This is a genomic window from Trinickia sp. (assembly GCF_036503415.1).
Classification (GTDB): domain Bacteria; phylum Pseudomonadota; class Gammaproteobacteria; order Burkholderiales; family Burkholderiaceae; genus Trinickia.
In genome coordinates this window covers 1-82,673 of record NZ_DASXWY010000149.1, presented here as the reverse complement: position 1 = coordinate 82,673, position 82,673 = coordinate 1, and the positions used below count along the sequence as shown (strand labels likewise).

Below are 82,673 nucleotides of genomic sequence, written 5' to 3'. Positions count from 1 at the left end.
CTCAGCAGTCTGGATAGCCGCATTCACGATCACGCCACGAACGACCTTGCGGCGCTTGTAGCTGCGTTGCCGAATCTTGTCGCGGTCGCGTTTAACGGCGGGACGGCGGCGAAGATCGGCATGCAGGCGTTGGCCGAGAGTCGAGTGTCGCTGGATCTTATAAAGCTGCCGTCGAGCAGTCCGGCGTATGCGGCTCTGCCTTATGCGCAGAAGTTCAGGGCGTGGGAGGCGTTGCGGAAGTGGTTGGTATAGCGGTTCGTCGCGCTCAACTAGCGCGAATGACTTTCATATGTCCTTCTGCGTTGAAATGACGATGAGGTCCACGGCAATCCGCGTCTCGACGTTCATGCAGTTGCCACCGACATCATGCGAACGACATTTCCAGCTCCACGCCCGAGTAGTTGACGCGCGGCGCCACTTCTCGACCCTCGCCTTCTTCGAAACGAACGAGGCCGTATCGCTCCATTGTCCGAAGCGTCCGTGATAGATTGGATTTTGCACGGCCCGAGCGCTCCGCGAGTTCGCTCAGTGACGCGGGCTTCGTCTCGGCGATCAACGCAAGCAACGAGCGGTTTCTGTCGGAAAGCACCTGCGCCAGCGTTTCGAGCGACTGGAACCAGACTTTGGGCTCATCCGGGTTGGGCACATAGTCGCCTCGGGCGATTGCCATCGTCCGAGCTTTGTATTGCTCCAATGACGCAATCCCGACCTTCAGGACGTTGGCTCTACTCATGCTGACTGCTCCTTCTCGCGAGAATCGCTTCAACTTCGACCCAGAAATCCGCCAGCAACTTCCCGGCGTCCTCGTAGGAATAGAAACGAACCTGGGGGCCATGATGCTTGTGGTCATATTCGATGCGCGTACGCGCTCCCGGTCCTGAGCCCTCGCGGATGGGGTGCGCGTTATCAAAGCCCAAGAGACGAGAGCCTGCCTCGTCATGGAGCGTCAGCGAATACCTAAGCCCCTGAGGGCGTTCAGCCGTCACGGCGCACGGCCTCACCGCGAACTTAACCCAACACGTGCCGCCGGAATCCACGACAAGCGTTTCTCCATCGAGGTAAAGCAGCGTGTCAAGGCCGGGATCGCGCGCGTTCGTTTGCATGGATGTTATCACCCGATCATAACTTTATCAATCACCTCCCTACCGGACTATCTGTGCAGATGCCGTTGCGGCACGGCTGCCGGCCGTCGTCCGCCTGCATAGCGCGGTATAGGCCAAGTGGAGGTCTGCGAATCGCTAGATGCTAACGAGGGAACGTCGTCCTCGCGGCGCGTTCGCCTGTTTCTAAGACCGAATGTCAGGCTTGCGCCATTCGACGCTGTGTAGCCTTGCGTCAGCGGTTGCCGCTGTAGCTTCCTCCAAAACCGATCCGAGACATGGCTGTCGGGCTGGAATAGCGGCCCATTCAGGGCAATTGCTTGTGGAAGAAAGTCGTTCCGCAGTACCTGCCATCGGGCATGAGCGCGTAGTTCGGGACATGACCGACTCGCTGCCAGCCCGCGCGTTCGTAAAGTCTTTCCGCATCTCCGCCCGTGACTGTATCGAGTACGAGAACCGATTTGCCGGCCTCTCGCGCGGCGTCATCGACCGCAGCCATCAAGCGAGCCGCGATGCCTCGGCGCCTTGCGCCACGGTGAACCAGCATCTTTGCGACGTCTGCGCGGTGAGGCTGGTTCTCGGGCAAGGCAGTGATCAATTGCACAGTGCCGACGACACGACCATCCTCGTCCTGCGCAATGAGGAGTATCCGCTCCCGGCGTACTACACCTTCAGCGACTTGCCTCCAGAAGTCCACCGCCGTCTTCCTGGAAATCGGCAACATGAAGCTTACGGATGCACCGCCCTCGACGCAGTCGATCAGCAGTTCCGCCAGCGGGTCTACATAGGCAATGACTTCATCGGGGTGAAGCTTTCGTATGCACGGCACTCGGATCATCGTTGGCTCCGTGATTGGCTGGGGAGGCAGCATAGTGCAGCAATATACCGTGCTCGCCGGCTCGAGCGGTTGTGAAAAACTGATTGGCCAATCCATTGACGAGCGCGTTGGAGATCGACTGAAAATTGCCGATGCGAGTGACACATCGGCCGCGCCGCCATCAGAGATCGAGCGCAAGAAACCGGGTGCCTTCGACCGGATTTTCGTAGTACGGCGCCGTATCGACGAAGCCCAATCGCTCGTAAATGCGCTGTGCGAAACGGGTTTGCGGAACCGAGTCCAGAACCAGCGTCGAGAATCCCAATGCCTTCGCTTTCCGGATCACGCACGTAACCAGCGTTTCGCCGAGCGATAACCCGCGGAATGTTTCGCGAACATAGAGTCGCTTGATTTCCGCAGTCTGTGCCGTACAACGAAGCAGCCCGGCGCAACCGGCGAGTTCGCCGCCGGCGTCCGCGACGAAGAACATGCCGGAGGGCAGCGTATACATGTGTTCGAACGCGTCCATCTCGGCATCGAATCCGCGGTACGACAAGTCCATGTCCAGCCAGCGGACATACTCGCGGATCACCGCGACGAGGCTGCGCGTATCAGCGGGAAAAACGGCTTCGCGGACGACGGGCACCGGCATTCGCATGGCGCCGCTCAAATCCATACGTCGTTTTCGGCCGTCCTTTCGTTGGTCGTATCGCCCGTGTTGACGACGCCGCGCGGTTCGATCAGCAGCAACTTCACTTCGGATTCGGCATACGGCTTGTGCTCGACTCCCTTCGGAACGACCGCCATTTCGCCGGGATGCAACTCGATCGAGCGATCGCGAAAGTCGATGCGCAAGTGACCGTCGAGAACGATAAACGTTTCGTCGGTGTCGGCATGCCGGTGCCAGACGAAATCGCCGACTATCTTCACGACCTTGAACTGATAGTCGTTCATCTCGGCAACGACGCGTGGCTGCCAGTGACCGTCGAGCTGACGAATCTTGTCGAGGAGATTGATCGGCTTGTATTGGCCGCGCTGCTCGGGCGCGAGCTGAGAATCGTCGTGCATGACTGCTCCGTTTCAGTGATGTCTGGAACGAAGCTTAAGCCTGCTACCGGCGATTGTCTTGAACGATTGTGCACGCCTGCGCTAGCCGTCGCGCGGACCGCCCATCATCGCGAGCCAACGTGCGGGAGGGATTCCGTATGCGCTGCGAAAATGTCGCGTCATATGGCTCTGGTCGGCGAAGCCGGTCGCGGCTGCAGTATCCACGAGGGAAACGCCGCATGTCATCATTGCACGCGCCGCTTCGAGCCGGCGCATGACGAGATAGCGATAGGGACTCGTGCCGTAAAAGGCTCTGAAATCGCGCGAGAGGCTCCATCGATCCTGTCCGCTGACTGCGGCAAGCTCATCGAGCGTAACGGTGCGGGTGCACGATGCATCCAGATATTCTCGCGCGCGCCGCGCCGCCGCGAAATCCGCGGACGTGCGGATCGAGCGCGCGCCGGATGCGCTATCCAGGGCCAGCGCCAGACCGGCGAGCGCATCGTCGCGTTCGAGCGGCTCCGCATCGGGGTGCATCTGGCGCAGGGCTGCCTTCGTCGCTTCGAACAAGCGCGGATCGGTCGTTACGCCGCCTTCGATGAACGGTAAAGACTGGCCTCCGAGCACTTCCTGAATCGCCGCCGGCTGGACGTACAGCATCCGGTAACGAAATCCCTCGTTCGTGCCGGCTTGACCGTCGTGCGCTTCGTCGGGATGCAGGACCATCGTCTGTCCCGGCAGGCTGCTGCGCAAGCTGCGCCGATAATGGAAACATTGGACGCCGGCGAGGGTCACGCCGATTGCGTACGTGTCGTGCCGATGCATTGAGTACGCGTTGCCACGAAAAAACGCTTCGATGCGTTCTATTCCGTCGTTGGACTCGGAACGGTAAATCCAGCCGGATCGGACCTTCCTGGTATCGCCGTTCATCGAACTCTCCGGCTTCGTTTGCGCGGATATACAGGAATGCGGGTGCGGGAAGTCATCGCAAACGCGCGCCGCGAAGGCGTTCCGACAGCGGCGCACGCGCTTTGGCGCTGCTGGAGATTGACATCACGCAACTGAAATTGCCAATTCTACGCCGGAGTAGTTGGCGCGCGGCGTCATCTCCAGACCCCCACCCCTTTCGTTCGCCGGGCGCGCCGCACCAAACGAAAATGGCGCCGCAGGCGTTCAGCCTGCGGCGCCATCGCGCGGCGCCACGGACGCAGATACCGCGCCGTAGCCTAAAGCGCGCGTTACATCTTCACGGTATCGGCCACTTCCTTGAAATCTTCGATTTGATCGAAGTTCATGTATTGATAGATCTTGTCGCCGTCGGCGTTGAGCACGCTCATGTCGGCCATATACTCGTCCCGGCTCGGAATTTTGCCCAGGCGCGAGCAGATCGCTGCGAGTTCCGCCGAGCCGAGGTACACGTTCGTATTCTTGCCCAGGCGGTTCGGGAAGTTACGGGTGGAAGTCGACATGACAGTCGCGCCTTCGCGCACCTGTGCCTGGTTGCCCATGCACAGCGAGCAGCCGGGCATTTCGGTACGCGCGCCGGCTGTGCCGAAGACGCCGTAGTGGCCTTCCTCGGTCAGCTGCTTCTGGTCCATTTTGGTCGGCGGGGCCACCCACAGCTTGACCGGGATGTCGCGTTTGCCCTCGAGCAGCTTCGATGCTGCTCGGAAGTGGCCGATGTTGGTCATGCACGAGCCGATGAACACCTCGTCGATCTTGGCGCCCGCCACATCGGACAGTGTCTTCACATCGTCCGGATCGTTCGGGCAGGCCACGATCGGCTCGTGGATGTCGGCCAAGTCGATTTCGATGACAGCCGCGTAATCGGCGTCGGCATCGGGAGACAACAGTTGCGGATCGGCCAGCCACTGTTCCATCGCCGCGACGCGCCGCTGCAGGCTGCGCGGGTCCTGGTAGCCTTGGGCGATCATCCACTTCAGCAGCGTGACGTTGCTGTTGAGGTACTCGATGATCGGCTCTTTATTCAAGTGGACCGTGCAACCGGCGGCAGAGCGCTCGGCGGAAGCATCCGACAATTCGAAGGCTTGCTCGACCTTCAGATCGGGCAGACCTTCGATTTCGAGAATGCGGCCAGAGAAAATGTTCTTCTTGCCTTGTTTGGCCACCGTCAGCAGGCCTTGCTTGATGGCATACAGCGGAATGGCGTTGACGAGATCACGCAGCGTCACACCCGGCTGCATCTTGCCCTTGAAGCGCACCAGCACCGATTCCGGCATGTCCAGCGGCATCGTGCCGGTGGCAGCCGCGAAAGCGACCAGACCCGAACCCGCCGGGAAGCTGATGCCGATCGGGAAGCGGGTGTGCGAATCGCCGCCGGTGCCCACCGTGTCGGGCAGCAGCATGCGGTTGAGCCACGAGTGGATCACGCCGTCGCCCGGGCGTAGCGCGATGCCGCCGCGCGTGCTGATGAAGTTCGGCAACGTCTGGTGAGTCTTCACGTCCACCGGCTTCGGATAGGCGGCGGTGTGGCAGAACGACTGCATGACGAGATCGGCCGAAAAGCCCAGACACGCCAGATCCTTGAGTTCGTCGCGGGTCATCGGGCCTGTCGTGTCCTGCGAGCCGACGGAGGTCATCTTCGGTTCGCAGTACGTGCCCGGACGGACACCCTGGCCTTCCGGCAGACCGCAGGCGCGGCCGACCATCTTCTGAGCCAGCGAGAAGCCATTTTTGCTAGCGGCCGGCTGCTGCGGCAGGCGGAACAGCGTCGACGGGGGCAGACCCAGCGCTTCACGCGCCTTGGCAGTCAGTCCGCGGCCGATGATGAGGGGAATGCGGCCGCCGGCGCGCACTTCATCGAACAGCACGTCGGACTTCACCCGAAACTCAGCGATCACTTCGCCGTTTTTCAGGGCCTTGCCGTCGTATGGGCGAAGTTCGATCACATCGCCCATTTCCATCTTCGACACGTCGAGCTCGATCGGCAGCGCGCCCGCGTCTTCCATCGTGTTGTAGAAGATCGGGGCGATTTTGCCGCCCAGGCATACGCCGCCGAAGCGCTTGTTCGGAACGAACGGAATGTCTTCGCCCGTGAACCACAACACCGAGTTGGTGGCCGACTTGCGCGACGAGCCGGTGCCGACGACGTCACCCACGTACGCAACCAAATGGCCCTTTTCCTTCAGCGACTCGATGAACTTGACCGGGCCACGCTTGCCATCTTCTTCCGGGGTGATGCCGGGACGGGCGTTCTTCAGCATCGCGAGCGCGTGCATCGGGATGTCCGGACGGGTGGTGGCGTCCGGGGCCGGCGACAGGTCGTCGGTGTTGGTTTCGCCCGTAACTTTGAAGACGGTGACAGTCAGGCTTTGCGGCACTTCCGGACGGCTCGTGAACCATTCGGCATCGGCCCAGCTCTGCATGACGGCCCGGGCGTTGGCATTGCCCTGTTCGGCCAGCTCCCTCACGTCGTGGAACTGGTCGAACATGAGTAGCGTTTTTTTCAGTGCACCGGCGGCCACGGCGCCCACTTCGGTGTCGGACAGCAGTTCGATCAGCGGCTGGATGTTGTAGCCGCCCAGCATCGTGCCCAGCAGTTCGGTGGCGCGCTCGCGAGAGATCAGCGCACAGGCGGTCTGGCCTTTCGCCACCGCAGCCAGGAAGCCCGCCTTGACACGCGCGGCTTCGTCCACGCCGGCGGGCACACGGTGGGTGATCAACTCGAGCAGGGTTTGCTCTTCACCGGCAGGCGGATTCGCCAGCAATTCCACCAGCTCGGCGGTCTGCTGAGCCGTCAGCGGCAGGGGAGGAATACCGAGCGCGGCGCGTGCGGCCACGTGAGCACGAAGATCTTCAAGCATGGGGGACCTGCTGAGATGGCATTTAAGGGGAAGGCTTGTCAGGCGTTCGGCAGCGGTTCGGGGACACTGCATCGAACGCGATTTTAGTCATAACCCACTCCAACGTCAAATGTCTTATGTCTTATATAAGAGTTGCCATTCATTGAGATGCTTCGCGATTCGCGATAGACGCACCGCGCCCGGTCCGCGCGTCGTCTCCCAACGTTGCCGCGAGCTTCGTCCGATCGAGCTCGCCTTCCCACGCCGATACGACGATCGCTGCCACGCCGTTGCCTATGATGTTCGTGAGCGCCCTGCATTCGGACATGAAGCGATCGATACCGAGAATCAGCACCATTGCACTGACGGGAACGGTCGGCACAACGGACAAGCTTGCGGCGAGCGTGATGAAGCCCGCGCCCGCAACGCTCGCCGCGCCCTTCGAGGTCAGCATCGTGACGAGCAGCAGCACGATTTCCTGCGCGAACGTCAAATGGATGTTGGTCGCCTGTGCGAGAAACAGCACCGCGAGCGTCATGTAGATGTTCGTGCCGTCGAGATTGAACGAATAACCGGTGGGCACCACCAGCCCCACGACGCCGCGTGGGCAACCGAGACGTTCGAGTTTTTCCATCAATTGCGGCAACGCCGCTTCGGACGTCGATGTGCCGAGGACGATCAGCAGTTCGTCGCGGATATAGGCCAGGAAGCGCCACAGATTGAATCCAGCGAGGCGCGCGACCATGCCGAGCACCACGGCGACGAACAGGAACGCGGTGAGGTAGAAGGCACCGATCAGCTTGAACATCGGCAGCAGCGAGACGATGCCGTAACGGCCGATCGTGAAGGCGATGGCGCCGAAGGCACCGATCGGCGCGAGACTCGTGACCATGCCGACGATGCGAAAGAACGCTTTGGACGATGCCTCGATCAAATGCGTGACGGGCTCGGCGGGCTTGCCTGTCAGCGTCAATGCTGTGCCGAACAGCATCGCGATCAGCAGCACGGGGAGGATGTCGCCATGCACGAGGGCGCCGACAAACGTATCGGGAATGACGTGTGCAATGAATCCGGCCAAGCCGTCGCCGTGGGCGGCTTGCGCCGCGTAGCTCGAAACGGCGTGCGCATCGAGCGTCGACGGATCGACATTGAACCCATTGCCGGGCGCGAGCACATGCGCGGCGAGCAAACCGATCGCGAGCGCGAGCGTGGACGCGAGCTCGAAATAGAGCAACGCCTTGCCGCCGACGCGCCCGACCTTCTTCATGTCCTGCATGCCCGCGATACCGGTCACGACCGTGCAGAAAATCACCGGCCCGATGATCATCCGCACGAGCTTGATGAACAGATCGCCGAGCGGCTTGAGCGCGACCGCGGCTTGCGGCGCGAAATGGCCGAGCAGGACGCCGGCGACAATGGCCGCCAGCACTTGAACATAGAGAATCTTGTATAACGGTTTGCGTTTCATGTGTCTCCTCCTTTCTAGAGGCAAAGGGATAGCCGTCCCTTCTTCTGTCGGAAGGGAATCGGCATGGCTCGAGCAGGCAAGCGGTTACCGCGTGCAACGGATGGGCGCTTACATCACGCGCGCCCAGGGATGTCGGACAAAATGCGACTGTTCGAAGGCTTCGATTGCGGCGAGTGAGTCGAGCGTCAGGTCCACGGTGTCCATGCCTTCGATGACCATGCGCTTGTGGCGCGCGCAGATCGTATACGCATAGCGTTCGCCCGACGCGGAACTCACCGTCTGTTGATCGAGATCGATCGAGAGCGATGCGCCGGGCGATTCGATCGCCGAGCGCGTCAGCGCGTCGATTGCGTCACGCGCGAGCGGTACGAGCAGCAGGCGGTTGTTCATTGCGTTCGAATAGAAGATCTCTGCGAAGCTCGGCGCGATCACGGCCTGGAATCCGTATTGCTGCAGACCCCATACCGCGTGCTCGCGGCTCGATCCGCAGCCGAAGTTGGCGCCGCCGATCAGGATGCGCGCGCTCGCATAAGCGCGCTGATTGAGCACACACTCCGCGCGAGGCTCACCCGACTCGTCGAAGCGCAGGTCGTACAACAGACCGTCGGCGAGACCTGCTTTATCGATGACGCGCAGGAACTGCTTCGGCATGATCTGGTCGGTGTCGAGATTGTCGATGGGCAACGGAAGGGCGCTGCCTTGAATAGTCGTGAGCCGGGTCATGGTGTGGGGGCCTCGAGCGTGCGGACATCGGTGATGCGGCCAGTGATGGCGGCCGCTGCGGCCATCGCGGGACTCATCAGATGCGTGCGGCCGCCGCGTCCCTGGCGGCCTTCGAAATTGCGGTTGGTGGTGGACGCACAGCGCTCGGAGGCACCGAGCACGTCGTCGTTCATCGCGAGGCACATCGAGCAGCCCGGCTCGCGCCATTCGAAGCCCGCATCGACCAGCGTCTTTGCGATGCCTTCCCGTTCGGCTGCCCGGCGAACGCTGCCCGAACCCGGCACGACCATCGCGCGCACACCCGGCGCGACGCGCTTGCCCCGTACGATGGCAGCCACCGTGCGCAAGTCTTCGATGCGCCCGTTGGTGCAAGAACCAACGAATACGCGATCGATGGGCGTGCCGGCCATCGGTCGATTCGGTGCGAGGTCCATGTATGCGAGCGCGCGGCGCAGCGACGCCGCAGCTTCCGGTGTCGTTTGTGCACCTTCGTCGGGAATCGGCTCATCGATGGCGACGGCCTGGTCGGGGCTCGTGCCCCAGGTGACGAATGGGGCGATGTGCCGCGCGTCGAAATGGTGTTCGACGTCGAAGCGCGCGCCGGCGTCGGAATGCAGGGCGCGCCAGTCTTCGAGCGCATCTCGCCAAGCCGATTCGTCGAATGAAGGCGCGTGGGCACGCACGTATTCGAAGGTGGTCGCGTCGGGCGCAATGAGCGCGGCGCGCGCGCCGGCTTCGACCGTCATGTTGCACAAGGTCATGCGTGCCTCGGCAGACAGCGATTCGATCGTCGAGCCGGTGAATTCGACGGCATATCCGCGTGCCCCTTGCGCGCCGATCTTGCTGATGACCCAGAGGATGAGGTCCTTCGACGACGTGCCGTACGGCAGTGCGCCCTCGATCGTGATTCGCATGGTCCGCGCCAGCCGATACACGAGCGTTTGCGTCGCGAGCACCTGCTCGACTTCCGATGTGCCGATGCCAAAGCCCAATGCGCCGAGCGCCCCGTACGTGGTGGTATGGCTGTCGCCGCACAGCACGACCATGCCCGGACGAATCAGCCCGAGTTCCGGCGCGACGATGTGTTCGATCCCTTGTAGCGGATCGTTCGCCGCCAGGAGCTGGATGCCGGCTCGCTCGCAGTTGCGCGCGAGGTTCGTCGCCTGCATGAGCGATGCCGCATCGCGAATCACGCGCGGCGACTCGGCATGAGTAGGAATGATATGGCTCACGACGGCCAGTTGCTGTCGCGGACGGCGCACCGGGCGGCCGCGTGCTCCAAGCGCGCTGAACGCTTGCGGACTGGTGTACTCGTTCATCAGATGAAGGTCGGCGTACAGCAGCACGTTGTGCTCGTCGATATGCAGCACCGTGTGCGAATCGACGAGCTTGTCGTAAAGGGTTCGTTCGGACATGACCTCACTCGTTGAGAAAAGGCAGCACGCGTTCGAGCAGGAGCTCGGGCGCTTCCTCGGGGATGTAGTGGCCGCAAGGCAGCGCTTCGCCGTGCACGCCTGGGGCATAGGGCCGCCACTCGGCGAGCGGATCGAAGCATTGTTCGATGACACCTTGCGCGCCCCACAACGCCAGGAACGGGCAAGCGATTCGCTGCCGGGAAGCGAGCGTCGCGCGATCGTGTTCGAGATCGATCGTGACGCTCGCGCGGTAGTCCTCGCAGATGCCGTGCGCGGTATCGGGATCGGAGAGGCACCGCAGATATTCCGCGTAAGCCGCTACCGTGAACGGCGCGAGGCCGGCGCTGCGCGCACCGATGGTCTGCTTGAGATAGAGGTCGGGGTCCGCGCGCATCAGTGTTTCCGGGAACGGCGCGGGGCGCACGAGCATGAACCAGTGCCAATAGGCACGCGCGAAGTCGAACGAGGTCTTTTCGTACATCGCCAGCGTCGGAGCGACATCGAGCGTCACGAGGCGCGTGACCGCTTCGGGATGGTCGAGCGCCATGCGCACGGCGACGCGCCCGCCGCGATCGTGGCCCATTACCGCAAACGTCTCATGGCCGAGGCCGCGCATCAGTTCGATTTGATCGAGCGCCATGCGGCGCTTCGCGTAGTTGGCATGATCGGCTGCGCCCGGCGGCTTGCCGCTGTCGCCGTACCCGCGCAAGTCGGCGGCGATCACCGTGAAATGTTCGGCCAGCGCCGGTGCCACTTTGTGCCAGATCGCATGCGTTTGCGGATGCCCGTGCAACAGTAGGAGGGACGGCCCGCGTCCGCCCTGGATGGCGTTGATGCGTATGCCATCGACGGTCGTCGATACCTTCGTGAAGCCTTCGAACATGGTTGTCTCCTCAGGGTGATTCGAGTCTAATTGATGAATGACGCGATTGGGTTTCCAGGAATTTATTTCGGCCGTAACTTTTAGGAACGAATTGGGGCAGAGGGGTGAGAGATGGACGGTTTCTCGGACTTGAACGTGTTTGCGCTAGTCGCGCGGCATCGGAATTTGGCTGCCGCGGCGCGCGAATTGGGCGTCACGCCGCCTGCGGTCAGCAAGCGGCTCGCGCAACTGGAACGGCGCCTCGGCGTGCGGTTGATGAACCGCACGACGCGGCGTTTGAGCCTGACGCCCGAGGGTGAACTCTATCTGTCGAGCGGTTCGCGCATTCTGGATGACTTATCGGAACTGGAACATCTCGTCGCCCAAAGCCGCGGCGAACCGACGGGATTGTTGCGTGTGAACGCATCGTTCGGATTTGGGCGGGCGCGGATTGCGCCGGCGGTATCGGCGTTCGTCGCGCGTTATCCCGCGATGAAAATCCTGCTGCATCTGACGGAGCGGCCGATGAATCTGCAGCACGAGGGGTTCGATCTCGGCATCCGGTTCGGGGAGGTGCCCGATGCGCGGATCAATTCGCGGCTGCTCCTCGAAAACCGGCGATGGGTGTGTGCATCGCCCGAGTACGTGGCGCGGTGCGGCGAGCCTGCCGTGCCGCACGATCTGACGCGACACGCGTGCATCGTGCTGCGTGAGAACGAGTCGGCTTATGGCACGTGGCATTTTTCACGAGCGAAGCGTACCGAAACGGTCAAGGTCGATGGCGCATTGTCGAGCAACGACGGTAGCGTCGTGCTGCATTGGGCGCTCGAAGGGCGGGGCATCGTCGTGCGATCGCAGTGGGAGATCGAGCGCTACCTCGCGAGCGGGGAACTCGTACCGTTGCTCTCGGACTGGGCGTTGCCGGATGCCAACATCCACGCGATCTATCTCGAGCGCAATCAGCTTTCGGTCAAGCTGCGGACGTTTGTCGACTTTCTGGGTGAGTCTCTGCGTAGGCCGGCAGACGTCGCGTGAGACGGCATCCGGCCTCTGTCAGGGCTCGTCGTTTTTGCGGTCGCGAGCGGGCTGATCGGTTGGCGGTTTTTGCGGACGGATCTCCTTGGGACCGAATTCCGGGCTACCGCCCGTCACCGGCGCGCCGGGGAGATTTCCGAGCGCTCCGCCACCGCTCGCGCCCGAGCCTTCGCCGGTGCGTGAGCGATCGGTTTCGCGGCTTGTCTTTTGTTCATGGGGGGCCGGCTGTGCGGGTTGTGGGCCGGGTTTCCGGACGGACGCTTTGTCTGGCTTTTCCTCTGTCATCGGTTTCTCCCGATCGAGTTCGTTCACGCTGCGGTGACGCAAGAACAATGCCTTCGGTCGGCAGGTTTCAGGATGTCGAGGCGACGGGGCCGCCCCGGAAACCGATCGTTGGGGCAGCCCGTCGCCTATGGATCGACGGGAAGGGGCATTCAGACCAGCGTGAGCGTGACGTCGATGTTGTTTCGAGTCGCGTTCGAGTACGGGCAGACGATGTGGGCCTTGTCGACGAGGGCGCGTGCCGCTTCGCGGTCCATGCCCGGCAGCGAAATCTTCAATTCCACTTCGATGCCGAAGCCGTTCGGGATCGCGCCGATCCCAACGCTCCCCTCGATCGATACATCGGCCGGGATCGCAATCCGATCGCGCGCGGCGACGAACTTCATCGCGCCAAGAAAGCAGGCGCTATAGCCGGCCGCGAACAACTGTTCAGGGTTCGTGCCGGCTCCGCCCGCGCCGCCGAGCTCGCGCGGGGTCGTCAGCTTGAGGTCGAGATTGCCTTCGGGCACGACGGCGCGGCCGTCGCGACCGCCCGTTGCCGTTGCGTGGGCACGATAGAGAACTTTTTCAACCGACATGATGAATACTCCTTTAACGGTAAGAATCGCAAGCGGAGCCGATATTTCGCGGCCTCGCATCGCATCCGGTACGGCTTGATCAACACCTTGAACACACCACAAACCTCGGTAGGCTTGGACTTCACTACAACGTCATCGTTTCTGTTGTTTCGCGAGATGCCCCACCATCGCACAGGGGGGTAGAAACCCACGAGACCGGAGGCGGTAATGCCCGCGGCCGCCGGGGCTCCTATCACGCTGCGTAGCGCAGCTTATCTATCCATAGATAGATTTGGGGCTAAAACGGCAGGGCGCTAGCAACCGCGCCCCCCACGTCACGACACTTTTTTCCAGACCAGTTCGATGTCTTCGAGCCGAGCCTTCGTATGGAAGAGCCGGCTGGCGAGCACGCTGCCCTGAAAGGCCGCGAACAACGCACGGGCCGCGTTCTGCGGTTTGCCGCTAAACGCCAGCGTGCCTTCCCGCGCGCCTTGCGCGAGGACATCGGCGAGCCATGCCTCGTTCGCCCTGAAGAACGCCTGCACCGCCTGACGAACGTTGTCCGGCAACGACCCGATGTCCGCGGCGAGCATTCCGCATAGACAAATCTGGTTGCCATCGCCAAGCGTCCCGCCGAACAGTTTCGTATAGCGGCTGAGTTTCGCATCGGCCGGCAATGCCGCGTCGATCGAATCGAGCGCACGCAGCACATTCCGGCTGTATTCGGCGACGGCCTCGAGCACCAGATCGTCCTTCGACGGAAAGTAATAGTGGATGCTCGACGTCTTGACGCCGACCAGTTCGGACAGATCGCGATAGCTGAAGCCGTGGAACCCGCGCAACATGATCAGCGTGATGGCGTGGTCCAGCAACTGCTCTCGTACGGTCGATTTCGTTTCCATGGGCGGGACTTTATCTACCTGTAGATAGATTGTCAAGCGCGAACGAGGGGGGCGGTCAGTCCGATGTGCAAGGCGGGCTCAGGGTGTCCGAGTCGCCGGCAGCAGATGAATGCGTTTCTCAGTCGCTTGTTCGACGGCGGCGCGCGTATAGAGCAACGGAAAGTACTCGCCGTTCAGCCACATTCGAGTCAGATCGCGATAATGCGGATTGTCGGGATCGCCGGACTCGCCGGGCAGGTTCATCGCCCGGGAGTTGTCCCAGTTGCCCACATCGACGATCACCCGAAACGACGGACCGTTGGTCTGCTGGAAATCGCTCGCGCGATACGTCGACTGGTTGGGTGTGTACGCGCTGCCGCCTTTTGCGATGGGGCCCACATCGAGCTTGGCGCGGGTCTCATCGTCGACGAGATCGGCGAACGGATGTGCATTGAGGTTAGTCTGAAGCTTCCCCCATTGCCATGCGTCGGGATTCGAGCCTTGCAGGCGCACCATTTCCTCATATGCGGCGCGCAGACTCGCGAGGAGAAGCGCGTCGCGCTTGGCCTGCGCGTGCTCGCCAAAACGTGCTTGCGGATGCTCGAGAGAATCGAGCATCACAGCCGTGTCCGGTGGGCCGAACGCAGCGGCGGCCGATTGCGGCAGCACGGCCCGTTTGAACGCGCGGCCGAGGTGCCGGCTCAGCCATACTTCTTCCAGTGCCGCTTGTGCCGACTCCGCGCGCATTTGTGCGTCCCAGCCTTTGAGCATGGACAGCGCGGCGCGCGTGGAAGGGTCGTCGCTCGACAGCGGCGCCAGCAGTGCGACGAGCCTGCGCGCGGGAATCGATTCGATATCGTTTTGCAGTCGCTCGCTGTCTTCGATCGATACCTTCGGCAACGACCGCAGCACTTCGTCAATGCGCTGATGGCGCGATCCGTTGGTCCATTCGAAGCCGAGTTTGCGCTCGCCGTATGGGAAATCGGCGGGCAGGTTCATCTCATTGGAGGTGGTGAAATAACCGCTGCGCGGGTCGTAATCAGAAGGCATTTGATCGCGCCGCCAGAAGCCGGCCCATTCGTAGCGGCCGTCGCCCGGCACCGGCATGAGGCCGTCCCAGTTCGGGCGCTTCGGCGCGAGTCCGCTCGGCACCCAGCCGATGTGGCCGTGCGTGTCCGCATACACCTGGTTCACCGTGGGCGCACCCCAGGTCGCGAGAGCGCGTTTGAATTGAGCGAAGTTCTTGGCGCGCATATAGCGCATCGAATCGAAATACGGCGACATGCCCGGTTGCAGCCACGCCGTGCGGACCGCGAATGCTCGATTTTTTGCGCGCTCGGTATAGATGACCGGACCGTGGCGCGTGAACGCCAGTTCGGCATCGACAGGCACGTCCCCCCGCACGGCGATCTTCTCGTGCACGATATGCATCGGCTCCCAATGGCCTCGGTAGCGGTATTCGTGCAGGTTCGCAGGGTTTAGCCGGTAGACGTATAGGTCTTCCTGATCGATGTTGAAGATCGTGAGGCCATACGCGATCGAGCCGTTGTGTCCGATCGAAATGCCCGGCGCCGAGGGTTCGCCGCCGCCGATGATGTCGAGCGTCGGCGTGCTGATCTGTTGGATATAACGCAGGCTCGGCGCCGCATAGGCGCGATGCGGATCGTTGGCCATGATCGCGCGGCCTGTTGTCGATTTGCTGGGTGCAATCACCCAGTTATTGCTGCCTTCGGCGACTTCTTCCGGATTGTCGGCTGCCGCTATAGTCGTTGTGGACGCATCGGCGCTCTCGAGAGACTCCTGCGTGATGCGCACGCTCTGCGTCGCCAGTGTAAAGACCTTCAGGACGTCGTCCGGCAGACAGGGATCGAGTCCTTCGGGTATTTGCGTTTGCCAGGGAGGCTGCAAACCGAAGCGAACGGAATCGTCGGCGAGCGAGCTCTTGCAGGCGACCTTTGCGCGTGCGACTTCGCTCTTTACGTTACGTGTGAGGCCGTGACTGCGAATGCGTACGATGTCTTCCGGGTTCCACTTCGCGGGCCAGTAGCCGACTTTGCGAAACTCATAGGGCAAGCGATCGGGATGTGCGGCCAGCCAGGCGATGTACGCGTTGACGCCCGCCGCGAACCGCGTTGCGACAGGCTTTGCGTCGGGTCCGTAGCGCTTCCATTCAGCGGACATGTCGCCGCGATAGAGGAAAAGGCGCGTTGCTTCGTCTTGCTCGACGTATGCGGGGCCGAAGACTTCCGCCAGTTTGCCGAGTCCGCGGCGGCGCCAGAGATCGATCTGGAACAAGCGATCGCGTGCGGCATTGAAGCCTTGTACAAAGAATGCGTCCCGCTCGTTGTCCGCGAAGATATGCGGTACGCCCCATTTATCGATGAGGATATCCGCGGGATGGACCAGGCCCTCGACGGCAATCGTCTCGTCGGGGGCGACATCGGCATAGGCGTGCTGGACGGGCAATGCGCCGAACATCGCAACGGCAAAAGCGCTCGTTAGAGCGGACCTTACCGACACTTGCTTTTCTTCTTCGGGAAGCGAGGAATACTCGATCGGCGACGCATCAACCGCCATCGCTGACTTGCCGAATGGGAATCACCGTCGGCCCGCCGCAATTGCGCAGCAGATCCCGCAACTCGTTGATGACGGGAAACACCTCGTGATTCCAGTCGGCGCCTTGCATGTCATGCGCTTCTTGTTCGCGCTCGACGATCCAGCGGTCTTCCTTGAAAATGCGCTCCGTGAACCAGACGAGCAGCGGCCACGCCAGATCCAACGCAAACGGAATGCCGGGCTTGCGAATCGAAAGCACGCCAAACGTTCGATTGGTGCGCTGCGCCGCATCCAGCGGCACATAGACGATCCACAGATCCATCACCAACGTACCGTCGCCCGAGCGTATCTGCAGCGTTTGGTACGGATAGAGCGTGCGTACCGTCATCACGTCCTTGTGATTGCGCTCGCTCTCTTTCTTGCTGGCGCCGAACACGAGCGCTTCGCCCACGGGCTGTTTGCCTTCCATGCGCGCAAACGTGTAGTCCACTTCCACCCAGTCGTCGCCGCGACGGCGACCCAACGAGCGCGCGCGCATCTGCCCCATCTGCCGCCGGTGCAGAAACTGATGATTCATATCCATCAGGTTTTCATGCATGAACGAGTAGTGGCACTTCACCTCGCGGCCGAAGCGGCGCGTTTTGTACGCTTTGTCCGCCGCGGACGTCAGCTCGGGCAGCGGCCGTTCGTCAGCCAGCGCGGCATCGCCGGGAAACACGAAGATCAGGCCGTGTGCCTCGCGGCAAGGATAGGCGCGTACACCGTTGGGCAGCCGCTCGCGCCCGAGATACGGCACGTCAACGCAGCGGCCCGTGCAGTCGTAGGTCCAACCGTGATATCCGCAGCGGATGGACTCGCCGTCCACCACGCCCGCATGCAGCGGAACTTGCCGATGCGCACAACGATCTTCGAGCGCGAACAGCGTGCCGGATTTCGTGCGTGCCAGGACGATCGGATCGCCCGCGAACCGCACCCCGAGTGTTTTACCTCGCTTCAGTTCGCTCGACCACGCGAGCGGATACCAGTGATCGGGATGGATCGGGACACGGCGCAGATCGCGCACCGGAGCGGTTACCGGCGGTTCGATCGCACTGCCATCCTGCAAAGGCACTGCATGCATGCGTGACACCTCCTTCCATAAGGGGAGCCTCCGGGCATCGCCAAGAGCAATGCGATGGCGAACGGGCATTGGGCGCAGTTTACGCGAACTTGGATGAATTGACCGAAATCTCGTCCTATCGCCGCACCGACGCGGGGCCGCCATCGGGCGGCAATGAGGCTGTCAACGCGCTCGGTCCGACCGGCGCGCGTGGCGCAAGCCGATGGCCAATGCGCTGAACGCAAGCACGACCAAAATGGCCGCGAAGACGACATCCGCCCATAGGCGCCCGACGAAGCGTGCGAGTACCGCGACGCCGACCGCCGGCAGCGAGTTGCCGCTGTAGCAGCACAGCAGGTAGGCGGACAGCAGTTCCGCGCGGCGTTCGGGGGGCGCGATCCGGTTGGCCTCCTGCAGGCTTCCCCGAAACCCGAAGGCCGATGCGATTCCGCATAGCGCCGTCGCCGATATCAACAGCACCATCGATCCGGCGAACTGTGCCCACAACAGCAACGCGAGGCTAGGCGGCAGCAGCCACAAACCGATGAACATGGTGGTGCGCGAAGCCAGCATCGGCGCGAGCGCGACCGTCGCCGCACCGACGACGAAGATTTCGGCGACAACCGCCCCGCTCAACGCGGGACTGTGTTCGTGCATGCTGTTGGCCAGCAGATTCGGCAAAAGCGCGGCATAAAAGCCGAGCAACGCAAGCGTCGCGAATGCCGTGACGGCAGGGGGAACAAACGCCGACCGGGACTCCGGGGGGATCCCAATCCGAGGCTTGTAGGAGACCTCGCCGCCCGAGTGCGCCGAAGATTCGACCGTCTCGCGGGTTCGCGCGGTGAGCACGGCCGTAACGACGAGCACCAGCAGATAGACCGCATAGACCGTATGTAGCGGCCAAGGCGCGAATTGCGCGAGCAGCCCGGCTGCCGACACGCCGACGGCAAGTCCTGCCAGATTGACGGCAGCAGCGAGACGGCTCGCGTTTGCCTTGTCGGCGGCCCCGTACAGATCGGCGATCCAGGCCGTCGCCGTGGCCGCGCCCACGCCGATTGCGAGGCCGCTTGCGGCACGCCCGAGAAACAGAAGAGCCGGGTGGAAGGCAAAGAGGAACAGCAGTGCGCTGACACCGCTCACCGCCAGCACGGTCAAGCTGACGGGCCGGCGACCGGCCTGGTCCGAGATCCGTCCGAACACGAACAGTGCAGCCAGATTGCCGACCACGTAAGTGGCATACACGAGCGTGATCGACAGTTCGGACAGGCCGAACGCGTGCTGATAGAGCGGATAGAGCGGCGTGACGATCGTGCTGCCCGCATACAGCGCGCCGAGTAGTACCGAAACCGCGACGAGCGATGTCCGGCCGTTCAATGCCGCCTTGTGCAAGGTTCGCGTGTGCATCGTTTTCCCCGCGGATTCGAACGCTTCATTGACGGAGCAAGCTTCGTTCCGCGGGAGCCGGCCGGCACAGCATCGATGGCTTATTCTTCCAGCGCCGCCCGCGTGGCGGCCTGGGCCGCTTTCTCAGCGAGGCTCGGCTCGCGGGGCGTGCCGCGGGCCTTGGCGGCGATCTCGGCAAAGAAGTCGATCGTGCCGTTCATGGCATTCACGATGCTGTTGCCGACCGGAAACGTCAGCTCCAGCGGAGGATGTTCGATCGCACGCAACTCTGCCTCGCTGATCTGGACCGTGGCATCGCCATTGCCAGCCGTGGCGTTGTGCAGCCGCTCGATCGTCTTGTTGACGATCAGCTCGGCGATGCGGCGGTTTTTCTCCTGATCCGTCGTCATTAATCCGCCCAGACCGCCAAGGTACTTGCCCGTCAAAATACCGGTGCCAAGGCTCAGAACCTCGGTTGGCGTATTCACCGCGATCATTGCGACCTTTTGCATCATCTCCGAGATCAGGTGCGCGCGCGCCAGCGCGGTCACTGGAGCGAAGGCTGCCAGACTCAGTACCTGACCGATGCCCATCGAGTTGATCGTGTCCCCGACACCGCGAGTCACTTCGAACGCTCCCTGAATCTCGTGCCCGACTTCCTTGACCAGCGCCCGAGCCGGCGTGACGTCCGACGAAGACGCACCGCTCGCCTCGGGTGCGGGGAAAAAGCCGGCCGAGCGCTGTTGAATGACAGCGGCGATCATCTGTTCCCGCGCTTTGGCCACCTCCATCGGCGCCATCGCCGCGGAGGTGGCCGTGGCGAGCACATTGGTGACGACGTTGCCGGCGATCGCTCCGCTCTTGCGGGTGACCTGCACGAGGTTCGACGGAATCGATCCGATCGCGGCGATCAAGCCGGAAACGGCGGAGTCTTTTACATCGTCCTTGACCTCCTCCATCGATTCCGGCAGCAAGCTGTTGCCTCGGAACCGCTCGATGATTCGCTTGACGAACATCGAGTCGGAGAACTCCGCCGGAGAGGGAACGGTGGAAGACGCGAATGCTTCGACGAAGCGCGTCGCCGTGCTGTCCTTGCCTAGCTTCTTGCCCACCTTCTTGACCATCGCCGAGACCGCTTTCACGTCCAGCAGATAGGCGATGAGTGTGCTGCCTCCGAGGCTCAGCGCCATCGCGGCAAGAAGTTTCCAGTCGAGGGTCTTCTGATTGAGCACGGTGTTGATCGAATGCGCGCCGAGGCGCGCACGAAGTTCGAGCGTAGCGGGGTCTTCGTCGCTGAGCGCCTTTTCGATCAAGGCCTTCAGCCCGGGATGATCGGTCTCGACCTCGTACTTCGTGCCTTTGAGGAATTCGAAAGGATGCAGATCGGCTGAACGTCCATCGCTTGCGGCGCGGCCAGACATCGATGCTTCGCCGCTATGTTGGGATCCGCTTCGCAGTTGGCGGGCATCGAGGTTCAGACGGGCACCGTCGGCAAAGCCGCTCGGGCCTTTTTTGATCGCCTGTCGGGCGCTGTAGGTGGACAGGTCGATATCTACGGACAGCGGCTCTTCGGCGCCGGGCACATCGATGTGCTGGACTTTGCAGCCTTGCTCGAACCGACGCGCGTTGAGCAGGATCGATTTCTCGAGCGGCAGCGAAAGTCTCGTTCCCTTGGGCAAGTCCAGCTGATCGAGTTCACCGGGGAACTTGGCATCGACGAATTTCAGCACCGCGTTGACGAAACGATCGTTGGATCGCAGCTTGGCGTCGCTGCCGCGTGCGACAGTCCCGCCCATCACGCTCGGCAGCCGCAGGTCGGCCACCGATGGCAACGTTTCGCCGAGCACGTGCGCCTTGTCGATTCCGTGGGCGGCGGCCAACTGCTCGATATCGATCGCGATATCGTCGCGCGAAGAGGCTTGCGAGGATCGCGAGCTGGCGTTGCCTCGACTTCCATCCGACGCAATCTCGTCCTGCGAGCCACCTGTGTGCAGGCCTTGCAGTTTCGCCGTGGTGGCGCTTCTCGGCGCCGTCGTCGAGACACCCGCTCCGTCGGCGGGGCTGCTCGATGCGAACGGCGCGAGCGGCGAGTCGACGAGGCGCCTGTCGGTGCGCGAGCCGGGGTTCGGCGGGTCGATATCGATCGCGATATGCTCGGGCGAGGACGGCTCAGATGCTGGGCTGGATGACGCGATGGACTTCAACATACAAGCAAGCCTCCTTGGAAAACGCGAACGGATAGCCCCGCCATAAGCGCCGCCGCTGAGCATGCCGCCGCGAAAAAAGTCTTCGAGAATACGAACCGCCGCGCCCGCTGCCCTATGCCTGCGGCGAAACGGCGGAGAAGAGGGCGAACACCGGCGGCGCGCGGTTGCCCGGCTTGAATGGCGCGCGATGCTATCCTCTCGTCCGATTCAACCCGGCGCGCGTGTCGCGCGACATCATCCATGACCGATCTCATCAAGCGCGCTTCGGCCGAGGCGCGCGCTTTCCGTGGCAAATCCGCCCGTTCATCCCGTCTCGAACGCGAAAGCGCGAGCATCAATGGCAAGCGTGCCGCGGCGCGCCGCGCGGCCGCACTCGACGACGCCCCGCGCATCGACGTGCCGCGCAAACCGCGATTCGCCCCCGTTACGTTCTCGGAAGAGGGCGGCGTCCGTTATCTGCATTTCGGTACTGAGTGGGTGCAAGGCGCAATGCGTATCCGAAAGCCCGATCACATCGAGCTCGAATACGCGCAGCAGATGATGGCGTGGCTGCTTTTTCTCGAAACGCCGAAGCGCATCGTCCAGCTCGGCCTCGGTACCGGCGCGCTCACGAAATTCGCCTATCGCTTCTTGCCGCGGGCGCGCGTCGACGCGGTCGAACTGAATCCCGCCGTCGTTGTTGCGGCCCGCACGATGTTCGCGCTGCCGTCCGACGATGCCCGCCTCTCGGTTCATGAAGCCGATGCCTGGGATTTCGTCAACGATCGTGCGAACCGCGGCGACGTCGGCGTCATGCAAATCGATCTTTACGACGCGACGGCCCGCGGTCCGGTGCTCGACAGTGTGGCGTTCTATCGCGCCGTGCGGGCCTGCCTGACGAACGCCGGCATGGCGACGATCAACCTCTTTGGCGATCATCCGAGCTTCGTGCGCAACATGAAGCACTTGAAGGCTGCCTTCGACGGCCGCATCGTCGCTTTGCCCGAGGTCCACGAAGGTAACCGCATCGTGCTCGCTTTCTCGGGGCCGGAGCTCGCCGTGCCGTTCACGGCGCTCAAATCGCGTGCCCGGCTGATCGAAGACAAGCTGGGCCTGCCGGCGCGCAAGTGGGTGGGCGCGCTCGAAGCCGTCCAGCCGGAGCGCACGCCCGTCTTCTCCATCTGAGCCCGTGGCGGGGCGCTCGCTTGCCAGGGTCCTCCCCGCTTGACCGGCTGCGCGGCGCTCCTATACTCTTGCGAAGCTTTATAAGATGCCCGGGAACGCACCCGCGGGGGAGGCGGACCGGTCACGATACGGGTAGCAGCTTCGATAAAGAGTAAAAGAGGAGACGTCATGGCTCACAATGCCGACGCCAATCGAGCCGCCAAACACTGGCTCTGGCTGTTAGTCATCCCCTGGATCGCCATGATCTGGGTGCCGTCGTACAACAAGGTCGACCCGCAGCTGTGGGGTTTCCCGTTCTTTTACTGGTATCAGCTCTTCTGGGTGCTCGTGAGCGCTGTCATCACGGCCTTCGTTTATCTGAAAACCAAGAATATCTCCAAGGCGAGCGCCGGAAACGGGGGCGCGCGATGAACGCCACCGCAACTATCGTCTTCGTTCTATTTTTCGTCGGTGTCACGATTCTCGGTTTCTTCGCCGCGAACTGGCGTCGCGGCGACCTCGCTCATCTCGAGGAGTGGGGCCTGGGCGGCCGGCGCTTCGGCACGATCGTCACCTGGTTCCTGCTGGGCGGCGATCTCTATACGGCCTATACGTTCGTCGCCGTCCCGGCGCTCGTGTTCGGCGCCGGCGCGATGGGCTTTTTTGCGCTGCCCTATACGATTCTCATCTATCCGTTCGCCTTCGTCGTGTTCCCGAAGCTCTGGGCCGTCGCGAAGCGCCACGGCTACGTGACCTCGGCCGACTTCGTGAGTGCGCGCTACGGCAGCCGGATGCTGGCGCTCGCCATCGCGGTGACCGGCATTCTCGCGACGATGCCCTACATCGCGCTGCAGCTCGTCGGCATCGAAGTCGTGATCGGTGCGCTCGGCTTCAATACGTCGGGCTTCGTGGGCGATCTGCCGCTCATCATCGCATTCGCGATCCTCGCAGCCTATACGTACACGTCTGGCTTGCGCGCGCCCGCAATGATCGCCGTCGTGAAGGATTTGCTGATCTACATCACGATCGCGGTAGCCATCGTGGTGATTCCGATGCAGTTGGGGGGCTTCTCCCACATCTTCAGCGCTGTGCCTCCGGCGAAACTGCTGCTCAAGGCACCGGATACCGCAAGCTTGAACGGCTACAGTGCCTACGCCTCGCTCGCGGTCGGTTCGGCGCTCGCGCTCTTTCTGTATCCGCACTCGATCACGGCGATTCTGTCGTCGTCCTCCGGCAACACGATTCGCCGCAACATGGCGATGCTGCCGGCGTACTCGCTCGTGCTCGGGCTGCTCGCGCTGCTGGGCTTCATGGCACTGGCATCGGGCGTGAAGGACATGCCGGAATTCGCGCCTTACTTCAAGGCTTTTGGCCCGAACTTCGCGGTGCCGGCGCTCTTCCTGCATTTCTTCCCGTCGTGGTTCGTCGGTGTCGCGTTCGCGGCAATCGGCATCGGGGCGCTCGTGCCGGCCGCGATCATGTCGATTGCGGCCGCCAATCTGTACACGCGCAACATCCACCGCGAGTTCGTCAACCGCAACATGACGCACGAGCAGGAGACGAATGTCGCGAAGCTGGTTTCGCTGATCGTGAAGGTCGGCGCCGTGGCATTCATCCTGGGCTTGCCGTTGACTTACGCGATCCAGCTGCAGCTGCTCGGCGGAATCTGGATCATCCAGACGCTGCCGGCCATCGTGCTCGGCCTTTACACGCGTAAGCTCGACCACCGGGGCCTGCTGGCGGGCTGGGCAGTCGGCATCGGCATCGGTACCTGGATGGCGGCCTCGCAGAGCCTCAAGAGCTCGATCTTCACGCTGCACCTGGGCGGCATGGCGATTCCCGGCTACGCCGCACTCTGGTCGCTGATCGCGAATGTCGTCGTCGCCGTGGTCGTGAGCGTCATCGTTCGCGCGATTGGGATGAGCCTCGCCGAAGACCGCACGCGTCCCGAAGACTACCTCGACGCCATCGAAAGCTGAGCACGATCCCGCGCGCACCGCAGAGGTGAGCGGTGCGCGCGGCGCTACAATGTGGCGCCATGCTCACTCACCTCCGTCCGCGCACGCTCGTCGCGCGCCTCGCGCGCGCCGTCTCGTCCCCGTACTACCGCTATCGCTATGCGCGTGCTCTGCACGCGGTGCGCGTGGGGCTGGCGATGCTCGCCTCCATTCTCGTCACGACAGGCATTCATATCCCGAACGGGATCTGGGCGTCAGTAACCGTGCTCGTCGTGATCGGCGGGCTTCAGCATCACGGCAACATCCGCAAGCGTGCGGTCGAACGCGCGCTGGGCACCGTGCTTGGGGCCGGCGTCGGCCTGTTGTTGCTGGTTCAGTTGCACGTGATCGGCTCGATGCCGCTCATGTATGTGCTCATGTCGCTCGCGGCCGGCATCTGCGGCTATTTCGCGATCGGACGGCCCGGCTATATCGCGCTTCTGGCGGCGATCACGATCTGCATCGTCGCCGGTCATGGCGAGAGCACCATCGATACTGGCCTGTGGCGCACGCTCAACGTGTTGATCGGCATCGCCGTCGCGCTCGCGTTCTCGTTCGCGCTGCCGCTTTACGCGACTTACTCGTGGCGCTATCTGCTGGCGCGCAATCTGCGCGAATGCGCGCGTCTTTACACGCGTGTCGTTACGGGTGTGCCTGTCGATCCGGGCGAGCAGCTAGCCGCGTTCGCCGCGCTGGGGCAGCGGCTCGTCAAGCTGCGCTCGCTCATGCCGTCGGTGGCCAAGGAGATCGATGTGCCGCTCAAGGAGCTCGAGTCGATCCAGCGGCTGCACCGTTCGATTTTGAGCGCACTGGAAATGATGGCGACGGCGATGCGCGCCGAGCCGCGCGGCGCGGCAACGACCGCCCGCGACGATCGGCGCACCCCCAATATTTACGCGGTCCGCACGACGCTGATCGCGATCGCCCGCGCGTTGCGTTTCGGCTCGAATACCCGGAAGTGGCTGCCGGTCACCGGCGCCTGGCCGCCCGACGCGTTGCCTATCGTGGTGAGCGGTTCCGAAGCGCTAAACGGCCCGCAGTGGCTCGCCGAGCGCTTCGCCGCGCAGGTGGACGAACTACGCGTGCTGCTCGCGCGCACCGAGAGCCACTGGAATATCGAGCGGCGATCCGCTGTGGTGGCTCAGCGCTGACCCGCTGCCTATCTCCGGACGCGGCGCCGCTGGCCGCTGCCGGGTGGGAGCGTCAGGCCGCCGCGCGTTCGGTCATCGTCTTTGCCGCCATGACCATCCACGGGATCCCGAACTTATCGGTCACCATGCCGAAGCCATTGGCAAAGAAAGTCGGTTGCCATTCGAGCCTGATTTGGCCGCCTTCGGCCAGCGCATCGAAGCGCGCCTTCGCTTCGGCCGGGTCGTCTAGCGAAAGCGACAGGCTGAACCCCGTGTGGGACTCGGGCTGCTGACCGGGGTGGCCGTCGCTTGCCATCAGCACCGCCTCGCCGACCCGGAAACTCGTGTGCATGATCTGATCGCCGTGTTCTCCCTGAGCCGCATCGGCGCCGGGGGCCTCGTTGTTGCGCAACATGAACAGCACTTCGGCGCCCAGCTTGTCCCGGTAGAAGGCGAGTGCCTCCTCGCAGCGACCATAAAAGAAGAGATAGCTCTGGACCTGCATGATCGTCTCCTTGGGTGATGTTCGGTGGGGGCAACTCCGGCCTGTCGCGCGGCCGACCTTCAGCGCAGCGTCTCGATCAGCTTTTCGAGCTTGATCGCGTCGGCTGCGAAGACACGGATGCCTTCGGCGAGCTTTTCGGTCGCCATCGCGTCGTCGTTGAGCTGAAAGCGGAACGACGGCTCGTCAACCGCGATACGCTCGATGGACGAGTCAGTTTCCATTTGCGGCGAAAGCTTGCGCTCGACCGGCTCCTTGCTGTCCTGCAGTTTTTGCAGCAGATCCGGGCTGATCGTCAACAGGTCGCAGCCCGCGAGTTCGAGGATCTGGCTCGTCGTGCGAAAGCTCGCGCCCATGACTTCCGTCGGAAAGCCGAACTTCTTGTAATAAGCATAGATGCGCCGCACCGATTGAACGCCCGGATCGTTGGCGCCGCCCATCGTCGCTTCGTTCCAGTCGCTGCCGGCTTGTTTCTTGTACCAGTCGTAGATGCGACCGACGAACGGCGAGATCAGCTTCGCCCCGGCCTCGGCGGAGGCCGCTGCCTGCACGGGCGAAAAGAGCAGCGTCATGTTGCAGTTCACGCCTTCTTTTTGCAGCGCCTCGGCCGCGCGCACGCCTTCCCAGGTCGAAGCGAGCTTGATCAGGACGCGCTCGCGGTCGACGCCGGCGGCCTTGTACAGTGCGATGAGCTCGTGGGCTTTGTCGATCGAAGCCTGCGTGTCGAACGAGAGCCGGGCATCGACTTCCGTCGATACGCGCCCGGGAATGATCTTGAGGATCTCGGTTCCGAACGCGATGAGCAGATTGTCGATGATAGCCTTGGCCGGCCTGTCGGCGTGATCGCGCACGGTTTTTTCGAGCAGCGGCTTGTAGGCGTCTTTTTGCACGGCCTTGAGCACCAGCGACGGGTTCGTGGTCGCGTCGCGCGGCTTGTACTGCACGAACTGCTGGAAATCGCCCGTGTCGGCGACGACGATCGTGTATTGCTTCAGTTGGTCGAGGGCAGTGGTCATGGCGGATGAGCGGGCCCGTAGCCCGTGCTGGAAGACGGTGAAAGGGTCGGGCACCGCGTCCGGCGCGCCGACGACAACTCTATTTTAGCGGCAGCGGCGCGCGGCGGTGTTTCTAAAGCCCGCGCGCACGGCTACTTACTGAGCGCGCGCATGGCCGTCTCGAGTCCGGCCAGCGTCAGCGGGTACATGCGCTCGCCGAGCAATTGCCTGATGATCGCGACCGACTGGCGGTACTCCCACAGTCCCTGCGGTTCGGGGTTCAGCCAGGCATGGTGCGGGAACTGGTCGGCCAGGCGGCGCAGCCAGACGGCCCCTGCCTCGGGATTGTTGTATTCGACGGAGCCGCCCGCTTGCAGCACCTCGTAGGGGCTCATGGTGGCGTCGCCGACGAAGACGAGCTTGTAGTCGGGCGTGAACTTGTGCAGTACGTCCCATGTGGCGATGCGTTCGAGATGCCGGCGGCGATTGTTTTTCCACAGGAAGTCATAGACGCAATTGTGGAAGTAGTAGAACTCGAGATGCTTGAATTCGGCCTTCGCCGCCGAAAAAAGTTCCTCGGTGCGCAGGATGTGATCGTCCATCGAGCCGCCGACATCGAGCAGCATCAGCACCTTCACCGTGTTGTGCCGCTCCGGCACCATCTTGAGGTCGAGCCAGCCGGCGTTGGCTGCCGTGCTGCGAATCGTATCGGGCAAGTCGAGCTCTTCGGCCGCGCCCTCGCGCGCGAAGCGGCGCAGCCGGCGCAGCGCCACTTTGATATTGCGCGTGCCGATTTCCACCTGATCGTCGTAGTCGCGATAGCCGCGCGCTTCCCAAACCTTGACCGCTGTGCGGTGGCCGGCGGATTCTCCACCGATGCGGATGCCTTCGGGGTGATAGCCGCCATTGCCGAACGGCGAGGTGCCGCCCGTGCCGATCCACTTGTTGCCGCCTTCGTGGCGCGCTTTTTGTTCATCGAAGAGCGCCTTCAGGCGCTCCATCAGCTTGTCGAGGCCACCCATCGCCTCGACCGCCGCCTTTTCCTCGGGCGTGAACTCGCGTTCGAGGCGTCGTTTCAGCCATTCGGGCGGCACGGCGACCATCGCCTCGGCAAGCTTCTCGGCACCGCGGAAATACGCCGCGAAGGCCTGATCGAACTTGTCGAAGTAGCGCTCGTCTTTCACGAGTGTGAGGCGGGCCAGGAAGTAGAACTCATCGAGCGACGGCGCAATCACGCGCGCGCGCAACGCCTCGACGAGCGTCAGATACTCCTTGACCGAGACGGGCAGGCGCGCCGCGCGCAACGTATAGAAGAAGTCGATGAGCATGGCGGACTGATCCGAAAAACGCGGCCGAGCTCGCGGCTTACCGGTTATGCCGGTTCATGAAGACGAGCCGCTCGAGAAGGCTCACGTCCTGTTCGTTTTTCAGCAGCGCGCCGGCAAGCGGCGGCACGACTTGCTTGCCGTCGGGCGCGTGCAGCGCCTCGGGGGCGATGTCTTCGGCGAGCAGCAGTTTGAGCCAGTCGAGCAGCTCCGAGGTGGACGGTTTTTTCTTCAAGCCCGATACGCTGCGTAGCGAAAAGAAGCTTTCGAGCGCGGCATGCAGCAGATCCTCGCGGACGTTGGGATAGTGCACTTCGACGATCTTTTGCATCGTCGCCGGGTCGGGGAACTGGATGTAGTGAAAGAAGCAGCGGCGCAGGAATGCGTCGGGCAGCTCCTTTTCGTTGTTCGAGGTGATGACGACGAGCGGACGGTGGCGGGCACGTACGATCTCGCGTGTTTCATAGACGTGGAACTCCATGCGATCGAGCTCGCGCAGCAAGTCGTTCGGGAATTCGATGTCGGCCTTGTCGATTTCGTCGATGAGCAGCACGGCCGGCTCGTCCGATTCGAAGGCTTGCCAGAGCACGCCCTTGACGATGTAATTGGCAATGTCGCGCACGCGCGCGTCGCCGAGCTGCGAATCGCGCAGACGCGAGACGGCGTCGTACTCGTACAGGCCTTGCTGGGCTTTCGTCGTCGATTTGATGTGCCACTGAAAGAGCGGCATGCCGAGCGAGGCAGCGACCTCTTCCGCGAGCATCGTCTTGCCCGTGCCAGGCTCGCCCTTGATCAGCAGCGGCCTTTTGAGCGTCATGGCGGCGTTGACGGCGAGCTTGAGATCGTCTGTGGCGACGTATTGCGACGAACCTTCGAAACGCATGGCGACCGCTCTCGCGAAAAGAATCCAGTATATGCCAGAAGGCGCCGCCGCCTGCGGCACGATGTCGCAGGCCTATGCGCGAGCCTTTTCGGGCGGGGCCGGCGGGGGTATTGCCGATGTGGACCGCGGCCATCCGTCGCGGTACAATTGCCGCGATTTTTTGGCCTCTTGGCCATTCCATAATGAAGCGCGGCGCGATACGATCTGTGCCGCCGCCCGGCAGCAGGTGTGCGGGCGCTCGTTTCCCCTCAGCCAGGTTACAAGCTATGAACTCTTTCGTCGGCAAACATGTCGTGACCGCAGCGCTTGCCGCGCTCGCGGGGTTCGCGCTGAACGCCCAGGCGGCCGATATCGTCGGCAATGCGAAGGCGGCTCAGGGCAAGGTCGCGATGTGTATCGGCTGCCATGGCATTGCCGATTACCGCACGGCTTATCCCGAGGTCTACAAGGTTCCGATGCTGGGCGGCCAGAACGCGCAATACCTGGCGAACGCATTGCACGGGTACAAGAAGGGCGATCGCCACTTCGACACGATGCATGCAATCGCGAGTTCGCTGACCGATCAGGACATCGCCGATATCGCCGCTTACTACGCGGCGCAGACGGCCTCGTCGCCGAACAATCCCGAAAAGTAACCGCGCGGTCGCTTCCAGCTCATTCAGGCACTCTCATTTCGCGGGATAGGAGAATTCATGTACAAGCCCGATCAGGCACTTCGGACAATCGCCATGGTTGCGGGGGCGGCGATGGCCATCGGCGCGCTTGCCGTATCGAATCCGGCGGCCGCTGCGAGCGCATCGAATGGCAAGGCGCTCGTCGAGAGCCATAACTGCGCGGCGTGTCACGGTCCGAATCTGAACAAGCCTGTGACGCCGGAGTACCCGAAGCTCGCCGGTCAGCACTCGAGCTACGTCTACTGGGCTTTGAAGCAATACCAGATGGGCACCAGCAATCCGAAGCTCGGCCGCAACAACGCGATCATGCAGGCGCAGGTGCAAAGCTTGTCGCAAAGCGATATGAAGGATATCGCCGCTTATATCGAATCGCTCGACGGAGATCTCGTCCAGAAGAAGTAAGGGCGGCGTTCGTCCGGCGCGTGTCGTCCCCGTTCACCGGGAGCGCCGCGGCAACCAAGCAAACACCCCGCCGTGAGCGGGGTGTTTGCTTTTAGCGCGCCTGGCAACGAGGCGTCGTGTCGTTGCCGAGGGCACGCGAGAGCGGCTCAGTCGCGCGATGCGCGCCGCTCGATGCGGGCGAGATAGGCGTCGGTATCGAGCGGCGCGTTATTGCGTTGTGCCTCCCAGATCGTTTCGCCCAAGCAGTCCATGATCGCGTGGTGTGCTTCGTGCGTCGAGCCGAGCCGCACGACGAGCCGCTCATGCGCCGCACGGATGCCCGGCGGCTGATCAATCGAAAGCTGCTCGCTAATCGCGAGGTGCATCGACAGATGCAGATAAGGATTGGTGCGCCCGCTTTCGGGCGAATATTCGGCCGACGACGCGGCCGCTTCGTCGGCGAGCTCTTCGTGATATTCCGGGTGCTCGACGATCCAGTCGGCCGCAATCGCTTCGAGCGGTGTGAGAATTTCACCTGCGCGCTGTTTGCGCCAAGTGTCGGTGAAAAAGCGTCGGACTTCGTCGCGGCTGGGATTGAACATCGTCGAAAGGGGCAAGGTGCCCGTCGCGCGAGCGCGGGCGATGGCGCATTCGTGCCGACGGCGGATGGCTGAAACCGGTATTCTACGTCGCGCGAGAGATTCCCTCATTTCGAATATCCCGGTTTCCATGACCTCCCGTATCGATACGCTTTACGGCGCGGCGTTCGTCGCGCTGTCCGCCGCGGCATTTGGCGCGATGGCCATCTTCGCCCGCTACGCCTATGCCGGCGGCACTGACGTGCTGGGTCTGCTCACGTTGCGCTTTGCCATCGGCGGCGCCATCCTCGGCTGGACGGCGCGCCGCCGCGGTATGGTTTGGCCCAGAGGGCGCGCGCTGGCCGCAATCGCGGCGTTGGGGGCCGTAGGCTACGTCGGACAATCGCTCTGCTATTTCATTGCGCTGCAGCATGCGCAAGCGAGTCTCGTCGCGCTACTGCTTTATCTGTACCCCGCGTTCGTCACCGTGCTCGCGGCATGGTGGCTGCATGAGCGGCTCACCCCGGTCAAATGCGCGGCGCTCGTACTCTGCCTCGCGGGTACGGCGCTGATGGTGGGAGGCGGCCGCGGCGAGCCGCTCGGCATTGCGCTCGGCCTCGGCGCAGCGGTGATCTACTCGATCTATATCGTCGCCGGTACGCGCGCGACGCGTGGCATCGACCCCCATGTGACGACGAGCGTTATCTGCCTCGTAGCCGCCGTCGTATTCGGCGCGCTGTCGCTCGCACGCACGGCAGCGGGCGCGCCGCCCCACTGGCCCGCGACGGCCGGGGGCTGGGCTGCTGTCATCGCCATCGCGCTCATTTCCACGGTGCTCGCCATGCTCGCGTTCTTCGCGGGTCTCGCGCGGCTCGGTGCGGCGCGTACGTCGATGCTTTCGACGCTCGAACCCGTCGTCACCGTGACGCTCGCGTCGCTGCTGCTCGGCGAATCGTTGAGCGCCATGCAATGGGTCGGCGGCGCATCCGTGCTCGGTGGCGTCCTCTGGCTCGTGCGTGCCGGCGGTGGGGCGTCGGAGGATGCGGTCGCGCTGGAGGCGAACCAGTAGGCGCGCAATCGGTTGACCGATCGGCCGGGCGCCTGCTCGCCGCTCAGAGGTCGGGCGGGGGCGTCTTCGGCTTGTACTCGCAAAGCGGCTCGATGACGCAGTGCCAGCATTCGGGCCGGCGTGCCTTGCAGACATAACGGCCATGCAGGATCAGCCAGTGATGCGCGTCGTGCCTGAACTCGGGCGGCGTGAACTTCTCCAGGGCCGCTTCGACGGCGCGCACGTCCTTGCCCGGCGCGAGTCCGGTGCGATTCGCCACCCGGAAGATATGCGTATCGACGGCGATGGTCGGTTGGCCGAATGCCGTATTGAGCACGACGTTGGCCGTTTTGCGGCCGACGCCCGGCAGGCTCTCGAGTGCTTCGCGCTCGGCGGGGACTTCGCCGCCGTGTTTTTCGAGCAGCAGACGGCATGTCGCAATGACGTTTTTTGCCTTGGTCCGATAAAGGCCGATCGTCTTGATGTAGTCGGCAAGACGCGCTTCGCCCAATTCGACGAACTGCTGCGGCGTATTGGCGACCGGAAAAAGCTTGCGCGTCGCTTTGTTGACGCCCACGTCGGTCGCCTGCGCCGAAAGCACGACCGCGATCAGTAGTTCGAACGGTGTCGTGTATTCGAGCTCGGTCGTCGGATGCGGATTGAGACTTTGCAGCGCTTCGTAAATGGCGCGACGTTTGGTGACGTTCATGCGGTTCGCTTCACCGGGAAGAGGGCGTATCGGATTCGCCGGACGCGTCTTCGCGCGGTACGTCTTTGCCCGGCTCGTCCGATGTCGTGCGCAAGCGCTGGCGCCGTGCTTCGGCCGCATCGATTTGCGCCTGCACGGCCGGACTGACGTTGCTGACGTTCTTGGGCGCGACGCCTTCGGCTTCGAGAGCGGCTTTCTTCTGGCGCGCGCGTTCGAGCGCGGCCGCGATGATGGCGCGCTTTTTGGCGGCCGCTTCGTCTTCCGCGGTGGCGCTTGCGGGCGGTGCCGCAGCAGCGGGCGATGCCGCGGCGCGCCGGGCGGCGGCGCGCGCCTCGGCAGCTTCGCGCTCGCGCGCGATCCGTGCGGTGCGGCGGTCATGCCGCTTGCGCGCCGCTTCGGCCTGATCGGCGCTCCACGCCTGCCAGCCCGTCGCGTCGCGGGTGACCGGCGGCATCGAGATGCAATCGACCGGGCAGGGCGCGACGCACAAGTCGCATCCCGTGCACAGCGCGGAGACGACGGTGTGCATCAGCTTCGGTGCGCCGACGATCGCATCGACGGGACAAGCCTGCATGCAGAGCGTGCAGCCGATGCAAAGCGACTCGTCGATGAAGGCGACCGGCCGCGGGCGTTCGGCGCCGTTGGCCGGGTTCAGCGCAATGACGGGCTTGCCCAGGAGAGAGGCGAGCCGAGCCACGCCTTCCACGCCGCCGGGCGGGCATTGGTTATAGCCCGCCTCGCCGCGCGCGACGGCTTCGGCATAAGGGCGGCAGCCCGCATAGCCGCACTTCGTGCACTGCGTTTGAGGAAGCAGATCTTCGATGCGATCCGCGAGGGTCTTTCGGTCGGTCACGGTGGGGAGATTCTCGCCGCGGCGTGAAGCGGCTTTACGCATATGGGCGTGTGCGCCCGGCGCACCATGGTGGCACGCGTTCTCACGGTGCGCGCAAAGCCGGCATTATCGCCGATTTCCCGGGTTGCCATCGGCAAGCCATGTGCGCATAATCGAAGCGCTTTTCGCATGACCGCTTAATAAGGGGTATCTCCCACGAAAAGGCGCGTCCATTGCATGCAGCCGGTGTAGGGTGCCAGGAGGAGCCGGCAGCGTGACGCGGACACCGCGGCGCACGAAGCAAAGGCCACCATGAACCAGCTGAAAATCAAACGTGATCCCGAGGGCACCCGGCGCCGGATTCTGCTGGCGGCGGCTGAGGAATTCGCAAATGGTGGCTTGTTCGGCGCCCGTGTCGATCAGATCGCCCGTCGTGCCGAAACGAACGAGCGCATGCTCTATTACTACTTCGGCAGTAAGGAGCAGCTTTTCACGGCTGTTCTGGAGCATGCATTCAGCGCACTGACGGAGGCCGAAAAGGCCCTCGATCTGTCCGGCATCGCCCCCGTGGAGGCCATGACGCGGCTTGCCCACTTCGTCTGGGACTACTACCGCGATCATCCGGAGCTGCTGCGGCTCGTCAACAATGAAAATCTCCACGAGGCGCGGTATCTGCAGAAATCGACGCAGATTCGGGACATGATCTCGCCGATCGTCGCAACGCTGTCGTCGATTCTCGAGCGCGGCCAGCGGGCCGGACTCTTTCGCGCGAACGTGGACCCCCTGCGCTTTTACGTGACGCTCTCGGGCCTCGGCTATTACATCGTCTCCAACCGTTTCACGCTGCAGGCCACGCTAGGCCGCGATTTCGATGCGCCCGCGGAGCGCAGCGAAATCGTGCGCATGAATACCGAACTGCTGCTCGCATACCTGATGCGGCGTTGAAACGCAAAGGCGCCGAATAATGCAAACGGGCGGCCTGGGCCGCCCGTTCGACGAAGCACTGGTAGTAAAAGCGATGGCGTCGGCTCAAGCCTCTACGGGCTCGGCTTTATGCCTGGATTCCCTGTTGTGCTCGAGGATGAAATCGCGCAGTTGCGGATAGATGATCGTGCGCCAGCGCCGGCCCGAGAAAATGCCGTAGTGACCGCACTTTTCCGCCGTGAAATGGCGTTTGCGCGCTGCCGGAATCCCCTTGCACAGTTGATGCGCGGCGCGCGTCTGTCCGCAGCCCGAGATGTCGTCGAGCTCGCCTTCGATCGTGAAGAGGGCCGTGCGCTTGATGTCCTGCGGACGCACCAGCTCGCCATCGATTTCCCATGTGCCCTCGGCCAGGCGGAATTCCTGGAACACGATGCGAATGGTGTCGAGGTAATACTCGGCCGCCATATCGAGGACAGCGTTGTACTCATCGTAAAAGCTGCGATGCGCTTCCGCGTCTTCCTCGTCGCCGCGCAGCAGGCTTTGATAGAAATCCCAATGCGAGGCGGCATGGCGCTCGGGGTTCATCGCCACGAAGCCCGAATGCTGAAGGAAGCCGGGATAGACGTGACGCCCCACCCCGGGGTAGTTTTGCGGCACCGTGTGGATCACGTTGTTCTCGAACCACTCGTACGAGTGCTGCATCGCCAGCGAGTTCACCGACGTGGGGCTGCAGCGCGCGTCGATCGGGCCGCCCATCATCGTCATCGTGCGCGGCGTGTCCTCGCCGCGGCTCGCCATCAGCGAGATGGCAGCCAGCACCGGCACCGTCGGCTGACAGACCGACAGCACGTGCAGATTCTTCGCGCCGATATAGCGGATGAACTCCTGGATGTAGGTGACGTAGTCGTCCAGATGGAACGGACCGTTCTCGATCGGGACCATCCGTGCATCCATCCAGTCCGTGATGTAGACCTTGTGGTCCTGCAACAGCGTGCGGACCGTGTCGCGCAATAGCGTCGAGTGATGGCCCGACAGCGGTGCGCATACGAGCACGACCGGTTCGTCCTTCAACTGTGCGACCGCCTCGCTATCGTCGGCGAAACGCTTGAAACGCAGCAGACGGCAAAACGGCTTCTCGACGATCGTTTGTTCGATGATCGGGATGTTGTGGCCGTCCTTGACGATCTGGCGAATGTTGAACTCCGGCTTTTCGTAATCCTTTCCGAGCCGATAGAGCAACTCGTAGGCGGCGGAAAACCGGGTGGCGCCCGGCACATAGGCCAACGGACTCGCCGGGTTCGCAAATGAGCGGGAGGCGGCCTCGGCCCAGGCCGTCAACGGAGTCAAGAGCGCGCGCTGAAATTCGTAGAGCTGGTAAAGCATGGTGAAAGGCTCCCGCGTGTGGTCACTGAAGTATTACGCGGCGTTTCGGCGTCGCGGCATGCCGTGCTGAAAAAGTCTGCCTAATTCCGAACCGGCTCGTCGATGATATAGGACAAACATGGCTAGCTGCAACGCAGCAAATTCTCAACCTGACCGGGATTTTCCCGGATGCAGTCTCGCGCTGAGGTGCCGATATGCGGTATAGCCGAAGGCTGATTGAAAGATTCGCTGAATGCCGCATGCGCTGCAAAACGCCGGCGCGGCACGCGTGGCGGGCGCCGCGCGGCGTTCATGCGGCATTGCCGCTTTCCTTCGATTGCGAGCCGTTTCGTGGATGGCCGGTGGCATGCGTCATTTCCTGCTCGTGCCGCATCAGATTCAAGCCCGTGTGCACGAGCGCAACATGCGAGAAAGCTTGCGGAAAATTGCCTGTGAAGCGCTTGACGCGAGGATCGTATTCCTCGGCGAGCAGGCCGACATCGTTCGCGAGGCCCACGAGGCGCTCATACATGGCATGCGCTTCGTCGACCCGGCCCTGCAGCATCAAATTGTCGACGAACCAGAAACTGCAGGCGAGGAACGTGCCTTCGCCCGGCGGCAAACCGTCGTCGACTTCGGACGTGTGATAGCGCACGACGAGCCCATCGCGTAGCAGCGTGCGCTCGATGGCAGCGACCGTCGAAGCGACGCGCGGGTCGTCCGGCGGTAAAAACCCGACGAGCGGGACCAGCAGCAGGCTGGCGTCGAGGTCGTCGCCGCCGTAGACCTGCGTGAATGCATTGCGCTCCGGGTTGAAGCCGTGGCGGCAGACATCGGCATGGATGGTGTCACGGAGTTCGCGCCAGTGCGCCACCGGGCCGTCCAGCTTGAATTTTTCCGCCGATTTGACCGCGCGATCGAAGGCGACCCACGTCATGACCTTGGAGAAGGTGAAATGGCGCCGGCCGCTGCGCACCTCCCAGAGCCCTTCGTCCGGTTCTTGCCAGATCGTCTCCAGATGGTCGAGCATGACGCGCTGCACGGCCCACACCGATTCGTTCGTGTGCAAGCCGCCGACGCGCGCCAGATGCAGCGCATTCATCACTTCGCCGTAGACATCGAGCTGGAGCTGGCCGACCGCCATGTTGCCGATGCGCACCGGTTTCGCACCGAGATAGCCCGGCAGCCAGTCGATCTCGGATTCCGGCAACCGCCGTTCTCCAGCGAGCCCATACATGATCTGGACCTGCGCCGGCGAGCCGGCCAATGCGCGTTCGAGCCAGGATCGCCACGCGCGCGCTTCGTCGTAATAACCGCAGCGCATGAGCGCGAGCAACGTGATCGTCGCATCGCGCAACCAGCAGTAGCGGTAATCCCAGTTGCGCGTGCCGCCCAGCAGTTCAGGCAGCGATGTCGTCGGTGCGGCAACGATCCCGCCCGTCGGCGCATAAGCAAGCGCCTTCAGCGTGATCAGCGAGCGCATGATAGGCGCCGCATAGCGGCCCTTTACCTCGCAGCGCGCCGTCCAGTCGCGCCAATGATTCTCGGTGCGCGCGAGCGCGGAGAAAGGATCGGTGGCCGGCGGCATGCGCTGATGCGACGACGAATACGCGAGCGTAAACGGTATGCGCTCGCCCTCGGACACCGTGAAATCGGCGACTGTGTGCATGTTCTCGCCATGCAATTCGACATCGGTGCGCAAGACGGCCATGTCCGGGCCCACGACGGCGCGTATGCCGTTGCCATGCGTGAGTCGCGTCACCCAGGGCACCGAGAATCCGTAATCGAATCGCAGTGTGAGCGACATATGCATCGGCACGCGGCCGCGCCGGCCGATGACGATGCGCACGAGCTCCGACCATCCGTTGCCGGGCGGCATGAAATCGATCACGGTGACGGCGCCCTCGGCCGTCTCGTAATCGGTTTCAAGGACCAACGTGCCGTCGCGGTAGCACCGGCGGCTTGTCTGCACCTCGCTTGCCGGGGCGAGTTGCCAGGAGCCGTGTTCGGGCGCGCCGAGCAGTGCGGCGAAGCAGGCGGCGCTGTCGAAGCGCGGCCAGCAGAGCCAGTCGACCGAACCGTCGCGGGATATGAGCGCGGCCGTGTGGCCGTCGCCGACGAGCGCATAGTCTTCGATGAGTGCGGGCATGTCGTGTCGTAAGCGATAGGAGCCGGTGCGGCTATGGGGCGTTGCCAACGTTGCCGGCTGCTGGCTACAATCAAACTCCGGGGATCAAGGCTGAAAGTGCGACGTCGAACGACGATGCAAGCGGGAACAACACCGCGTGCGCGGCGCGCTTCGGCCAGTCATGCTTCTGTGACGCTCATTCACTACAAGGATTGACGCCATGCAGAACCCGTCCAAAACCGATTGCATCGCTATTCTGTCCGCCGCTCGCGAACTTCGCGACGGTAGCTTGATTTCCCTCGATCCAAAGGCGCTCGGCTTGTCGCGCAACGGCATGGATACCGCCATGTCGTTTCTGCTCGAGCGCGCCTGTTTCACGTCGCACCAGCAAGCCGATGGCCATTATGCGGTCGGCGCGCTTTCGCTGCAGGGAAAGCTGCGGCTCGAGCAACTTGCCAACGGATGAAGTCGACCGAACCGGCGGCCAGCCGACGCCCGGGCGGCGTCAGAACCGCAAGTGCTGCGATGCCGGGCCGAACAACCCCAGTAATCCGATGATGATGAGGTAAAGCGCGACGATGTAGTTCAGGAGTCGCGGCACGATCAGAATCAGGATGCCGGCGATCAGCGCGGCAAGGGGTCCCAGACTGACAGAAATGTTCATGGCGAAGCCTCGCACAGATTGATCGGGTGGGCGCTTTGCGCTCGCGGCGAGGGTGAGCCTCTCGACGAAGGAGCTTCGATGCCGAGTCAGCTTTCCTCGATCCGGCCGCCAAAGCGGCCGGCCTTGCCCTACGTTTTGTCGTGCCCTTCGTCCGGCCTCGCGGAGGGACGGGCCGGCACTCGAGGGTCAGACAGCGATTCGCGTGCCCGTACCCTCAGAGCCGTGTCGGGCCGAAAAGGTTTCGCGCTGACGTCGGCCCTGGCGGCACTGGCCGCGCTCGCAGTGGCGCCCTCAGCGGCGCATGCCGGCAGCGACGCGCAAGGGGCCGCGAGCTACGACCTGCTCGTCGGCACCTACACGAATACCGGTAAGAGCAACGGCATCCACGTCTACCGGTTCGATCCGCAAAGCGGCTCCGTGTCGCCGCTTTCGTCCGTACAAACGGTCAATCCATCGTATCTGCTCGTGGGTCGCGGCAACCGGACTGTCTATGCGGTGAACGAGCTGCCTGGGGACAATGGCCCGGCCACTGAGCATGGCGGCGTCAGCGCGTTCTCGTTCGATGCGGTGAGCGGTCAGTTGAAGCTGCTCGATCACGTCTCGTCGCAAGGCAACGATCCTTGTTATCTGAGCCTTTCGCCCGACGGCAGGTATCTGTTCGTGGCGAACTACTCGGTCGCCTCCGATCCCGGCGGCAGCTTCGCTGTACTTCCGGTCAAGGGCGACGGCAGCCTCGGCGACGCGGTGCTGAGCGTTCATCATGACGGCCGCGGCCCGATGAAGGGGAGGCAGGACAGCGCGCATGTCCATTCGACGGTCATGTCGCCCGACGGGCGCTACCTCTTCGCGCAAGACCTCGGCACCGACAAACTTTACGCGTACCGATACACGTCGGATGGCAGCCGCGGCCTGCTGAGTCCCACCGAGACACGATATGTGCAAATGGGAGCCGGGTCGGGCCCGCGGCACCTCGTCTTCGACGCGCTCGGGAAATATGCCTATCTGACGAGCGAGCTCGCCGCCACCGTGACGGTGCTGCGATACCGCGATGGCACACTGGAAACCCTGCAGACGCTGCCGCTCGCCGCGCCCGGTTTCAAGGGCAAGCAAGGCGCGGCTGCCGTTCACCTGTCGGCCGATGGACGCTTTCTTTATGTATCGAATCGTGGGGACGCGAATGAAATCGTGATTTTTGCGGTGAATTCGGGCGATGGGAGGCTGACGCTCGTCGGCCGCCAGTCGACGCTCGGACGGACGCCGCGGGAGTTCGCGATCGACCCGAGCGGTCATTGGCTCATCGTCGGCAACCAGGAAAGCGATACCGCGTATGTTTTTCGGCGCGACCCGCAGACCGGGAAGCTCGAGCCGAACCCGGCGCGACTCGATGTCGGGGCACCCGTGGATTTCAAGTTCACGCCTGCGTCATGAAGGCGTGACGCCGTGACGAATCGCGCAAGAGGCGCGCATACAAAGAGAGCCTGCGCATCAGAGCACACGCGCAGGCTCGAAGCTACCGCCTCACGGGGGGCGGGGCGGCAGGGGATGAAACGGCGCCGGAGCGTTGTGCGTCAGCGATTCCGGCCTGCGTTGGGTATGCAATGCCCATGCCGGCTCATCCATGCGCACGCCGCAAGCGCGCCGCGTCGCGGGTCGCAGCGGCGCCCACTTCCGTTGCGCCTGCCGCGAGGCGGATCCACCCGCTAGTTCTTGCAACCCCCGCGCAGCTTTTACAGCAAGGCGTCCGTCATTGCTCCGGTCCCGGCGGGGCCAGGACTTCGCGGCTGCCGTTGACGCTCATCGAAGAGACGAGGCCCGCGGCCTCCATCTGTTCGACAAGCCGCGCAGCCCGGTTGTAGCCGATGCGCAACTGCCGCTGCACTGAGGAAATCGAGGCGCGGCGCGTACGCACGACGAACGCCACCGCCTCGTCGTAAAGCGGATCGGCCTCGGCGTCGGGCGCATCGCCGAACAGGTCTTGAGGCGCGCCTTCGGTCGCCGGACCGTCGAGTATTCCGTCCTCGTATTGCGGCTCGCCGAATTGCTTCAGATGCTCGACGACACGGTGTACTTCCTCGTCGGCGACGAATGCCCCATGGACGCGCTGCGGGTAGCCCGTACCGGGCGGCAGAAACAACATATCGCCTTGCCCGAGCAGCGATTCGGCGCCCATCTGGTCGAGAATCGTACGGGAATCGATTTTCGACGAAACCTGGAAGGCCACGCGGGTAGGAATATTGGCCTTGATGAGCCCGGTAATGACGTCGACCGACGGACGTTGCGTGGCGAGAATCAGGTGGATGCCCGCTGCACGGGCCTTTTGCGCGAGACGCGCGATCAGCTCTTCGATCTTCTTGCCGGCCACCATCATGAGGTCGGCCAGCTCGTCGATGACGACGACGATGAGCGGCAGCGTCGAAAGCGGCTCGGGCGCGTCTGGTGTCAGCGAGAAAGGATTCGTCAACTTTTTCCCGGCCGCGTCGGCGTCGCGCACCTTCTGGTTGAACCCCGGGAGATTGCGCACGCCGACGGCCGACATCAGCCGGTAGCGCTTTTCCATTTCGCCGACGCACCAGTTGAGCGCGTTGGCGGCGAGCTTCATGTCCGTGACGACGGGCGCGAGCAGGTGCGGGATGCCTTCGTAGACCGACAGCTCGAGCATCTTCGGGTCGATCATGATGAGCCGCACTTCCTCGGGTGTCGCCTGGTAGAGCAGCGAAAGAATCATTGCGTTGATCGCCACCGATTTGCCCGAACCGGTCGTGCCCGCAACGAGCATGTGCGGCGCTTTCGCCAGATCGGTCACCACGGGGTGGCCCGTGATGTCCTTGCCCATCGCGATCGTCAGCTTCGAACCCGAGCCGCGATAGGCGTCGGCCTCGAGGATCTCCGAGAGGCGGATCGTCTGGCGCTTCGCATTCGGCAGTTCGAGCCCCATGCAAGTCTTGCCGGGGATGGTTTCGACGACGCGCACCGATGTGAGGCCGAGCCCGCGCGAAAGGTCCTTCATGAGGCCGACGATCTGGCTGCCGCGCACGCCGAGTGCCGGCTCGACCTCGAAGCGTGTGATGACGGGGCCCGCTGTGGCACCCACCACGGTCACAGGCACCTTGAACTCCTGCAGCCGTTGCTCGATCAATTGGCCGGTCTGGGCGAGACGTTCGTCGGAGACGGGCTCGGCCTGGGCCGTGGCGCGCTCGAGGAGCTCGAGCGGGGGTAACTCGGTCGGCGTTGCCGCAGGGGCGTGGAACGCGAATTCGGCCGCGCCGTGGCCACGCAAGGATGCCCGCGGTCCGGAAGCCGCGGGCGCGCTGGCTTCTGCGATCGGGGGCGCGTGCTCGGGCAAGCGTTCGGCGAGCGGCGTCTCGGTAGCGCGTGTTTCGTCAGAATCTCTTTCGGCGAACGATGGATCCGCCCAAGGGGGAGCGGCCGAAGCTGGATCCTCGGAAGACGCATCGGCTGGGGCGGCTTCGGCGGCCGATGTTTCGGCGAACGGCATGTCCGCTACGGGAGCCTCGGCGCGCGATGCTTGCGCGGATGCTGTTTCCGGGGGGAGCGCATCGTCATCTGGTGCTTCGACATGCGGTGCGCCGGTTGGCGGTACGTCAGGGGAGAGTGGGTCGCCGCCCCGTGTACCGACATCGAGCCCGACGCCATCGAACGGCGGCGCGGGAACCGGCTCGCGCGCGGGTTCGCACTCGGTCGGCGGTTCGGGCTTCATCGGCCGCGGCGCGTTTGCGCGCGCCTCTGGCAATGCCGTCTGCGACACCTCCGGCGCCCGCTCGGAAGCGTCATCGCGAGCGGCCGACGCGCCGCGCCGCGCAAGACTGACGCCGGCAAGCGCCGTCCATTGCGCGGCGTTTGCTTCGATTGCGCGCAGCGTTTCGAGCACACCGGGCGATGGGGCGGGCGTCGCCGCACGCTCGGGTGCGACGTTGGCCATATCGAAGTCGATGGGCGCACCCGCCGGACGCGGACCTGCATTTGCCGAAGCGGCTGCCCGTGCGCGGGCGTGCGGTGTCCGAGGGGATCGATCGGCGCCCGAAAATGGCGTTGACGTGCTCATGGGGTTGCCGGCCACAGTTTGCGGCCGCGTCCCTGGCCGTCTCGGTACTGCGTCGGTGACCGACGTTTTTCGCCCGGTCGATAGGCTTTTTGCCGCCGCAGGCGATGCCGCGGCGGCGCTCGGGCGAATCGTCGATGTTGAGGGCGGCTGCCATGCGGTCGGTCGCGCGTATCGCCCAGTCGGTTTCGGCGCCATCGGATTCACCGTCGCGAGGCGCGCGGGGTTGCCGCTCGCGCGGGAACGGGGCGCTTCGTCGCGTGCGCCGCTCGGCATGCGGCAGGGCTGAGAGCGTTGTCCCTCCCGGCCCAGGCGAAGGCCCAGGCCGAACGCTCGATCGGCCGCGGCGAGCGTGTCCAGCCAGCGAAAACCAAGCAGCCAGGGCAACGCGACGACCAGCAGTACGAGCATCAGCAGCGGCGCGCCGATGCGCCCGGCGAGGCGGCCCGCACCGCTCATCACCAGGTGCCCGAGCGCATCGCCGGCAGGCGAGAAGAGCGCGGCTTCGAGCGCGCAACTCGCGGCGAGCACGCACACGAAGCCGAGCCATAGGCGAATCGTCCCGGGGCCGCGCAAGCCGTCGCCGCCGGGCAGCGCCGCCTTGATCAGACGCCACAAAAAGGGAAGAAACCAGAAGGCAGAGACGCCGAACCAGCCCAGAACGACCGTATGCATGCGAGAGCGAGAACGAGACGAGGAAGCGCCAAACCCGGCGAGTTTAACCGTTAGCGGGCCGCAACGCTTCGGTTGGCGGCCCGATGCTTATCGGCCGGCTGCCTGGAACGTGAGTGTCGCCCCGTCGTCGGTGACGATTTGCAATTGAGGAGGGGAGTGCCATTGCACGCCGGTTTTGCCGACATGCGTCAAGGCTTCGAGATAGTCGCGTTCGAGCGCGTCGCGTGAGCTGCCGCATGCCATGCGCGTCGTCACGAACGTACCGAACGAGAGCTGACCGTCTTTGAGCGTATACACCCCGTTGAACCGGTTGCAGCCGGCGAAGCCGTGCGCGCGGCGCTGACCCTTGGCCGTCGACAGGACGAGGGTGGGGCGTACATCGAGGCCGAGTGCGGCTACGTCGCGCTCGCGGCCGTCGGCCGTTTTCCAGGCGGCGAGCGTCCAGCTCGTGTCGTCGAGCAACTGAACCGCGGCGCGATTGAAGGGATCGCTTGGCGGCGCGGCCGAATCAGGGTGCGTCGGCATTGCGCAGCCCGCAAGCGCCGCAGCCATGAGCGCGAGCGACACCCGGAAAGCGTATCTTGCCGCCCGCTGCGGCGCGATGAACGAACTCGGCATGACTGGCGTCTTTCCTTCGGTGTGCTGGCGAAGGCGTAAGGGTAACGCACTCCGGCGAGCGTCAGGCGGATTGCGCGCATGCTAGCATCGCGTTTTCCCGCATTACCGCTCACCCGCTTCACGAAGAGGTTTCGCCATGCAGATCGGTCAACGAATCGGCACGCCGCTCACGCCCGGCGCCACGCGCGTCATGCTGCTCGGCGCCGGCGAGCTGGGCAAGGAAGTCATCATCGCCTTGCAGCGGCTCGGTGCCGAAACCATCGCCGTGGACCGCTATCCGAACGCGCCGGGCCATCAAGTCGCGCATCGCGCGCATGTCATCGACATGACGGATCCGGCTGCCATCGCCGAACTCGTGCGCGTCGAGCGGCCGCATCTGATCGTGCCCGAGATCGAGGCGATCGCCACCGATGCGCTTGCCGAAATCGAAGCAGCGGGCCTCGCCGAAGTCATCCCGACCGCGCGTGCCACGCAGCTCACGATGAATCGCGAAGGCATTCGCCGGCTGGCGGCCGAGACGCTCGGGCTGCCGACGTCGCCTTATGCGTTCGCCGAATCGTTCGACGCCTTCAAGGCGGCGGTGGCCCGTATCGGCTATCCGTGCGTGGTCAAGCCCGTGATGTCGTCTTCGGGCAAGGGGCAGTCGGTTCTCGAGAGCGAGGCCGACCTCGAGCCCGCGTGGCAATACGCGACGGCGGGCGCGCGCGTGAACGTGGGGCGCGTCATCGTCGAAGGCTTCGTCACGTTCGACTACGAGATCACGCTGCTCACGGTGCGCGCCGTCGATCCGCGAACGGGCACCGTCGAAACATCGTTTTGCGAGCCGATCGGCCACCTGCAGGTGGCGGGGGACTATGTCGAATCGTGGCAACCGCAGCCGATGTCGGCTGCGGCGCTCGCCCGCTCGCGGGAGATCGCGCAAAACATCACCGGCGCGCTGGGTGGCCGCGGCGTTTTCGGCGTCGAATTCTTCGTGCGCGGCGACGAAGTCTGGTTCTCCGAAGTCAGTCCGCGTCCGCATGACACCGGGCTCGTCACGCTGCGCTCGCAGCGCCTGTCGGAGTTCGAGTTGCATGCGCGCGCGATTCTCGGCCTGCCTGTCGATACCGCGCTCGTGGCGCCCGGCGCATCGGCGGTGATCTACGGCGGACTCGATGAAGCCGGCATTGCATTCGAAGGTGTGCGCGAAGCGCTCGCCGTTCCCGATTCCGACTTGCGCCTTTTCGGCAAACCCGAAAGCTTCAAGAAGCGGCGCATGGGCGTGGCGGTGGCAACGGGTGGCGACATCCGCGAGGCGCGCGAGCGTGCGAAGGCAGTGGCTTTGGCCGTGCGGCCCGTGTCGACGCGCTAGGGCGTTATCCGGGGCGCTGGATCGCCGCAATGTGCGGTTGCGGCTCGCGTCATCGCGCGGTGCTACAATACCGGCCTTTCCGGCGGCACATGTCTGCAGCCGGGTACGGCCACGCCCATTGGCGCGGCCCACTAGCCGGCGTCGATGCCGCCGAGCCGCCTCCGTGGCCCATGGGCCGCCTGCCGCGCGCGACCGACGCCTGCGCCACGCGGCGCACTTTTAGCGAACGCCACTATGTCAGATCCCGCTGCCCAGTCCACCGTCGCGACCTTTGATCAGTTCGGCCTTGCCGCCGACATCCTCAAAGCGGTCGTCGAGCAGGGCTACACCACGCCCACGCCGATTCAGGCGGAGGCGATTCCGGTCGTCCTCGCCGGCCGCGACGTGATGGGCGCCGCCCAGACCGGCACCGGCAAGACGGCGAGTTTCTCGCTGCCGATCATCCAGCGGCTGCTGCCGCAGGCGAGCACGAGTGCCTCGCCCGCGCGGCATCCGGTCCGCGCGTTGATCCTCACGCCGACGCGCGAGCTCGCCGATCAGGTTGCCGCCAACGTGCATGCGTACGCCAAGCACACGCCGATCAGAAGCGCGGTGGTGTTCGGCGGTGTCGACATGAACCCGCAGTCCGCCGAGTTGCGGCGCGGCGTCGAAATTCTGATCGCCACGCCCGGGCGCCTGCTCGATCACGTGCAACAAAAGACGGTCAACCTCGGCCAGGTGCAGATGCTCGTGCTCGACGAAGCGGATCGCATGCTCGACATGGGGTTTCTGCCCGATCTGCAGCGCATCCTGAATTTGTTGCCGAAGGAGCGCCAGACGCTGCTCTTTTCAGCCACGTTTTCGCCCGAGATCAAGAAGCTCGCGGCGACCTACCTGCGCAACCCGCAAACGATCGAAGTCGCTCGCAGCAACTCGACGGCGACCAATGTCACGCAGATCGTCTACGAAGTGGCCGAAGGCGACAAGCAAGGCGCCGTCGTGCAGTTGATTCGCGAGCGCGGACTCAAGCAGGTCATCGTGTTTTGCAACAGCAAGATCGGCGCGGGGCGGCTCGCCCGGCAGCTCGAGCGCGATGGTGTCGTGGCCTCCGCGATTCATGGCGATAAATCGCAAAACGAGCGGATGCAGGCGCTCGACGCATTCAAGCGCGGCGAGATCGAAGCGCTGGTCGCCACCGATGTGGCCGCGCGCGGTCTCGATATCGTGGAACTGCCGGCGGTCATCAATTTCGATCTGCCGTTCAACGCCGAGGACTACGTCCACCGCATCGGTCGTACGGGGCGAGCGGGCGCATCGGGCGATGCGCTATCGCTTTGCAGCCCTAACGAACGCAAGCAGCTCGCCGATATCGAGAAGCTCATCAAACGTCCGCTCGTCATTCAGCCGCTCGCGGTCGACGCGCCTCCCCGTCATCCGCGCGAGGAGCGCGCGCGGCGCGAGCGCGACGATCGCCCCGGCCGTCGCCGCGCCGCGCCGGCCCACGATCGGCCGGTGCACCGGCATTCGCACGCGCCGGTCGACGATTTCTTTTTCAAACCCTACGAGCCTTCGCCATCGGCACTCCAGCACGACGAAGCGCGCGCCGCCGAACCCGCAATACCGTCGAAGACGGCACCCAAGCAGCCGCTCGCCGCGCTGCTGGGCGGCTTCGGCATGCCCCGCCGCAACTCTTCCTCTTCCTGAGCTCGACGCGGCGGCTATTATCGCCGCGGCACTTCGAAACGCCGAGCCCAGAGCGTGGTGGCTTCCTCGTGAAACGCCGCGAGTGTCGTCGCGTTCCAGTTACCGCTCGCGGGTACGAGATCGAGATGACGCGCCGCATCTTGCAGCGCGGGCAGCGGCCGGCTGACATCGAGCGGGGCAGCGCCGGTTTGCTTGCTGAGCTTTTCGCCATTCGCGTCCGTGACGAGCGGTACGTGCAGGTAGGCGGGCTCGGGCAGGCCAAGACACCGCTGCAGATAGATCTGGCGCGCGGTCGAATCGAGCAGGTCGGCACCGCGCACGACATGCGTAATGCCCTGATCGGCATCGTCGACGATGACGGCGAGTTGGTAGGCCCATTGTCCATCGGCGCGCTTCACGACGAAGTCGCCGACTTCCGTGGCGAGATCCTGCTGTTGGGCGCCTTGCCAGCGGTCCTCGAACGAAACGATCGCCGCCGCCCCATCGGGCACCCGCACGCGCCACGCGCGCGCCGGCTTGCCGGCGAGCCCGCCGCGACAGGTGCCAGGGTAGGCCAGCGTCGCATGGCGCGCGCTGCGGCTTGCCAGCGAATCGGCAATTTCCTTGCGCGTGCAGCCGCACGGATAGACGAGTCCTGTCGCGCTGAGCTGCGCGAATGCGCGGGCGTAAAGGGGCGTGCGCGTGCTTTGCCAGACCGGCGGGTCGTCGGGCCGCATGCCGAAGCGTTCGAGCGTCGCGAGGATCTCCCGGTCGGCGCCCGGCACCGTGCGCGGGCCGTCGATATCCTCGATGCGAACGAGCCAGGCGCCGCCGTGTGCGCGTGCATCGAGCCAGCTCGCGAGTGCGCCCACGAGCGAGCCGAAGTGCAGGGGACCGGTCGGCGAAGGGGCGAACCGGCCGCGATAGGCGGCTCGCGACGCAGCGCAGCCGACGGCGGCCGCAGCGGTTTGCCCGGCCTGAGCGGTCATGATCGATCGGCTCAGGCAGCCCGCGCCGACTCGCGCCGCGGGTGGCAGGCCGGGCAGTACTTGCCGGCTTCGTAAAGCGGCGAACGCTGCGCTTCTTGCGTCACCACGGCACGGCAGCCGAAGCACTGGGTCGTCGGCGTCGGCTCGAGCCGCGGATCGACCGCGGTCCGATAGTCGAAGACGAAACATTCGCCGTGGTAATGGGCGCCGCCGACTTCCTCGAAGTATTTCAGAATGCCGCCTTCGAGCTGGTACACATGCCCGAGGCCGATCTCCTTCATGTGAATGGCAGCCTTCTCGCAGCGAATGCCACCCGTGCAGAACGAGACGACGGTCTTGTCGGCCAACGCGTCGCGATGCGCGGCCACGGCTTCCGGGAACTCGCTGAACTTCGCGATGCGGTAATCGATCGCATCGTCGAACGTACCGACGTCGACTTCGAACGCGTTGCGCGTATCGAGCATGACGACGGGCCGGCCCGCATCGTCGTGTCCGCTATCGAGCCAGCGCTTGAGCGTCGCCGCGTCGACCGCGGGGGCGCGGCCGAGCTCGGGCTGGATCGCCGGCTTTTTCATCGTGATGATTTCGCGCTTGAGCTTGACGAGCATGCGCCGGAATGGCTGCGCGGGCGACAGACTCTCCTTGAACGCCAGCGACGAGAATTTGCCCTCGAACAGGGCGTCGTGACGGATGTAGTCGATGAAGGCATCGGCGGCTTCGCGCGTGCCCGCGACGAACAAATTGATGCCTTCGGGCGAGAGCAGGATGGTGCCGCGCAGACCGAGTGCGGCACAGCGTTCGGCGACGAGCGGGCGCCAGGCCTGGATGGCGTTGAGTGTGACGAACCGGTAGGCGGCGAGATTGACGATGCTCATGATGGCGATGCGGACTCGGGCGAGCGCGCGCGCATGGCAGCGGGCGCGAGGGCGCACAAACTGGGAAAACGCGTATTATCCCGCAAACGGGCGACGGCCCGCGCGCGGACGTGCGCGCGAGCCGTTGCGCACGAAGCCCGAAGGCGGTCGATTCGGCGCATACCGGGGCCAACCGCGGCGAATCGGACGGGCAAAGCCGGGGCTGCTCGGATGTACAATACCGCCCATGCCAGATCCACGTTTCGTCCATCTCCGCGTTCATTCCGAATTCTCGATCGCCGACGGCATCGTGCGCCTCGACGACATCGTCGAAGCCGCCGCCGAGGACGGGCAGGGCGCGCTTGCGCTGACCGACCTCGCCAACGCTTTTGGGCTCGTCCGTTTCTACAAGGAAGCGCGCGGCAAGGGCATCAAGCCGATCGCCGGCTGCGACGTGTGGGTCACCAATAGCGCCGATCGCGACAAGCCGTCGCGCCTGCTGCTGCTCGTCAAGGATCGCCGCGGGTATCTGAACCTTTGCGAGCTGCTGACGCGGGCGTGGCTCACGAATCAATACCGCGGGCGCGCCGAAGTCGATCCCGCCTGGTTCGACACACCGCTGGCCCTTGGGCTCATCGCGCTCTCGGGTGCTCAGCAGGGCGACATAGGCCTCGCACTTGCAGCGGGCAACAAGGAAGCCGCGCGACGCCACGCCATGCACTGGGCCGAGCGCTTTCCGAACGCGTTTTACATCGAACTGCAGCGCTGCGGCCAGCCGGGCGGCGAGACGTACGTGCACGAAGCGGTCGAGCTCGCATCGGCGCTGCAATTGCCCGTCGTCGCGACGCATCCCGTGCAGTTCATGACGGCGGACGATTTCACCGCGCACGAGGCGCGCGTCTGTATTTCGGAAGGCGATATGCTGGCGAATCCGCGCCGGCAAAAGCGTTTCACGACGGCTCAGCATTTTCTGACTCAGGACGAGATGGCGCGGCTTTATGCCGATATCCCGTCCGCCATCGCGAATACGGTCGAAATCGCGAAGCGCTGCAACCTCACGCTCGAGCTCGGCAAGCCGAAGCTGCCGCTTTTTCCGACCCCCGATGGCATGTCGCTCGACGAGTACCTCGTGCAGCTCTCGAAAGACGGGCTCGAGCGCCGGCTCGTCGAACTCTATCCCGACGAAGCGAAGCGCAACGAAGCGCGCGAAAGCTATTTCGAGCGGCTCGAGTTCGAGTGCGGCACGATCGTCAAGATGGGCTTTCCGGGCTACTTCCTGATCGTCGCGGACTTCATCAACTGGGCGAAGAACAACGGCGTGCCGGTGGGTCCCGGGCGCGGCTCGGGCGCGGGCTCGCTCGTCGCCTACGCGCTGGGCATCACCGACCTCGATCCGCTGCGCTACAACCTGCTGTTCGAGCGCTTCCTGAACCCTGAACGCGTGTCGATGCCGGACTTCGACATCGACTTTTGCCAGGAAGGACGCGATCGCGTCATTCAGTACGTGAAGGGCAAGTACGGCGCGGATGCGGTGTCGCAAATCGCGACGTTCGGCACGATGGCGGCGAAGGCCGCCGTGCGCGATATCGGCCGCGTGCTCGATCTCGGCTACACGTTCACGGACGGCGTGGCGAAGCTGATCCCGTTCAAGCCGGGCAAGCATGTCACGATCGCCGACGCGATGAAGGAAGAGCCGCTGCTGCAAGAGCGCTACGACAACGAGGACGAGGTCCGCCAACTGCTCGATCTCGCGCAGCGCGTCGAGGGCCTGACGCGCAACGTGGGCATGCACGCGGGCGGCGTCCTGATCGCGCCTGGCAAACTGACCGATTTCTGTCCGCTCTATACGCAGGGCGACGACGGCGGTGTCGTGAGCCAGTACGACAAGGACGATGTCGAGGCGGTCGGCCTCGTGAAGTTCGACTTTCTCGGGCTGACGACGCTGACGATCCTGGATTGGGCCGAGCGCTACATCCGCCGGCTCGACCCCGCGAAAGCGGACTGGTCGCTCGCGCAAGTGCCGCTCGACGATCAAGCGTCGTTCTCGATCCTCAAAAAAGCGAATACGGTCGCCGTGTTCCAGCTGGAAAGCCGCGGCATGCAAGGCATGCTGAAGGACGCGCAGCCCGATCGCTTCGAGGACATCATCGCGCTCGTGGCGCTGTACCGTCCGGGCCCGATGGATCTGATTCCGAGCTTTTGCGCCCGCAAGCACGGCCGCGAGACGGTGGAGTATCCCGATCCGCGCGTCGAGCCTGTTCTGAAAGAGACCTACGGCATCATGGTCTATCAGGAGCAGGTGATGCAGATGGCCCAGATCATCGGTGGCTATTCGCTCGGCGGCGCGGATTTGCTGCGCCGGGCGATGGGCAAGAAAAAGGCCGAGGAGATGGCCAAGCATCGCGAGCTCTTTCGCGAGGGCGCCGCGAAAAACGGGCTCAGCGGGGCAAAGGCCGACGAGATCTTCGACTTGATGGAGAAGTTCGCCGGCTACGGCTTCAACAAGTCGCACGCCGCTGCATACGCGCTGCTCGCCTACTACACCGCGTGGCTCAAGGCGCATCATCCGGCCGAATTCATGGCAGCCAACATGAGCTTGGCCATGGACGACACCGACAAGGTGAAGATCCTCTACGAGGATTGCAAGGCGAACGGCATGAGCGTGCTGCCGCCCGACATCAATTGCTCGGCCTACCGTTTCGAGCCGGTCGCCGAACCGGATGGCAAGCGCGCCCGCACGATTCGCTACGGCCTGGGCGCCGTCAAGGGCAGCGGCCAGAATGCGATCGAGGAAATTTTGCGCGCGCGGGAGGCGGGCCCGTTCGTCGATCTATTCGATTTCTGTGCTCGCATCGACCGGCGCGTCGTCAACCGGCGCACCGTGGAAGCGCTCATCCGTGCCGGCGCGTTCGACACGCTGCACGCGAATCGCGCTCAGCTGATTGCGTCGGTGCCGCTCGCGATGGAGGCGGCCGATCAGGCGAGCGCCAACGCGATGCAGGCGGGGCTGTTCGAAATGGACGATGGGCCTTCGCAAGGGCATGAGCTCGTCGACGAGCCGGCCTGGCCCGAAAAGCGCAAGCTGCAGGAAGAAAAGACGGCGCTCGGCTTTTACCTCTCGGGCCATCTTTTCGATGCCTACAAGGGCGAGGTGCGCCGGTTCGTACGTCAAAAGCTCGGCGAGCTCAAGGAAGGGCGCGACAAGCTCGTGGCGGGGATCATCGTTTCGCTGCGCACGCAGATGACTCAGCGCGGCAAGATGCTGATCGCGCTCATCGACGACGGCTCGGGGCAGTGCGAAGTGACGGTCTTCAACGAGCAATACGAGGCGAACAAGGCCGTGTTCAAGGAGGACGAGTTGCTCGTCGTGCAAGGGCAGGCGCGCAACGATGCCTTCACGGGCGGCATTCGTTTCACCGTGGATTCGGTCATGGATCTCGAGCGTGCGCGCAGTCGTTACGCGCAGGCGGTGAAGGTCAGCATGAACGGCAACGCGGATGCGGTGACCTTGCGGCGCGTGCTCGAGGCGCATTGCGCGCCGCCGGCCGAGGCGCAGCCGAGCGCGCCCGCGGCGGCGCCGCCGGCGGCCGGGCGGTTCGGGCCGCGCGGCGGTGGAGACGGCGCGCGTACACGTACGACGGCGCTGCCGAACGGACTTGCCGTGCAGATCGCTTACAGCAACGCGCACGCGCAAGGCGAAGTGAGGCTTGGCGACGCGTGGCGTGTGCGTCCCAGCGACGACCTGCTGAGCGCACTGCGCAGCGAATTTGCATCGAGCATTGTCGAAATCGTCTATTGATATGCCCCCTCCGACATCCGGCGCAGCGGGGCGATCGATCCATATCGGCATTTCCGCCAATGCGCTCAAACATGGAGGCGGGTTCGAGCGCTATGCGATGGATTTGGCTCGTGGCCTGGCAGCACGCGGCATCGAGCCCGATTTTTTCGCGCGCCGTTTCGATACGGGGTTGCCCGAATTCGCGCTCGTCGAGCCCCATAGGATCGGCGTTTCGTGGCTACCGGGAAAACTGCGCGACCACTGGTTTTCCTGGAGGCTGCGCAGTGCCAAGCGTGCGGCGGGCGTGGACGTGCTGATTGGCTGCAATCGCGTGGATTCGTCCGACATCGCCGTTTGCGGAGGCACGCACCGCGGCTTTTTGCGCGCGATGGGCCGCGAGCCCACGCGCGCGGATCATTGGCAGATCTCGCTCGAAGCACGGCAATACGCCAACGCCGAAATCGTGGTTGCTCACTCCGAGCTGATGCGAGACGAGCTGCGTTCGCTTTATGGCTTGCCCGACGACAAGATCCGCCTCGTCTACCCGCCCGTCGATGCAGCCCGGTTTCACGCCGTCGACATGGACGCGCGTCGTACGCTACGTCGGCGCTTCGGCTTTGCCGACGATGAGGTCGTTCTGCTGTTCGCTTCGAGCTCCCACGCGCGTAAAGGCTTGCCGCTCATCGAGACGGTCGTGCGGCAAACGCGGCTGCCGGTCGTGGTCGCGGTGGCCGGACGGCCGCCCGAGCGCACGAGCGAGCGGATCCGCTACATTGGCTACCTCAAGGACCTGGAAGACGGTTACCGGGCCGCGGATTTCACCATTCTTGCTTCGAAGTACGAGCCGTTCGGCCTCGTCGCCATCGAATCGGCGATGTGCGGCACGCCCGCGATTGTCGCGGGGAACATCGGTTGCTGCGATGCCATTGCGCCGGAGCAGCGGTTCGTCTTCGCACCGGACGATGCCGCGGACTTGCATGCGGTGCTCGAGCGCGCGACCCGTGTCGCTCGCACGGGCCCGCAGCGTGCCTGGACGGCGGGTGGCCGAGCCGCCCTGGCCTACGACCCCGATGTGGCCGCCCATGTCGATGCGCTGCTCGGACTGGCATGGCAGATCGAGGCGCGGCGCCGCCAACCGGCGACGCGCACGGCGGCTGCTCACCGGCGATCGGCTTAGTGGCCTGCTTATAGGGCGCCTGCGCGCGCCGTTTCGCCGATCCAGTATACTTTTGCGGTTGCGCGCATGGCGGCACGATGCGCGAGCAGAGCAGAGCATGCGCTCATTTAGCGGGCCGGATCCGCTCCGTCAATCCCAAACCACCGGAAGGCGCCATGGATCGCGTTCTCATCGTGAAGGTCACATCGCTCGGCGACATCGTGCACGCGCAGCCGCTCGTGGACGATTTACGCCGCAACTTTCCGGGGGTGAGCATCGACTGGGCCGCCGACGCCGCGTTCGCGGAGGTTTTGCGATGGAATCCGGGGATCGATCGTGTGCTGTGCGCGCCTTTGCGTCGTTTCAAGTCGCAGCGCGGTTTGACCGACTTCAAGCGCATTGCCGCATCGATCGCGGAATTGCGGCGCGTCCGGTACGACGCGGTCATCGACGTGCACGGCGTCTACAAGAGCGCCATCATTGCGTTTCTCGCCCGAGCTCGCGCACGGTACGGCTACCGGTCGGCGGACCTGGGCGAAAAAGGTGCGGCGTTCGCTTATTCAAGGCGATTCGCTCGGCCTGCCGAGCGCAACGCGTGGGAAGGCTTGCGCGAGAGCGTCGGGCAGGCTTTCGGCTATTCGATCGATACGCCGCCTCGGTTCGGCCTGAAGATACCGGCTCCCGCCGCGATTCCCGCTGCCGCCCGGCATGGGGCATTCGCGATCCTTTTCCACGCGACCTCGTGCGATGACAAGAAGTGGCCGCTTGAACACTGGCAGCGGCTCGGGACCCAATTACGGGCCCAGGGTCTTCGGGCTCTGCTCCCCTGGGGCTCGCAGGCCGAACATGCCGAAGCCCTCGCCATTGCGGAGGGCATCCCCGATGCGCTCGTGCTGCCGCGACTGTCGGTGCTCGAAATCGCGCAGCACATCGAACTCGCGTCGCTCATCGTCGGCACCGATACGGGCTTCGTGCACCTTGCCGCCGCGCTCCGTCAGCCTACGGTCATGATCTTTACGGCGACGTCGCGCCGCCATTTCGGTGTCAGCCTACCCGGTACCGCGGTATCGGTCGGAGATGAGGGCGACGTGCCTTCCGTCGGCGCAGTCGCCGACGCCGTCGCTTCCGTATGGCGGCCGGCCGCCACCGCACAAGCGCCGCGCACCGCCGCCTCGAGCATCGAGGTCTGATCGCGTGCAGCGTTACGCCGTCTGGCCGAGGCCGGACGGCGGCGGTTGCGCACCGTGCGTTGGGCAATTCGCGCTCGGTCAGGCGGGATCCGGCCCATCGGCGTACGGTATACTGGCAAGCTTCCGAACGGGGCCGCCGGCGGCCATGCCGGGTCCCGAGCATCGAGCGTATCCCATAAAGGAGTGACGCCGCCGCGACAGTACGGACCGCTGGTTGCGGTGCGACGGTGTGTCTCGCCTCGAGGACTACACAACAAATGGCGGGGCGGGATTAGTTAGCCAATGAGTCGACTGTTAGGACGTATTCAGATCTTTGCGCGTGCATTGCCGCGGCTCGTGCTCAAGCCTTTTCGCCGCAAGTGCCTGCGGCCTCGCCGAATCTTGATTGCGCATCATCTCTTGCTCGGCGATACCCTTTTGCTCACGCCGTTGCTCGCGAAGCTGCGCGGTCTTTATCCGGACGCGCAAATCGTGCTCGCTTGTCCGAAAGCGATCGTGCCGCTCTACGCTGGCCGCCCGTTCGGCATCGATGCTCTGCCGTTCGATCCGCGCGATCCTCGTACCGTCCGTCACGTATTGCGCTCGGGCCCCTACGATCTCGGCATCGTCACCGGGGACAATCGTCATAGCTGGCTCGCCTACGGTGCGCGTTGCCGCTGGATCGTCGCGCATGCCGGCGACAGACCGGCGTGGAAGAACTGGCCCGTCGACGAACTGATCGCGTATCCGGAGCGACCGGCCGCGTGGGCCGATCTCGCGGCCGATCTCGTGCCAGGCGAGGCTCCGCCCCTTTACCGCCCCGAATTCTGGCCTGCGCCGGCGCCCGTGATATTCGACGATTCATTGCGGCCGCATACGCCCTATGTCGTGCTGCACCCCGGGGCCAGTACGGCGGTCAAGCGGTGGCCGATCGAGCGCTGGCGGGAACTCGCGTCGCGCATCGAAGCGCTCGGCTATCGTGTCGTCTGGAGCGGAGGTGCGAGCGAAGCCGAACTCGTCCGGCAAATCGATCCCGATTCGTCCCGGCTGAATTTCGCAGGGCGTCTCGGCCTGGCCGATCTCTGGCATTTATTTGCCGGGGCCAGGGCGCTCGTTTGCCCGGACACGGGAACGGCGCATCTCGCCCGCCTGATCGGCACGCCGGCCGTCACGCTTTTCGGTCCTGGCAACGCACAGATTCACGGAGCCGGACGTTATTGGAGCGCTGTGCCGTTCGTGCCGGTGACGATCGAGGACATGCCGTGCCGCAATCAGCCCGGTATCTTTCGCCGCGAGCTCGCCTGGGTGCGCCGCTGCGACCGCGATACGACGACTTGCCTCGATTGGCGCGGCGACCACGCGGGCTGCATGGGACGGCTCAGCGTCGACGCGGTGAACGAGGCATTGAAAGCCGCGCTGGAGGCAGCATGACGAACGTCCGCGCGGCGCTTGTCCGCTCGCTGTCGATTTCTTGTCCGCTCATTGCGTTCGCGGCGATGTTCGGCCATATGACGGGGGTCATCAATACGGGCCTCGCGCTGACCGGGCTGGGCGTGGTCGTCGCTGCCTGGTCGGCGCCTCGATCGTTGGCTCGGTGGCCGCTCGCCGTGCCGATCGGCTTATGGGCGGCATGGAGCCTTGCGGCTGTCGCGTGGTCCGCCTATCCGGCTTTGAGCCGGCACGCATGGTTCGATGAGGTTGTGTATCCGCTCGTCACGTTTTGGGGCTTTTGGTTGTTCGCGCAACGCGTGGGCCGGCCCGTCTGGGCAGCGTGGGCATGCTGGGCCGCCTGCCTGCTGCTGGCGGCGATCAGCGCTGTCTATCTCGGGCATTTACAGCCTCCCACGCCCGAGACTTTCCCGCTGCATTTCTACGCGCGCGTCGGCCATACGAGCACGCTCGCGATTTTTGCGATTCCGTTGTTCGCCGGGCTCATGATGGGCGAGCGCACCCGGCCCTTCGGACTGGTGGGCGTGGCATTGTGTGTGTTTATCGGTTTTGCCACGTTGAATCGGTTTTTTTGGCCGGCTGTTGCGGCGACGCTTTTCGTCGCGGCCTTTCCGCTTTATCGGCGACGTCTCAAATACGCGCTGGCCGTTTTGGTAGCCTTGTCCGCAATTGGCGGGATGCTGGCGATCTACGGTGGCGCGTTGCGCTTTGGCGAGCAGGCAGCGGCAGCAGCATCGAGTCCATCCGGTGCGACCGGGCAGCCGCACGAGGTGCCGCCCTCGCTCGTGGCGTTCGACGATGCGGTGCGCTCCGATACGCGGCCCAAGCTCTGGGCCTTTTACGGCCGCGAGGCGCTTCATCATGCCTGGCTCGGTGTAGGATTCGGCAAACCGTTGCCGGGCCTGGCGCTGCGTTCCGACATGCCTCCCGAGCTGCTCGCGCTCGAGCCCCAGGCTCCCACGCATGCCCACAATCTGTTCCTGAATACCTGGCTGCAGACCGGGGTGATCGGGGTCGTGCTGCAAAGTGTGCTGCTCGTGGCGCTGATGCTGCGCTACTGGCGGCTGCGGCGAGCCGACCCGTATATCGCGGCGGCTGGTATCGCGCTCGTCGTTGGCATGGTGACGAAGAATTTCACCGACGACTTCATGTGGAAGACGACGATGCTTGCTTTCTGGGCGTTCGCTGGTCTGTTGTTGGGCGCAGGCGAACGCGGACGCCATGAACCGAACTAGCGCCGGCGCATCCGGGGGGAGCGACGCGCTCGGCGATGCGGCCCGCCCCGTGCGTCCGGTACGCATTCTCTTCCATATCAACGATTTCGGGCGGGGAGGCACCGAGACGGCGCTCCTCGCATGGATCAATGCATTGGACAGGCGATGCTTCGTCCCGGCGGTGTCGGTGGCGTACCCGACTGACGACCTCGATTTCTGGCGCGGGCATTCGTTGCCCCCGGACGTGGAGGTGCATGTCCTCGCGCGGTCGCGCTGGAGCCATGTATTGCACCAGGCGCAGCGGCATCGCAAGCTCGGCAAATTCGAGAAGCTCGTGCATAAGCTCAGTACGCATGCCGCGATTCGCCCCCTGGTGGCGAGGCGTTTCCTGCAGATCGCGAGCCGGCATGACATCGTTTGCGATTTCGACCTTTCGTTGCGGCGCATTGCCGGACGCGCGGGTGTACCGTGGATCGGCGTCAGTCATTACAGCTTTGCCGCCCGACTCGGCAACAAGTCGGTGGGCCACCGGACCCGGCGTATCCGGCAATTCGAGCGTTATGCCGCCGTGGCGGTTCTCACGCCGGATATGTTGAGGGAAGCGCGTGGCCTGTTTCTCGGCACCGAGGCGCGTGCAGAGGAACTGCCGAACGTGATTCAGATCGACTCGATCCGTCGGCGCGCCGAGGAGCCCGTGCCCAAGCCGGACTCGCCGTTTATCGTATCGGTTGCGCGCCTCGACGAAGGGCAAAAGGATCATCGGACGCTGTTGTGTGCATACGCGAAAGCGCGTGAGCGCCTGCCCGGGATCGGCCAACTGCTGCTGATCGGCGAAGGCCCTGACCGTGCATCGCTCGAGGCATTGGCGAAGGAGCTCGGCATTCATGATGCGGTTCGCTTTCTCGGTTTTTGCAGTAACCCATTCCCTTACATTCGCGCAGCGGAGATGCTGGTGCTGAGCAGCCGGTATGAAGGCTTCGGCATGGTTCTCGGCGAGGCCATGGCGCTCGGCACCCCGGTCATCTCGGCCGATTGCCCGACGGGGCCGCGCGATTTGCTCGAAGGCGGCGAAGCCGGGCTGCTGGTGAAGCCCGGCGACGCGGACGGCATGTGCGAGGCGATGATCCGCTTGAGTGTCGATGGGCAGTTGCGCGATACCGTGAGGCGGCGCGCGCAAGACAAGGTCCGGACATTTTCTCCAACGAGCGCGAATGCGCGCATGCTCGTGCTCGCACAGCGATTCTGTCCGGGTATCTTCGATGCATCGGGCCGCAGTTCGGCCGCAATCGCCGATTGAACCGGCGTAATTTATTCTTCGCATCGTGAACGAGTCCGCTGCCCCTTCCAATCCTCCGCGCACGGTCGCCGTCGTGTGCACCCAGCGCATCGGCGACGTTTTGCTCGCCACTGCGTTGGTGCGATCGATCAAGCGGCAGTGGCCGGACGCCGAGATCGACATGATCGTCTATCGCGGTACCGAGGGTGTGCTCGAGCACAATCCCGACCTCAGAAATGCGGTCACGGTTGAGCGCCGCGCGTCGTGGCGCGAGCGGCTCGCGAGCGCGGCGCGTCTTTGGCGCCGCTACGATATCGCCTGCGCCACGCTCGCCTCGAGCCGTTGCCGTTTCTATGCCTGGGCAGCCGGGCGGTGGCGTGTCGGACTCTTCGATCCCGATCGTCCAAAACGCGCGACCCGGTTTTTGTTGCATCGTCTGGCGCCGGACGAGCATCGGCGCGTTCACACGGTGACGAGCTATCTCGCCCTCGCGCCGGTTCTGGGCGTTGCCCCGGTGGGCGAGGTGGTGGCTCCGGGGATCGGCGACGATCCCACGCGCCGGGCCGCATTCGACGCCCGGCTCGCGGCAGGCCGTGGCACGCCGCCGCGGCCGCTTGTCGTCGTCCACCCCTATCCGATGTTTGCCTACAAGCAGTGGCATGCGCAAGGATGGTTGCAACTGATCGACTGGCTGCGCGCCCAAGGCTTTGTCGTTGCGCTGAGCGGCGGGCCGGCGTCCGCCGAGCTCGAGTACGCGCGACGCATTGCCGAGTCGGCAAGCGAGCCGGTCATGAACTTCGTCGGTCAATTGAGCCTTGGCGAGACCGCCGAGATGATCCGGCGCGCCGTACTTTTCGTTGGGCCGGACACCGGTGTCACGCATATCGCCGCCGCGTGCGGTACACCGACGGTGGCGCTGTTCGGGCCGTCGAATCCTTGTCGCTGGGGCCCATGGCCGCGCGACTGGCCTGCCGGCAACGAACCCTGGCCGCTGCGCGGGTCGGGCCGCCGCGGCAACGTGTTCCTGCTGCAAGGCGAGGGAGATTGTGTGCCCTGCAAGGCGGAAGGGTGCGAGCGGCACCTCGCGAGCGAGAGCCGGTGTCTGACCGAACTCGACGCGAAGCGGGTGATCGATGCGGCGAAGGTCATGCTCGGTCTTCCAACGGCGTCAGCCGCCGGCGACACACAGCCGCTCGTTCGCCTCCCGGTCGAACGCGGCTGAACTGCGCGTTGGACTCGCGTGCCAGTGGGCATGCGGTTGCATGCTCAGCGCCGCTCGTTTTGCCGCGCCAGCCAGGCGAGTTTGACGAACCGGTAATAGACCGTCTGCGCGTTGAACACCGCGATCATGAAGCCCGCGCGCCCGTCGCTGAAGCCGCGGCGCAGCACATACGTGCGCACGAAAGCCCATAGTCCGCGCGCGAGCGCCACGCCCAGCCCTCCGCGCTCGCCGGCGGCGAAACGCTGACGCGCTCCCGCGCTCGAGTAGGCATCGAGCTTGCGCAGCACCGTCTCGAAGTCCTCGTACGAGTAATGCAGCAGCTTGCCTTCGAGGCGTTCGGCCGGCCCATCGAAGACGAGGCGCTCATGAACGAGATCGTCGGAAAAGCGCGCGGCGTCGCGTCTGAACAAGCGCGGTATCCAGTCCGGATACCAGCCGCTGTGGCGGATCCAGTCGCCGCAAAAGCTCGAGAGCCGATCCACCGCGTAGACGCTCGCGCGTGGCGCGCGAAGCGCTTCGTCGATCGAGCGGGCCAACTCGGGCGACACGATCTCGTCGGTATCGATCGACAGCACCCAGTCGGTGTCGAGCGCTGCGACAGCGCGGTTTTTCTGCGGCCCGAAGCCGGGCCAGTCGGTCTCGACGAGCACGCGCGCGCAGCGTGCTCGCGCGATGGCGACCGTGGCGTCGCGACTGCCGCCGTCGACGACGACGATGTCGTCGGCGAATGCCACCGCATCGAGGCATTGCGCTAGATGCGCCTCACTGTTGAGCGCGATGATGGCGACGCCGAGCGTCGGACGGGCAGGGGGCGGGTTCGTGGCGGACACGGCGGGCATGGGTCGCGTCGTGGAAAGTGAGCGGAGTATACAGGCCGGAGTGTGCCTCGGACGTCCCGCGTGCTTCGGGGCGTCGGTGGCCCGCGGCCGCGCGCCGGTGGCCGGGCAGCTATAATGCACCGGTTTTGAAGGCGGCACGCGCTCTCGCGCGCATACGGGCACGGCAACGAAGGAACGGGCGAAGGAATCAGTTGGAAACCGAAAATACCCTGCGCAAGGCGATAGGCGAGAGTGGAACGTCGCCCGCATCCGTGCTCAAACGGCTTTGGCCGTACATCAAACCGAACGTGTGGGTCGTGCTGCTGGCGGTCGTCACGATGGGCGTGAGTTCCGCGACCGACGCGGGCATCCCCGCGCTGCTCAAGCCGCTGCTCGACCACGGTTTCGGCGCGAAGGCGAGTGTGAGCGCGAAATGGCTCGTGCCCCTGGCCGTCATCGGGCTCGCGCTCGTGCGCGGCGTATCGCAATATGCGTCCGGGTATCTGCTCTCGTATGTATCGAACCGCATCTTGCTGCAACTGCGGCTCACGATGTTCGAGCGGATGATCCATACGAGTGCATCGTTCTTTCAGCGGGAGACGGCAAGCACCGTCATCAACGCGATCGTATTCGAGGTCAATCAGATCCTGAGCGTGCTGACCGGCGTGATGGTGACGCTAGTGCGCGATACGCTGACGGTCGTCTTCCTGCTCGGCTACCTCTTTTATCTGAACTGGCGGCTCACGCTCATCGTGGCGGTGATCCTGCCCGGCATCGGCTGGATCGTCAGCAAGATCAACCGGCGTTTGCGCCGTCTCGGACGCGAGCAGCAAACGCTCACCAACGAGCTGTCCTATATCGTCGAAGAGACGGTGGGCGGCTATAAAGTCGTCAAGGTCCACAACGGCGAGCCGTACGAAATCGATCGTTTCACCGAAATGAGCAGGCGCCTGAGGGGCTATGCCATGCGAATGACCGTCTCGGGCGGTCTCGCGCAGCCGCTCACGCAGTTCCTCGCGTCGATCGCACTCGCCATCGTCATTACGATCGCGGTCCTGCAATCGGCGAACGACCAGACGACGGTGGGCGGCTTCGTCGCATTCGTCACTTCCATGCTGCTCGTCATTTCGCCGCTCAAGCATCTGATCGACGTCAATCAGCCGCTACAGCGTGGTATGACCGCAGCCGAGCTGATCTTCGGCCTCATCGACGAGCCGGCCGAGCCCCACGGCGGAACCCGCGAGCTGCCGAGCTCGCGCGGCGAGATCGAGTTCCGCGACGTGTCGTTCTCCTATGGCACCACCGATCAGCCGATTCTTAAAAACGTCTCGATCAAAGTGGCGCCGGGCGAGATGGTGGCCCTCGCCGGGCCGTCGGGCAGCGGCAAGACGACGCTCGTCAACCTGCTGCCGCGCTTTTTCGATCCCACGGACGGAACGATTCTCGTCGACGGTGTGCCGATTGCCGAATACGACATTCACGCCTTGCGCGCTCAGATGGCGATGGTGAGCCAGGACGTCGTGCTGTTCAACGACACCATCGCCGCCAACGTCGCGTACGGCCAGACGCCCGATCGCGAGCGCGTCGACGCGGCGCTGCGGGCGGCCAACCTGGCGGATGCCGTCGCGGCCATGCCGAACGGCATCGATACGGTCATCGGCGGCAATGGCATGCGGCTTTCGGGCGGACAGCGGCAGCGTCTCGCGATTGCGCGGGCGATCTACAAAGATGCGCCGATCCTGATTCTCGACGAAGCGACCTCGGCGCTCGATTCCGAGTCCGAGCGCCATGTGCAGGCTGCACTGGAGACGCTGATGGAAGGCCGTACGACGCTCGTGATCGCGCACCGGCTTTCGACCATCGAGCGGGCCGATCGCATTCTCGTCATGGAAGCGGGCCGCATCGCGGAAGAGGGCAGCCATGCCGATCTGCTGCGACGCGATGGCCTGTACGCCCATCTGCATCGCATCCAGTACCAGCAGCAGGCCGCCTGAGCGGGTATTACCGCTTGCTCGAAACGCTCGCACCCTCCCGCCCACGCTCAGACACCACCGGTCACGAGCGGTAAGACGGTGAGGTCGGGATGGGTGCCGTCGACGATGCTGCGCCCGATGTGCACCGCCTCTTCCCACGCGGCGGCTTCGCTCTCGAAGGCTTCCTCGCCATCGGCATGAAACGGAACGACGTGACCGGGTAATTTCGGATCGGCGCCTGGATGGCAGACATAACCGATGTACGTATACGGTGACGAGGCCACGGATGACCGGCCGGCGGCCGACGCAGCTTCCGGTTCCTTCACTGGCGTGGCGACATGGATTTCGAAGCCTTCGTATTCGGTCATCCGCCACGCGAGGGTTTCATCAGACATGGCACCGTCTCCCTGCAAGGAGCGGTCGGGCGACAGCGCGGTTGCCGCGCCGGCCGCAAATGTTGCGTTGCCGCGCGGGTCTCAGTGCCGACGCCAGACCCTGTCCCAAAGGCGATGACCGCTCGTGCGGCCGAGCCATCGTTCACGCCGGTGCTCGCGTTGATAGTGCGACGCGACGATGACGACGGCGGCAATCAGCAAGACGAGGCCGGTCACGATGCTTTCGATCGATTGGGCCATGAGGACCTCCCGATGACTCACCTGCGTCAGTCAATTCTAGGTGATTTGCGAAGGGGGGGCTGAGGGACTGGCCGCGTTACGTCTGTAACGGGATGACACAAGTCCTCTCGAACGCTATGCGCAACGACGCGCTCTAAGCTGTACGAAGGGGACATATCATGGTCAGATCAATCGTTGCCGTCTTGCTCGCCGCCGGGCTGGCCGGTTGCGTGGTCGATCCGGGCCCGGCCTACTACGGCTACGATCCGGGGTATGGCTACGCACCGGAGTACTACGCGCCGGGCTACTACGCACCCGGCTATTACGCTGGACCGTCGGTCGGCATCGTCGGGGTGTTCGGCGGCGGGGGCCACCATCATCACCACGGCGGGGGGCACGGGCGCCGTTGAGCCGCAAGCGGGCAATTGCGCCAGCGCTACATCAGCACGATGTCGTACTGTTCCTGGCTCAAGTTCGACTCGACCTGCAGCGACACAGGTTTGCCGATGAAATCGATCAGCATCGCGAGATGTTGCGATTCCTCATCGAGAAAAAGATCGATGACTTGCTGTGAGGCGATGACGCGGAACTCGCGCGGATTGAACTGGCGGGACTCGCGCAAAATTTCACGCAGCACGTCGTAGCAGACGGTGCGCGCTGTCTTGACTTGTCCCTTGCCCTGACAAACGGGGCACGGTTCGCACAACACGTGCGCGAGCGATTCGCGCGTGCGCTTGCGCGTCATCTCGACGAGCCCGAGCTGCGAAAAGCCGTTGACGGTCGAACGCGTGCGGTCGCGCGACAGCGCCTTCTTCAACTCGCCGAGCACGGCATCGCGGTGTTCGGCGTTTTCCATGTCGATGAAGTCGATGATGATGATGCCGCCGAGATTGCGCAGCCGCAGTTGCCGCGCGATCGTGTGCGCGGCTTCGAGATTGGTCTTGAAGATCGTATCGTCGAAATTGCGCGCGCCGACATAGCCGCCGGTATTGACGTCGATGGTCGTCATCGCTTCGGTCTGATCGATCATCAGGTAGCCGCCGGACTTCAGATCGACGCGCCGCGACAGCGCCCGTTGAATTTCCGTTTCGACGTTATAAAGATCGAACAAAGGCCGCTCGCCGATATAGTGGTTGAGCTTCGCACTGACGGCCGGCGTGAATTCGGCCGCGAATTCCACGAGCATTTGATAAGTCTCGCGCGAATCGACTTGAATCCGCGTCGTCTCGTCGTTGACGAAATCGCGTAATACGCGCTGTGCGAGATTGAGGTCCTGATAGAGCAGACTCGTGGGCGGCAGGCGTTGGGCCTGAGCCACGATCGTGGCCCAGGTCTTGCGCAGATAGGCTACGTCGCCCGCCAGCTCTTCGCCCGTGGCATCTTCGGCGATCGTGCGCACGATATAGCCGCCTTTTTCGTCGGCGGGCAGGACCGCGGTCAAGCGCGCGCGAATGGCCTCGCGCTCCGCTTCGTCTTCGATCTTCTGCGAAATGCCGATATGCGGCTCCTGCGGCAGATAGACGAGCGTGCGGCCCGCGATGCTGACTTGCGTCGACAGGCGTGCCCCCTTCGTGCCGATCGGGTCCTTGATCACCTGAACCATCAGCGTCTGCCCCTCGAACACCGTCTTTTCTATCGGCTGCACCGGCCCCGCATGTTCGCCCGCGGCGCGCGGCTGCCAGATATCCGCGACATGCAGGAACGCCGCGCGTTCGAGACCGATATCGATGAACGCGGATTGCATCCCCGGCAACACCCGCACGACCTTACCGAGATAAACGTTCCCCACGCGCCCGCGCGATGCCGTGCGCTCGACGTGAAGTTCCTGCACGGCGCCTTGCTGGACCAGCGCGACGCGCGTTTCCTGCGGAGTGACATTGATCAGAATCTCTTCGTTCATCGGAAGCCTTCGGACGCCTTAGAAGTCGACACGAGCCGCGCGCAGCAACGCAGCTGTCTCAAAAAGGGGCAGACCCATGATACCCGAATAGGATCCGTCGATATGTTCGATGAACTCGGCTGCGCGGCCTTGAATGCCGTACGCGCCGGCCTTGCCGAGCGGCTCGCCTGTACGCGCGTATCGGCGTAGCGCATCGAGGGTGGCCGAGGCGAAACGCACGACCGAGCGCGAAAGCGCGGGGGACAGCAACTCACCGGTACCGTCCACGACCGCAATCGCAGTCAACACCTCGTGATCGCGTCCGGCGAGCCGCGTGAGCATCGTCACCGCATGCTCGACGTCGGTAGGCTTGCCGAGGATCGTGCCGTCGACGGCCACGGTGGTGTCGGCCACGAGGATGGGCGCGGCGCGATGGGCGCCGGCGACGCGGCGCGCGTGGGCCGCTTCGGCTTTCGCGACGGTCACGCGGCGCACATATTGTTCGGCCGACTCGCCTTCGCGTTCGGCTTCGAGCGCTTCGGCGTCTTCGTCGGGCCGGGGCAACAAGAGCTCGAAGCGCACGCCGAGCTGACCGAGCAGTTCCTGTCGGCGCGGACTTTGCGAAGCGAGGTAGATGGAGGGGTACAGCGAAGAGCCGGACGTCGATGGAGGCATTTGTCGTTCTCGTGATGCGCCGGCCCGCTCCCGAGACGGCGCGTCAGACGCGGTGATAGGGATGATTCTGCGTGATGCTCCACGCGCGGTAAAGCTGTTCGGCCAATAGCACACGCACCATGCCGTGCGGCAACGTCAAACTGGACACGCGCAGCATGAGTTCGGCTCGCCCCTTCAGCTCCGGCGCGAGACCGTCGGCGCCCCCGATCACGAACGACACGTCGCGGCCTTCCTGCTGCCAACCCGGGAGGGCTGCGGCCAACTGCATCGTGGTCCAGTCCTGCCCGCGTTCGTCGAGGGCGACGATGCGCGCGCCTTTCGGCAGGGCCGCCTCGATCCGCTGACGCTCGGCCGCCATGACGCTTTGCGCCGTCCGACTGCCCGTGCGCGGTTCGGGCTTGATCTCGCGCAACTCGATACGCAACTCGGGCGGCATCCGCTTCGCATATTCGTCGAAGCCGCTGGCTATCCACCCCGGCATCTTGTGTCCGACGGCGAGTATCTGCAGTTTCATTCCGAAGCGCCGCGAAGGGGATTACGACGTCTTGCCGCGCCGCTTTGCCGCCGTCTTGCGAGCGGGCGCCGGCCGGCTGTCGGCCGGGCCGTCGTCGTCTTCATCCTCCTCGTCCTCGAGCGGTTCGCTCGCACGCGCGCCGCCGAACGGGTTCGGGCTCGAGAGCTTCACGCGCACAGGTTTGTCGCCCCAGATCTCTTCGAGGTTGTAGTACTGCCGCAGCGCGGGTTGAAGGATATGGACCACGGCGTCGCCGCAATCGACGAGCACCCATTCGCCGATGTCCTCGCCCTCCGTGCTGACGATTTCACCGCCGGCTTCCTTCACCTTGTCGCGAACGCTGGAGGCCAGCGCCTTCGTCTGCCGGTTCGAGGTGCCGCTCGCCACGATGACGCGATCGAAGAGCTCGGTCAGATGGGTTGTGTTGAAGACACGTATGTCTTGCGCTTTGACGTCTTCGAGGCCGTCGACGATCGCGCGTTGCAGTTTGCGAATATCCATGGTTACCGATGGTACAGGTGATGTTGGAGAATGTAGCGCCAGACGGGCTCCGGAACCGAGTCGGGCGCGCCGGGTTGGACGGCATCGTCGTTGCCCCGACCGGAGAGCCGCTCGCGCATTTGCGCGCGAATATCGGTTGCCGATACGTCCAGCGCGAGTGTCGCGTCGATCAACAGGTGACCGGCAGGCCGCGCGCGCAGCACCGCCGCATCTGCCTTGCGCGCGGCCAACTCGCCGGCCAGCGCGGGCGACGCGCTCGTCAGCTCGAATCCAGGCCGTGTAGCCGCCGCGATGTGCGCGAAGTCGAACAAGCGCCGCCATTCGCGCCAGGTATCGAGCCGCAATAATTGATCGGCGCCCATCAGAAGCGAAATCGAGACATCGGCGCCCTCGCGCAGGCGCCAGCGCTCGAGCGTTTCGACCGTGTAAGTGGGACCGGCCTGCTCTATTTCATCGGTGGCCACGCTCACGGCGGTACCGGGCAGCACGAGCGTTGCCGCAGCGGCGCGCGTCATGGCGAGGCGGTGGGCAGCGGCACTGACGTCGGCCTTCTGCCAGGGCTGCCCCGCCGGCAGCAGGACGAGCTCCGTCAGCTTCAGCAACTCGGCAAAGCGCCGGGCCAGTGCCAGATGGCCGTGATGGATGGGATCGAATGTGCCCCCGAGCAGTCCCACACGGCGTGGCAGTTCGCGCGCGCCATCGGTTGAGGCGTCGACTGAGAGATGGGCGACGGGCGAATTCAGGGTGCGGTCCCTTCGTTGGGTTCGTCGAGCCATGCGCGCGGCCGCAGGAAATCGGTATAAAGCTTCGCCTCGTGCGTGCCGGGCTCCGGCTGCCAGCCGTAACGCCAGTTCGCGACGGGAGGCATCGACAGCAGAATCGATTCGGCCCGCCCGCCGCTTTGCAAGCCGAAATGGGTGCCGCGGTCGAAGACGAGATTGAATTCGACGTAACGGCCGCGTCGGTAGTTCTGGAATGCGCGCTCGCGCTCGCCATAGGGCGTCGCCCGGCGCTTGCGCAGGATCGGCAAATAAGCGTTCGCAAAGGCGTCGCCCACGCTGCGCATCATCGCGAACGAGCGCTCGAAGCCGAGCGCGTCGAAGTCGTCGAAGAATATCCCGCCCACGCCGCGCGTTTCGTTTCGATGCTTGAGGAAGAAGTACTCGTCGCACCAGTGCTTGAAGCGGGGATAAAGATCGTCGCCGAACGGCGTGAGCGCGTCGCGGCAAACGCGGTGAAAGTGCTTCGCATCTTCCTCGTAGCCGTAATAGGGCGTGAGGTCCATGCCGCCGCCGAACCAGAACACCGGCGCCTCGCCGGCCTTGGTCGCCACGAGCAGGCGCACGTTCATGTGCGCGGTGGGGCAGTGCGGATTGCGTGGGTGCATGACGAGCGATACGCCCATCGCTTCGAAGCCGCGGCCGGCGAGTTGCGGCCGCGCCGCGCTCGCCGAGGGGGGCAGGGCATCGCCGGCCACATCGGAAAAGCCGATGCCCCCGCGCTCGATCAGTTCGCCCTCTTCGAGGATTTTCGTGACGCCTTCGCCGCGCAGCGATCCGCCAGCGGGGCGCTGCCAGGCGTCGGCCGCAAACGACGCGCCGTCGAGCGCGCCAATGGCGTCCGCCAGGCTCGTTTGCAAGCCCTGCAGGTAGCGGCGCACGGGCGCCGGATCGAAGTTCGCTGCGTCCATGCTCACGATTTCCGGTTCAGGGCGCGGTAGCCGATATCGCGGCGATACTGCATGCCGTCGAACGAAATGCGATTGACCACATCGTAGGCGGCCGATTGCGCGCCGCGCACGGAATCCGCCAGGCCGACGACGCACAGTACGCGCCCGCCCGAGGTGACGAGCTTGCCGTCGGCGAGCGTCGTCCCGGCATGGAACGTTACCGCGTTTTCGGTTTCCGCGGGAATATCGCCGATCGTATCGCCCTTGCGCGGGGCATCCGGATACCCGTGCGCGGCGAGCACGACACCGAGCGCCGTACGCCGGTCCCACGTCAGCTCGACCGTGTCGAGCGTGCCGGCCACGGCCTGTTCGATCACTTTCGAAAAATCGCCCTTCAAACGCGCCATGATCGGTTGCGTTTCGGGGTCGCCCATGCGGCAGTTGAATTCGAGCGTCTTCGGATTGCCCTCGGCATCGATCATGAGGCCCGCATAAAGGAAGCCCGTATAGCGGATGCCTTCCTTTTCCATCCCGCGCACGGTCGGCAGAATGATCTCGCGCATCACTCGGGCGTGCAGCTGCGGCGTGACGATCGGCGCCGGCGAATAGGCGCCCATGCCGCCGGTATTGGGGCCGGCATCGCCGTCGGCCAGACGTTTGTGGTCCTGGCTCGACGCGAGCGGCAGGACATGCTTGCCGTCGACCATGACGATGAAGCTCGCTTCCTCGCCTTGCAAGCACTCCTCGATGACGACGCGCGCACCGGCATCGCCGAGCTTGTTGTCGGCGAGCATCATGTCGACGGCCGCATGCGCCTCGTCGAGCGTGGTGGCGACGACGACGCCCTTGCCCGCGGCGAGGCCGTCGGCCTTGATGACGATCGGCGCGCCTTGCTTGTCGAGATAGGCGTGGGCCGCTGCCGCGTCGGAAAACGTTTCGTATTCGGCCGTAGGAATGCCGTTGCGCTTCATGAACGCTTTGGCGAAGTCCTTCGAGCTCTCGAGCTGGGCGGCTTCCTTGGTCGGCCCGAAGACCTTGAGGCCACGGCGGCGAAAGAGGTTGACGATGCCCGCGGCAAGCGGCGCCTCGGGACCGACGACGGTCAGCGCGATCTGCTCTTTCTGCGCGAAGTCGGCGAGGGCATCGAGATCGGTGATCGGCACATTGCGCAGACGTTCGTCCTGAGCCGTGCCGCCATTGCCGGGCGCGACATAGACGAGCTGGACGCGCGGCGATTGCGCAAGCTTCCAGGCCAGCGCATGTTCGCGGCCGCCCGAACCGACGACGAGTAGTTTCATATCAATCCCCGAGAACCTAAAAGGGACGGCCGGCGCAGGGCGCCGGCCGCAATATCGGCATTCGATGTGCGCTGGCCCGAACGCATGGGCGCAACGTTGCGCCGCATGCTCCGAGCGCGCGCGTTATTCCTCGGCAATCGACGCGTTCGTGTACACCTCTTGCACGTCGTCGAGGTTCTCGAGCGCGTCGAGCAGTTTTTGCATCTTCACTGCGTCTTCGCCGGTGAATTCGACTTCCGTCTGAGGCTTCATCGTGACTTCGGCGAGTTCGGCCTTGAAACCGGCCGCTTCGAGCGCCGTCTTGACCTTCGAGAAGTCATTCGGCGCGCACAGCACTTCCACGCTGCCGTCGTCGTTCGTGACGACGTCGTTCGCGCCGGCCTCGAGCGCGGCTTCCATCAGTTTGTCCTCGGGCGTGCCGGGCGCGAACAGAAACTGGCCGACATGATCGAAGAGAAACGCCACCGAACCGTCCGTGCCCATGTTGCCGCCGAACTTCGAGAACGCGTGCCGCACTTCGGCGACGGTACGCGTGCGATTGTCGGTCATCGTATCGACGATGATCGCGGCGCCGCCGATACCATAGCCCTCGTAGCGAATTTCCTCGTAGCTCGCGCCATCGACACCGCCCACGCCGCGCTGGATCGCGCGGTTGATGTTGTCCTTCGGCATATTGGCGTCGGTCGCCTTGTCGACGGCGAGGCGCAAACGCGGGTTCGAGTCGATATCGCCCCCGCCCATGCGGGCCGCCACTTGAATTTCCTTGATGAGACGCGTCCAGACCTTGCCGCGTTTGGCATCCGCGGCCGCCTTCTTATGCTTGATGTTGGCCCATTTGGAATGACCAGCCATACGTTTCTCCGTGGCGCGTGCCGACCGGGCACACGCATGATGCGTTTTGTCGATTGCGAATCGTGTGAACCGTGCGAGTCCTGCCGATGGTTCAGGTGTCGGGCGGCGTGCCGCGATTGCGCTTCGCTCGATGGTGCCGCGCGTTGTCCGCGATCCCGGGGCCGCGGCGGATAGGGCAGACCGTCCTCAGAGCAGACGTCGATTTTACCATGCCGCGTCGGCGCCGGCGGTCGCTGGCAAGGCCGCGAACGCGCCGGCCGCTTTTCAGTTCTTCGTGCCGAACAGGCGGTCGCCGGCGTCGCCGAGGCCGGGCACGATATAGGCGTGCTCGTTCAGGTGGGAATCGAGCGAGGCGACGAAGAGTTTGACATCCGGATGCGCGCGCTGGAACACCTCGACGCCTTCGGGCGCGGCGACGAGCGCGAGAAAGAGGATGTTCTCGCCGGCCACGTTGCGGCGCTTGAGCACGTCGATGGCATGCACGGCCGAATAGCCGGTGGCGACCATCGGATCGCAGAGGATGAAGATGCGGTCTTCGAGGTCGGGCAGGCGGACGAGATATTCCACGGGCCGATGCGCGTCGTCGCGATAAACGCCGATGTGCCCGACTCGCGCGGAGGGAATCAGCTCGAGCAGTCCGTCGGACATCCCGATGCCCGCGCGCAGCACCGGAACGATGGCGAGCTTCCTACCGGCAATCACGGGCGCATCGACTTCGACGAGCGGCGTGGCGACGCGTTTGGTCGTGATCGGCAGATTGCGCGTGATTTCATAGCCCATCAGCAGCGTGATTTCGCGCAGCAACTCGCGAAACGTGCGCGTCGACGTGTCTTTGTCGCGCATGTGCGTGAGCTTGTGCTGAATCAGCGGATGATCGAGGATGGACAGGTTGGGAAAACGCGGATCTTGTTTCATGGCGGGCGTGGGTGCGTGCCGAGGGCGTGCGGCGGCTCGATGACATTGCCCGCCAGTGTACCGAAAGATCCGCTTCGCGCGTCGCTGCGGGGATTCTTCTACAATCCCGTCAATTCGTCGCATCGACTCAACGAAACACTGGGACATCGCCATGGATCTGGGGCTCGCAGGCAAGACCGCACTCGTATGCGCGGCAAGCAAAGGGTTGGGGCGCGGGTGCGCCGAGGCGCTCGCCGCCGAGGGCGTCGAGTTGGTGATCGTCGCCCGCACGGCCGAGACGCTCGAGGCGAGCGCCGCCGAGATTCGTGCCAAGACGGGCGCGAGCGTGCGCACCGTAGCCTGCGACATCACGACGGCCGAGGGGCGCGCGGCGGCGCTCGCGGCCTGTCCACAGCCCGATATCCTAGTCAACAACGCGGGCGGGCCGCCGGCCGGCGATTTCCGTCAGTTCACGCACGACGACTGGATCCGCGCGCTCGAAGCCAACATGCTCACGCCGATCGCGTTGATCCAGGCGAGCATCGACGGCATGATCGCACGCGGGTTCGGCCGCATCGTCAACATCACGAGCTCGGCCGTCAAGGCGCCGATCGACGTGCTCGGCCTGTCCAACGGCGCGCGCTCGGGGCTCACCGGCTTCGTGGCCGGCGTGGCGCGCAAGGTGGCGGTGCACAACGTGACGATCAACAATCTGCTGCCGGGCCTCTTCGATACCGACCGCATTGCCACCACGTTCAAGGCGCAGGCCGACGCACGCGGCATCAGCATCGGCGAGGCGCGCCGCGAGCGCATGAAAACCATTCCCGCGGGCCGCTTCGGCGAGCCGGGCGAGTTCGGCAAGGCCTGCGCCTTTCTGTGCAGTGTGCATGCGGGCTACATCACGGGCCAGAACTGGCTCATCGACGGCGGCGCGTACCCCGGCACGTTCTGAGCGCTTGGGCGAACCGCTGACCGCTAATGGGTCTCGCGTCGTCGGTTTTCCGTTACATCCAGAGCATTTTTCGCAACAGTAGTCCGATTTGACGGCAAGGAGCCGCTTCATGAGTCCATGCGTCGCATTGATTGCGCACGATCACAAGAAAGACGACATCGTTGCCCTCGCCGGCGAATATGTCGACGTGCTGCGCCGTTGCCGCCTCGTTGCGACAGGCACGACGGGCGGGCGGATTGCCGACGCGCACGGGCTCACCGTCGAGCGCATGCTCTCGGGCCCTTACGGCGGCGATCTGCAAATCGGCGCGCGGCTCGCGGAAGGCGGCGTGGACGTGGTTGTCTTTCTACGCGACCCGCAAACCCCACAGCCGCACGAGCCCGATATCAATGCGCTCGTGCGCGCCTGCGACGTGCACAACGTTCCCTGCGCGACCAACATTGCAACGGCGCGCATGATTCTCGACGCGCTGACGCGGCATCTCGGCGACCGCGCGTAAGCGCGGCGCAAGCGGCGGCGGTTGCGCGCGCCGCGCGTCACACCGAGCAGCACTTACCCAAAGGAGAACATCATGGTCAAGGCAATTCGAATCGAGCGAACGGGCGGACCCGAGGTGATGCAGTGGGTCGACGTTGACGCAGGCGAGCCGGGCCCGGGCGAGGTCCGCGTCAAGCATCATGCGGTAGGGCTCAATTACATCGATGTCTACTTCCGCACGGGGCAATATCCGATGCCGCTGCCGGCAGGCCTCGGCATGGAGGCGGCGGGCGTGGTGAGCGCGACGGGGCCCGGCGTCACGCAGTTCAAGACGGGCGATCGCGTGGCGTACGTCGCGCGCCCGCCCGGCGCCTATGCCGAAGAGCGCGTCTTGCCGATCGCCACGCTGGTCAAACTGCCCGACGCCATTTCGTTCGACGATGCGGCTTCCGCCATGCTGCAGGGGCTGACAGCGCAATACCTGCTGCGCCGGACCTATCGCGTGCAAGCCGGCGACACGATCCTGATCCATGCCGCGGCGGGTGGCGTCGGACTCTTCGTCTGCCAATGGGCAAAGGCGCTCGGCGCGACGGTGATCGGCACCGTCGGCTCGGACGAGAAAGCCGAGTTGGCACGCGCACATGGCTGCGACCATCCAATCGTCTATACGCGCGAGAACTTTGCCGAGCGAGTGAAGGAACTGACGCGCGGCGCGGGCGTGCCTGTCGTCTACGACTCCATCGGCAAGGACACCTACAAGGCCTCGCTCGATTGCCTGGCTCCGCTCGGCTATTTCGTCAGTTTCGGCAGCGCGTCGGGGCCCCTGCCGGCGATCGAGGCGTCGGAGTTGTCCAATCGCGGTTCGCTCTTTTTCACGCGCCCGACACTGTTCAGCTACATGGGCAAGCGTGAATGGCTCGACACGATGGCGGCCGAGCTCTTCGACGTACTGGCTTCGGGCAAGGTCAAGACGAATGTGCGTCAGCGCTATGCGTTGGCGGACGTCGCCACCGCGCACCGCGACCTCGAAGCGCGCAAGACGACGGGCTCGACCCTCCTCATACCCTGAACGAGCCGAGCGCCGCGTGGGCCGCGTTATCCGGCCCCGCTGCCGCAGCCTTGCCGCCGCACCTGTCGATTTTAGCGAGAGCGGACGCGACATCGCCATGTCTATAATGAGACAAAGCCGGGCGAAGCGTGGGGACGGAATGCACGACGTTCGCTGGCGGCAAGTCTAAAGGGAGGAGCGATGCTCAATGCGCTTTCGCTCGGCGCGGGCCTGTCCTGGGCCAGCGGCCTGCGGCTCTATTTGACGGTGCTCCTCGTCGGTGTATTCGACCGGCTGAACATCGTGCATTTGCCCGATTCGCTCGCGGCACTGGCTTCGCCGTGGGTCATCGGCGCCGCGGCTTTTCTCGCTGCCGTCGAGTTCTTCGCCGACCGCATTCCCGCATTCGACTCGCTCTGGGACGCCGTTCATACGTTTATCCGCATTCCGGCCGGCGCACTGCTCGCCGCCGGCGCGCTGGGCCATGCCGATCCGGCCCTCATGACCGTTGCCGCGCTGGCCGGTGGCACGCTCGCCGGTTCCGCCCACCTCACCAAGGCCGGAGCGCGCGCGCTCATCAACTTGTCGCCTGAGCCGTTTTCGAACTGGATCGCTTCGTCGACGGAAGACGTGCTGGTCTGTATTGGTCTCGCGCTCGCGTTTTTCGCACCGGTTGTCCTGCTGGTATTGATGGGTGGCTTCCTCCTTTTTGCCGGCTGGGCGTTGCCGCGGCTGTGGCGCGGCGTGCAGGGCGGATTTCGCGGCATGGCATCGCACATGAGCTCGCGGCTCGGTTCGTTCGGGGGCAAGCGCGATTGAACGATGCGAGCGGTGCGAGCGCTGCCAGTCCCGACCCACGCGCTAGTCGTGGCGCTCGGTTCTTACTCCTGATCCGGCAGGCGCTGCGCATGACCGTGCGCGACTGGCGCGCGGGCGAGCTGACGATGCTCTCGCTCTCGCTCGTGCTCGCGGTGGCGGCATTTGCGAGCGTCGGTTTTCTCGCCGATCGTCTCCAGCAGGGCCTCGAGCGTGATGCCCGGCGCATGATTGCCGCCGATTTCGTCGTGCGCGCCGACCATCCCGTCGATGCCGCATTCGTCGATCGAGCGCACTCGCTCGGGCTGCGCACCGCCACTACGATCATTTTCCCGACCATGGTCGCGGGGGCGAACGGCGCGGCTGGGCAAGGCGAGGGCGCTATCGCCAACGCGCGGCTCGCGGCGGTCAAGGCCGTCTCGCCCGGTTATCCGCTGCGCGGTGCGCTGCGCATCGCGTCGGGGCCGACGGCGCCCGATCGCACTGCGCAGGGCATTCCGGCACCGGGTACCGTTTGGGTGGACGCCGAGCTGCTCGGCGCGCTGCATTTGCACGTGGGCGATCGCGTGATGCTCGGATTGCGCACGTTCACGATCGGCGCGGTCATCACGCGCGAGCTCGATCGCGGCTTTGCATTCGTCAACTTTTCGCCGCGCCTCATGATGCGCGCCGATGCGCTGCCTTCGACGGGCCTGCTGGGTTACGGCAGCCGTGTGACTTATCGGCTGCTCGTGGCCGGCGACGACGCGGCGGTTGCCGAGTTCACGCGGTTCGCGCATGCCCGCGTGGATGGCGGAAAAATGCGAGGCGTGGCGCTCGAATCGCTGCAGGAAGGGCAGCCGCAGGTGCGCCTGACGCTCGATCGGGCTGGGCATTTTCTGCGCCTAGTCTCGCTGCTGACGGCATTGCTTGCGGCCGTCGCCATCGCCATGGCTGCGCATCGCTACACGCGGCGGCATCTCGACAGTTGCGCCGTCATGCGTTGTCTGGGCCTTGGGGCCGCGGCGCTGCGCACGCTGGTGGCCCTCGAATTTCTGATCGTCGGCCTGGCCGGGGGCATCGCGGGTGCGGCGCTCGGTTACGCAGGGCATTTCGTGTTGCTCGCGTCGCTTCGACAACTCATCGCCGTCGATTTGCCGCAACCGGGGCTCGCACCGGCGCTCGAAGGCATGGCTGCGGCGCTCGTTTTGCTGATCGGCTTCGCACTGCCGCCGCTCGTCCCACTCACGCGGGTGCCGCCCGTGCGCGTGCTGCGCCGTGAATGGGACGGTCAGGCCCGTACCGCATGGATGGCCTATGCCGCGGGCATCGCGCTCTTCGCCGGGCTGCTCGTGCTCGCGGCGGGCGAGCTCAAGCTGGGCGGCATCGTCGCCGGCGGCTTTGCCGCGACGCTGCTGATCTTTGCGGGCGTTGCGCGCGCGGCGCTGTCGGCCGCCTCGCGCACAGCGCGCAGCGAGCGTGCCGGGGCGCGGCTCCCGGCCGGTGTCGGTTGGCGCTATGCGCTCGCCTCGCTCGAACGGCGCGGTGCGGCCAGCGCGTTGCAGATCACCGCGCTTGCGCTCGGTCTCATGTGCCTGCTGCTGATTGCCATGACGCGCAACGATCTGGTGGCGGGCTGGCGCAAATCGACCCCACCCGATGCGCCGAACGAGTTCCTCATCGATATCCAGCCCGATCAACGTCAGGCTGTCGCGAGCTATCTGAGCGCACACGGCATAGCGGGAGCGACGCTCGAGCCGATGGTGCGTGCGCGGCTGACGACGATCAACGGCAAGCCGGTCGACCCGGGCGCGTATCGGAACGACGATGCGCGGCGCCTCGTGGACCGCGAGTTCAATCTGTCGTACCGCGCCAAGCCGCCCGATGACAACCGGATCGTGCAGGGCCGCTGGTTCGGTGCGGCTCAGCGCTCCGAGATTTCGATCGAGGAGGGCCTCGCGAAGCTGATCGGCGTGAAACTCGGCGACGTACTGCGCTTCGATATCGCCGGCCAATCCGTGGAGGCGCCGATCACGAGCGTGCGCAAGCTCGACTGGGGGTCGTTCAAAGTGAACTTCTTCGTGCTGATGCCGCCCGCCGCACTCGATGCATTTCCGGCGATCTATATCACGAGCTTTCACTTGGCTGCCGAGCGACGCGCGGTACTCGATGGTCTCATCGCCCGCTATCCGAATCTGACGGCCATCGATATCGGCCCGATCCTCGCACAGATCCAGCACATGCTCGAGCAGGTGATCGGCGCGGTGCAGTTTCTGTTTCTCTTCACGTTGGCGGCGGGTCTGCTCGTTCTCTACGCGGCGCTCGCCGGCACGCGCGACGAGCGCATGAGAGAATCGGCCCTGTTGCGCGCGCTGGGCGCTTCGCATGCGCAGGTGCGCGCGGTGCAGGCGGCGGAATTTGTCGTCGTCGGCGCCCTCGCCGGGGCGATGGCGGCGATCGGGGCGCAGGTGCTCGGCTCCGTGCTGGCCACTCGCGTCTTCGATTTCTATCTGGACTTCGATCCGTGGGTGTTGCCCGCCGGCATCGTTGCTGGCATCGCGTGCGCCGGTGTGGGCGGATGGCTCAGTCTGCGGCGCGTGTTGACGCGCCCCGCGGGGCAGACGTTGCGCGACGCTTGAACGTTGACTCTTGCATCCCTCGCGCTGCAATTTCTCTTTGTTTTTCCGGCTTTACGTATGACCGACAATACCGACGACTCGCAGCCCGCCCAACCGACGGCATTCGAACTCGTGGGCGGCGAGACACGCGTGCGCGAACTCGTCGACCGTTTCTACGACCTGATGGATCTCGAACCCGAGTTCGCGGGCATTCGAGCATTGCATCCGCCGTCGCTCGACGGCTCGCGCGACAAGCTCTACTGGTTCCTCTGCGGCTGGCTTGGCGGTCCGGACCACTACATCGAACGGTTCGGCCATCCGCGCTTGCGCGCGCGCCATCTGCCATTTTCGATAGCGTCGTCAGAACGCGATCAATGGCTGCGCTGCATGGCTTGGGCCATGGAGGATGCCGGCTTGCCCGAAGCGTTACGCGAGCGGCTGCTGACTGCGTTTTTCGACACTGCGGATTGGATGCGCAACCGGCCCGGTTGAACGGCCGTCCTCGAGCGCGAACGTAATGCGATGCGGTGGCTACGCCAGGAAGTCCCGACCTGAGAGAACTCTGCCTGCCAAACCGGCCCGGTTGAGTAACCGGTACAGTGCTTGGCTATAGGCGATCGAACGCTGCCTGTCCGCGTGTGCCGCGGGGCCGCGATAATGCGATTTTGGAGCGCGGGCGCCCGCCTGTGCCACCGGAAAGAGACTTTCGAGGACCGACTATGACGACCCAAGCGTTATTCCGCGAGGACGCCTATCTGACCCGCTGCGAGGCGACGATCGTCGCGCTCGGCGACGACGGAATCCTGCTCGATCGGACCGTGTTTTATCCGCTCGGCGGCGGTCAGGCGGCCGATACGGGCGCGCTCGTACTCGCCGACGGCACGCGCATTGCGATTGCCGACACACGCAAGGCGAAGTTCGAGGGCGCCACGCCCGACGACGCGTTGCACGTGCCCGCGCCGGGGCAAGAGGCGTTGCTCGCGCGGTTGGGTGCGGGCGAACCGGTCGTGGCCGAGATCGATTGGGAGCGGCGCTACCGGCATATGAAGCTGCATACGGCGAGCCATCTGATGTGCGCGGTGCTGCCTTATCCTGTCGACGGCTGCAGCATTACGGTCGACTACGCGCGGCTCGATTTCGCGACGACGGAGCCGATCGAACGCGAACTCGTCGAGACGCGTCTCGCATCGTTTGTGAAGGGTGAGCACCCGGTGGCCACCGAATGGATTACGGACGACGAGATGGCCGCGCGGCCGGAGCTCGTACGCACGATGAGCGTGAAGCCGCCGATGGGGCTGGGCCGCGTGCGGCTTTTGAGGATTGAAGACGTGGACTTGCAGCCGTGCGGCGGCACGCATGTGCGCAACACGGCGGAGATCGGCGCGCTGCGCGTGGCGAAGCTCGAGAAAAAGAGCGCGCGCACGCGGCGCCTCGTATTGGAGTTTGTGTCATGACGGAACCCGGGATGAGGGAAGCAGGAACCGATTACGACGTGCTCGATCCCACAGCGCGAGCGGTGCTCGACTTCTGGTTCGGCGAGCCGCGATCGCCTCGTTTCGGCCAGGTATGGAATTGCTGGTTCTCGGGCCACGACACGTTCGATGCGCAACTACGCGAACGTTTCGGCGCAACGTTGGCATCGGCGCGACGGGGCGAATACGCTGGGTGGCAGCGTACGCCGCTTGGCACGCTCGCCCTCATCGTCGTGCTCGATCAGTTTTCCCGGAACATACACCGCGGCAGTGCCGAAGCTTTTGCGGCCGATGCACAGGCGGTCGAGGCCGCCCGCCGCATGGTGGCAACACGTGCTGATCGCACGCTGCCGACGCCGCACCACCGCGCGTTTGCCTACTTGCCCTTCGAGCACGACGAATCGCCCGAAAGCCAGGAGACGTCGGTGCGTCTGTTCGGCGAGCTGGCAGACGAGAGCAAAGATGCCGCTGGCTATCTTGGGTACGCTCGCCAGCACGCGGTCATCATCGAGCGCTTCGGACGTTTTCCGCACCGCAATGCGTTGCTCGGTCGTGAATCGAGCGATGAAGAACGCGCGTTTTTGCTCGAGCCCGGGTCGTCGTTTCGATAGCCGGCCAGCGTGGCGTGAGGGGTGCCGTGCCGAGCCCGTGCTAACGCGTTGCCAGCGCTTCGGGCTCTTTCAACCCATAACCGGCGGTGAGCCGCTCGTATTCGGCGATCAATTGGGCACCGAACAGCAGCAGCGTGCCCAGTGCTTCGAGACTGACGAGCACGACGATCGCGGTCGTCATCGATCCGTACACAACGCTCACCTGTGACAACGTCGCAAAATACCAGACCAGTACGCGACGCGTGATCTCCCACAGCGCCGCGGCTGCCACGGCGCCCATGACGGCATGGCGAAACGTGGTGCGTCCCGCCGGAATGATGATGTAGATCGCGGTCAGGACGAATATTTCACCGGCAACGCCACACAGGTAAAGGATGACTCGCGTCGTTCCCGTCAGCGAGACCGCGTGGCCGAGCAGTACCACCCTATCCGACGCGACTGCCTGCAGGCTGCTCGTGACAAACGTGATGAGCAGCACGCCGATGCCGAGCGAGAGACTGAAGCAATACGGGACGATCGCCGATATCAGGAAGTGGCGCCGCCGGATGACAACGCGATGCACGAAGATGATCGACAGTGCGTTTTCGAGCACGGTGAACGCAAGGGAGCTGAAGAAAATCATCGTTACGACGAGGAACCAGCCCACCACCGAGCGATGCGCGAGAAAATTGGCGAGTTCGCCGACGATCGCTTTCGACTGTCCGGGCACCAGCCATCTCAGCAGCCTTTCGAGCGTATCGAGCAGCAGTGCCTGGCCGATCACATGACTGAATGCGATGGCCACCAGAATCAGCAGCGGTACGATCGAAAGCAGTGAATAGTACGCAACCGCGCCTGCGAGAAGAAGGCCTTGATTCTTTCGAAATGCTTTGAGAACTTGGACCGTGAACTGAAAAGGATGACGGGCTACGAAGCGCAATGCCCGCCTTCGCGCCTCCTTTTCAATCCGTTGCGAATGCATTGGCGCGTTCATAGCGCACCGGCAGCCAGCTGATTTCCTTTGGCTTGCGCGTCGCTATTGCCGTCCGGCTGCGAGCGCGCGTGCAACGCCTCGATACAAGCGTCGGTTAGTTCAGTGAAAGAACCGATCGTCGTCTCCTTCGCGGGGCTGCCCGCGGCCGGTTGATCCGGCGCGCTTTGGCGCCGCGCGGCGTCGGGATCCCCGTCAAACGCAATGCCCATGATGAGGTGCGGCGAGCGCGCTCGAAGCCCCCGGACGAGGTTGCGCAGATAGGGAGGCGATTCGCGCCAATCAAGCGTCACGAGACAGATGACGGTGTCGTGACCGATCCGGGTCTCGTCGACGCGTCTGCGCAAGAACCGTTCGGCCGAAAGGGCAGTCGCCTCGATGCCGCGCCGACGCAGCAGTTGCACCAGGATCGTTGCGGCAACGCCGTCGAACTCACCGCGCCCCCTGACACAGAGCACGGTGGCCGGCTCATCAGGTGCTTCGTGCTGGCTGTCGTGAGACTGCCCACGGCGCATGCCGCCCCTCGTGCGCCCGGGCTTGCGCGGCGCGACGCTCAGGCCCGGCGAATCGGCCGATGCGAGCCCCCGGACGACGCCCAGTGCCGCGAGGCGCACGGCCGTGAGTTGGCCGGGCGTGATCACGCCACGCGCGACGTCGCCGCAGGCGAGCCTCAGGCATTCCAGCATGACCGTGTCGTACCAGGCCTCGGGAGAGGATTTTTCGAGCATCGTCGAGGCTTGAGCGAGTGCATCGGGTACGTCGTCGGCCAGCAAACGCTGATAGAGGTTTTCGCCCGGTGTCAGCACCGGATGATCGCCGAACAGCACGTCGAGGAAGGCGACGCGTTCAATGTGGCGCCCGAGCGTCACGAGACAGAGCGTAAGCGGTGTAGACAGCACGAGCCCCACCGGTCCCCATATCCAGCTCCAGAAAATGGCGGCGATGATCACGCCGAACGGCGACAAGCCCGTGCTGTTGCCGTATATCAGCGGCTCGACGAACTGGCTCGCGGTGAGCTCGATCACCGCGAACAGAATCGCAGTCCAGACCGTCATCCACCAGCCGGGCCCGATGGCCGCGGCGAGGATGACCGCGAGGAGCGCCGCCAGCCATGCGCCGATGTAAGGGACGAACCGCAGCAAGGCGGTCAGGACGCCGAATAACAATGCCCCCGGCACACCGATAATCGCGAGCCCGATGCAAATCAGTGCGCCGACGCTCGCATTCATCGCCACTTGAGTAAGAAAATAGCGGCTTAAGCGCCGAGCGGCCTCGTTCATCGCAGTCATGGTGCGATGCAGGTCGCGCACGCCGAAAAGGCGAATGAGCCTGTCGCGCAAATCTTCGCGTTGCAGCAGGATGAAAATCGCGATGACGGCTACGATGCCGGCCGTCTCGAGCGGACTCACCACCGGTGCGACGAAGCGCTGGACGAGTTTCAGCGACGAAGGCCGGGGTTCGATCACCTCGACGGACATCGGCGGGCGGCCCGAGCGGCTGGCCGAGCGGTCGTCGTTGCCCGGCGGTTCAGGAGGGGGCGCAATATGTCTGAGCGCGCCGCTCGCCCGTTTCAGAAGCGCATCCGCGCGGCCGAACGTCTCTTCGTGCAGCAATTTCGCCTTGCGCTCCACTGCGACTTCGTACTGCGGGAGGTCACCGGCCAACTGAGCGATTTGCGCGCCGATGAGGACGCTCGTCGCGGCCAGCACCAACAGCGCAACGAGCACTGCGGCGATGACCGACGGCGCATGGCCGAAACCGACACGCCGCAATGCGGTGGCGAACGGCGCCAGGACGAAGCTCAGCAACACCGCTAGTGTGATCGGCATGAGCACGTCGCGCCCGACGTAGAGCGCGCCGATCACCACGACGCCGGCGATCAGCGAAGTCAGTGCTCTAACACCCGGCACCTCGGGCGGCGAGCCACGGTCGCTGCTGCGCCGCGGCGGCATGGGACCAGTCATGATCCATATGCCAAGCAAATGCGATGCCAGGCGGGCGGTCTTTCGTTGGCGCTGCGCCTCGATCGCGCGCGAGCGAGTCGCTGTTCGGCACGGGCA

General features: G+C 64.4%; 77 protein-coding genes. 31 read left to right on the top strand and 46 right to left on the bottom strand.

The genetic code is table 11. From position 1 onward, the window contains the following. A partial coding sequence (locus tag VGL01_RS18495; protein WP_331571858.1) for a DNA-deoxyinosine glycosylase occupies positions 1 to 252 on the top strand: 252 nt, incomplete at its 5' end. 112 nt (positions 253 to 364) lie between these two features. On the opposite strand, the gene VGL01_RS18490 is transcribed toward VGL01_RS18495, so the two are convergent. From VGL01_RS18490 to VGL01_RS18440, 11 genes are all read right to left on the bottom strand, one after another. Further along, the gene (locus tag VGL01_RS18490; RefSeq protein WP_331571856.1) at positions 365 to 733 is read right to left on the bottom strand and encodes a helix-turn-helix domain-containing protein; all 369 of its coding nucleotides are present in this window, start codon (positions 731 to 733) and stop codon (positions 365 to 367) included. Next, a complete protein-coding gene (locus tag VGL01_RS18485) occupies positions 726 to 1,103 on the bottom strand; it encodes a toxin-antitoxin system TumE family protein (protein WP_331571854.1) in 378 nt (125 codons plus the stop codon). The genes VGL01_RS18490 and VGL01_RS18485 overlap by 8 nt, the downstream gene beginning before the upstream one ends. A gap of 304 nt (positions 1,104 to 1,407) precedes the next feature. Then, positions 1,408 to 1,938, bottom strand: coding sequence for a GNAT family N-acetyltransferase (locus VGL01_RS18480; RefSeq protein ID WP_331571852.1), 531 nt, complete (start codon positions 1,936 to 1,938; stop codon positions 1,408 to 1,410). Between the two features lie 160 nt (positions 1,939 to 2,098). Further along, positions 2,099 to 2,575 (bottom strand): GNAT family N-acetyltransferase, encoded by a 477-nt coding sequence (locus VGL01_RS18475; RefSeq protein WP_331571870.1) that lies wholly within the window; start codon positions 2,573 to 2,575, stop codon positions 2,099 to 2,101. Between the two features lie 8 nt (positions 2,576 to 2,583). After that, positions 2,584 to 2,985, bottom strand: a complete 402-nt coding sequence (locus VGL01_RS18470) for a cupin domain-containing protein (RefSeq protein ID WP_331571850.1) — start codon at positions 2,983 to 2,985, stop codon at positions 2,584 to 2,586. Positions 2,986 to 3,066: 81 nt separating this feature from the next. Continuing rightward, positions 3,067 to 3,894 carry an AraC family transcriptional regulator gene (locus VGL01_RS18465; protein WP_331571848.1) on the bottom strand — a complete coding sequence of 276 codons (828 nt, stop codon included), beginning with the start codon at positions 3,892 to 3,894 and terminating at the stop codon, positions 3,067 to 3,069. A gap of 308 nt (positions 3,895 to 4,202) precedes the next feature. Next, complete coding sequence (acnB, locus tag VGL01_RS18460) at positions 4,203 to 6,788, bottom strand: bifunctional aconitate hydratase 2/2-methylisocitrate dehydratase (RefSeq protein ID WP_331571846.1); 2,586 nt, start codon at positions 6,786 to 6,788, stop codon at positions 4,203 to 4,205. A gap of 139 nt (positions 6,789 to 6,927) precedes the next feature. After that, the gene (locus tag VGL01_RS18455) at positions 6,928 to 8,235 is read right to left on the bottom strand and encodes a dicarboxylate/amino acid:cation symporter (RefSeq protein WP_331571844.1); all 1,308 of its coding nucleotides are present in this window, start codon (positions 8,233 to 8,235) and stop codon (positions 6,928 to 6,930) included. Positions 8,236 to 8,343: 108 nt separating this feature from the next. Further along, entirely contained in the window at positions 8,344 to 8,958 is a 615-nt protein-coding gene (leuD, locus tag VGL01_RS18450; RefSeq protein WP_331571842.1) for a 3-isopropylmalate dehydratase small subunit, read from the bottom strand. Continuing rightward, the gene (gene leuC, locus VGL01_RS18445) at positions 8,955 to 10,373 is read right to left on the bottom strand and encodes a 3-isopropylmalate dehydratase large subunit (RefSeq protein WP_331571840.1); all 1,419 of its coding nucleotides are present in this window, start codon (positions 10,371 to 10,373) and stop codon (positions 8,955 to 8,957) included. Before leuC ends, leuD begins: the two co-directional genes overlap by 4 nt. A 4-nt stretch (positions 10,374 to 10,377) precedes the next feature. Then, positions 10,378 to 11,256 (bottom strand): alpha/beta hydrolase, encoded by an 879-nt coding sequence (locus tag VGL01_RS18440; protein WP_331571838.1) that lies wholly within the window; start codon positions 11,254 to 11,256, stop codon positions 10,378 to 10,380. 111 nt (positions 11,257 to 11,367) lie between these two features. Between VGL01_RS18440 and VGL01_RS18435 the strand changes: the two genes are divergently transcribed. Next, positions 11,368 to 12,270, top strand: a complete 903-nt coding sequence (locus tag VGL01_RS18435; RefSeq protein WP_331571836.1) for a LysR family transcriptional regulator — start codon at positions 11,368 to 11,370, stop codon at positions 12,268 to 12,270. 18 nt (positions 12,271 to 12,288) lie between these two features. Here VGL01_RS18435 and VGL01_RS18430 read toward each other — a convergent pair whose 3' ends face one another. The 7 genes from VGL01_RS18430 to VGL01_RS18400 form a co-directional block, all read right to left on the bottom strand. Beyond that, positions 12,289 to 12,582, bottom strand: a complete 294-nt coding sequence (locus VGL01_RS18430) for a hypothetical protein (RefSeq protein WP_331571834.1) — start codon at positions 12,580 to 12,582, stop codon at positions 12,289 to 12,291. 122 nt (positions 12,583 to 12,704) lie between these two features. After that, the gene (locus tag VGL01_RS18425; protein ID WP_331571832.1) at positions 12,705 to 13,130 is read right to left on the bottom strand and encodes an organic hydroperoxide resistance protein; all 426 of its coding nucleotides are present in this window, start codon (positions 13,128 to 13,130) and stop codon (positions 12,705 to 12,707) included. A gap of 314 nt (positions 13,131 to 13,444) precedes the next feature. Continuing rightward, positions 13,445 to 14,011 carry a TetR/AcrR family transcriptional regulator gene (locus tag VGL01_RS18420; RefSeq protein WP_331571830.1) on the bottom strand — a complete coding sequence of 189 codons (567 nt, stop codon included), beginning with the start codon at positions 14,009 to 14,011 and terminating at the stop codon, positions 13,445 to 13,447. A 78-nt stretch (positions 14,012 to 14,089) separates the two neighbouring features. Further along, positions 14,090 to 16,468, bottom strand: a complete 2,379-nt coding sequence (locus tag VGL01_RS18415; RefSeq protein WP_331571868.1) for a penicillin acylase family protein — start codon at positions 16,466 to 16,468, stop codon at positions 14,090 to 14,092. Between the two features lie 88 nt (positions 16,469 to 16,556). Beyond that, positions 16,557 to 17,666 (bottom strand): aromatic ring-hydroxylating dioxygenase subunit alpha, encoded by a 1,110-nt coding sequence (locus VGL01_RS18410; RefSeq protein ID WP_331571828.1) that lies wholly within the window; start codon positions 17,664 to 17,666, stop codon positions 16,557 to 16,559. A gap of 162 nt (positions 17,667 to 17,828) precedes the next feature. Continuing rightward, entirely contained in the window at positions 17,829 to 19,049 is a 1,221-nt protein-coding gene (locus tag VGL01_RS18405) for an MFS transporter (RefSeq protein ID WP_331571826.1), read from the bottom strand. An 80-nt stretch (positions 19,050 to 19,129) separates the two neighbouring features. Continuing rightward, positions 19,130 to 21,235, bottom strand: coding sequence for a hypothetical protein (locus VGL01_RS18400; protein WP_331571824.1), 2,106 nt, complete (start codon positions 21,233 to 21,235; stop codon positions 19,130 to 19,132). Positions 21,236 to 21,475: 240 nt separating this feature from the next. Here VGL01_RS18400 and VGL01_RS18395 point away from each other — a divergent pair, with 240 nt between their 5' ends. From VGL01_RS18395 to VGL01_RS18380, 4 genes are all read left to right on the top strand, one after another. Then, positions 21,476 to 22,399, top strand: coding sequence for a spermidine synthase (locus VGL01_RS18395; RefSeq protein WP_331571822.1), 924 nt, complete (start codon positions 21,476 to 21,478; stop codon positions 22,397 to 22,399). A 168-nt stretch (positions 22,400 to 22,567) separates the two neighbouring features. Further along, positions 22,568 to 22,810 carry a DUF3311 domain-containing protein gene (locus VGL01_RS18390; RefSeq protein WP_173256500.1) on the top strand — a complete coding sequence of 81 codons (243 nt, stop codon included), beginning with the start codon at positions 22,568 to 22,570 and terminating at the stop codon, positions 22,808 to 22,810. Beyond that, positions 22,807 to 24,357 (top strand): monocarboxylate uptake permease MctP, encoded by a 1,551-nt coding sequence (gene mctP, locus VGL01_RS18385; RefSeq protein WP_331571820.1) that lies wholly within the window; start codon positions 22,807 to 22,809, stop codon positions 24,355 to 24,357. Before VGL01_RS18390 ends, mctP begins: the two co-directional genes overlap by 4 nt. Before the next feature lie 59 nt (positions 24,358 to 24,416). Further along, positions 24,417 to 25,526 (top strand): FUSC family protein, encoded by a 1,110-nt coding sequence (locus VGL01_RS18380; RefSeq protein ID WP_331571818.1) that lies wholly within the window; start codon positions 24,417 to 24,419, stop codon positions 25,524 to 25,526. 52 nt (positions 25,527 to 25,578) lie between these two features. Here VGL01_RS18380 and VGL01_RS18375 read toward each other — a convergent pair whose 3' ends face one another. The 4 genes from VGL01_RS18375 to VGL01_RS18360 all read right to left on the bottom strand — a co-directional run bounded on the left by VGL01_RS18375 (position 25,579) and on the right by VGL01_RS18360 (position 29,210). After that, complete coding sequence (locus VGL01_RS18375; RefSeq protein WP_331571816.1) at positions 25,579 to 26,010, bottom strand: VOC family protein; 432 nt, start codon at positions 26,008 to 26,010, stop codon at positions 25,579 to 25,581. Positions 26,011 to 26,069: 59 nt separating this feature from the next. After that, on the bottom strand, positions 26,070 to 27,023 hold the full coding sequence (gene tal / locus VGL01_RS18370) for a transaldolase (RefSeq protein WP_331571814.1): 954 nt from the start codon (positions 27,021 to 27,023) through the stop codon (positions 26,070 to 26,072). A 131-nt stretch (positions 27,024 to 27,154) separates the two neighbouring features. Beyond that, entirely contained in the window at positions 27,155 to 28,330 is a 1,176-nt protein-coding gene (locus VGL01_RS18365) for a VWA domain-containing protein (RefSeq protein ID WP_331571812.1), read from the bottom strand. 37 nt (positions 28,331 to 28,367) lie between these two features. After that, positions 28,368 to 29,210 (bottom strand): MoxR family ATPase, encoded by an 843-nt coding sequence (locus VGL01_RS18360; RefSeq protein ID WP_331571810.1) that lies wholly within the window; start codon positions 29,208 to 29,210, stop codon positions 28,368 to 28,370. A gap of 266 nt (positions 29,211 to 29,476) precedes the next feature. Between VGL01_RS18360 and VGL01_RS18355 the strand changes: the two genes are divergently transcribed. Both VGL01_RS18355 and VGL01_RS18350 read left to right on the top strand, forming a co-directional pair. Then, a complete protein-coding gene (locus tag VGL01_RS18355; RefSeq protein ID WP_331571808.1) occupies positions 29,477 to 29,845 on the top strand; it encodes a c-type cytochrome in 369 nt (122 codons plus the stop codon). 57 nt (positions 29,846 to 29,902) lie between these two features. After that, entirely contained in the window at positions 29,903 to 30,286 is a 384-nt protein-coding gene (locus VGL01_RS18350; RefSeq protein WP_331571806.1) for a c-type cytochrome, read from the top strand. A gap of 146 nt (positions 30,287 to 30,432) precedes the next feature. On the opposite strand, the gene VGL01_RS18345 is transcribed toward VGL01_RS18350, so the two are convergent. Beyond that, positions 30,433 to 30,867, bottom strand: coding sequence for a DUF1841 family protein (locus VGL01_RS18345; RefSeq protein ID WP_331571866.1), 435 nt, complete (start codon positions 30,865 to 30,867; stop codon positions 30,433 to 30,435). Positions 30,868 to 30,994: 127 nt separating this feature from the next. On the opposite strand from VGL01_RS18345, the gene VGL01_RS18340 reads away from it, so the two are divergent. After that, complete coding sequence (locus VGL01_RS18340; RefSeq protein ID WP_331571804.1) at positions 30,995 to 31,912, top strand: DMT family transporter; 918 nt, start codon at positions 30,995 to 30,997, stop codon at positions 31,910 to 31,912. A 43-nt stretch (positions 31,913 to 31,955) separates the two neighbouring features. On the opposite strand, the gene nth is transcribed toward VGL01_RS18340, so the two are convergent. Together nth and rsxB are read right to left on the bottom strand one after the other, a co-directional pair. Then, positions 31,956 to 32,600 carry an endonuclease III gene (gene nth / locus VGL01_RS18335; protein WP_331571802.1) on the bottom strand — a complete coding sequence of 215 codons (645 nt, stop codon included), beginning with the start codon at positions 32,598 to 32,600 and terminating at the stop codon, positions 31,956 to 31,958. Positions 32,601 to 32,610: 10 nt separating this feature from the next. Continuing rightward, a complete protein-coding gene (rsxB, locus tag VGL01_RS18330; protein ID WP_331571800.1) occupies positions 32,611 to 33,453 on the bottom strand; it encodes an electron transport complex subunit RsxB in 843 nt (280 codons plus the stop codon). A gap of 291 nt (positions 33,454 to 33,744) precedes the next feature. Here rsxB and VGL01_RS18325 point away from each other — a divergent pair, with 291 nt between their 5' ends. Next, a complete protein-coding gene (locus tag VGL01_RS18325; protein ID WP_331571798.1) occupies positions 33,745 to 34,377 on the top strand; it encodes a TetR/AcrR family transcriptional regulator in 633 nt (210 codons plus the stop codon). Between the two features lie 84 nt (positions 34,378 to 34,461). Here the strand turns inward: VGL01_RS18325 and VGL01_RS18320 are convergent, their stop codons facing one another. Both VGL01_RS18320 and VGL01_RS18315 read right to left on the bottom strand, forming a co-directional pair. Next, the gene (locus VGL01_RS18320) at positions 34,462 to 35,739 is read right to left on the bottom strand and encodes a polyhydroxyalkanoate depolymerase (protein WP_331571796.1); all 1,278 of its coding nucleotides are present in this window, start codon (positions 35,737 to 35,739) and stop codon (positions 34,462 to 34,464) included. Positions 35,740 to 36,028: 289 nt separating this feature from the next. After that, positions 36,029 to 37,867, bottom strand: a complete 1,839-nt coding sequence (locus VGL01_RS18315) for a glycoside hydrolase family 15 protein (RefSeq protein ID WP_331571794.1) — start codon at positions 37,865 to 37,867, stop codon at positions 36,029 to 36,031. 199 nt (positions 37,868 to 38,066) lie between these two features. Here VGL01_RS18315 and VGL01_RS18310 point away from each other — a divergent pair, with 199 nt between their 5' ends. Further along, entirely contained in the window at positions 38,067 to 38,312 is a 246-nt protein-coding gene (locus VGL01_RS18310) for a hypothetical protein (RefSeq protein ID WP_331571792.1), read from the top strand. Between the two features lie 39 nt (positions 38,313 to 38,351). Here VGL01_RS18310 and VGL01_RS18305 read toward each other — a convergent pair whose 3' ends face one another. After that, on the bottom strand, positions 38,352 to 38,510 hold the full coding sequence (locus tag VGL01_RS18305) for a DUF3096 domain-containing protein (protein WP_173256516.1): 159 nt from the start codon (positions 38,508 to 38,510) through the stop codon (positions 38,352 to 38,354). Between the two features lie 222 nt (positions 38,511 to 38,732). On the opposite strand from VGL01_RS18305, the gene VGL01_RS18300 reads away from it, so the two are divergent. Beyond that, on the top strand, positions 38,733 to 39,938 hold the full coding sequence (locus VGL01_RS18300) for a lactonase family protein (RefSeq protein ID WP_414720293.1): 1,206 nt from the start codon (positions 38,733 to 38,735) through the stop codon (positions 39,936 to 39,938). Between the two features lie 316 nt (positions 39,939 to 40,254). On the opposite strand, the gene VGL01_RS18295 is transcribed toward VGL01_RS18300, so the two are convergent. Further along, positions 40,255 to 43,245 carry an FtsK/SpoIIIE family DNA translocase gene (locus VGL01_RS18295; RefSeq protein WP_331571790.1) on the bottom strand — a complete coding sequence of 997 codons (2,991 nt, stop codon included), beginning with the start codon at positions 43,243 to 43,245 and terminating at the stop codon, positions 40,255 to 40,257. An 87-nt stretch (positions 43,246 to 43,332) separates the two neighbouring features. Beyond that, positions 43,333 to 43,863 carry an META domain-containing protein gene (locus tag VGL01_RS18290; protein WP_331571788.1) on the bottom strand — a complete coding sequence of 177 codons (531 nt, stop codon included), beginning with the start codon at positions 43,861 to 43,863 and terminating at the stop codon, positions 43,333 to 43,335. Positions 43,864 to 43,999: 136 nt separating this feature from the next. Between VGL01_RS18290 and purT the strand changes: the two genes are divergently transcribed. Together purT and VGL01_RS18280 are read left to right on the top strand one after the other, a co-directional pair. After that, positions 44,000 to 45,214, top strand: coding sequence for a formate-dependent phosphoribosylglycinamide formyltransferase (gene purT / locus VGL01_RS18285; RefSeq protein WP_331571786.1), 1,215 nt, complete (start codon positions 44,000 to 44,002; stop codon positions 45,212 to 45,214). A 234-nt stretch (positions 45,215 to 45,448) separates the two neighbouring features. Next, positions 45,449 to 46,897 carry a DEAD/DEAH box helicase gene (locus tag VGL01_RS18280; RefSeq protein WP_331571784.1) on the top strand — a complete coding sequence of 483 codons (1,449 nt, stop codon included), beginning with the start codon at positions 45,449 to 45,451 and terminating at the stop codon, positions 46,895 to 46,897. 17 nt (positions 46,898 to 46,914) lie between these two features. On the opposite strand, the gene gluQRS is transcribed toward VGL01_RS18280, so the two are convergent. Both gluQRS and VGL01_RS18270 read right to left on the bottom strand, forming a co-directional pair. Continuing rightward, a complete protein-coding gene (gluQRS, locus tag VGL01_RS18275; RefSeq protein ID WP_331571782.1) occupies positions 46,915 to 47,865 on the bottom strand; it encodes a tRNA glutamyl-Q(34) synthetase GluQRS in 951 nt (316 codons plus the stop codon). A gap of 11 nt (positions 47,866 to 47,876) precedes the next feature. After that, the gene (locus tag VGL01_RS18270) at positions 47,877 to 48,740 is read right to left on the bottom strand and encodes a sulfurtransferase (RefSeq protein ID WP_331571780.1); all 864 of its coding nucleotides are present in this window, start codon (positions 48,738 to 48,740) and stop codon (positions 47,877 to 47,879) included. Positions 48,741 to 48,957: 217 nt separating this feature from the next. On the opposite strand from VGL01_RS18270, the gene dnaE reads away from it, so the two are divergent. From dnaE to VGL01_RS18235, 7 genes are all read left to right on the top strand, one after another. Next, a complete protein-coding gene (dnaE, locus tag VGL01_RS18265; RefSeq protein ID WP_331571862.1) occupies positions 48,958 to 52,518 on the top strand; it encodes a DNA polymerase III subunit alpha in 3,561 nt (1,186 codons plus the stop codon). Positions 52,519 to 52,555: 37 nt separating this feature from the next. Beyond that, positions 52,556 to 53,674 carry a glycosyltransferase family 4 protein gene (locus VGL01_RS18260; RefSeq protein WP_331571860.1) on the top strand — a complete coding sequence of 373 codons (1,119 nt, stop codon included), beginning with the start codon at positions 52,556 to 52,558 and terminating at the stop codon, positions 53,672 to 53,674. A gap of 155 nt (positions 53,675 to 53,829) precedes the next feature. Further along, on the top strand, positions 53,830 to 54,843 hold the full coding sequence (gene waaC, locus VGL01_RS18255; protein ID WP_331571778.1) for a lipopolysaccharide heptosyltransferase I: 1,014 nt from the start codon (positions 53,830 to 53,832) through the stop codon (positions 54,841 to 54,843). A 282-nt stretch (positions 54,844 to 55,125) separates the two neighbouring features. Next, positions 55,126 to 56,253 carry a glycosyltransferase family 9 protein gene (locus tag VGL01_RS18250; protein ID WP_331571775.1) on the top strand — a complete coding sequence of 376 codons (1,128 nt, stop codon included), beginning with the start codon at positions 55,126 to 55,128 and terminating at the stop codon, positions 56,251 to 56,253. Beyond that, a complete protein-coding gene (locus VGL01_RS18245) occupies positions 56,250 to 57,506 on the top strand; it encodes an O-antigen ligase family protein (RefSeq protein WP_331571773.1) in 1,257 nt (418 codons plus the stop codon). Before VGL01_RS18250 ends, VGL01_RS18245 begins: the two co-directional genes overlap by 4 nt. Next, positions 57,493 to 58,782: a glycosyltransferase gene (locus VGL01_RS18240; RefSeq protein ID WP_331571771.1), complete on the top strand. Its 1,290-nt coding sequence runs from the start codon at positions 57,493 to 57,495 to the stop codon at positions 58,780 to 58,782. The genes VGL01_RS18245 and VGL01_RS18240 overlap by 14 nt, the downstream gene beginning before the upstream one ends. 25 nt (positions 58,783 to 58,807) lie before the next feature. Beyond that, a complete protein-coding gene (locus VGL01_RS18235; RefSeq protein WP_331571769.1) occupies positions 58,808 to 59,983 on the top strand; it encodes a glycosyltransferase family 9 protein in 1,176 nt (391 codons plus the stop codon). Between the two features lie 44 nt (positions 59,984 to 60,027). Here VGL01_RS18235 and VGL01_RS18230 read toward each other — a convergent pair whose 3' ends face one another. Beyond that, complete coding sequence (locus VGL01_RS18230) at positions 60,028 to 60,822, bottom strand: glycosyltransferase family 2 protein (protein WP_331571767.1); 795 nt, start codon at positions 60,820 to 60,822, stop codon at positions 60,028 to 60,030. A 191-nt stretch (positions 60,823 to 61,013) separates the two neighbouring features. On the opposite strand from VGL01_RS18230, the gene msbA reads away from it, so the two are divergent. Then, a complete protein-coding gene (gene msbA, locus VGL01_RS18225; RefSeq protein ID WP_331571765.1) occupies positions 61,014 to 62,795 on the top strand; it encodes a lipid A export permease/ATP-binding protein MsbA in 1,782 nt (593 codons plus the stop codon). Between the two features lie 47 nt (positions 62,796 to 62,842). On the opposite strand, the gene VGL01_RS18220 is transcribed toward msbA, so the two are convergent. Both VGL01_RS18220 and VGL01_RS18215 read right to left on the bottom strand, forming a co-directional pair. After that, entirely contained in the window at positions 62,843 to 63,169 is a 327-nt protein-coding gene (locus VGL01_RS18220) for a hypothetical protein (protein WP_331571763.1), read from the bottom strand. An 81-nt stretch (positions 63,170 to 63,250) separates the two neighbouring features. Then, positions 63,251 to 63,409 (bottom strand): hypothetical protein, encoded by a 159-nt coding sequence (locus tag VGL01_RS18215; RefSeq protein WP_331571762.1) that lies wholly within the window; start codon positions 63,407 to 63,409, stop codon positions 63,251 to 63,253. 158 nt (positions 63,410 to 63,567) lie between these two features. Between VGL01_RS18215 and VGL01_RS18210 the strand changes: the two genes are divergently transcribed. Continuing rightward, positions 63,568 to 63,798, top strand: coding sequence for a hypothetical protein (locus tag VGL01_RS18210; RefSeq protein ID WP_331571761.1), 231 nt, complete (start codon positions 63,568 to 63,570; stop codon positions 63,796 to 63,798). 26 nt (positions 63,799 to 63,824) lie between these two features. Here VGL01_RS18210 and rng read toward each other — a convergent pair whose 3' ends face one another. From rng to upp, 9 genes are all read right to left on the bottom strand, one after another. Next, positions 63,825 to 65,288, bottom strand: a complete 1,464-nt coding sequence (gene rng, locus VGL01_RS18205) for a ribonuclease G (RefSeq protein ID WP_331571760.1) — start codon at positions 65,286 to 65,288, stop codon at positions 63,825 to 63,827. Between the two features lie 18 nt (positions 65,289 to 65,306). Further along, positions 65,307 to 65,942, bottom strand: a complete 636-nt coding sequence (locus VGL01_RS18200) for a Maf family protein (RefSeq protein WP_331571759.1) — start codon at positions 65,940 to 65,942, stop codon at positions 65,307 to 65,309. Between the two features lie 43 nt (positions 65,943 to 65,985). Beyond that, positions 65,986 to 66,456: a 23S rRNA (pseudouridine(1915)-N(3))-methyltransferase RlmH gene (gene rlmH / locus VGL01_RS18195; RefSeq protein ID WP_331571758.1), complete on the bottom strand. Its 471-nt coding sequence runs from the start codon at positions 66,454 to 66,456 to the stop codon at positions 65,986 to 65,988. Between the two features lie 21 nt (positions 66,457 to 66,477). Then, positions 66,478 to 66,957 (bottom strand): ribosome silencing factor, encoded by a 480-nt coding sequence (gene rsfS / locus VGL01_RS18190; protein ID WP_331571756.1) that lies wholly within the window; start codon positions 66,955 to 66,957, stop codon positions 66,478 to 66,480. A 2-nt stretch (positions 66,958 to 66,959) separates the two neighbouring features. Then, the gene (locus VGL01_RS18185) at positions 66,960 to 67,733 is read right to left on the bottom strand and encodes a nicotinate-nucleotide adenylyltransferase (protein WP_331571754.1); all 774 of its coding nucleotides are present in this window, start codon (positions 67,731 to 67,733) and stop codon (positions 66,960 to 66,962) included. After that, a complete protein-coding gene (gene hemF, locus VGL01_RS18180) occupies positions 67,697 to 68,647 on the bottom strand; it encodes an oxygen-dependent coproporphyrinogen oxidase (RefSeq protein WP_331571752.1) in 951 nt (316 codons plus the stop codon). The genes VGL01_RS18185 and hemF overlap by 37 nt, the downstream gene beginning before the upstream one ends. A 2-nt stretch (positions 68,648 to 68,649) precedes the next feature. Then, complete coding sequence (gene purD, locus VGL01_RS18175) at positions 68,650 to 69,924, bottom strand: phosphoribosylamine--glycine ligase (protein ID WP_331571750.1); 1,275 nt, start codon at positions 69,922 to 69,924, stop codon at positions 68,650 to 68,652. A gap of 123 nt (positions 69,925 to 70,047) precedes the next feature. Continuing rightward, a complete protein-coding gene (locus VGL01_RS18170) occupies positions 70,048 to 70,776 on the bottom strand; it encodes a YebC/PmpR family DNA-binding transcriptional regulator (protein WP_331571748.1) in 729 nt (242 codons plus the stop codon). 264 nt (positions 70,777 to 71,040) lie between these two features. Then, positions 71,041 to 71,691, bottom strand: coding sequence for a uracil phosphoribosyltransferase (gene upp, locus VGL01_RS18165; RefSeq protein ID WP_331571746.1), 651 nt, complete (start codon positions 71,689 to 71,691; stop codon positions 71,041 to 71,043). A 151-nt stretch (positions 71,692 to 71,842) separates the two neighbouring features. On the opposite strand from upp, the gene VGL01_RS18160 reads away from it, so the two are divergent. From VGL01_RS18160 to VGL01_RS18125, 8 genes are all read left to right on the top strand, one after another. Beyond that, the gene (locus VGL01_RS18160; RefSeq protein WP_331571744.1) at positions 71,843 to 72,622 is read left to right on the top strand and encodes an SDR family oxidoreductase; all 780 of its coding nucleotides are present in this window, start codon (positions 71,843 to 71,845) and stop codon (positions 72,620 to 72,622) included. A 109-nt stretch (positions 72,623 to 72,731) separates the two neighbouring features. Then, positions 72,732 to 73,121, top strand: a complete 390-nt coding sequence (locus VGL01_RS18155) for a methylglyoxal synthase (protein ID WP_173256545.1) — start codon at positions 72,732 to 72,734, stop codon at positions 73,119 to 73,121. Between the two features lie 72 nt (positions 73,122 to 73,193). Next, complete coding sequence (locus VGL01_RS18150; protein WP_331571742.1) at positions 73,194 to 74,168, top strand: quinone oxidoreductase; 975 nt, start codon at positions 73,194 to 73,196, stop codon at positions 74,166 to 74,168. 180 nt (positions 74,169 to 74,348) lie between these two features. Next, positions 74,349 to 74,966, top strand: a complete 618-nt coding sequence (locus tag VGL01_RS18145; RefSeq protein WP_331571740.1) for a DUF4126 domain-containing protein — start codon at positions 74,349 to 74,351, stop codon at positions 74,964 to 74,966. Positions 74,967 to 75,055: 89 nt separating this feature from the next. Further along, on the top strand, positions 75,056 to 77,581 hold the full coding sequence (locus VGL01_RS18140; protein ID WP_331571738.1) for an ABC transporter permease: 2,526 nt from the start codon (positions 75,056 to 75,058) through the stop codon (positions 77,579 to 77,581). Between the two features lie 57 nt (positions 77,582 to 77,638). Continuing rightward, positions 77,639 to 78,052, top strand: a complete 414-nt coding sequence (locus VGL01_RS18135; protein ID WP_331571736.1) for a group II truncated hemoglobin — start codon at positions 77,639 to 77,641, stop codon at positions 78,050 to 78,052. Positions 78,053 to 78,279: 227 nt separating this feature from the next. Beyond that, a complete protein-coding gene (locus VGL01_RS18130) occupies positions 78,280 to 79,014 on the top strand; it encodes an alanyl-tRNA editing protein (protein WP_331571734.1) in 735 nt (244 codons plus the stop codon). 11 nt (positions 79,015 to 79,025) lie between these two features. Then, positions 79,026 to 79,643: a DUF924 family protein gene (locus VGL01_RS18125; RefSeq protein WP_331571732.1), complete on the top strand. Its 618-nt coding sequence runs from the start codon at positions 79,026 to 79,028 to the stop codon at positions 79,641 to 79,643. Positions 79,644 to 79,683: 40 nt separating this feature from the next. Here the strand turns inward: VGL01_RS18125 and VGL01_RS18120 are convergent, their stop codons facing one another. Both VGL01_RS18120 and VGL01_RS18115 read right to left on the bottom strand, forming a co-directional pair. Further along, positions 79,684 to 80,616, bottom strand: a complete 933-nt coding sequence (locus VGL01_RS18120) for a YihY/virulence factor BrkB family protein (protein WP_331571731.1) — start codon at positions 80,614 to 80,616, stop codon at positions 79,684 to 79,686. Continuing rightward, a complete protein-coding gene (locus VGL01_RS18115; RefSeq protein WP_331571729.1) occupies positions 80,613 to 82,577 on the bottom strand; it encodes an AI-2E family transporter in 1,965 nt (654 codons plus the stop codon). Before VGL01_RS18115 ends, VGL01_RS18120 begins: the two co-directional genes overlap by 4 nt. Positions 82,578 to 82,673: the final 96 nt, after the last annotated feature.

Bases quoted from the DNA above. Each gene is read 5' to 3' on its own strand.
- VGL01_RS18245 (WP_331571773.1), top strand. From the start codon at position 56,250: ATGACGAACGTCCGCGCGGCGCTTGTCCGCTCGCTGTCGATTTCTTGT.
- VGL01_RS18380 (WP_331571818.1), top strand. From the start codon at position 24,417: ATGCTCACTCACCTCCGTCCGCGCACGCTCGTCGCGCGCCTCGCGCGC.
- VGL01_RS18485 (WP_331571854.1), bottom strand. From the start codon at position 1,103: ATGCAAACGAACGCGCGCGATCCCGGCCTTGACACGCTGCTTTACCTC.
- purT (WP_331571786.1), top strand. From the start codon at position 44,000: ATGCAGATCGGTCAACGAATCGGCACGCCGCTCACGCCCGGCGCCACG.
- VGL01_RS18395 (WP_331571822.1), top strand. From the start codon at position 21,476: ATGACCGATCTCATCAAGCGCGCTTCGGCCGAGGCGCGCGCTTTCCGT.
- hemF (WP_331571752.1), bottom strand. From the start codon at position 68,647: ATGGACGCAGCGAACTTCGATCCGGCGCCCGTGCGCCGCTACCTGCAG.
- VGL01_RS18475 (WP_331571870.1), bottom strand. From the start codon at position 2,575: ATGCGAATGCCGGTGCCCGTCGTCCGCGAAGCCGTTTTTCCCGCTGAT.
- rsfS (WP_331571756.1), bottom strand. From the start codon at position 66,957: ATGGATATTCGCAAACTGCAACGCGCGATCGTCGACGGCCTCGAAGAC.
- VGL01_RS18425 (WP_331571832.1), bottom strand. From the start codon at position 13,130: ATGTCGGTTGAAAAAGTTCTCTATCGTGCCCACGCAACGGCAACGGGC.
- VGL01_RS18470 (WP_331571850.1), bottom strand. From the start codon at position 2,985: ATGCACGACGATTCTCAGCTCGCGCCCGAGCAGCGCGGCCAATACAAG.
- VGL01_RS18390 (WP_173256500.1), top strand. From the start codon at position 22,568: ATGGCTCACAATGCCGACGCCAATCGAGCCGCCAAACACTGGCTCTGG.
- upp (WP_331571746.1), bottom strand. From the start codon at position 71,691: ATGAAACAAGATCCGCGTTTTCCCAACCTGTCCATCCTCGATCATCCG.
- tal (WP_331571814.1), bottom strand. From the start codon at position 27,023: ATGACCACTGCCCTCGACCAACTGAAGCAATACACGATCGTCGTCGCC.
- VGL01_RS18145 (WP_331571740.1), top strand. From the start codon at position 74,349: ATGCTCAATGCGCTTTCGCTCGGCGCGGGCCTGTCCTGGGCCAGCGGC.
- VGL01_RS18345 (WP_331571866.1), bottom strand. From the start codon at position 30,867: ATGTTCAATCCCAGCCGCGACGAAGTCCGACGCTTTTTCACCGACACT.
- VGL01_RS18340 (WP_331571804.1), top strand. From the start codon at position 30,995: ATGACCTCCCGTATCGATACGCTTTACGGCGCGGCGTTCGTCGCGCTG.
- purD (WP_331571750.1), bottom strand. From the start codon at position 69,924: ATGAAACTACTCGTCGTCGGTTCGGGCGGCCGCGAACATGCGCTGGCC.
- VGL01_RS18410 (WP_331571828.1), bottom strand. From the start codon at position 17,666: ATGCATGCAGTGCCTTTGCAGGATGGCAGTGCGATCGAACCGCCGGTA.
- VGL01_RS18435 (WP_331571836.1), top strand. From the start codon at position 11,368: ATGGACGGTTTCTCGGACTTGAACGTGTTTGCGCTAGTCGCGCGGCAT.
- leuC (WP_331571840.1), bottom strand. From the start codon at position 10,373: ATGTCCGAACGAACCCTTTACGACAAGCTCGTCGATTCGCACACGGTG.
- VGL01_RS18250 (WP_331571775.1), top strand. From the start codon at position 55,126: ATGAGTCGACTGTTAGGACGTATTCAGATCTTTGCGCGTGCATTGCCG.
- rlmH (WP_331571758.1), bottom strand. From the start codon at position 66,456: ATGAAACTGCAGATACTCGCCGTCGGACACAAGATGCCGGGGTGGATA.
- gluQRS (WP_331571782.1), bottom strand. From the start codon at position 47,865: ATGACCGCTCAGGCCGGGCAAACCGCTGCGGCCGCCGTCGGCTGCGCT.
- VGL01_RS18320 (WP_331571796.1), bottom strand. From the start codon at position 35,739: ATGCTTTACCAGCTCTACGAATTTCAGCGCGCGCTCTTGACTCCGTTG.
- VGL01_RS18210 (WP_331571761.1), top strand. From the start codon at position 63,568: ATGGTCAGATCAATCGTTGCCGTCTTGCTCGCCGCCGGGCTGGCCGGT.
- VGL01_RS18305 (WP_173256516.1), bottom strand. From the start codon at position 38,510: ATGAACATTTCTGTCAGTCTGGGACCCCTTGCCGCGCTGATCGCCGGC.
- waaC (WP_331571778.1), top strand. From the start codon at position 53,830: ATGGATCGCGTTCTCATCGTGAAGGTCACATCGCTCGGCGACATCGTG.
- VGL01_RS18140 (WP_331571738.1), top strand. From the start codon at position 75,056: ATGACCGTGCGCGACTGGCGCGCGGGCGAGCTGACGATGCTCTCGCTC.
- acnB (WP_331571846.1), bottom strand. From the start codon at position 6,788: ATGCTTGAAGATCTTCGTGCTCACGTGGCCGCACGCGCCGCGCTCGGT.
- VGL01_RS18185 (WP_331571754.1), bottom strand. From the start codon at position 67,733: ATGGCTCGACGAACCCAACGAAGGGACCGCACCCTGAATTCGCCCGTC.
- VGL01_RS18230 (WP_331571767.1), bottom strand. From the start codon at position 60,822: ATGCCCGCCGTGTCCGCCACGAACCCGCCCCCTGCCCGTCCGACGCTC.
- VGL01_RS18360 (WP_331571810.1), bottom strand. From the start codon at position 29,210: ATGCGTTTCGAAGGTTCGTCGCAATACGTCGCCACAGACGATCTCAAG.
- VGL01_RS18160 (WP_331571744.1), top strand. From the start codon at position 71,843: ATGGATCTGGGGCTCGCAGGCAAGACCGCACTCGTATGCGCGGCAAGC.
- VGL01_RS18115 (WP_331571729.1), bottom strand. From the start codon at position 82,577: ATGACTGGTCCCATGCCGCCGCGGCGCAGCAGCGACCGTGGCTCGCCG.
- rng (WP_331571760.1), bottom strand. From the start codon at position 65,288: ATGAACGAAGAGATTCTGATCAATGTCACTCCGCAGGAAACGCGCGTC.
- VGL01_RS18270 (WP_331571780.1), bottom strand. From the start codon at position 48,740: ATGAGCATCGTCAATCTCGCCGCCTACCGGTTCGTCACACTCAACGCC.
- leuD (WP_331571842.1), bottom strand. From the start codon at position 8,958: ATGACCCGGCTCACGACTATTCAAGGCAGCGCCCTTCCGTTGCCCATC.
- VGL01_RS18295 (WP_331571790.1), bottom strand. From the start codon at position 43,245: ATGCATACGGTCGTTCTGGGCTGGTTCGGCGTCTCTGCCTTCTGGTTT.
- VGL01_RS18135 (WP_331571736.1), top strand. From the start codon at position 77,639: ATGACCGACAATACCGACGACTCGCAGCCCGCCCAACCGACGGCATTC.
- nth (WP_331571802.1), bottom strand. From the start codon at position 32,600: ATGAACGTCACCAAACGTCGCGCCATTTACGAAGCGCTGCAAAGTCTC.
- VGL01_RS18315 (WP_331571794.1), bottom strand. From the start codon at position 37,867: ATGCCCGCACTCATCGAAGACTATGCGCTCGTCGGCGACGGCCACACG.
- VGL01_RS18480 (WP_331571852.1), bottom strand. From the start codon at position 1,938: ATGATCCGAGTGCCGTGCATACGAAAGCTTCACCCCGATGAAGTCATT.
- VGL01_RS18130 (WP_331571734.1), top strand. From the start codon at position 78,280: ATGACGACCCAAGCGTTATTCCGCGAGGACGCCTATCTGACCCGCTGC.
- VGL01_RS18150 (WP_331571742.1), top strand. From the start codon at position 73,194: ATGGTCAAGGCAATTCGAATCGAGCGAACGGGCGGACCCGAGGTGATG.
- VGL01_RS18350 (WP_331571806.1), top strand. From the start codon at position 29,903: ATGTACAAGCCCGATCAGGCACTTCGGACAATCGCCATGGTTGCGGGG.
- VGL01_RS18215 (WP_331571762.1), bottom strand. From the start codon at position 63,409: ATGGCCCAATCGATCGAAAGCATCGTGACCGGCCTCGTCTTGCTGATT.
- mctP (WP_331571820.1), top strand. From the start codon at position 22,807: ATGAACGCCACCGCAACTATCGTCTTCGTTCTATTTTTCGTCGGTGTC.
- VGL01_RS18290 (WP_331571788.1), bottom strand. From the start codon at position 43,863: ATGCCGAGTTCGTTCATCGCGCCGCAGCGGGCGGCAAGATACGCTTTC.
- VGL01_RS18355 (WP_331571808.1), top strand. From the start codon at position 29,477: ATGAACTCTTTCGTCGGCAAACATGTCGTGACCGCAGCGCTTGCCGCG.
- VGL01_RS18400 (WP_331571824.1), bottom strand. From the start codon at position 21,235: ATGTTGAAGTCCATCGCGTCATCCAGCCCAGCATCTGAGCCGTCCTCG.
- VGL01_RS18200 (WP_331571759.1), bottom strand. From the start codon at position 65,942: ATGCCTCCATCGACGTCCGGCTCTTCGCTGTACCCCTCCATCTACCTC.
- VGL01_RS18375 (WP_331571816.1), bottom strand. From the start codon at position 26,010: ATGCAGGTCCAGAGCTATCTCTTCTTTTATGGTCGCTGCGAGGAGGCA.
- VGL01_RS18420 (WP_331571830.1), bottom strand. From the start codon at position 14,011: ATGGAAACGAAATCGACCGTACGAGAGCAGTTGCTGGACCACGCCATC.
- VGL01_RS18280 (WP_331571784.1), top strand. From the start codon at position 45,449: ATGTCAGATCCCGCTGCCCAGTCCACCGTCGCGACCTTTGATCAGTTC.
- VGL01_RS18310 (WP_331571792.1), top strand. From the start codon at position 38,067: ATGCAGAACCCGTCCAAAACCGATTGCATCGCTATTCTGTCCGCCGCT.
- VGL01_RS18455 (WP_331571844.1), bottom strand. From the start codon at position 8,235: ATGAAACGCAAACCGTTATACAAGATTCTCTATGTTCAAGTGCTGGCG.
- VGL01_RS18155 (WP_173256545.1), top strand. From the start codon at position 72,732: ATGAGTCCATGCGTCGCATTGATTGCGCACGATCACAAGAAAGACGAC.
- VGL01_RS18440 (WP_331571838.1), bottom strand. From the start codon at position 11,256: ATGTTCGAAGGCTTCACGAAGGTATCGACGACCGTCGATGGCATACGC.
- VGL01_RS18490 (WP_331571856.1), bottom strand. From the start codon at position 733: ATGAGTAGAGCCAACGTCCTGAAGGTCGGGATTGCGTCATTGGAGCAA.
- VGL01_RS18325 (WP_331571798.1), top strand. From the start codon at position 33,745: ATGAACCAGCTGAAAATCAAACGTGATCCCGAGGGCACCCGGCGCCGG.
- VGL01_RS18240 (WP_331571771.1), top strand. From the start codon at position 57,493: ATGAACCGAACTAGCGCCGGCGCATCCGGGGGGAGCGACGCGCTCGGC.
- VGL01_RS18465 (WP_331571848.1), bottom strand. From the start codon at position 3,894: ATGAACGGCGATACCAGGAAGGTCCGATCCGGCTGGATTTACCGTTCC.
- VGL01_RS18220 (WP_331571763.1), bottom strand. From the start codon at position 63,169: ATGTCTGATGAAACCCTCGCGTGGCGGATGACCGAATACGAAGGCTTC.
- VGL01_RS18125 (WP_331571732.1), top strand. From the start codon at position 79,026: ATGAGGGAAGCAGGAACCGATTACGACGTGCTCGATCCCACAGCGCGA.
- VGL01_RS18170 (WP_331571748.1), bottom strand. From the start codon at position 70,776: ATGGCTGGTCATTCCAAATGGGCCAACATCAAGCATAAGAAGGCGGCC.
- VGL01_RS18120 (WP_331571731.1), bottom strand. From the start codon at position 80,616: ATGAACGCGCCAATGCATTCGCAACGGATTGAAAAGGAGGCGCGAAGG.
- VGL01_RS18405 (WP_331571826.1), bottom strand. From the start codon at position 19,049: ATGCACACGCGAACCTTGCACAAGGCGGCATTGAACGGCCGGACATCG.
- VGL01_RS18365 (WP_331571812.1), bottom strand. From the start codon at position 28,330: ATGCTCATCGACTTCTTCTATACGTTGCGCGCGGCGCGCCTGCCCGTC.
- VGL01_RS18415 (WP_331571868.1), bottom strand. From the start codon at position 16,468: ATGTTCGGCGCATTGCCCGTCCAGCACGCCTATGCCGATGTCGCCCCC.